Below are 115,343 nucleotides of genomic sequence, written 5' to 3' on the forward strand. Positions count from 1 at the left end.
TGATCAGTTATACCGTAAATATCATAGCAGTTTAAATAACCTGTTGCTGGCATATGATGACCTGCTGCAGCAAAAAAGAATGCAGGTAGCATTATTGCTGCAGCGGTACACCATTAATTGGAATGCGAAATTTTTAGGCAGCGTGATCCATATGGCCGTTAACCGTTATTTCAGCAACCGGCAGCGCCTGCATGAATGTATCCTCTACGGGCTGCTGCTTAAGTTCCTTAAATCAGAAAAAGCGCGGAAAGGCAAAGTATAATTTACCTGAACATTTTATTGTTTAGCAAGGCAAAAAAACTGTCGCGGTAGGTAACCCCAATGGGTATTTTTTCTTTGATCTTATCAAAGATTACCATATTGCCATCAATAGCCTTAATACGTTTTAAAGCGATAATATATGATTTATGGGTTCGCGCAAAATCTTCCTGGGGTAAGGTCTCGGCCAGGGTTTTCATGCTTACCAATGAGATATGCCGTTCATTTTCGGTGAAAACCGAACAGTAGTTTTTAAGCCCTTCTATATAAATGATATCCTCAAAATTGATGCGTACAATTTTACCATGGTCGGTTTTCAGATAAAATGAATCGGGCTTGGGTTGCAGATCAATTATCGGGGCTGGTTTGTTTGATGCAAGCAGTAAAAGCTTATCAAGCGCTTTTTGTGAGGCTTGTAAAAATCTGTCGAATGCGAACGGTTTAAGGAGGTAATCGAGTACATTATTTTCAAACCCAGCCAATGCAAATTCACTAAAGGCTGATGTTATAATAACCTCGATATTTTTAGGCAACATTTTGATCAGGTCGATGCCCGAAAGCTCGGGCATATTTATATCAAGAAAAATAAGGTCAGTTGCTGATTCTTTCAAATATAGCAATGCCTCGATAGGATTAGTAAAAGTTTCGGTAAGATTAATAAAAGGCACCTTCGATATAAAATCGCTTAAAATATCAATGGCATACGGCTCATCCTCAACTATAATACAGTTAATTACTTTCATGATATTTTAAAGGCATTGTTAGTTTGCACTCATAGCTGTTATGTGTTTCATCAATTAATAATTCATATCCTTCCCGTCCATATTCATCTGTTAATCTTTCCCGGATATAATTTAGCCCTATTCCGTTTGACTGTACTTTATTAACGCTGTTATTGTTTTTATAATTGAGTGAGTAAAAATGCAGTTTCCCATCGTCAACAGCAATATGCAAAGCTGCCTCTTTTGTACTTTGGTTAAAAATACCATGCTTAAACATGTTTTCGATAAGGGTAATTAACACCAATGATACAACCTTATACGGAATGGCCCCACTTTCGATATCTATCTTCATAAAAAAAGCCTTGCTGCGGCTTTCATGAATTTTTATAAAATCTTTGATGTAGGCAAGCTCACTTTCAAGGCTGCTATAACCATCCTCATTTTTGGTTAGGGCGTACCGCATAATGTTTGACAAGGTAATAATTGACTGCCCAACTTCCGGGAGCTTTTTATAGGTTTCGGCATATAAAAAGCCGAGGGTATTAAACACAAAATGCGGGTTGATTTGTGATTTAATTACGTTGAGCTCGGCCTGTAATGCTTGTTTTTCGAGTTTTTGTTGTTGTTCAAGCATTTGCGCCTTTTCTATACCATGTTGGGCCACTTCCCGTTCGCGCTGAATCAATTCTCTTGCAAAGCCAAATGCAGCTCCCATTCCGCCGAAATAAATTGTGCGCATTATTAGGTTAGATATCCTCGGAGGGGTAGCCAAAACTGTAATCTGAGTATGATATACAAGAGAATCTATCCCGAGTTTCGACAATGCAGTTACGGCGATTATAACTGTCGACACAATAAATAAAGTAGGTATCAGTACAAAAATGTTTCTGATTTTCCTGCTTAAAGCTCTTAAAACCCTCCAGGTGCTATAAAATACAATCGCGTTTATGACGAAAGCAAAAAAAGTGCTCATGTCTATCTTGGAGAAAAATACAATCGCTTCCTCATATAGTGCATAAATGACCCATCCGAGTAAGTGTTGGAAGAATATTCTAACACTGTTTTTCGGCTGTTTTTTATTTATTGTCATAAGTTTTGGTACTGCTTTTTGGCAGGTTTGGTCATCTCAAATGGCACATTGGTACTAATTTTTTTTTCTTGTACAGCTGCTTATCCACATTTATCTCAACAACAAAAGATAAATAATCATTACACGCTCCTTAAAAAGTTTAAAAGTATGAAAAATTATGGCAAAGCATCTTTACCAAAGATCCGAATTAAGCAAGTGCAGGTTTTAAATAGGACGATTGTAAACAACAGCGGAAAAAATGGGGGCATGGCAAATTTTAATATAGCTATGGCTGGTACCACTACCGAAAATACGGTAAGTTCTACAGGGTTCTAAAACATTGGTTTACCTAACGTTAGGTATGTCTGTTTTATAATAAAAACCATCAATGGGTAATCATTATGCAAACAGCAAAGGTTTCCGGACTATATAAATTTTCATCAGGCCTGATGCTCAGGTTTCCTGTTTTTGACTGCGGAGAAATAATTACTAAGGAAACAATTAGGGCATTCACTAAGAATGAATTGTTTATGCAGGCGCTTTGGCTAACGTCAAAGGATTTATACGAAGCAGTTTTGCATATAGATAATATTAGCGATGCAAAGAAACGGGAGAAGCTTGAAATATCCCTTGCCAAATTTATTAACAGAAGCGCAACCGGCAGTACCCCGTTAGGGTTATTTGCAGGTTGCGCTCCTGTTACATGGGGTGATACCACCAAATTGCAGCTTGGTGTTGATTATCAGTATGTAAGGCTTAATGTGGCGGCAGCTGTTACTATGAATCGTTGGTTTTTAAACGATGAGGCCATACGTGCATTGCTGAACTACAGGCTAAACAAAACATTGTATAGTTTAAATGGAGGTTACCGCAAAATTGATTATCAAGCTTTAAGTTATGGTAAATATAAGGCCTCATCGGTAAAGTCTTCTGATGATTTGCAGGAGGTTATCAGGTTTTGCGAAAGTGCCAGGTCGTACAATTCAATAAGTTCGTTTATCACGGAAACGCTTGGGAAAACGGAGAAGGATGCTGCCGGCTTTTTGAACAAACTCATCGAAGACCGGATTTTGTGGAGCGAGCTTGAGCCCGGTAACGAAAATGAAGGGTATCTTGATCAGGCCATCGGGGCTTTTACCCGTTTAATACCCGAAAGTTCGAAAGCGGAAGATTATTTGTCAAAACTAAATGCCATAAAGCAGGTGCTGTCCGGCACCGATAGTGTAATTACAAAAAATAATAAAGTTGCTATGATTTTGAAAGACTTATCAGGTGAAGCCCCACAGGGGACACTGTTGCAGGTTGATTATTTTAGGCAAGGGGCTTCAGCTACGCTTGATAAAGCTTATGCTGATAAATTGCTTGATGCCATTGATATGCTTAACCGAATTACACCCAGGTATCAGAGTGAAAATTTAAAAACATTTATCAAGCGCTTCAGTGACCGTTATCATGAACAGGAGGTTGCGCTTACAGACGTGCTTGACCCGGAAAAAGGCATCGGCTACGCTGCAAAGCATTATCCAGGATCAGCAGGTTTTATAGCTGATGAGAAAGAGCCGCAATATACCAGTGCCGTAAAATGGCTAATAGGCCAGATTGTTAATAATCCAGGCCAGGAAACTATTCATATACAAAAGTCGCAATTTGATAACGTTAAGATTAATGACGATGAATTGCCGCCAAGTTTTTCGGTGATGTTCCGTATTTCGGGCCACGATGAGCCTTTGCTTTATCTTGAACATTGCGGGTGGCCGGCAGGAAATGTCATGCTTGGCCGTCTGGCTGGCGCCGACAGAAATTTTGGCCAGATTCTCAATGAAATTGCCGAAACAGAAGCCCGTATTTATGAACCGGCGATAGTAGCCGAGATTGTACATACCCCCGATGACTGCCTGGGAAACTTTACTTCCGCTCCGTATCGTAATAACCAGTTACAAACACAGGCAAGTTCAGGTAACATGGAAGTTAACTTGATGGATTTACGAGTGTCTGTTAAAGGAAATAACGTTGTGCTGCGTTCGGCCAGTTTGGGCAAACGCATTATACCCCGTTTAAATACCGCATATAATTATGGCATGACCGCATTGCCGGTATACCAGTTCCTGGCCGATTTACAGTGCCAGGATTCAAAGTACCAGCTTGGTTTTAACCTCGATATATTACCCCAGCTTGGCGTAACCAAAACCCCGAGGGTGGTTTATGAAGGTGTAATATTAGCTTTGAAAACCTGGTATATGACTAATGCCGGTTTGCAGCAGCTTCTAAAAGAAATAGCTGTTGATTATGATAAAGCATGGGCAAAGTTTATTAAATACTGGGATTTGCCCGATGCCTTTATTTTTACAGATACCGACAGCGAATTGGTTGTACACACCAATAACAGGCTTGAAGTTGCTGCCTGGCTTTCATCTTGTAAAAAAAAGAATGAAATTATTTTAAAGGAATATATTGGCGAACGCAATAACATTGTTCTTAAAAAGAAAGATGAAAAGTTACTTGGTAACCAGTTTGTTGCTGTTTTAAAACGTGGCGAAAAAGCAACCGGCCGGTATGCCGGTATGGTGCCGCTTAGTACAAATGCGGCTAAACGCCAGTTTTTCCCGGGCGATGAGTGGTTGTATGTGAAATTATATTGCGGTGTTAAAACTGCCGAACAGGTAATTGGAAATGAACTTATACAGCTAAGCAAAAAGCTTTACCACGAAGACCTCATAGACCAATGGTTTTATGTACGATATGCCGACCCCGAACCTCACATCCGTTTCAGGGTACACCTGGCTTCGGTATTTGCCCTGGGCAGGGTAATTCAGCATATTAATAACTCGTTATCGGCATTAATTAAATCAAAACAGATCTGGAAGATGCAGTTTGATACTTACGAACGCGAACTGGAACGTTATGGGGAAGCATCGATTGAATTGGTTGAGCAGCTGTTTTTTAACGATAGCCTTGCTATAGCAAGCCTCATCTCCAGAACGGATGTTACCGAAAATTTTGAAGAGGTAAGATGGCTTTGGGGGTTATTGTCAATAGACAGGCTTTTGAATGATTTTGATTTTCATCTTGCACAAAAAATTGAGCTTATGGAAATGCTTGCAGCCGTATCACATACCGATGCTAATGATAATAACCTGTTTTCAAAGCAACTGACGTTTAAATACAGGCATTACCGTAGCAAGATTGAGGGGCTTTTTACTGCGGGTACAATGATTGTAGGCGACGACTTACTGAGGTACCGGAGTTTAAATAACAGGCCCGTAACCTCGCTGCTGTCTGAGCTGATTTCATCAGGCACAGTACCACAGGATTTAAACCTGCTTGTTATCAGCCTTATTCAAATGAGTATGAACCGATTGTTTAAAACCCGGCAACGGGTTCATGAATTGGGCGTTTATGATTTTCTGTTGCTTTATTATAAGTCTGTATTCCAAAATGAAGAAGCGGCTTATGAAACCAAATATGCTGCAGGAGGTGCAAACGAATACATAACAGGGAGGCCATATCTGCAATAATTGAAACAGCGGCTACCGCCTTAAAACAATACTTTAACCTTCCCTACACAAATCTCATTAAGCTTTCCGTTAATTCGGGAAGCTTTTTGTGTGTTTGAATGTTCGGCTTGGATATTCTTAATAAAAGTTTAACAGAAGTTCGGGTGCCCCGTCAATATTATAAATGTATTTTTGAAGCTACAACTGCCTGGTTTTACAGGAGGCTTTTATATTATGGAAAGAAGATCAGCATTAAAAAATATAGGCGGCCTTTTGTTAGCGCCTTCATTGGCTCTCGGTAATACTACATCAACTGCTAAGCCGTCATTAAGGATAGCGCATATTACGGATGTGCATCTCAAGGATAAGTTTGACGCTCCCGCCCGGTTTACCAGGTGTTTGCATCACCTTCAGCAACAAACGCCAAAGGTTGATATGGTACTAAACGGCGGTGATATTGTTTTTGACATGAATAAGGAAAACATCGGCACCATTAATGATCAATGGAAGCTGGTGCAAAATATCATGAAAAACGAATGCAGCCTGCCTGTTCATTACTGCCTGGGCAACCATGATATCTGGTGGTATGAGGATGACAAAGGACAGGCCATTTACGGGAAAAAATACGCCCTTGACAAGTTGCAGTTGGTAAAGCCTTACTACAGCATGGTTAAAAATGGCTGGAAGATCATTGTGCTTGACAGCGTTCATTTAGATATTGATAATACCTGGTACATAGGCAAACTGGGCGATGAGCAGCTTAGCTGGCTCAATGACGAGCTGAAAGCTACGGATGCCAATATGCCTGTGATGGTAATGTCGCACATACCGATTTTAACAGCTTTGCTCATGATAGAGGATGATATTGTAAACAAGTGGACAATGCTTGGCGGCGATATGCATACCGATACTGCCAAGATCATCAACCTGTTTTACCAGCACCCTAACGTAAAACTATGTGTAAGCGGACACCTGCATATGCGGGATAAGGTGGTTTATAACAATGTTACTTATTTGTGTAACGGGGCAGTTTCGGGGGCATGGTGGGAGGGTAACCGCCGTGAAACAGCTCCCGGCTACGGCTTGATTGACCTGTATGCCGATGGTACTTTTGAAGAAAAGTACGTGAATTATTAATGCATAAAAAAGGGGCAGACTAAAATAAATAGCCTGCCCCATAGCATATATATGTTGGTTGTTTAGAGCTGAAGAATACTTTTAAACTTATGGGCGTAATCATTAAGCTGGGCAAGCAGTTGGCCGCTCAGTTCTTTTTGATTGCTGTTATGCGTAATGGCAACCATGTTGTTAAGCAACGACATGCTGATCTGCACATCGCGGGGGCTTAACCGGCCTGTATCTTTTTGTAATTGATGATAGTTGTAATCAAGCTTATCGGTTAAGTAGCTGTTAACGCTTTTGATCAGTTTATTACCCAGTTTGGCATAGTCAAGCTTATACGAGGTATCGGCCATTGTTATTTTGCCTTGCGCGGTCATGAAATTAGGATTGATGTCGGGCATTACTGTCTCATATTTGTGCAGCGTATTAAGGGCAAGGTTACGACGGCCCTCTTTCAGTAATGCTGCCGACAAATCGGAAAAAGCAGAGACCATTTGTGGGAAAAACATGCTTGTTGATTGCTGATCAAGGTATTTGGCAGTTTTGAAATTGCCGAATTTAAACTTGTCCATCATGTTGCTGTACATTACCAGGCTATTGATTTTTGAAAGCTGATCTGCCAGCGATGAATCAGTTTTGAATGGCAGCAGCCGATAGGTAAAACCTTCCTGGTATAAATATGGCTGTAAGCCAACCATACTAGTTTGGCCAATGGATGTAGTGAAACAAATTGGCCGTTTCCAGTCATTATGGGCAAGTATATCTATCATGGCAAGGTTTTCTTTGGTGATATAGTTAGGCGGGAATTTCCATTTCATGGTATCCGTTAGCATCCCCTTTTGCTCAGGTGTAATAACCTTATTTTTCATCACATCATCCGCATTCACTGCCAGTTTGAAATTTTTGGTAGGCAGATAATTTTCGGTTGTGCCGTTGGTGTATTCAACGTGGGTACGTTTATCATCTGACGTGATAAAATCAAAAATATCTTTTACATCAACGTAGCCAGGTATTTTGGCATCATTATACCTGATCACATCACGGGTGCCCAGCTTGTATTTATCAAAGTTCATGGTGATGGGCAGCGCGTCGGCCTGGTTTATTTTGCGTTGCATTTGTCTCACCGACCAGTCGGCACTTAGCAGGCTCAGGTTTACGATGCGTACGTCTGGGCGGATATTTTCCACTTCCTGGTCATACCAGAGTGAATAGGTATCATTATCGCCCAGATCAAACAAAATAGCATTTTTAGGGCACGACATCAGGTAATTGTATGCCATATCATGCGCCGCCATTTTAGTTGAGCGATCATGGTTTTTCCACTCTTTACTGGCCAGCAATACGGGTCCAACAATAGTACATATAACAAATGCCCCAATTGTGGCAAACCGCGGACTGATCTTTTTAGGCACCATATCAATCAGTGCTATCAGCCCCAGGCCAATCCAAATGGCAAAGGCATAAAATGAACCTACATACGAGTAATCGCGCTCACGGGGCTGTATAGATGGCTGGTTAACATATAACACTATAGCCAGCCCGGTGAAAAAGAATAACAGCGTTATTACCAGTGCATCTTTCTTCCTTTTTTTGAAGTGATAGAACATGCCGAGCAAGCCAACTGCTAAGGGGAGGGCATAAAGCGGCGTATAGGTAACATCATTCAATATAAACTTTGGAGTATTGGAGGTGTTGTTGAACAAGCCAGATGTCCAGTTACCGCCAATACCGTTCATGTTAGTTTGGCCTTCCATATCGTCGTCGTTATAACGGCCAACAAAATTCCACATAAAGTAACGCCAGTACATCTGGTACATCTGCCAGCTGAACATCCACCGCAAATTATCCGAAAAAGTAGGGGTGGCGTTATCGCTCAGCTGCAGCCAGTCGCGATAAAACTGCGCGTCCTGTGCGTATGTAGTATTCTCCTCTGTCGACCACATGCGGGGCAGGATGCTGGTATGGTCGTAAACATAGTTGGGCTTGTTATAGGCTACCTCATATTGTTTTTTGCTTTTACGGTAAAGCGGTGTACCGTCGGTAACGTCGGTTATTTTGGCATCAAATAAAGGGCCTTTAAGCAATGGTGTTTCGCCATACTGGGTGCGGTTAAGGTACTCATACATGGTAAAAGCATCGCTGGGATGCGAATTGTTAAGATTGGTGCCTGCCGATGCCCGGATCGGGATATATACAAATGAGCTGTAACCAAAATAAATAAACACGATACAAAGCAGGCTCACATTTAAGAAATGCTTCTGCTTGCGGATGCTGTACCAGATACCGGCTACAAGCAATCCGATCAGCAATAAAAAGAAGAACAAAACGCCGCTTCCAAAACCTAAGCCTATGGTGTTCACAAAAAACAGATCGAACCGGGAGGCAAGGGCAATGGTGTAGCCCCTTATCCCGAACTGAACAAGGGCCAGGATCAGGATACTAACGGCAAACGCTATAAGACCGTTTTTAATATTGATTTTTTTATACCTGCGGAAATAATATACCATAACCAAAGCCGGTATAGTTAATAAATTGAGCAGGTGGATACCGATAGAAAGGCCTATTACATAAGCAATAAAAACCAGCCACCTGTCGGCACGTGGTTCATCGGCAACGGCGTCCCATTTTAAAATAGCCCAGAATACCACAGCAGTGCATAGTGACGACCATGCAAAAACAATGGTTTCAACCGCCGAAAACCAAAAGGTATCCGTAAAGGCAAATGCAAGGGCGCCGGTTAGCCCGGCACCCATTATTTGTAAGGTTTGGGTTTTGTTAACAGGGGTATTTTTAATAGCAAGTAGTTTTTTGGCAAGTGCAGTTATACTCCAAAACAAAAACATGATGGTAGCGCCGCTGGCCAATGCCGAACCAAGATTGGTAAAATAGGCAACTTTTGTCCTGTCGCCCATAGACAGTAGGGAAAAGGCTTTCCCTATCATAGCAAAAAGTGGATAGCCCGGTTGGTGCGATACCTGGAGTTTATAAGCGCAGGAAATAAATTCGCCGCAGTCCCAAAAACTTACAGAAGGCTCTAAAGTAAGGATGTAAGTTAAGGACGCAAGGGTAAAACAAAGCCAGCCCAAAAGGTTATTGATCTTGTTGTAGCTCATGATAAAGTGTAAAAGTTTTTTCAAATAGTTAACACCAAATTAGGGTATAAAAATGGTAACGTATTGAAATTTAACACTTTTAACATTTGTTAACACTTGGCAGACTGAAGTGTTAAATGGATGTTAAAACAGACAGAGTGGGTTCCTGTCCGCACTAATTCTAAAAGGTTGATCTGTTCATTCTCATCCCGGATGGGCAGGAGGTTGGGTTTTACATGGCATTCCCATTAGCCTTTATAACTTCCGCTTAACTTTTGCAAAATTTATAACCCCGTTGATTTACAGGAAGCTGTAATAATCGATATTCGCTTTCATAACGATATCAAGCGGAAGGAAATAAGAAGAGGCTATTGTTTTTTTTAATATTAAAAGATCGTAAAACAATTTAATGCCTTGATATGCCTGTTTTTGGGGTTGCTGGCTGATCAGGAAATCGATGGCTCCCTTCTTCAGCATTTGAATATTATTATCAACAAGATCATACCCGACTACACGGTAATTGAGCTTCTGTTCCGGAGTAATTGCTGCCGCAATCTTATCAATGCCGTTCACAACAAATATTCCTTCCAGATGGGGTTTATCTTCAAAAACCGCAGTAATACCTTTACTAATCGTTTGCTCATTCCCGGTATTGTCAGTAAATCTCCATATTTTCCTGCCGGAGTTTTCAAAGAAAGTTAAAAACCCTTCCTCCCGGGCAGCGAATTGAATGTGATTATCTTCTTCTCTTTTAATGGAGGCAATCAGTATATCTCCCTTTTGAGAAGTTGTATAATCCAATAAGTTAGCTGCCAGGTATCCGCTGTCTTTCGAATGATTCCCTATAAAGCTGATATTGGACAGGCCTGGTAAATTGCTGTCAAAGAAGATAACGGGTACACTTAAATCTTTGCAATGTGCCAGTAACCTTATCGTTTGATCATGAAATACCGGCACCATAAAAATACCGTCATAGTTATCGCCAATCACTTCATCCACACATAATTTAAAGGAAACCTCGTTATTCTGTTCAAAGGTTAGGATACTGATATTGATCCCAAAAGGGGAAACTTCTTTCAATGCCTCCTCAAATCCGGTGCTATGGGCTGACCAAAAGGGGATCATTTCCGTCGCTTCAGGAATTAAAACCGCGATACTATAATCTCTCGCCGATTTTAACCTGCTGGCCAAGATGTTCGGTTTATACCCGAGGTCTTTAATTGCCTGTAAGATACGTTCGTGTGTTGCCTTTGAAACCCCACCACGGTTATTTAATACCTTGTCAACAGGGCCGGTGGATACCCCGGCCCGTTCTGCAATTTCTTTAATACCGATAGTTTTATTTGAACTTGTTTTCACGCAAAGCAATATTACAGTTTTTATCTAAAAAATTTGGAAGTGCAGAATAAAGCATATATGTTTGTCAAATAGTGAACGTTGACTATTTGAGTTTTTGTAACCTAAATAACTTGTAATCAATTATAAATAGCACAACAGGCATTTTTAAACCAGGAGCAGATTAAGGTAGTTTAAGCACAAAATACATATAGAAGATTAAAGGAACCCATTGAATTGGGTAGGGGAATACTCATGTCTAAACTCCTTTGAAACTGAGCGAAAAATCAAAATAAACTAAACAAAATTTCATATGGAAAATCTTAAGGAATCCTTCGAAAAAGAGGGGTATGTGATTGTTAATGTCTTAACCCTGGGTGAAATTGACCACTTCAGGTTGATCATGGACAAGTTGTTAAGCCCCCAAATTAAAGCAGCCGACAAGCAGGCCCATAGTTCCTCCTTCCAGCACCTGGGTGATGAGATCGCTTCGTTCGGGCAGGAAGCCCGTCAATATTATTTTCATTTACTGACCAAGGTGGGAACCGAACCGATTCATCATGCCTTTTATAACCCGGTGATACTAAAAGTAGTTGAAGAGATCATAGGGCCGAACCTGATCATCAACAATGCGTCGATACTGGCAGCAAATATAGGCACTTCTTATTCGCTGGGCTGGCACCGGGACGTCATCCAGATTCCGCAGGCTGAGATTGAAGACTGGATGTTTTCTAAAGAACGGTTTCATAACAGCGTACAAATCAATTTGCCATTAGTGGATGAAAACTCCCTTTGGATTGTACCGCGTAGCCATAACCGGCCTAATACCTTCGAAGAGAATGAAGCATTTCAGGGTTCGAAGCATTATGCCCCTGTTGGTGCCGAAATGCCGGGTGGTATTCCTGTTCGTTTAAAGGCCGGCCAGGCGGTGATCTATAATAACAATCTAATTCATCGGGGATATACCAAAAACATGGAACTACCCCGGCGGACCTTGCACATGGGTTACCATAGCGCAGCCTTTCCGCCTACCTGGCATTTTTATCTGCTCAACGCCGGTTTGTTAACACCTGAATATTTGGAGACACTTGACCCGACCATGCGCAGAATGATGAACGAATACCTGGAATGCAAACAGCAGTACCCGAATATGGGCGACACCTGGAAATACGATTATAATTTTCCAGGACAGGCTGCCAATTAAAATAGGAAAGCGCCTGATATAAAGGTGAACGAATTGATATAAATAAAAACAAATTATAATATGAAAACCAATATTTACAAAATACTTTTAAGTTTTTTGATTTTGATGTTGCCCTGCTGGCTTTATGCCCAACAGCCTGCTTTACCCCAACAAACAGACCGCTGGGCCATCCAGCCCGACGGAAGTATCAGGTGGACTATTAATGGCAGACTGCCACATGCAGATCATATTGAAATGTCGGGAGAAAAAGTGTCTGTTTGGGTTCAATATGGGTTAGACAGTGCCGGCAGGTCATCCGTTTCACGAACTGTGGTATTCCCTACATTCCGGATGTTGCCTGATGCCACCCGGAGCCACATTGATTATACTTTTCTGGATAATGAGTTGCCGCGTTTTTTTATCAACAGCAGGCAATTAAAGACTGACCTGTCCGTCGGGAAAAAATCGGGTAACCTTACTTATAATATTAAAAGCATCAGCCACAAAGGTATTATGCGTATAGAGGCAATAACGACTAATCCGGGGTTAGTGAAAATAGACCGGAGCATCTTTCCTTCAGTGGATAAACCTATGGTTATCGAAAAGTTTGTGTTTACCAATACTACTGATAAACCGGTCAGCATTTCCATGGAATCCCTGAAACGGGAGGTGAAAACGGACAGCATCACCAGTAAAGTGAGGCCGCACACGGTAATCATGGCATCTATCGGTGCTGGCAGCCGGGTGGTTCAACCGGGTGGGTATACTGCTTTTGCCGTTTATTACATGGCAACAGATTTTCCAGCCCAGCCTATTACCGTAAATGCAGATGCGGAAGAAAAAGCGCGTGAAAAACGCATCAATACTATTTTATCGCCATTGCAACTGCAAACACCTGACAACCTATTGAATACAGAGTTTAAATTTGCCAAGATCAGGGGAACAGAAAGTATTTACAAAACTAAGATAGGCTATATGCACGGCCCGGGCGGGTTGGCTTATTATGCCGCTATCTGGGCAAATGATCAGGCTGAATATACCTATCCTTTCTATGCATTCCTGGGTGATAGTATCGGGAATCTCGCTGCCATGACATCTTATCGTTTGTTCGCCAGGTACATGAACCCGGAATACAAAGCCATCCCAAGTTCAATTGTTGCCGAAGGCGATGCTGTGTGGCAAGGTGCCGGAGACAGAGGTGACCAGGCTATGCTTGCTTATGGGGCTTCAAGGTTTGCACTGGCTTATGGCCATCCTGATTCTGCAAAGGTATTATGGCCGCTCATCACCTGGTGCCTGGAATACTGCCACCGGAAATTGAATGATCAAGGTGTTGTCACTTCCAATTCTGATGAACTGGAGGGACGTTTCCCATCTGGTAAAGCCAATATACCAACGAGCAGTCTTTATTATGGCGCGTTAGTATCCGCGGCTAATTTGGGGAAACAATTGCATCAGCCTAAAGCGCAAACAGATGAATATTTAAAACAAGCCGCCGTGCTTAAAGTAAATATCGAGAAATATTTCGGGGGGAGGGTAGAGGGCTTTGAAACGTATAAATATTATGAAACCAATAACGTACTTCGTGCCTGGATTTGCGTGCCGCTTACCATGGGTATCTTAAACAGGGCCGAGGGAACAGTCAACGCATTGTTTTCACCAAGGCTATGGACGGCGGATGGATTGGCCACAGAGGCAGGTAAAGAAACATTTTGGGACCGCTCCACCCTCTACGCGCTTCGTGGGGTGTTCCAGGCTGGTAAAACAGAAAGAGCAATGGATTACCTTCGTTACTATTCACGCAGAAGGTTGTTAGGAGAACACGTCCCTTATCCGGTGGAAGCCTATCCTGAAGGCAATCAAAGGCATTTATCGGCCGAGGGTGGATTATATTGCCGGATATTTATTGAAGGCGTGTTTGGGATACTGCCAACTGGTTTTAACAGCTTTGATTGTACCCCAAGGCTACCAAAGGGGTGGAATGAAATGTCCTTGAATAATATCCATTCGTTTGGGCATGTGTTCGATCTTAAAATATCGAGGTTAAATAATCGGAAACTAAATATTACTATTACCAAGGGCAGTAAAATAATCAAATACAAAATAAATGATGGTAGTACTCAAACGATAGCTTTATAATGTTTTAATACCAATGGCACAACTATCGGCTAATGTAGGTGTTAATGATTTTAAGGTCCCTGAGGTCATTAAAAATCGTAGATAGGATCCTTTAGTATCTAACCGTTTAGCATTTTAGGTTCAGATTGAGTTGGGGCAGGTTTCTTAAGAACCCTGCCCTTTTTATGCGGGGGTATTCACTTGTCTTTCGCTTATCGAACGGGTAAGCTTGCCTAAAGTTTTAAAAGCATCGTCAATGCAGGTTGTCCACAGAGGGCAGCAGTTTATCCGCATAAAATTTTGAATAGGCTTATGAGCTTTATATTTTTTGTCGAGGCCTGTATGACCTTTGGCAAGTGTGGTAATTACGTTCTGCAATAATTGGAAATCATTAAGCGAACGCTTTTTGAGTAATTTTAAATCTTTGAAGAATTTGGTTGAGGTGACGATCTCGAACATGACCGGGTTAGATGCTTTTAAACAAATCGTCCACGTTTTTGAATTTTTTCCCTTTACCGGCTTTCAACTCTCCCATAGCCGCAGTGGTTTCCGTATTAGGGATTTTGCTCTTTTTTTACTTTAATTTTTACACCCAACTCTTTAAGGATGTCCTTAACCAAACGTGTTTTATCGTCAGGAACTATTATCTCGAGTGTCTGCATATACAAAAATAATCAATAATCTGTTTAGTTTATAAGTATCTGTCGTTGGGGTTTAGGTATGGTCTAATCATCGAAGATAAAAACGTATATAGCTATTAAAACAAACCCTTCCTTCATATATGCGTTAAGCTTTAGTTGTTTTTTATTCAGAAGCTAAACAATTGCATTATGAAAATAGAGAAGTTTTACGACCAGGCATACATTTGGATAATTCGTTACGCACCTGGTTTTTTGATAGGGTTATTGGTTTTATTTGTAGGCTTATGGCTTATTAACCTGCTGCTTAAATGGTGGCGGGGGCACATGGAAAAAAAGGAAATAGACCCCACCATAAAGCCCTTTTTGCAAAGCCTTGTTGGCGTTATACTTCGTGTGTTGCTGATATTAGGTGTTGTGCAGATTATGGGTGTGCCTATCACTCTGTTTACAGCGCTTGTTGGTGCTTTTGGTGTGGCAGTCGGTTTGGCGCTTTCAGGTACGCTGCAAAATTTTGCCAGCGGGGTGCTTATCCTTTTACTCAAACCCTTTGTTGTTGGTGATAATATCATAGCCCAGGGACTTGAAGGTACAGTTACCGCTATCCAGATTTTTTATACCATTGTTAAAACCTTCGATAACAGGATAGTGATCATGCCTAACAGCAAACTATCAAACGAGGTGATCATTAACATTAGCAGGGAAGGAACACGCAGGTTGGATATTGAACTGAAGTTTACCAATAATATCGATTTTAATGAGGTGAAGTCGGTGATTAATTCCTCTATCGATAAATCAAAAAATATATTGGAAACGCCCGATCGAAGGATTGGTATAGCCGGACTGGATCCTGATGGCTACCGGGTAGGGGTAAATGTTTGGGTACATGCACACGGTTTTCAGGATACCAAGCTGGCTGTGCAGGAGAACATTTTGCAGGACATAAAATCAGCAGGAATCAAGATTCCCGGTTTATAAAAACAGGTGAGGTATGGAAAATTTAGAAAACAACATCACCGTGATTGTTGAAACGCCCAGGGGCAGCGGGCACAAGTATAATTATGAAGCCGCAACAAAGCAATTCAGGCTTAAAAAACTGCTGCCGGCAGGTATGGTTTTTCCGTTTGATTTTGGGTTTATACCCAATACACTTGGTGGCGATGGCGATCCGCTGGATGTACTGGTAATATCTGAAATAGGTACGTTCCCCGGATGTGTGATAGATTGCCGCCTGATAGGGGCTTTTAAGGTCGAACAGATTAACACCGCTGGACAGCGTTACAGAAATGACAGGTTTTTAGCAGTGCCGGAGGTATCCAAAATTTTTACCGGCCTGCATGATGCCGCGCAATTGCCGCCAAACCTGGTTGACCAAATAGAAGCATTTTTTACCAACTACAGCCGCCTCGAATCCAAAGAGTTTAAATTAATGGAACGGCTTGGTGCAGAGGGGGCTATGGAGCTTGTTAATAATGCGGCTATCAGTAATGAGTAGTACCGTATCAAATTAATAAAACTCAATCGCTTTTTGACTGTTTTAATATTATAAACATTGTTGAATTTAAATACAGTTATTATGAAAGGTCAACAGGATTTTAAGAATAATGCTAATGCACAAGGCAGGCCAACTGCCGACCGCGCTTTTACTAATCATAATAATGCCCAAAAGCAAAAAGGCACAAGCAATGCAGGTGGGCAGCGTTCTGATCAAACATCAGGCGGGGACAGCGCCCATCATCCCGAAAAGAAAAAAGCGTAATATTCTTATTAATAAAAGCGCCCCTGCTTACCAGGTAGGGGCGCTTTGTATTTGATTTTAAAGTAAGCGTATAAAATTAAACTGCTATTGCTTTTCTTGCTTCGGCTTCATCGCGGCTCATTTGTTTAATATGCTCACGGTGTTTCATCCCCCATTCACGCATTTCATTAATGACATTCCCAAGCGAATCGGCATATTCCGTACGTTCATAAATCACAGTTACAGGTGTGGTATCATAAACCGTCCTTTTAATAAACCCATTTAATTCAAGGTCGCGGAGTTCTTTGGAGAGCACTTTGGGAGTGATACTTTCCAGCTCACGCTGAAGTTCCTTAAACCGTTTAGTCCCTGTCATCAAACTTACCAATAGCAGTAATTTCCATTTGCCGTTTACCACGTAAAGTGTATCGCGTACTGCATTTATGGCGGCATTGCAGGCTTCTTTTGTGCGAATGATTGGTTCTTTATTCATGATCGCTATCCTCAACGATACCGGTATCCTTTAGGATAGTAGTATCTTTTTGATAGCAAAGGTAATTAAGTTTGCGCAAAACAAACAACAACAAATGAAAACTACTAAGATCTTTTACTGGATATTGACAGCCATTGTAGCATTGATGATGGCTTTTTCATGCTACTCCTATTTAACAAAACCCGAAATGGCTGCCGCTTTCCATCATTTAGGTTTCCCCGATTATTTTAGGGTTGAACTGGCAATAGCCAAACTTATCGGCGCAATATTATTATTGGTTCCTGTATCTGCAAGGTTGAAAGAGTGGACTTATGCAGGATTTACTTTTGTATTTGTTTCGGCCTTTATAGCGCATACCGCGTCGGGTGATCCGGTTGCAAACCGTGTTATGCCGTTAGTGTTTTTGGGGATTTTGGGAGGATCATATTTTTTGTATTATAAAAAGCAGCAGTAACTTGCGAGATGTGTAGCTTACGTCTTCGCCACCTCTTCATTGCGAGTAGCCATCAGGGAAATCCTAAAAAAAATCGTGATGACGTATACAATATATTTTAGCGATGGTGCGCGGGGCCGCGTTAGGGATTGCAGTGAAAAGCCCGAAGCGAGCGTTGGGTTTGTGTGCAGGCAAAGCGAGGACTTGTAACGGAAAGCCCGGGCCGGAGGCAACGCTCACATTTATCAAATTATTGAAGAGAATACACTTAATAATCAATAACTTACAATCAATTCATTATAAGGCACGAAGCAATACCCAAGAAGCAGAGCGGCTAAGCAAGTCCTCCCTGTATAGTTCGCGATTATTAATAAATATAATTTGATTTTTATAGGTATTAATGAGCTCCCTACGGTCGGTTGTCTTCGTACCTCGCAATGACGGGGAAGAATATTCCTTTAGTCACTTACGGCACCAGCAATTTCTCAAACTCCGTACTATCTCCCTTAAAAACGTTGAAATCTACAACATGGTTGATGCCGTTAACATGTGCCTTATCCGAATGCTGCCAGAATTTCCAATTTGTTTTATTTGATACCAGCAGTTTGGGCTGATAGTAATGGGCTATCCAAAGGGTATAACCATCAAAATATCCTTCCAGATAATCCTGGTAAAATTTAAGGTTGGTGTAGATGATAGGCTTGATTCCTGTACGCGTTTCAATTGTTTTGATAAAGCTTTCTAATTGCTCACGCATCTTTTCGGGACTGGTACGATACAATCTCTCAATATCCACCACCATTGGCAGGTCGCCTTTTTCGGTTTTTACGGTTTGCAGGAAAAACTTGGCCTGCCATACGCCGCTTTTTTGCGGAAGAAAAAAATGATAAGCGCCGCACATGATCCCGGCCTTTGGAGCCTCACGCCAGTTACGCTGAAAATAGGGGTCGACGCTTAATACGCCTTCTGTAGCTTTGATAAATGCAAAGCTGATATGAACATCGCCCTCGCGCATGGCCTTCACCTGTTTCCAGTTGATGCGCCCCTGGTATGATGATACATCAATACCATATACGGTATAGCCGTCGGGGATATGGATGGCAAAATCCTTGTATTTACGATAATGCGTATCCTCGCCGGCGTCCATGATCCATCGCCACGTGGCGCTGCCAAACTTTAAGATATAACCATAATAAAAAGGAGAAAGCAGGATGAGCAGCATAGCGCCTATAGCCACTATCCACTGGGGGGAGAAATTGGTCTGCTGTTTTGCTTTAACTACCAGTTTTTTACGGGCAGGCGCTTTCTTTCTTACAGGTGTTTTCTTTTCAGGAGCAGGCACGGGGTAAAAATACGAAAACGAACCGTTGATTAGGGATGATTACGTTGATTGCGCTGATTTTTTTGATGATCATGGCTAACGCCAATGCTGTGGTTGACGTTGTTGTCAATAACCTCGGAGGATATATAGTAAGTAAGCCAATCAAAATCAACGTAATCAGTGAAATCAAAAAAAACAGCGGTCAGGTTTTACACTCCCTTAACAAAACAACCTCTATATTTGTAAGGTAAACTTACAAGTTTAACTGATTAATTATATGAGCAACGAAAAAGAGATTCAACTGGCTTCCGAATTGCGGTTTATTATAGGCCGGCTTAGTAAAAAGATCAGGAAGACATCGGCCACTGCCGAAAAGCTTTCGCTTACCGAGCGGTCAACCATGGCGCTGATTTTTCAGCATGAAGAGATCCTGCCTAATGAGCTGGCAGCTATGGAGAAGATCACCACGCAATCTATGTCGCAGATCCTGAGTAATCTGCTTAATCTTGGGTTGATCAAAAGGCGCATCTCAGCGTTAGACAAGCGCAAGGTGATCATTTCGCTTTCGGAAGAGGGGATCAGCCTCATTCACAAATCAAGAAGCGAAAAAGACGAATGGCTTAACCGTGCGCTTGAAGCTACTTGCACTGCCGAAGAACAGGAAGTTTTGAAGAAAGCCTTGACGCCGCTGGCCAAACTTGTAGACTTTGATTAATAAAAACCGACAGAAAGTGATAGATGAGTAAGATAAGTACATTCAACGCTTTTAAAAGCCGCAACTACCGGTTGTATTTTGCCGGGCAATCCGTTTCTTTACTGGGTACCTGGATGCAGAAAACAGCCGTGAGCTGGGTGATCTATTCGCAAACCCATTCCAAGTTTATGTTGGGTTTAAGCCTGTTTGCAAGTTTGTTCCCCTCGTTCCTGTTTTCGTTTTTGGGTGGTGTGGTTTCTGACAGGTATAACCGCTTTAAAGTACTGCTATTTACACAAGTGGCCTCAATGATACAAGCCATTTTGCTCACTATGCTGGTGTTTTTTGGCTATTATTCGGTTTGGGCAATCATGGCATTGACCGCTGTTTTAGGGCTTATTAACGCATTTGACGTACCTGCAAGGCAATCATTAGTTTATGAAATGGTTGATGATAAGTCGGACCTGCCCAATGCGCTTGCCCTTAACTCTTCTATGGTGAACCTGTCGCGGTTAATAGGGCCGGGGATAGCAGGCCTGATCATTGAAAAATTTGGTGATTCGGTTTGTTTTGGGGCCAATGCGGTAAGCTTCGTTGCCGTAATTGGCTCATTACTGATGATGCGTTTGCCCAAATTTACGCCCAAACCCCATGGTAAAAACGTATTTGCCGATCTGAAGGACGGTTTCGAATACATCAGGAATACACCCACAATCATGTTTATGTTGCTGATGCTTGCTTCGATAAGCCTGTTTGTACTCCCTTTTAGTACGCTGATACCGGTTTATGCTAAGGATATATTTAAAGGAAGGGCATCAACATTTGGGGTGATTGATAGTGTAATAGGGCTTGGTGCTTTTGGTGGCGGCATTTTCCTGGCCTCATTAAGTGCCGGTACCGATCTTAAAAAGATCCTTGCTGTTAATACGCTGGTATTTGCGGTGGGGCTAATCGCATTTTCGCATATGCACAACTACCCTGTTGCGTTGTTTTTCTCGGCCATTATAGGTTTCGGTATGATGTCACAGGTTACCATTGGCAATACTATTATTCAAACTACTGCAAGTCCCGAAATGCGCGGCCGGGTAATCAGTTATTACGCGATGTCTTTTTTTGGGATGCAGCCGCTTGGCGGTTTGCTTATTGGTGCGGTTTCGCAAAAGATAGGTGTACCCGATACTGTTTTGGCCGAAGGCATGATAGCACTGCTTTTGGGCATTATACATTTTGGTTTTTTACGGCGCAGCAGGCTTAAAAAGAAAGCAATGGCTGCCATGCAACAGCAACCCACTGAGGCAATTTCTTAAACATTAAACAATCAAATTATCATGATAACTACACTTGATCAAAACACAGCACTTGTACTGATAGATTTGCAGAAATACATTGTACAACTTACGGGGGCTCACCCAATGGCCGATATCCTTGAAAAATCGGCTCAACTGGTGGAAGCCTTTCGCAAGGCCGGAAAACCCATTGTTGTTGTTCATGTAGAACCAACAGGTGCAGCCTTTAAAACAAGGCGTGACAACAAAGCGAACAGCATGACCGAACTCCCGGCCGACTGGAATGAAATAGCTCCTGAAATTAAAACCGAACCAACAGACATTTTTATCACCAAAAAAACCTGGGGCGCTTTTTATAACACTGGTTTACACGAAGAACTGCAAAAAAGAGGTATTACGCAAATTGTACTGGCGGGAGTAGCAACCAGCATAGGTGTTGAAGCCACAGCCCGCTCGGCTAATGAGTTTGCTTACAACATCGCCTTTGCCAGCGATGCAATGACCGATATGTTTGCCGAAGCGCATGCTCACAGCTTCAAATACATTTTCCCGAGGATAGGCGAGGTGGGGACTGCTGCCGAGATCATTGAGAAATTGGGGTAGATAATAGTAAGTTTACAAATAAGATACATCTGCTTTGTACCTGACCAGGTAAGTTGAAGAACCCAGACTTACGAAGTTTCAAAAACTTCGTAAGTCTTATTCCTATGGCTATCCATCGCTCGTGCTTTTACTGCCCAGCGCACAAACAATCTCCTTGCAATGGGTATTTATAGCTAAATTAGCAGTACAGTAAGTTGCCGCTGAACATCTATGAAGAAAATCTCCCCGCTTAAATTTCTGGTAGTTTTAATTCATTTGCAGGGCTTATTTATTTGCTTCACAAACAAAGTATTAGCCCAGGCCGATTCGGCGAAAATTACCGTGAACAGCCCGGCATTTATTCCACCTGCAATTCAGCGCTGGGATGATCGTGTGATGATCGATCTCCAAAATCAGCGAACGCCCGGGCAAACAGGCTTTTTCATGTTTCTGAGTAAAAATGTTTTGTATGGCGATATCGGGATTCCGGCAGGTTTATTAGTAGGAGGGATTGTAAGCAATAACAAAGAAATGCGGCAAAACGCGGGCTATGTAGCCAGCAGCACAGCAGTATCCTACGGTTTTATGCTGCTGATCAAACACCTGGTAAAGCGGCCGCGGCCATTTATTCAAAATATCAATATTACACCTGTTTACAGGGCTGGCGGTACTTCCTTCCCATCAGGGCATACCTCATCAAGTTTTGCCACAGCCACAGCCTTATCTGCTGCTTATCCCAAGTGGTACGTGATTGCGCCATCTTTTTTTTGGGCCGGGGCTACAAGTTATTCAAGAATGTATTTAGGTGTTCATTATCCTACCGATGTGGCAGCCGGATTAACATTGGGTGTGGGTAGTGCAGCGGCGATGTCTTTTTTGAAGAAGTAGCAGTATCGGTTGCTCAATATGCAAATATGATTTGATGGAAAATTTTTCCTTATTTGAATAAAGTAATATATTGACCTCAATGTTCAGGTAGCCTGCCTTGGTTAGCTGTTGATGATAACCTAATACAAAATGAATACAAACATCGATCAAAACGGCTCAAGAAAGATAGGATTGGTGCTGTCGGGCGGCGGTGTACGTGGTGTCGCCCATTTGGGGGTGATGCAGGCGCTGACCGATCACGGTATTAAGTTTTCACACATCTCGGGCACAAGTGCAGGCGCAATAGCTGCCGCTTTTTTTGCAGAGGGATATGAACCAAAAGAAATTCTTAGGATCATTAAAGATAACAGCCTGCTTAAATTGTTGCGCCCGGCCTTTGGCAGCAACGGTTTGATCTCTATACTACATACCCGGGTATTGATCAATAAATATATTCCGCATAACTCCTTTCAACAGCTTAAAACGCGTGTTACCATTCCGGCGGTCGACATTGGAGAAGCAAAACTGGTTTACTTTACCGAGGGCGAACTGGACATAGCTATTTTGGCGTCCTGCTGCCTACCCGGCATCTTCAGGCCTATTATCATTAAGGATCATATGTTTGTTGATGGGGGCATACTTAATAATTTCCCGGTTGAGCCGTTGGTGGGCAATTGCGACTTTATCATAGGCTCTTGCTGTAATCATTTGCCGGTTGTATCAACAATTAAATCTTTCGGAAGCCTGGTTGACAGGGCTGCCATGATAACGATCAATTCGGGCCTTAATGCACATAAAATGTTGTGCGACATAGTTATTGAACCACATGGCTTGGGTGGCTATGGCATTTTTGACACCGATGCTGCCGAAGAAATCTATATGATTGGCTACGAGGAAGGTTTAAAAACCATCCATAGTAACGAAAAGTTAAAAGAGGTTATTCATAAGCTCAAAGGATAAAATCTACTTGTAATGGATATGCAATGTAGCTTAAAATTGCTGTTAGGAATAGACAAAAGATCTGAAAACAGATTTGATAATGTCTTAAAATAGATGGAAATTGCTCAGGATGTTGTACATAACGAAGTAGTTAGTTACTGTTAAATAATCTTCAAAATGTTGTACAACTTTTCTTCTATGTTATTGCACCTTTAATCATCCAAACATATTTAACTATGAAAAAAGTAACGGGCCTTGGGGGCGTATTTTTCAAATGCGACGATCCGAAAGGTATGAACGAGTGGTATGTCAAAAATCTTGGATTGCCAGTGGGGCAATACGGAACAACGTTTGATTGGCGGCATGCCGATGATCCGTCGAAAATAGGGTCTACATCTTGGTGCACGTTTCCGCAGGATACCAAATATTTCGATCCTTCTACAAAACCATTTATGGTTAATTACCGGGTAGAGAATCTTGTTGCACTGGTAGATGAGCTAAGGAAAGAAAATGTAACGATTATTGATGAGATCGCTGAATATGACTACGGCAAATTTCTACACATCCTTGACCCGGAAGGCAACGTCATTGAACTCTGGGAACCGGGCGATGAATCAGACCCGGATAACGTAGTCGGGTGATTTTAGTCATAAGTCGAAAGCCTTAAGTTCTAAGTCGGCAGAGGTAAATCCTGCTTATGACTTAGAACTTAAGGCTTTCGACTTGAGACTTCTGACTAAAGATCAAGGGAACTTAACGCCGTTATAATCCGAGATATTTACCTGTGGTATTGATGAGTTGTATTTATCATTAATAGCCTTTATAAATTCGTTAGCCACAATAGCATACCCGCGTGGGGTAAGGTGTACCCCATCCAATGAAAACAGGCCGCCGCTGATGTAATTTGAATTAACGCTGACGCCATCAACCACCAGGCCGTTCTGCTTTATATTTTGTAAAAAAGTGTACGCATCAAATACTGCTAACCCCTTTGATGCTGCTACAGATTTTATGGTGGTGTTATAAGAAGTAACATAATCCTCGGTAAGGGCAACTTCCTTTTCGTCGAGTACATACTGGTTGTCTATCGGTGTATAGGGCGTTAAGCCATAAGGCAGATTGCCAACAGGTGTTGCAACCGGCTGCCCGATCTTGCTTGTAGGGAAGGTAAGTATGATGAGATCATTGGCTGTTGCCACGCGTGGGGCATAAGTGCTTCCCGATACCAGCGCGTTAATATATAAAGCCTTTGCATTCGGATTAGCTTTTTGCACGCCGGCCAGTATTGCACCAACCGTAATTGTATTAAAATATGGTATCGAAGTTACATCTGGTACTGTTGCAACCACACCTTTTTGCCCTTTGGCGGTGAGGGTGTTTATCAATACGTTATATAAAGCAGCAAAAGTGCTTTTATCTGTCAGTACGTCGCCCGCTCCGCCAGATGTGGCATATCCCAAAGCGTCATTATTCCCCAGCCAGTTCGAGAAGAAGGTGAACGGCTTAGACATAACAAAATCAAGATAGGTGGTGGAGTTTGTTGGCGCATTACCGGGCAACAGGCGTTCAAAATACCCATTAAGATTGCCGTATGGCGCATAGGTGATATGCATTAGCTTAATACCGGGCACGCCGTAGTTATTGATATCGCCGGTGTATTTGGTATATAAAGTAACGTTTCCAAAGCCGGGGACAGGCAATATACCGCGTATGGCAAGGTTGGTAGTTACCGGAGTGGTAATAGGAGTGCCATCAGCATTAAACCCGGTGAGCGATAAATAGCCTGATCCGTTTGCCTGGGCGGTACTGAATAATGGCTGCGAAAACGTGCCGCCGCCAACCGACTGCATTTGCTTACCTATAATGCTTGGATAAGATACTTGCTGACCCGCAAGATATAAGCCCCCATCGGCATACCCGGCAGTGAGCGAATTACCCAACGCAATGTATCGTGAAAAATCAACAGAACCTGCAGACGGCTTTGGCGTATGGATTTCGGGCTTGCAGGCACCTAATAAAAGTAAGCCTGCAATAATATAAATATGTAGTTTAAACGTTTTCATGTATTGATTTCTTTAAAAGATTACCAATGATAGGCCAATGAGATACCTGGTATATACACATCAGTTTTAAATGATCCAGATAATTGCGACTCGAAATTAGTTTGAGTACGCTGCATCAGGTGCTCATACTCAAAGGAGATATCAATATCGAGGTGCTTAGCAACGGTATAACCTAAACCCAGGGTGCCGTAAACCCTGTTGGCATCGGGCGCTTCGGGAGTTACATAGCCATCCAAAACAGCGGTACTGGCGTAGCCGCCGCCGAAACGCAGGGCCAGCTTATCATTTGCCTTGTATTGAGCGCCTCCGCGTAAACTATACGCCTGCTGGTAATTCCGGGCAGAATGGGTGTCCTGTAATACGGCTGTATTGGTTTTATAATCAAATGATAATGTCTTATAGCTATCCCAGTTAACGAGGTTAACATCCAGCGCCACGATCCATTTACTGCCCGGATAAAATCCGAAGCCGATGGAATTAGTGGCCGGCAATGGTATGGTTGATCTGAAAGTATTGGGCTGCGGAAAGCTGCTTTGTAATGACGAAGGCACAGTAAAAATAGCATCACCGGCCGGAATAGTAGTATTTACCTGCGAGCGGTGCGTAATACCAACGGTGATACCCGCCTCCGTTTTAAAGTAAACGCCGGCATTCCATCCGTAGCCTTTGCCGCTGCCTTTCAGCCGGGCCTGGCCTGGATCGCCATTGCTGTTTGCCAGCGGAATAGCCCTGGTCAAATCAACGCTGCCGTGGTTGTAAACAAATCCTCCGCCAATACTCATCCAATCGGCCAGTTTTACACTCAGGGTAGGTTGAATATAAATGGCTTTCAGATTAAGGCTTTCCAGCACATATTTACCCTGCCAGGTGTTGCCCCAGTCGGTTAAACCGCCAAAAGGGGTATAAACACCAACTCCTAATTTCCAGAAAGACGATTTTGGCCCCCATACGGCATAAGCCTGGAACGGGGTCGCTACTTTATTTGAAGTGTGATTTTGGATTGATGTTCCGGCCGGGTTAAAAACAGATTTGAACAATAAGGGGCTTATTCCTCCCTGTATGTAATTTTCGGGCAGCATGGCCATAGCACCCGGGTTAAAAAATACGGAAGCGCCATCCTGTACAATACCCGTACCGGTATGGCCCATGCCAATTTGCTTTTGCCCTTCCAAATTAACCTGGAAACCCTGGGAATAGGCTAACAGCGGTGCCATGGTAAGCACCAGGAGTAGAAATTTTCTCATAAAATTATAATTGGTTCGCGACAGGAAATTGCTTAAAGGTTACAATTTGAAACTGTCAGGGATAAAATTAGTTTGGATTGGGAAGAAAAAAAGGGCTATAATGCGGAGATATTAGTCAAAAAGTCGGATAAAGCTTATTTTTAATAACAAACAAGAAAAACCACATTACAACTGTCTTTTTTATAATTTTTTGACGAATACAGCAGTTGAATTGTAATATTGAATCATATGAATAATAAGGTTGGACAATTAAGCTTATCAAAATTTGCAGATCTTTACGCGGACAAGCTGGCCGGCGCCGATTTTTTTGTTGTTGACGAAAAGCAATTACTGAGTTTGAGCGAATATCCTTATCGTTCGGATGGCTATATTATAGGTATTTGCACCCGCGGTACAGCTAAGGTTGAAGTAAATCTGCAGATCTACGATGCCCGGCCGGATGCCATGCTGTTGGCAACCCCCTTTCATGTTTTAAGGATCTACAACAGCAGTCCTGATTTTTTATGCCGCTTTGTTGTTTTTAGCAAAGCTTTTCTGATCGAAAATAGTGTTAACAGTCATTTTCTCGAATCGTTCAGTTATTTTAACAGTGCATCTATCCCTGTGATCTACCCTGACAGTGCCGACGCGAAAATGATACTGGAGATTTATCTATTGATCCAGCAGAAACTGGCACGTGAAGGACATCCATACCACGTTGAAATATCCAGGAGCATTTTAATGACATTGCTTTATGAGATCCAGGCTATTTATGAAAAGCAGCATACCATAATAAAAGGCAAACAAACCAGGAAACAGGAACTGAATGTGCTTTTCCAGGCCCTGGTTTTCCATCATTATAAAGAACACCGCAACGTGCAGTATTATGCCGATGCACTTTATGTTTCCTCCAAGCATTTAACAGAAACCATTAAGGAAGTAACCGGGAGAACCGCCGGCGAATGGATAGATGATGCAGTTATCCTCGAAGCTAAAGTATTGCTAAGAAACCATGAGATCAGCATTGCCCGGGCCGCCGAGAATATCCATTTCCCTGATCAATCTTCGTTTGGCAAATATTTCAAAAAACATACCGGGATGTCGCCATCTGATTACAGGGCGATATCTGCGCATTGATAAAAAACATGTCATTGCGAGAAACCATCAGGGAACCCCTAAAAAAAATCGTAATGACGTATAAAATATATCTCAGCGATGGTGCGCGGGGCCGCGTTAGTGATAGGAGCGGATACCGGCCTTGTGGCTAATGCTTGTGCAGTATGAGCGGATAGCATGGGCCGCAGGCAACGCCTATATTCATAAAACTGATCAAAAAAATATAGCTAATAATCAATAATTTACAATCACGTCATTATAAGCGATAGCGCGGCAATCGCACAGAGGCACGGCCGCCCTGTATAGCATGCGATTGCTTCGTCGTTCCTCCTCGCAATGACATTTTTTGTCGCATCCTAAACATTTATACCATTATCCCCCCACCTCATCCTTCACCCCATCATTTCCGACTTTTTGACTAATATCTCCGCATTGCTGCCCTTTCTTTGGCTTGGTAATGCGTCTAATTTTACCCCTGATTATAAACCAGAAAAACTTTATGAATGCCACAGAACCGATGAAAGCCATAAAAGGAGGGGAGTTTCTGATCAGGGAAACTTCCGCGGATAGCGTTTTTATTCCCGAAGAATGGAATGAAGAGCAGTTGATGATCGCTGAAACATGTACCAATTTTCTTGCACAGCAGGTAACGCCAAATTTGCAGCGAATTGATGAACAGGAGGAGGGATTAATGCGTCATTTAATGGATGAAGCTGGTGCATTGGGATTGTTAGGCATATCAGTACCCGAAGAATACGGCGGTTTCGGTAAGGATTTTAAAACCGCCATGCTGGTTACCGAAAAGCTGGGCGCTGGTCACTCATTTTCAGTGGCATTTTCGGCACATACGGGTATCGGCACCATGCCTATATTATATTATGGCAACGATGCCCAAAAACAAAAATATATCCCCAAGCTGGCAAGCGGTGAGTGGAAAGGAGCTTATTGCCTTACAGAACCAGCCGCGGGCTCGGACGCCAATTCGGGTAAAACAAGGGCGACGCTTTCTGCCGATGGTAAGCACTACCTCATCACCGGTCAAAAAATGTGGATCACCAACGCGGGCTTCGCAGATGTATTTACCGTTTTCGCCAAGATAGATGACGATGAAAACCTGAGCGCATTTATTGTTGAAAAAGATTTTGAAGGCCTTTCGCTCAATACGGAAGAACATAAAATGGGTATCAAGGGAAGCTCAACCCGCCAGGTGTTTTTCAATGATTGCAAGGTGCCGGTTGAAAATCTCCTTTCCGAAAGGCAGAACGGATTTAAGATCGCGGTCAACATTCTAAACCTCGGCCGTATAAAATTAGGCGGCGGAACAGTTGGTGCAAGTAAAGATGTGATCACCTCATCGGTACGTTACGCTAATGAACGGGAACAGTTCGGGCGGGCCATTTCCAAATACGGTGCTATAAAATATAAACTGGCCGAACAGGCCATCCGTACCTATGCCTCGGAATCGGCAGTGTACAGGGCCAGTCAGAATATGGAGGAGGCAACAGAAATGTTAATCGCCTCGGGCCTTGATGAAAACAAAGCCAAACTGAAAGGGACTGAGCAGTTTGCCATAGAAGCAGCGATCCTTAAAGTTCATGCTTCAGAAGTTTTGGATTATGTGACCGATGAAGGGGTACAGATTTACGGTGGTATGGGCTACAGCGCCGAAGCGCCGATGGACAGGTCGTACCGCGATTCAAGGATCAACCGGATTTTTGAAGGTACTAATGAAATTAACCGCCTGTTAACCGTTGATATGATGCTCAAACGTGCCATGAAGGGCGAGCTTGACCTCATGGGGCCTGCCCAGAAAGTAGCCGGTGAATTGATGAGCATCCCCGATTTTGGTGCCGCTGAAGAAGATGGTCTGTTCATAAAGGAAAAGAAATACATAGCCAATTTTAAAAAGGCGATATTGATGGTAGCCGGCGCAGCTGTTCAAAAACTAATGATGCAATTGAGCAAAGAGCAGGAAGTATTGATGAACCTGGCCGATATGCTGATTGAACTTTATGTAAGCGAATCGCTGCAATTGAGGGTGGAGAAACTGGTTGGTTTAAGGGGCGAAGAAGCCTGCAAAGAACAACTGGATATGATGCGGGTGTTCATCAATGATGCTGCCGAACATATTGCCAAATCGGGTAAAGAAGCACTAAACTCCTTTGCCGAAGGTGACGAAAGAAGGATGATGCTGATGGGCCTTAAGCGCTTCACCAAAACTGAAGACATTAATACCACCCAGGCACGCAGAAATATTGCTGCAAAACTGATCGCCGAAAATAAATATTGCTTTTAATTAAAAAAACTTTTGAGACTATCATGTGGGCACATTTTTTAAATAAAAGAAAATGTCATTTCGATTGAGGAGGGGCAGAGCTGAGTGGTGGAGCGAAAGAGAAATCTTATACACCTTGCAGAGCCGTATGGATGGTTCAGAGCATGATCTATAAGATTTCTCCTCACCCCGCAACGCAACCCCAGCTGGTTCATTCGAAATGACATTCGATTTTATTGATTTATTTTCATTGACAAGATGTGTCCACCCTGCATTGTTAAACGTCCTTCGCTTGGATTTGCGGAAGCCTTCATCTCCCTTAAATAATATCAACCTAAAAAAACGAAAAACTGATAATGAGAATATTAGTGTGTATAAGCCAGGTGCCAGACACGAGCACCAAAATTGTATTGAAAAATAATAACACCTCGGTTAACAGTGATGGCGTTACCTGGGTGATCAACCCATACGATGAATGGTACGCGTTGATCAAAGCTATCGAATTAAAAGAAAGCGGCATCGCAACCAATGTTCACCTGGTAACCGTGGGTAAGGCCGACGTTGAGCCCGTGATCAGGAAAGCACTGGCGTTGGGTGGTGATGAAGCCATTCGCATTGATGCAGAGAGTAGTGACCCTTACGAAACCGCCCGTTATATAGCCGAATATGCTGCCGGAGTTGGCTATAACCTTATTTTATGCGGCAAAGAATCTATCGATTATAACAATGGCACTACAAGCGCCATGCTGGCCGAATTGCTGGATGTCGATTACATCGGTTTTGCAACCGGCATCCTGGTAGAGGCTGATACAGCTGTGGTAACGCGTGAAATTGAAGGCGGCGAAGAAACGGATGTTTGTAATTTGCCGGCAATCATTTCCTGTCAAAAAGGTGTCGCCGAAGCACGGATACCTAATATGCGCGGCATCATGGCTGCCCGTACCCGTCCGTTAAAGGTTATCACGCCTTCAAAAGTACCGGCAGTAACCGAAATAATTTCCTATGAACTGCCGCCCGCTAAAGCTGGTATCAAACTTGTAAGCCCGGATAACCTGGATGAACTGGTGGAACTGTTGCATACAGAAGCTAAAGTTATTTAATAATGATATCTATTGTCCGTCCACAGGTGGTCGGAAGATTTAAAAAGTATGGGGATTGTGCGATTCCCTCTTCTGGGAGGGTGTAGGGAGGGGTTCATCAATACACCTGTTCGGCTGAAATGGCGAACAAACCCCTCCCTGCCAACGCACATTCCGGCCGCACCCCTCCCGAGGGGAGGGAATTAAAAAATCTTCCGAACACTTATAGTTTGTGCACCGGAGCATCTTATATGGAATCTGATAGTAGTATTTGATCATCAAATTATTGCTTTAAGCTTTGCATTCTGCTTTTAGCTTTTATCTAACTAAAAAAATAAAAAAATGTCTGTAATAGTATTGGTAGAACATACCGGGGGAATCATAAAAAAACAAAGCTTTGAAGCAGTGCAATATGCCGCGCAGGTAGCTGAAAAAATGGGTACTACAGTAACTGCCATTGCTTTGGGCAGTGTTGCCGTTGCCGAAATGGAAGGCCTTGGCCAGTATGGTGCACAAAAAGTACTGCACGTTGCCGATAGCCGGTTAGATGAGCTGCATTCCAGGGCATATGCCGGTGCGCTGATAGCCGCAGCACAGAAGGAGAATAGTAAAGTAATTGTAACCCTTCATGATCTAAAAGGCAGGGCAGTGGCCCCGCGGGTGGCTGTAAAGCTACAGGCAGGGCTTGTGGCCGGTGCGCTCTCATACCCTGATACGGAAAAAGGATTTGTGATTAAAAAAGCCGTGTTTTCGGGTAAAGCATTTGCGTATGCAAATATTTTAAGTGAGGTAAAGGTAATTATGCTGATGCCTAATACATTCCCGGTGAAAAAGCTGGGGGGTAAGGCGGTTGTTGAGCAACTGGATGTAAGCTTTAGCGAAAAGGATTTCGGCGTAAAGGTTAAATCGGTAAATAAAGTAACCGGTGAGGTACCGCTTGCTGATGCCGAACTGGTTGTTTCGGGTGGCCGCGGATTAAAAGGACCTGAAAACTGGGGCATTCTGGAGGACCTGGCAAAAGAGCTGGGTGCCGCCACCGCCTGCTCACGCCCGGTGGCCGATTCGCACTGGCGGCCGCATCATGAACATGTGGGCCAAACAGGCGGTACTGTACGCCCTAATTTGTATATAGCGGTGGGGATCTCAGGGGCTATACAGCACCTGGCCGGTGTTAATGGTTCAAAAACTATTGTAGTGATCAACAAGGATCCGGAAGCCCCATTTTTTAAAGCCGCCAATTACGGCGTAGTTGGTGATGCTTTAGAGATTTTACCACGATTAACAGCGGCTGTAAAAAAGTTTAAGGAACATCATCAATAAAATAATCAGGGCTATGGAGTTTTTTTATGAAGGACAGGTGCTGTGGTCGCAGATAGACTCGAACCAGCACATGAGGCATTCTGCTTATGCCGATTTTGCAGCGCAAGCCCGCATCATTATGCTGGAAAGCCTGGGTTTAAAACTGCCAACACTTTATGAATACAAAATAGGGCCTGTATTATTCAGGGAAGAGATGATCTACCTGCGCGAGATTGGGATCAACGAGCAGATCAGGGTAACCTGCGAGCTTATCAAATCCCGGCCAGATGGATCCCGCTGGGCAATCAGGCATGAACTGTACCGGGGCGATGGTGTTAAAGCTGCTATTGTAAATGCCGAGGGCTCATGGATTGATATGGAAAAGCGCAAACTGGCCATATTACCTGCAGCGTTAAGCCAAATGTTTATGAAAGCACCCCGCAGCAGCGATTATGTGGAAGAAGCCAATCCAGCCTGAAATAATTAAATGGTATTGAATATCAGTTTATAAGCTTTAGGCTTTATGCCTTCAGCTTTTTAGCTTTTAAATAATTTATCTATGACCGATATGAAAGACGCCTTTGAAAAAGCAGTTAAAGAGAGTAAAGAATTGCCTTCAAAGCCTGATAATGAAACATTACTACGCCTGTACAGTTTATATAAACAGGCAACGGAAGGCGACATCAATACAGAAAACCCTCCGGGTATGTTTGATTTTGTGGCTAAAGCAAAGTGTGATGCATGGTTAAAACAGAAAGGCATTACTACCGATGATGCCATGCAGCAATATATCCTGCTTGTAGCACAATTATCAAATAAAACCAGTTAGCTTTAATTCCGAAATATTGACAAATGTTTCCGCCGTTTAGACCTTTATAAAGCGCTGCAGAAATAGATATTTGTTATTATAAACCACCCGGTAATTATGCCGGGACTAAATTATTTAACCATTTTATAATTCTACCTGTCTCTTTTTTTAGAAGGCTTCTGATGCCGGATCTTACTATTTGGTGAAATCTGAAAAGCATGTGCCTGCTTTAAAAAAGAGCTGATCTTATTTATAAAAATAAACCTCAGGCAATGTCAGTATCAAAGAAACATTTCGTCCTTTTTGCATTAATCCTGTTAACGGTTGTGGCAGTAAGCATCAACGCAAAAGCGCAAACCGATAAAATTGAAGGTTTATGGTACAATGATGTAAAGAGTGCCAAAATCCAGATCACTAAAGAAAGCAACGGCAAGTTTTACGGTAAGGTGGTATGGCTTAAGGAACCCCTGAAAAACGGGAAGCCTAAAGTTGACGAAATGAATAGCGATGAAAAACTGCGCTCAAGGCCGAGGCTGGGTTTACCTGTATTGGCCGATTTTGTAAAAGATGGCGATAACAAATATACAGGCGGAACAATTTATGACCCTAATAACGGTAAAACGTACTCCTGCAAAATGACCTACAAAGGTGGAACCCTGGATATCCGCGGATATATCGGCATTTCACTTTTCGGGCGTACAACTACCTGGTCGCGGGCCGAATAAATTAAAGAATTAATAAAACATGCAGATACTAATGGATGCTAAACGAATTATAAAGAAGGTTGCAGTATTGGGGTCGGGAGTAATGGGCAGTCGTATAGCCTGTCATTTTGCAAATGTCGGCGTACAGGTATTGTTGCTTGATATTGTACCTAAGGATGCCCCATCGGCAGATAAGAAAGCGCGGAACAAAATTGTGAACGATGCGCTTGATTTTGCTCTAAAATCAAACCCTTCGCCCATCTACCTCAAATCATTCGCAAAACGTATCACAACCGGCAATTTCGAGGATGATATGCCCAAAATTGCTGATTGCGACTGGGTGATAGAAGTGGTGGTTGAACGGCTGGATATTAAACAGCAAGTATTTGAAACTGTAGAAAAGTACAGAAAACCCGGAACGCTGATCACCTCAAATACATCCGGCATCCCGATCCATTTAATGGCCGAAGGCAGGAGCGATGATTTTAAAAAACATTTTTGCGGCAGCCATTTCTTTAACCCGCCGCGTTATTTAAAATTGCTGGAGATCATCCCCACAAAAGATACGCTGGCAAGTGTAGTTGACTTTTTGATGGAGTATGGTGCAAAATACCTGGGGAAAACCACCGTGTTGGCCAAGGATACCCCTGCATTTATAGGTAACCGCATCGGGGTTTTTAGCATCATGAGCGTGCTGCACTACGTGGAGCAAACCGGTATGACTGTTGAAGAGGTTGATAAGTTGACCGGGCCGGTAATAGGGCACCCTAAATCGGCCACTTTCCGTACCAATGATGTGGTTGGTTTAGATACGATGGTGCACGTTGCCAATGGCCTTTACAAAAACGCACCGGATGATGAGGCCCGGGAATTATTCAGGATCCCCGCATTTGTGGATGGAATGGTGAAAAATAACTGGCTTGGCAGTAAAACAGGTCAGGGATTTTATAAAAAAGAAAAGAGTGACGGTGCAAACCAGTTTTATGCGCTCGACCTGAAAACGCTTGAGTACAAACCTTCCCAAAAAGTAAAATTCGCTTCGCTCGAAACTACAAAAGCGGTTGATAACCTGAAAGAAAGGCTAAGGATCCTGGTTGCAGCAAAAGACAAAGCCGGCGATTTTTACCGCAGCACCTTTTACCAGTTATTTGCTTATGCCAGTAACCGCATTCCCGAAATAGCCGACGAGCTTTACAAAATAGATGCTGCCACCAACGCCGGTTTTGGCTGGGAATTGGGCCCCTTTGAAAAGTGGGATGCGCTTGGTGTTGAAGATACGGTAAAAGCTATGGAAGCTGCCGGGAACAAACCTGCACAATGGGTTTACGACATGCTTGTGGCAGGAGCAAAAAGCTTCTATAAGTTAGAGGATGGCAAACGCCTGTACTATGATATCCAATCGAAAAGCTACAAGATAATTCCGGGTACGGAAGGGCTTATTTTGCTCAATAATATCCGCGAAACAAATACCGTGTGGAAAAACAGCGGTACTACCATTACCGATATTGGCGATGGCATCCTGAACCTTGAATTTCATACTAAAATGAATACGATAGGTGGCGAGGTAATAGAGGGCATAAATAAGGCCATCACCCTTGCCGAAGCAAGTTACAAAGGCCTTGTTATATCAAATGAGGGTGCCAATTTCAGTGCCGGGGCTAACGTAGGCATGATATTCATGATGGCCGTTGAACAGGAATTTGATGAGTTGAATATGGTAATAAAGGCCTTCCAGAATACCATGATGCGGATCCGCTATTCGTCTATTCCGGTGGTAATAGCCCCTCATCAAATGGCTTTGGGCGGCGGTTGCGAAATGTGCCTGCATGCCGATAAGGTGGTAGCTCATGCAGAACTATACATGGGCCTGGTTGAATTTGGTGTTGGTTTGATACCGGGCGGCGGGGGTACAAAAGAATTTGCCCTGCGCCTTTCAGACGAACTCCAGGATGGTGATGTTGAACTCAATAATTTCCGCGACCGCTTTTTAACCATTGGCCAGGCTAAAGTATCCACTTCGGCTTATGAAGCTTTTGAATTTGGCTACCTCAAAAAGGGTAGGGATGTAGTCGTGGTATCCCGCGACAGGCTGCTTGCCGAGGCTAAACAACAATGCCTGCAGATGGCAAATGAAGGGTACATACAGCCTATTCCGCGCGGTGATATCAGGGTGCTGGGTAAACAAGCGCTGGGTTTGGGTTATGTGGGTGCCAATACCATGTACAGTGGTAATTACATCAGCGAACATGATGTGAAGATTTCGCAGAAACTGGCCTATGTACTTTCTGGCGGCGACCTGTCCCAGCCTTCAATGGTGAGCGAAGAATATTTGCTGGGGCTGGAACGTGAAGCTTTTGTTTCGCTTTGCACCGAAAAGAAAACGCTTGAGCGGATCCAGTCTATTTTAACCGGCGGAAAAGTGTTAAGGAACTAAATTTTAAATAGTATAAAATCTCAATAAAATGAACGCATATATAGTGGCAGCCAGTCGCAGCGCTGTTGGAAAAGCTACCCGGGGCGGGTTCAGGTTTACCCGTCCGGATACGCTTGCAGCGGATGTTATCAGGCACCTGCTGGCATCGGTGCCCAACGTGGATAAAGAGCAGATAGACGATGTGATCGTGGGCAATGCTACGCCTGAAGCCGAACAGGGATTGAATGTAGCCCGGCTCATTTCGTTAATGGCGCTTGATACTGATAAGGTTCCCGGCATGACAGTAAACCGCTATTGTTCATCGGGCCTGGAAACAATCGCCATCGCATCGGCAAAAATACACAGTGGCATTGCCGATTGCATTATTGCCGGTGGTGTGGAAAGTATGAGCCTGATCCCGATGGGGGGCTGGCGCATTATTCCAAACGCCGATATTGCCCTTGCACACCCCGATTACTATTGGGGGATGGGCCTCACTGCCGAAGCTGTGGCCAGGGAATATCATATCAGTCGCGAAGAGCAGGACCAGTTTGCTTATAACTCGCATCAAAAAGCCATCAGCGCCATTAAGGAGGGCAAGTTTAAAGATGAGATAGCACCGGTAAACATTGTGGAGACCTATGTAGATGAGAGCGGCAAGAAAAAAAAGAGGGAATTTAAGGTAGATACAGATGAAGGTCCGCGCAGCGATACCTCAATTGATGCATTGGCTAAGCTTAAACCGGTATTTGATGCAAAGGGCGTGGTAACCGCCGGCAACTCGTCGCAAACCAGCGATGGAGCAGCTTTTGTGATGGTGATTAGCGAACGCTTTCTGAAAGAGAATAACCTTAAGCCCATTGCCCGATTGGTTAACTACGCGGTTGCAGGTGTGCCGCCCCGGATTATGGGGATTGGTCCGCTGGTAGCCATTCCCAAAGTATTAAAAATGGCAGGGATGAAGCAGCAGGATATTGAGCTGATAGAGTTGAACGAGGCCTTTGCTTCGCAATCACTGGCCATAATAAAAGGACTGGAGCTTAACCCCGACATTGTAAACGTTAATGGCGGCGCGATATCACTTGGTCATCCGCTTGGCTGCACCGGAGCCAAACTTTCTGTTCAGCTTTTTAACGAATTGAAGCGGCGGGAAAAAAAATATGGTATGGTTACCATGTGCGTGGGCACCGGTCAAGGTGCGGCGGGTGTATTTGAACTGTTATAGGAAATTACCATTATCTAAATAATTGCTGCAAACATGGAAAAAGCGACAAGATTGTTTGATTGCATAGCTACCCAGGCCAAAGTGCCCAGGGCTGACTTTTTGAATGCAAAGGAGAATGGTTACTGGAGGTCATATAGCACCGAAGAAGTGCATACCATGATCAACCAGTTATCTGCGGCCTTGTTGGACCTGGGAATTTCGGGTGGCGATAATACTACCGAAGGCCGCGATAAAATAGGGCTGATAAGTAACGGCCGGCCCGAATGGGTAATAACCGACCTGGCAGTGCAGCAAACGGGCGCAATATTGGTTCCGCTATATCCCAACACGGGCACTAAAGAAATTGAGCAGATTTTAAATGAAGCCGAAGTTAAATACGTATTTGTAAGCACTAAAGACTTATGCGATAAGGTTAAAGAGGTACAGCTAAATATCCCCTCCTTAAAAGCCATTTTTACTTTTGACAGTATCGATGGATGTAATCATTGGTTAACATTGCTCAAACCTTTAAAAGATGGCGATCTGCAAAAAATACAGCAAATAGCTGGTCAGATCACCGAAAACGATGTGGCAACTATCATTTATACTTCAGGGACCACCGGTCGGCCTAAAGGCGTAATGCTTACGCATAAAAATATCATGACCAATGCGATGGCATCCGGCGATATCCTTAACCGGATCCCGCTGAAAGAGAAGCGTGTTTTGAGCTTTTTGCCCATGAACCACATTTTTGAAAAGATGTGTACCTATGTTTATCTGTACTACGGTTTCTCTATTTACTATGCCGAGAGTATGGATACCATTGGGGCAAACATGAAAGAAATAAAGCCTTCACTCTTTACCGCAGTTCCCCGTTTGCTCGAAAAAGTGTTTGAAAAAATTATGGTGCAGGGGCAGAAGCTAACCGGTATTAAAAGGAAGATCTTTTTCTGGTCGGTAAGGGTGGCCGAAGCGTATGAAATTAATAATACCAGTTTATGGTATAAGATCAAGCTGGCCATAGCCGATAAACTGGTTTACAGCAAATGGCGTGCTGCCATAGGCGGAAATATAACGGCTATAGTAGTAGGTAGTTCGGCCTGTCCCCTTAAGCTGGAAAGAATTTTCACCGCCGCCAATATTGTTATAATGGAAGGTTATGGGCTTACCGAAACCTCGCCGGTAATTGCTGTTAACTGTTATCAGAAAAGCGACCGGAAATTTGGTACCGTGGGCCGCTTGCTGAGCGGTGTGCAGGTTAAAATTGCACCTGATGGCGAGATCCTTTGCAAAGGCCCTAATGTTATGCTGGGATATTATAAAAATCCTGAGCTTACGGCAGAAGTACTGGAAGACGGATGGTTCCACACCGGTGATATAGGTGAACTGGACAAAGATTCGTTCCTGAAAATAACTGATCGTAAAAAAGAGATCTTCAAAACCTCGGGCGGTAAATATGTGGCCCCGCTGCCTATCGAAAATAAAATGAAGGAAAATTATTTTATTGAGCAGATGATGGTTGTTGGCTCGGAAAAGAAATTTGTTGCTGCGCTGATTGTTCCATCTTACACCCATTTGAAACCCTGGTGTAAGGAAAATGACATCACTTTTTCATCTAACAGTGAATTAGTTAAAGATGCCCGGGTGATCGAGCTTTATCAATCAATTATCAATACCTATAATCCTGAATTTAATCACGTTGAACAGGTGAAGAAAATTACCCTGCTTCCCGATGAATGGTCGATAGATAGTGGCGAACTTACACCAACTGGGAAAATGAAACGGAAGGTGATCACCGAAAAATATAAAGCCGCAATAGATAAAATGTATCCCTGCGAAGTGAGCGAGGATCCCACTCTTGTAAACTGATTAACCGGATGAATACATTTCAAACAACCATACAGGGTAAGCTGGTTACAATCTCGCTAAACCGGGGCCGGTCAAATGCCATCAATCATGAAATGGTTAAAGAGCTGGACGCCTGTATAAAAACACTGGAGAATGATGACAGTGTAGGAGGGGTTATTTTAACCGGTAAGGAAGGCTTTTTCTCGTCAGGGATCGACCTGATTGAGGCTTATGATTATAACGAAGAGCAAAGCCGTCAGTTTTGGATAGATTTTTTAGCCCTGCAAAATACTTTAGCAGCTTTCAGGAAACCACTGGTAGCGGCCATAAGCGGTCATAGCCCCGCAGGTGGCTGCATATTAGCCATTTGCTGCGATTACCGGGTAATGGCCGCAGGGACATTTATCATCGGGCTAAATGAAGTTCCGGTAGGTATTATTGTTCCTGATAGTGTTTTTAATCTGTATTCATTTTGGCTTGGTCAGCGTAAGGCTTATCAATATTTAATGGAGGGAAAGCTGCTTAAAGTGGATGAAGCGCTGGAGTCCGGACTGATCGATGAAGTTGTTGAGCCAGGCAAATTAATGAACGCGGCCATAGAAAAAGTAACCACTTACATGAAACTAAACCCGGTTACCTGGACTGAGAGTAAACTAAACCTGCGTGAGGAGCTTACAGATAAACTAAAAGCCGATCAAACCGATACCCTGAACAAAATGTTGAAGCAATGGTGGGCGCCTGAAACCAGGCAAGGCCTTCAAATGATGATCCAAAATTTAAAATCAAAAAATACCGCTGTTAAATAATTGACGATGACTGATCCGACAACTCCAAATGATGCTGCAAACTACAATCCCGCAAAAAACGGTGGAATGTTGAGAGATGATGCCTTGAAAGGGAAAACCATCATTGTAACCGGTGGCGGAACAGGTTTGGGCAAAGCAATGGGGACTTACTTTTTGCATTTGGGTGCTAACGTGGTAATCACCAGCCGTAAGCTGGAAGTGCTACAGCAAACAGCTTCTGAAATGAAAGTAGAAACAGGCAGCAAGGTATTGCCGATTGCCTGCGATGTGCGGAAATATGATGAAGTTGAAAAGATGTTGCAACAAGCCATTGAAGCGTTTGGGCAGGTTGATGTACTGTTGAATAACGCGGCAGGTAATTTTATTTCGCCTACCGAGCGTTTATCGGCAAATGCGTTTTCGGCTATCATTGATATCGTTTTAAAAGGTTCAGCTAATTGTTCACTGGCTTTAGGCAAATATTGGATCAAAGAGAAAATGCCCGGTAACATACTGAATATTATCACTACTTATGCCTTTACAGGTTCGGCTTACGTTGTGCCCTCGGCCTGTGCGAAGGGTGGCGTGCTGGCCATGACCAGGTCTTTAGCGGTTGAGTGGGGCAGGCATGGTATCCGTGCCAATGCCATTGCGCCGGGCCCGTTTCCTACAAAGGGTGCCTGGGAAAGGTTGTTGCCGGGTGATATGGCCCAGAAGTTCGATTTCAAAAACAGGGTACCGCTTAAGCGGGTAGGAGAGCACCAGGAACTGGCAAACCTGGCCGCCTTTTTGGTATCTGATTTTTCAGGGTATATCAATGGTGAAGTAATTACGATTGATGGGGGAGAATGGCTGCAGGGTGCTGGTCAGTTCAGCGGGCTTGAAATGATACCGGATGAAATGTGGGATAGTATTGAGAAAGCTACGCGGTCGGCGTAGGTACGGTGTGTGCACATCTTTTTAATTTTATCAATTAATAAAAAAATGTCATTTCGACGAACCAAGGGTGGCGTTGCGCATCGGAGGTGAGGAGAAATCTTCTACGCTCTGCTTTTACAGCTATAAGTGTACAGCCTGATGTAGAAGATTTCTCTTTCGCTCCACCTCTCAGCCCGCCCCTGCTCAATCGAAATGACATTTTTTTATAAGATGTGTACACACAGTAGGTCGGCGTAGTGGGGAACTGGTATAGCTAAATAAAAAAGCCTCCCGATAACGGAAGGCTTTCCAAAATATGTTTTCCTACAAGGGCTCGAACCTCAATCTTCAGAGCCAGAATCTGACGTGATACCATTACACCATAGGAAAATAACAGAACATCTGCATCGCAAAAATGATGCGTTTTGTCCACTGCAAATATACTAAATGTGCAAATCGATGTAAAGTCCGTTTTTGAAAAAAGCCGTAACCAGGTTAACTGATTACGGCTTTTTTACAGTAGGATTATCTGCGGATTAGTCCTCGTTTACGAAGGAGCGGAGCATCCAGGTATTTTTTTCATTGAATTGCATGAAACGGTTGATCATATCATTGGTGCCGTCGTCGCCGGCATCAGCAGTGATATTCAATATTTCGCGTTCCATTTTTATCAGTGCAGCCAAATCTTCAATAACGGCTTTCACCATCAGGGTGTCTTTTAAGCCAATGGTTTGGATCTCTTTGATGCTTGATGTTTCGATATAATCTTTAAACGTGCTGATAGGAGGTTTGCCAAGGCTCAGGATCCTTTCGGCAAGCTCATCAATGGTAACAAGCGCTGCGGTATATAATTCTTCAAATTTGAGGTGCAGGGTAAAAAAGCTTGTGCCTTTAACGTTCCAATGGCAGCCGCGCAGTTTTTGGTAGTGGATATGGTAATTGGCCAGCAGGTCGTTCAGGTGGTCAACTACCGGTTTTACTTTAACTTCTTCGAGGCTTATTTCTTTAGCGTTCATAAATAAATGTGATGTTTTTAAGTGTAACATGCCGCCAGCGGCAATGTTTGGTAAAGATAAACAGTTTTGATTTTAATGAGCATATTTGCACTCTTTATGACTTCGCTTTTACCCTTCATCAGCAAAACTTACCAGGCCCCGGTTTGGCGTATGGAAATTGACAAGAGCAGCCAAACGCTGTTCCTCGAGATCAGGGACCATGCCAATAAACAGGTGAGTTTTTCGGCCCTGAACCTGCAAAGCGGTGATATTTATTTTGAAGGTTTAACCACCCCCGAGCGCTGGCTCACCGGTATTGAAGCTGCGTATAATGGGGTGTTGCTGCTGCACAATTATCAGTCGGCCACAGGGCCTGTACATAAAGGCATCACCGCTATTGAAGCTGTATCGGGCAAAGAGTTGTGGAGCAATTTTACTTTGGCGTTTGATCATCTTTCGGTAAACGGGCCAATAGTATATAATGCCCAGTTGCAGCCTAAGAAATTATTTTTAATTGATGTTAAAACAGGCGGCACAATCAGGGCCTACGAAACGGTAATTGATCAGCCCTTGAATAATCAGATCATCATCCCGGAACTAATACCCGCAACGGAGATAAATAAATTATATTTACCCTTCAGTGTACATGCAAATGCGGTTCATTATATCAGTTACAATAGTTTCAGAATTGTATCTTTGCACACGCTTTTGCAGGAGCATCTTGAACAGCACTTGTTTGTATTTAACGAGGAGGGTACCCTTTTGTATCACGATTTGTTAAACAATGCTATACAAAAAATGCAACCCGAGGCGTTTGTACTACATAATAATCAGCTCATCTATTTAAAAAACAGATCGGGCTTAATAGTGTTGAACTTGTAAATTACTGTATTATAATTTATTATGAAATTTAAGATTTTATTATTAGTCACTCCTTTACTCACATTCTCTATATCGCTTTTTGCAAATCCGCTTGTCGATTCGATAGGTGTTGAAAATCTGAACGGTAAAAAAGTGATCGTTCACAAACTCGATCCAAAAGATAATTACTACTCCATAGGCCGCCGTTACAATGTTAGCCCTAAAGCCATCATACAGTTTAATAATAACGCCCCCCTTAAAATCGGTGGTATCGTAAAAGTACCTACCGAATTACCATTCTCTGGCGAAGGTGCTGCACAACCTACTGTAACTGCACCCACAAAACAAGTAGTAACAACTCCATCTCCTGCACAACAGAAGCCGGTTACCCAAGCTCCCGTTCAGCAAAACAAACCACAGGTTCAGCCTCCGGTTAGCTCGCCGGCACCGGTAGCTCAAGCTGCAGCAGCCAAGCCACAGCAAGCGTCAGCTGATACCGTGAAAAAAGTGAGTATGCTTAACGTACAACAGTACAAAGTATCGGCAGGGGAAACCTTGTTCTCCATCGCCAAACGTTTCAATACTTCGGTTGAGGATATCAAAGCGCTTAACAAGCTAAGCTCCGATTCTGTAACTCCTAACCAGGTTATTAATGTGCGCACCGGTTTACCTCCCGAAGAAGCTAAGCAGCCTGTAATGCAGCGCGATTCAACTTCTGTTGCAGCACAACAGGATACAACAGGCGGCGACCACGGCAAAGCCAACCGTTTTGGCCTGTATGAAAAAATTGAGAAAGGTGTTGCTATCTGGATGGATGACGCCAGTTTAGACCCTAAAAAGGAATTGGTACTGCACCGTACAGCGCCAATCGGTACTATCATCAAAATTACAAACCCTATGAACAATCATACCACCTTTGCAAAGGTTGTTGGCCGTTTTACCGATAACGAAACAAACAAAAATGTTTTGATCATCATGACCAAAAATACAGCCGATGCTTTAGGTGCTTTAGATAAACGTTTCCAGGTAAATATCAGCTACGGCAGCCCGAATGAATAAACCTTATATTATTGGAATTGCCGGCGGAAGCGGCTCAGGCAAAACCTTTTTTTTGAAGTGCTTTTTAGAACATTTTACTGCCGACGAGGTGAGCCTCGTATCGCAGGACGATTATTATATCCCGGTAGCGCATAACATGACCAAGGAGGAGAACAAGGAATATAACTTTGATCTCCCTTCAACTATTGATCACGAACATTTTCAGCAGGATATCAGCAAACTTTTAAATAAGGAAGCTATCCTGAAACAGGAATATACTTTTAACAATCCCGATGCTATCCCTAAAATGATAGAGATCAAACCCGCGCCTATTTTAATAGTGGAGGGCCTGTTCATTCTGCATTTTAAAGATATTTCCGAACTGCTCGACCTGAAAGTTTTTATTGATGCCGATGAAGATGTAGCCCTGCAGCGCCGTCTTAAACGCGACCTGATAGAGCGCGGCTACTCACACGACGATGTGATGTACAAATGGATCAATCACGTGGTGCCGGCCTATAAAGAATACCTGCTGCCCTACAAAGATGAATGCGACCGCGTAATCACAAACAACACCCATGTTGCGGAAGATATCATGGTGATAACCGAAGAGATCTCGGCCGATTTGAGGAAGAAGCTTTTTTAATTTGATAATGTCTTTGTAATTTGAAAATTAGTTGATTTGAAGATTTGAAAATGTTTTTTGAATGATGGAATTTCCTCATTTTCAAATCTTCAAATTCTCACATTTTCAAATCAAAGAAATTTCTGGTACATCCCCGTCAACAATAAGCTTACCAGCGGTAGCCTGCTTTATCTCCTCAACACTTACGCCCGGCGCACGTTCTATGAGCCTGAATCCGCCTTCGGGTAAAACGTCAAATACGCCAAGTTCGGTAACTATTTTCTTAACACAATTTACGCCGGTCAAGGGTAGGCTACATTGAGGCAACAGTTTTGATTCGCCGGCTTTATTTACGTGCTGCATTGCTACTATAATATTTTCTGCTGATGCTACCAGGTCCATAGCGCCGCCCATACCTTTAACCATTTTACCCGGGATCTTCCAGTTGGCAATGTCGCCGTTTTCGGATACTTCCATAGCGCCTAAAATAGTTAGGTTCACCTTCTTTGCCCTGATCATCCCAAAGCTCATAGCCGAATCAAATATGGCCGAGCCGGGCAGCATGGTGATGGTTTGCTTCCCCGCGTTAATGGTATCCGGATCTTCCTCACCCTCAAAAGGGAAAGGGCCCATGCCTAACAAACCATTTTCGGATTGTAACACCACATCCATGGTATCCGGGATGTAATTGGCTACCAACGTAGGAATGCCAATGCCGAGGTTAACGTAGTAACCGTCTTTTATTTCTTTCGCAATTCGTTTTGCGATACCTTGTTTGTCTAACATAAATCAATTTGAAAATGTGTTGATTTGAAAATTTGAAAATGTGCTTATTGCGAGAGCTTTAAGATTTTGAACTTGCGATAATTTTCGAAAGGATTTTGATAATTACACTTAATTTTTCAAGAAGTACTTCGTTAAATGGATAAGTCTTTGAAAACTTACAAAGCAGTAAAAAGTATTCGGTTTCATCAGCCTCTTTGGCGGCGATTTTAAGTTTGTGAATAAAATCATTTTTGCTTTCTGCGTTTTGAGCTTCCCGAACATTTGCGCCTATCGAGGTTCCCGATTTAAGGATTTGTCGTGCGATCACAAATTTTCTTTTTTCTTCTAATTCTTCAGAAAACTCAATTATATCAAGCGCGAATTCAAGAGTTAGTTTTACTATCAGATTTTCTTTGTCGTTTCTCATTATTTTAATTCATTTTCAAATTGTCAAATCGACACATTTTCAAATTATCTTACTGTTTTGTGCTCAATCCGTTTCTCATAATGATCCCCCTTAAAAATCCTATGCACATAAATACCCGGGGTATGGATATGATCAGGATCAAGTTCGCCGGGTTGTACCAGATCCTCTACTTCGGCAATGGTTATTTTACCCGCCATGGCCATAACCGGGTTAAAATTGCGTGCAGTTGAGCGATATACCAGGTTTCCCATAGTATCACCTTTCCAGGCTTTTACAATGGCGAAGTCGGCATCAAAAGCCATTTCCATTAAATAATCTTTGCCATTGAAATTACGTACCTCTTTGCCTTCGGCTACTTCGGTACCAATACCTGCAGGAGTAAATATGGCAGGCATACCATAGCCGGCGGCCATGCAACGGGTGGCCAAAGTACCCTGGGGGATCAGTTCAACTTCAAGCTCGCCGCTTAATAGCTGGCGTTCAAATTCGGCGTTTTCACCCACGTACGATGAGATCATTTTTTTTACCTGGCGCTGCTTCAGCATCAGGCCGATGCCAAAGTCATCAACCCCGGCGTTGTTGGAGATACAGGTGAGTTGTTTAACCCCCCTTTTTACCAGCGCAGCAATACAATTTTCCGGCAATCCGCATAAACCGAAACCGCCCAGCATCAAGGTCATGCCGTCGGTAATGTCGCGGATGGCCTCGTCGGCACCACTAACTACTTTATTCATATATTATAATTGGTTGCTATAAATTTAAATAAAATAAGCTTAACGCTTATTGTTATGTAGATAACTTCCTATGGGGCGACTGTGTTTTTATGAAAGATGATTTATAGGTTTTATAAAACAAATAGAAATTAATTCTATTAATAGTTAATATATCAAATATTAAAACCTATGGAATTAAGAGATAACGAGTTCAGGAGCGATGAGCTTAAGCGCCCTGAACAGGAGGAAAACAAACCCAACGCTTACCGGGTAGACGACGATAGTAATGAGGAGGAAAAAGACCTGAAAAGAAGTTACCTGTTTGGCAGTTCGGAAATGAAAAGCCCGGACGATGAAGGCATGGAGGGTAAAGGAATGGGCGGTCAAAATTTTGGTCAGAATAACATTACACCGGCAGGAAACGATAAAGACAACCCCTCGCAAATGGCAGGCAATAACAATGAATACTTTAACCGTACCCAGCCTGCCGAAGAGCATCCCGAAAACAGCAATTTTAAAGATCCTAACCAGGCAGGTAACGCCAATTACAGTAATGTGATCAACGCGTCACAAAACGGGCGTTCGGATGAAGGCGAAGGGCAAACAGAAACCAATGATAAGAAACCCAATCCCCAGCAGCAATACCAGGAAGGAACTGCGGATGATGACGGGGATAGCGAAACGAAACAGCAAACTAACATTCCGGGCCCAAATGAAGTACCTGACCAGCAAAAGGTAGGGGAGTAGATTAAACTTTTTTGTCCCCTTTTTCTTGCGCTCGTTTGCAACGAGTGCTTAATCTGGTTAGGCGATTGCATCGCCGGTCGCGTTATAAACGCTAACCCATGTTAAGCACTCGTTGCAAACGAGCGCAAGTTATAGCAGTTTATAATAAAATGATTTTACCTACCATTTAACAGTCTTATCCAAAAAAGCGATCAAATCATCGGCCATAGCTTGTTGCTCTTTTAAACTTGGGTGCCCCGGCGTATTTTTGTATGGAATAAAATGGGTATAAATCTGTTTGTCGTTTAAAGCAGCAACTGCTTTTTCAATATAACCAGGCCATGGCGAACCTGCTTTGGTTGCATCCATACTGCCTAATGCACAAACGATCTGAGCTTTCGGGTAAACCTTGCGGATGTTTTTTATAAATTCTTTATAAGCTTTAATGAGTTGTTCAGGTTCCGGTGCTTTACTACCGAAACGCTCTTTAAACTGCGGGTTATTGGGTTGGTTTACGATCCATGAATCATTTTGGAAGAGGTTAATCACCACCACATCAGGTGTATATTTTTTAAAGTTCCAGATGCTTGTTGGATCTGTCGGATCAAGGCGGTTATACATCTCCGGCATAATAAGCGGAAACCAGCTTACGGTAATGCCAATGCCACTTTTTGAGGTACAAACATATTGCGCATCGAAATGACGGGCGGTTAGTGCTGCGTAACTCAGGTAGCCGTTTTCGTAAGGGGCGCTGCCGCGATCCTGCCCTGTCGTATCTTCATCGGCATAGCCGCAGGTAATGGAGTTGCCGAAAAATTCGATTTTACGTTTTTTTGCGTCAGGCGGTGGAAGGGCGGTGGCGTCTTTGGCCAAAGTAAACTGGTAAAAAAGGGTTTTGCCTTTGTCCCATTCGGTGCGTTTAAATAATTCAAGTGTATGCTTGCCTGCAGGCAGGTTTTCGGCAAGGGTATAGGCCTGTTTGGTATTATCGAGGTGAATGGTATTGATCACTTTATCATCTACTATGATGGTATAATAGTTTTCGCCCCGTTCATCCTGCATCACAGCCGATGCGCCTGTTCCGTCGAAGTTAATCTTTAATGATGAGCCAGTCCAGTATAGTTCGGCAGCTTCGTCGGTTTGGTTGATCCGCCCGGTGTAACGGATGCGCTGATCTTTGCTCTTTAAAATAACGCTTTGAGCGATGCAGCTTGTTATCGAAGTGGTAAATGCTATAAAAAGTACAAAGAAATAAAGTTTGCGCATTTTTAATCAGGGTTTGGTGGCCCTAAAATAGGAAACTTATGCTAAAATTAACGCAGTAAAAATCCCGTCTTGAGAGTAATCCCCATGCATTGACAGTTAAAGCAAATTGGTATGGCGCATAGTTGACTCACCCGGTCTACGCTACGCTGGACAACCCTCTCTGTCTTTTGTGCCGTTGTTGGTGTTGTCACCAACAACTTCTGTCTTTTTTAATAAATCATGTTTTTTAATTACGTTACCATTAATAAAACTGGCGAACAAATGTTGTTGGTGACAACACCAACAACGGCGGGGAGGAACACACCCCTCCGTCCCTCTCAAGAGAGGAATAGCTCGTGCCCGGCTTTTTTATCTGGTTTTATTACTCAATCGGCATCCCGAATTGTAGCAGGTAACCATTATAATCAAAAACACCGAACTCGCGCATTCCATAATTAAAATCTTCAATAGGATAGCAAATTACTGCCCTGTCTTTCAATTCGCTCCATAAAAGGTCAACTTTATCTGTCCGTATATAAAATGAGCCTGTAAACTTAGGTATAGTGAATGAAGCATTATCAACAGGGAGTGCCAGCATGATTTCAATATCATCACGACTTACCGTAGCCCATCCCCAGTCTTCATCATAGCCTATACAGGTAAATCCGAGGTTATTTATATAAAAATCAACACTTTCCCGTACCTGCCGGGTGTATAACATAGGAGCAATAGATTTTAAAGACATATTATTTTGAAATAAGTTAGGTTGCACTGGTGTAAAACAAAATGCGTCATTGCGAGGTACGAAGCAATCTCAAACTATACAGAGCAGCCCTGCACATCGGGGATTGCATCGTACCTCGCAATGACGTTTGGTTGGTTGTTAGTTGTTTATTTTAACCTTCCGTTTACTTCAAATATACATAAGTTATTCCATCTCCGCCACGATCAGCATGTTCATCTTCCATACGGTCAACCTGTTCATATTTTTTGAGGTATTGCCTGATCATTTTGCGCAGGATGCCGTCGCCTTTACCGTGAATGATCTTCAGGTTATTAAAGCCCATCATCAGCGCGCGGTCAAATAGTTTTTCAATCGCGTGAAGCGCATCTTCAGTGCGCTGGCCGCGCACATCAATCTCCGGACTAAAACTGGCCAGGTCATTGGTTTGTGAGCTGAAATTACGCCTGATCTCTTTGGGAACCGACGATTTGGATACTTTGATCACCCGTTTCTTTTTAGCAACGGTGCGCAGATCGCCAATGGCAATCACTACGTTCTCCTTAATAATCTCAATCACCTGACCTGTAGTTTCCGAATCGGTAAGTTTTACCCAGTCGCCCGGTTTTAATTCCTCATCAGCAGGGGCTGTAGGTTTTGGGGCTTCAACTTTAACCGTGTTCTTTTTAAGCTCAACGTTCAGGTTTTCGCGAAGCTGTTTGGTTTTTTCTTTATCGGCATTACTGCTCTTAATTTCTGAGATGGTGTTTTCAACCAGCTTATTGGCGTTCAGGATAATGTTCTTGGCCTGGTCTTTAGCTTCCCTGATGAGGGAGCGTTGATTTTCTTCAAGATAGCTTTTCAGTTTCTCGTTTTCGGCCAGTAGCTCATTTACTTTTCGTTGTTGCTTATCCAGCTTTTGTTTGGTTTCAAAAATAGCGCGCTTTTCACGCTCCAAATCAACTAACAGCGTATCAACCTTTTTTTGCCCTTCGCTTATTTTATTTTTGGCGAGGTTAAGCACGTTGGCGGGTAGACCGATTTTCTGGGCTATTTCAAACGCGTATGAGCTGCCGGGCTTGCCAATTTCCAACTGGTAAAGCGGCCGCATCTCAATGTTATTGAACAGCATCGATGCATTTTCAATGCCTTCGGTATTGCTGGCGAAGATTTTAAGGTTAGAGTAGTGGGTGGTTACCATGCCTTTAACCTTTTTTTGATTCAAAGATTCTAACACAGCCTCGGCAATCGGCCCGCCAAACTGCGGATCGGTACCGGTACCAAACTCATCTATCAGGATCAGGGTTTTGCCATTGGCCTGTTCCACAAAATTCTTCATTTTGGATAGGTGGGCGCTATATGTACTCAAATCACTTTCAATCGACTGGTCATCACCAATGTCAACAAAAAGCTGCTTGAATACACCTACAACGCTGGCCTCATCAGCAGGGATCAGCAAGCCTGCCTGCACCATCATTTGTAATAAACCAACGGTTTTCATACAAACTGATTTACCGCCCGCGTTAGGGCCCGATACCACGATGATGCGGGTACCTTCATCTATCTGCATATTTAGCGGAACAACCGTTTTTTTCTCGGCCTTAAAATTCAGGAACAGCAACGGGTGACGTGCATTATATAGCTTAACCCTTGCTTCGTTTACTACCTGCGGCATTTCGGCCTCAATATCAATGGCAAATAAGGCTTTGGCGCGCACAAAATCCAGCTTGGTTAACAATCCATGATAGGAGAGCAGTAAAGGCACATAAGGCCTTAATTCGGTAGTTAAGGCAGTCAGGATCTTTACGATCTCGCGGCGGCGTTCAAACTCCAGGTCGCGGATGCGGTTGTTGAGTACGAACACCTCTTCGGGCTCAATGTAAACTGTTTGGCCTGATGCCGACTCGTCATGCACAAAGCCTTTCAGCTTGCGTTTGTTTTCGGCCAGCAGGGGGATTACCAGCCTGCCATCACGTACGGTTAATGAGCCATCGGCAGCCCAGCCGTTTGATGTGGCGTTTTTAAATACCATATCAATCTTTTTGCGGGCTTCCTGCTCGGCTTTGGCAATGCCTGTGGTAATTTCCATGAGCTCGCGCGAGGCGTTGGGCCTGATCTTCCCTTTTTGATCAATTATGGCATCTATCTTTTTAAGAATCGCCTTTTCAATTGGCAGGTGTTCAAAAAGCGCTTCGAGGTTGGGGTATAAACCTTCACGTTCGTTAAAGTAAGCTATAACGGCAAATACAGTATTCAGCGAAGCCTGTACCTGGTAAAATTCTTCTTCTGTTAAAAAAACGCCCTCAATCCGGGCTTTGTTAGCAAGGGTCTTTATGTCAAAAAAATGCTGGATGGGCAAGGCCTCATCGTTAACCAGGATATTCTTAAACTCGTTTGCCTGGTTCAGGAATTTATGTATCTGGTCGTAATTGCTCATTACCTGGATCTTGTCAACCATTTGTTGACCCATTTCACTCAGGCAATGTGCTTTTATCAGTTCTTTTATCTCGGTAAAACCCAGCTTATCTACACTGTTTTGGGGGTAAAGCATCAGGTTATGTCTTTAGGTTTCTTATCGAATCGGCTTTTCGCTGTGCTTTGCTTTTGCGGGGATGAAATCTCCTTGCCGAATCGGTTTTAAGTTTAGTTTTTAAATTTTCCAATGAATCCGCTCTGCGGGCTGCCGGGTTTTCATGGGGGATCAGTTTTTTTGCCGAATCTGTTTTAGTTTTAATATTTAAGTTTTTCAGGGAGTCGGTTTTATGGGCAACCTTACTTTGTTCGGTTTGTACTTTAGCAAGCGAATCTGTTTTATTTTTAATTTTAATATCTACCTGGTCATAAATGGCCAGTAATTTATCAGGTTGTGTGGCATAATACCGCATGCTTTTGTTAAAGCGGCCTGTATCAGTATGCAGGCGTTGAAACATAGCTATGTACTTGCCTGCACCATACTTGTACAAACTATCCGGAGCCTGCATGGTGTTATACAGGCTCCCATCGATGATGTGTATCTCAGTTAAAACCTCGGCCATAGCCTCCGGCTTAAGCACGTCTCCGGGAACACTTTTGCCATTGCAGGCACATAAAAAAAGTGCTGCAGAAAAAAACAAGGTTATATATTTATGCATTCAGTAATTTAGCGGCTGATTAATTAAGCAAATTTACGGATAAATGAGCATTGCAGATAACATCAAAAGCTTAAAAAAGGAAACGGAAGCAGATAAGGTAATATTATTGGCGGTATCAAAAACAAAACCTGCCAGCGATGTGCAGGAAGCTTATGACGCGGGACAGCGCCTTTTTGGTGAAAATATTGTGCAGGAGATGGTTGAAAAATATGAGCAGCTGCCCAAGGATATTGAATGGCATTTGATCGGTCACCTGCAAACCAATAAGGTAAAATATATTGCCCCTTTTGTCAGTATGATCCAATCTGTTGACAGCCTGAAGCTTTTGCACGAGATCAACAAGCATGCTGAAAAAGCCGGAAGGGTAATAGACTGCCTGCTGCAAATTTACATTGCCGACGAAGAGACTAAATACGGACTGGGCTTTGATGAAGCGATAGAATTGCTGCGGTCGGAAGAGTTTGCCGCGATGAAAAACATCCGCATTCGCGGATTGATGGGCATTGCTACCAATACCGATAATGAAAAACAGATAAAAGAAGAGTATTATGAACTGAATACTTTTTTTGAAGGCATAAAAGTGAGTTATTTCAGGAAAGAGGAAAGTTTTGATATCCTTTCGATGGGCATGTCATCAGACTATAAGCTGGCCATTGAACAGGGCAGTAATATGGTGAGATTAGGCAGCACAATATTTGGCGGCAGGGTGATTAAGCATTGGAAAAATAATTAATCAGAATTTTCAGAATTAATGAATTTTCAGAATTAGCCCGCCGTTGGTGTTGCCACCAACAACCTATTTTTTGAAGCGAAATTTAAGTGTTCAACTTTTTAAAAAACGGGTGTTCAACTTTTAAAATTGCATAAAGTTAAGTGGTTGATTATCAGTTGGTATGTGTTCATTTTGTTTGAATGGGTAATAATCTGTAAAATTAAATGGTTGATTATCAATTGGGTTTGTTTTTGAAATAACTACAAGTGTTCACACCTAAAAAAGTTGAACACCTGTTAAATAGACAGGAAGTTGTTGGTGACAACACCAACAACGGCAAAATAATAAAATGAGCAATACAGAAAATAAAATAGAAGGTCAGCATCCCCTTCAGGGGGCAGGGGGGCTAATCATAAGAGAAGCTATTCAATCCGATTGCCCGCGCTTAATGGAGTTGGTACATGAGCTTGCCTTGTATGAAAAGGCACCCGAAGAGGTTACCGTTACGTTACAGCATTTTGAAGAAGCCGGTTTTGGCCCCAGTCCTGTTTGGAAGGCTTTTGTTGCCGAAGTTGATGGCCTGGTTGTTGGTTTCGCGGTATACTACATCCGCTACTCAACCTGGAAAGGCAGCCGCATGTATTTGGAAGACCTGATAGTGACCGAAGATATGCGCGGCAAAAAGATCGGCAAACTACTGTTCGACCGCTTGATCCAGGAAGCTAAAGAGAAAGGTTTCAGTGGTATGGTTTGGCAGGTGCTCGACTGGAACGAACCCGCAATTAACTTTTACAACAAGTACGGCGCGAATATTGAGGCAGGCTGGTTAAATGCCTCTCTTTCGAGGGAGCAGTTATTAAACTACTAAAACATATACTTATGAAAAATCTGTGTTTGTTGTTTTTTATCGCATTGGGCTTATCATCGTGCCAGTGGGGAGTTCCCAGTAAGGTTAAAGAAAAATCATTTGATACCCTGCGCTATGCCTATAAAGTAATAAAAGCAAGGGCAGCAGATTGCGGTACAAAGCCTGATAGCGGGTGTACAGTAGTGAAAATTAACTATCCGTTTTTTGACAGCGCTAAAGCTTTAAATGATACTATAGTTGATAAGCTTACATTAATGTTTGCCATGGATGGTAAAGCGGACAGCAGCCTGGAGCTGATGACCAAAAAATTTCTGAAGTCATATGACGATTTTAAGAAGACAGATCCGAGGTCGGGAATGTTTTTTACGCTGGATGATTCTGTTAAAGTGATCCACCAGGATTCGAGCTTAACTACACTTGAAGTGCGTGGCTACTCGTACACTGGCGGTGCTCATGGCGGCACATCTGTCACTTTTATAAACTGGGATACCAAAGCCGGTAAAAATCTCAAACTTAATGATGTTTTTATCATCGGGTATCACGACAAACTAACTGCCGTTGCCGAAAAGATCTTCAGGAAGAATGAAAAACTAAGCGACACAGCATCGCTGAAGGATAACTACTTTTTCAAGGACGATAAATTTGCCATTAACGATAATTTTTCTATTACGCCCCTTGGTATCAAATTTTTGTATAACCAGTACGAGATAAAGCCATATGCGGCCGGCATTACCGAATTATTTATTCCTTACGCACAGATCAAATCATTAGTACAGCCGGGTTCGGTTGTAAGTCAATTCATCAAATAAATGCTTGTTTTTAAATTCGGAGGGGCATCGGTTAAGGATGCCGCGGGTGTTACCAACCTTGCTAATGTTGTAAAACAATATACTGATCAACAATTGCTCATCGTGGTATCGGCCATGGGCAAAACTACCAATGCGCTCGAAAAGCTTACCAAAGCCTATATGGATCAGGCTGATGATATGCATGATATCTTTAACGGGATCAAAGAATATCATTATAACATATTAGAGGGATTGTTTGAACCCGGTCACCCGGTATTTGATGAAGTGGCCAATACTTTCGTGGAGATTGACTGGGCCATTGAGGATGAACCGCACGATAGCTATGATTTTGTATACGACCAGATCGTATCTATAGGTGAATTGGTGTCAACGCGCATAGTTAACGCCTACCTGAACCATGTCGGCCTGAAAAGCAGATGGCTTGATGTGCGCGGGTATGTGCACACCGATAATACTTACCGCGAAGGTATTGTTGAATGGGATAAAACAAAGGTAAGTATTGGTAAAGACATTCCTGCTTTGCTCGAAAAAGGTATCGTGGTAACACAGGGTTTTTTAGGTGGTACTTCCGAAAATTTCACAACTACGCTTGGTCGTGAGGGCTCTGATTATACAGCTTCCATATTTGCAGCCTGTTTGGGTGCAGAGTCGGTTACTGCATGGAAGGATGTGCCGGGGATCCTGAATGCTGATCCGAGATATTTTGCCGATACCGTAAAATTTGATGAACTTTCCTATACCGAAGCCATCGAAATGACCTATTATGGTGCAAGCGTTATTCATCCCAAAACCATCAAGCCATTACAAAACGCTAAAATTCCGTTATTAGTAAAACCCTTTACTGATCCTTCGGCTGCCGGTACCGTGATAAAAGAAGATGGGCATAACCAGTTTACCAAGCCCGTGATCATCCTTAAGCAAAACCAGGTATTGTTGTCGGTATCGGGTAAAGACTATTCATTTATTACCGAAGATCACCTGAGTGATGTCTTTCGGCTATTTGCCCAGAATAATGTTAAGGTCAATGTAATGCAAACATCTGCATTGAGTTTTTCGGTTTGCTTTGATTTGAATGAAGAGCGTTTTGAAAAGCTGCTGAATGGTCTTAAACAGGATTTTAAGGTGAAGTACAATGAGGGCTTAACACTTATTACAGTACGTCATGATGGAATAAATACCATTAAGGAGTTAACAGAAGGCAAAACTATTTTGCTTGAACAAATTAGCAGGAATACGATACAGGTAGTGGTTAAGTAAAAGTCAAAAAAGTCACTTTATCAACATTCGGCTGTGTTTAAATACCCGCCTTTAGCCTCAAAAAGCTATATTTGGGCATGAAGGCAATCAACACCATCAGGGATTCAGCAAATATCGGACTTGGGATTTTATCGGCGGCTTTTGGTCTTAAAGGCTTTTTATTGTCGAGTCATTTTATTGACGGAGGTGCCACCGGGGTATCTATGCTGATATTTGATATAACTTCCATACCCATATCCATATTGATCTTCGTAATCAATGTTCCTTTCCTGTGGATCGGTTACCGGAAGCTTGGTCTTTGGTTCGCGATAAAAAGCACAATTGCAATAGCCTTATTAGCCCTTTGCCTCGCACTGGTTAGCTTTCCCGACGTTACTCATGATAAATTGCTTACTGCTGTATTTGGTGGTGTGTTTATCGGTACAGGCAGTGGCTTGGCCATGCGTGGTGGAGCGGTGCTTGATGGTACTGAAATAGCTGCCGTACTGGTAAGTAAAAAGACCCAACTGCTTAAAGTGAGCGATTTTATTTTGCTGCTTAATGTTTTGATATTTGGGGTAGCGGCATCGGTATTGGGTGTTGAGCCGGCCATGTATTCCATATTAACCTATATGGCTGCCGCCAAAATGATCGACTTTTTGCTGAACGGTATCGAACAATACTCGGGTGTTACCGTCATCTCAACCAAAAGCGATGCTATTCGCAGGGCTATCACAGTTACCCTTGGCCGCGGAGTTACCATTTATCAGGGCAAAAGCGGTTACGGTAAAGATGGCCATGTTAATGATCCCCGTGATATTGTTTTTACGGTAGCTACCCGCCTGGAAATCCCGTCTCTCAAACAAACAATCCTTCGTATCGATCCCAAAGCTTTCATTGTGCAGCAAAGTATCGATGATACAACAGGTGGTTTATTAAAGCGCAAGAAACTACATTAAGAAGCTAAAAGCCGAGGGCTTAAAGCTTTTTTTGCATTTCTTGTTGTTTTTTATGCTTTAAGCCTTCGGCTTTTAGCTTATAAAACGCTAACCGGGTGTTTATGCTCATCAATAGCAACAAAAGTAAAAGTACCGGTGATGGCCTTTTCACGAACAAAGGAGTACATTTCTTCGATATAAATTTCAACCGAAACTTTGAGGCTGGTATTGCCGATGTGGGCTATGCTGCCAACAAGCTCAATAATGGTTCCCGCAGGGATGGGGCGTTTAAAGTCGATCCTGTCTGAAGATACTGTAACCATCCTTTTACGGGTGAAGCGGGTTGCGGTAATAAAAGCTACTTCATCCATCATGGCCATCGCCGAACCGCCGAAAAGCGTGTCGTAATGATTGGTGTCACTCGGGAATACGGTTTTAAATATCCGGGATTCTGCGTCTTTAATTCGTTCTTCAGTTGTCATTGAGTTGAATTTTAACTCCCTCTCCAAAGGAGAGGGTTGGGATGAGGTGGCTTATCTCAGCTTGCCCCACTTCAAGTAAGTGGCGCCCCATGAAAAGCCTGCACCAAAGGCAGTGAGGATTACATTGTCATTTTCTTTGAAATCTGCCTTGTAATCCCACAACGCCAGCGGAATAGTTGCCGCTGTAGTGTTGCCATATCGGTCGATATTGATTTTAACGCGGCTTTCAGGTAAACCTAAAGCATCTCCCACAGCGTGGATAATACGGTAATTTGCCTGGTGGGGGATAAGCCAGTTAATATCATCTATGGTGAGGTTATTACGTTGCAGTATAGATGTGCAGCTTTCAGTCATACCCTTAATAGCAGCTTTGAAAACTACGCGGCCGTCCTGGCGTATGTAATGGAGTTTTCCATCGATGGTTTCTTCTGATGCTGGGTTCATGGAACCACCACCCGGAACAAATAAATGTTCACGGCCATGACCGTCTGTTTTAAACACACTGTCAATAACGCCAATATCTTCGGCAGATGGTTCAAGCAATACCGCACCAGCGCCATCACCAAAAAGAATACAGGTGTTACGGTCGGCGTAGTTTACAATAGCACTGTTTTGATCGGCACCGATAACTATTACTTTTTTATAACGATTGCTTTCAACCAGGCTTGAGCCAAGTGTAAAGGCATAAAGGAAACCGCTGCAGGCTGCATTAACATCAGATGCCCAGGCGTTGCTTAATCCGCATTTATCGCAAACAATGCTGGCAGTAGAAATAAGCAAATAGTCGGGAGTTGAAGTCGCTACAATAACGCAGTCAATTTCAGAAGGATCAACTTTGGCATTTTCAAGTAAATTTTTCACTGCGAAGGCAGCCATATCTGAAGTAGCCAGTGTTCGGTCGGCAAGGATCCTTCTTTCCCTGATCCCTGTGCGTGAAACTATCCAATCGCTGTTAGTTTCAACCATTTTCTCTAAATCACTGTTAGTTAAAATGTTGTCAGGAACATAGCCGCCTATACCGGTAATAACCGCGCTACTTTTTAATGCCATAAATGTTAGATATCTCAAAAAACACGCAAAGATACGGAATTTTGCCCGTTTTAACTTGTCATGCAACTGTATGATTATACAATCTTGCCCCCGAGCACTGCAATAGTTTGCCATTTGTCGACACAAAAAGGCAACTAAACGACACATCTTTCAATGCCATCGTCGCTGCTTTTACTTTTGGATCAACGATTTAGATTAAACTTAAAAGGAGAACATACAATGGAAAGAAAGAACTTTTTAAAAAGCCTGGTAATCGGCGCAGTGTCATCGTCAGTATTAGTTGAAGCCTGCAAAAAAGATGCCGATACAGCCACAACTACGACTACCACTTCAGGAAGTTCATCTTCCGGTAGTACTTCGGGTTCAACCGATTCTGGCACCTGCAGCGTTGTTCCTACAGAAACAGAAGGGCCTTACCCAACACACTCGCCTGCATCATATGTAAGAAGCGATATTACCGATGGCCGTACAGGGTATAAACTTACCGTGAACATTACAATAAAAAACAGTAATAGTAGCTGCGCCGCACTTTCATCTGCATTGGTTGATATCTGGCATTGCGATGCGGAAGGGAATTATTCTGAATATGGTGGCAGCGGTACGCAATCAACAAATTATACTTCAGTTCATTTTTTACGCGGCAGGCAAACTACCGATTCAAATGGCCTCGTAACTTTTACTTCTATATTCCCGGGTTGGTATACCGGCAGGGCCACGCATATCCATGTGCATGTTTACAACTCGTCAGGTACGTCCTTGAAAGTAACCCAAATTGCGTTCCCTGAAGGTACAGGTACAGCATTGGCTGCCGTTAGCGGTTACAGCAAAGGAATGAGCGGCTATACCTACAATGCCAACGACGGTGTGTTTAGCGATGGTTATACCCTTGAACTGGCTACCGTTACCGGCAGCACCACCGCCGGTTTCGTATTAACCATCAGCCTGAGCGTGCCTGCTTAAATTTTCATTTTTGTTTTGTAACAGGGCGCCGGCTATTGTTGGTGTCTTGTTTTTATAAAACTGTAATATGCAAAAACGTGTGATCATTTTGTGCTATCGTAAAATCATCGATATCCGGTCGGTTAAACAGTGGGATAAGCTGGTGTTTGAAAGTACCTATCTTGAATTTAAAATGCAGGCCCAGAATTTTAGTCGGGGTACGGACCATACTTCCTATGCCGAATTGTTACGAAATGTGCCCAATGCCCGGCGTTTAACCGGTATGGTTACACCGTCGGTTACTGGTTACATTCAGCAGCTTGACAACATTATGCCCGATATTTTAAATAATATTGGCAGGCGGTTTCTTACCTTCAGCAAGTTTCAGCTGGAGATCATCAATTCGGATATTAATGACAAGGATAAACACCAGGTTGCTATTAATTTTTATTCCGAACCGTTAATGTGGCATGATACTATAGATAATTACCTGCTTATATCCGCTCAATCGGTCGAAAATCAATCAACTGTCGAAAATAATGGTGTAGTAACCAACCTTATGCAATTGCAGCCTTATATAAATATAAGTTCATTACAATATTACAATTAAATGGAAAAAATCTCACCGGGACAAATACACCTAGCCGACCAAAGAGGTTTCACGAAAAGCCCAACCTTAAGGCGTTATAGTAGTTTTAACTATGGTAACTATTTTAATGAGTATCGTAAGCCTTTTGGCCGGCTGGAGGTATGGAACGATGAAATGCTGGCGGGAGGCAGCTCCATTGATGTGACCGTCAACAACTCCGGCTGGTTTGTTTTAATGCCGGTTACCGGGGAGGTGCTGTTAAAAAGAGTAAATGGAGACATCCGCTTGATTGACGTAGGAGAAGTGTTTGTAGGCTACGCGGTTGCCGGTGAGCGATTTGAACCAACCAATCTGTACAAAAGCGATTGGATCAATTACATTTATTTGCAATTACAGGATGATGGCATTATAAATCCGCACCGTGATGCGGTTTTTAAGTTTGATTTTGCAGGCAGGCCAAACGAACTGATTGACCTGGTCCCAACCAGCGGAATGTATCCGTTTCGATTGCATATCGGCGTATTTGGTGGTAGGGCAGATGCCCTTTATCAACTTCAAAACAGCAGTTCGCTGTTTTATGCATTTGTGCTTGCCGGGGCTTTTGAACTGCAGGGCCGCCTGATGCATGAGCGTGACGGTTTGGCGCTCTGGCAATTAAAGGAAGCTGATCTGGAAGCGTTAAGTAATAATGCAGTGATTGTGATATTGGAAGTGTTGCAGTGATTTTTGAGGCGTTTGTGAATATATAAAGATTGATATTGTCGTAAGCACAAAATCGAAGGAAAGCTGTTTATATACCCCCATACAGTCAATACTACAAATATTAATAACCCATTGAACAAGGGCTTAATCAATAAGTATTTGGTTTAATAAATTTGAAAAATAGCTATAATTAGTTATTTTTTTTATGGCGGAATTACCACAAATTTACTGGAACCAATATAACTTAATCCCTTCCTGCAATGAAAAGGTTTTCCGTTTTGTTTATTGTACTATTAAGTACAACATTTTGTTTTGGGCAGCTTCCCTACAGTGAAAAAGGCGTCACCATTAGCTATGACGGCAATGAAAAAATAGGTACACGATACGAAGAAAAGTGTAAAGCCACATTAGATGTTTACAGAGTAACCGGAACTATAAAAAACAGCAACAGTGATAAAGCGGTTAGATTAAGGGGGGCGGCGTTAACTTTTAACGGGAATGACTGTGGTTGGTATGAGGGCCATTATGGAATTGAAAGTGAGATTTACCACATTAGTTTTTCAAACATTCAGAATTGGCACGGACAATGGGTGGATATTTTACCTAATAAACAGCTTACGCTATCTGCAGAAGTATTGGTAACCCAGGACAGACGCTGTCCTGAACCCGGATATAATTTTCAGTTCGACCTCGTTACTTTACAGGAAAAACCAAGCCAGGCTCAGCAGCAGGCCCCGGTCAAAAATTCTCTTCAATGGTCAGGCTGGAAATCTTTCAATATAGATAATTGTAACCCTAATATAGAATACAGGTATTTGGTAGAACGGGGCTATGGCCTAAATTATCAGGTACACATGTGGTTTGAAGTGAAGAATAACAATGATAAGGAAGTTTCTTATCTGTTTAATTTGCTGGATGATAAAGAAAAGGTTCAGTTTGGCGACCAGCATGTTACCAAACCAGGTGAAATAACCCGTTTTGTTCACAAAATGAGCGGTGATATTGTCAAAAAATGGAAGCTGGTGAATTTAGTTTATACTGATACAGGAAAACCCGTTTGCGAAAAACAGCAAAGCACCAATTCCAGCCCCTCGCAGGGCAATAAGCAAAATGCCCCGGCGGCCGGCAGTCAAACAGCTAACCAGGGTAGTCAAAATTCAAGTAATAGCGGTAGTGCAAGAGCCGGGATAAAAGGTAATAGCGGGGAATTTACCTATAAGGGGATCAAATACGCCGGGAAATGCACATATAAAACCCGAGATCAAGACTGTAATGGTGGTAGTATGTCTGTATCAATGGAATCGGACGAGAGAACGGTATGGATCTATAATATGCCCCAGGGCAGTAGCGGAACCTATAATATAGGAAACGGTTTGGGCGGTAATTGTGAATTACATTTTATCTTACCCTTTTTCGATGCCGGTAAATACAAGCCTGAGGGGTCTTCAAGTGGCACGCTCACTAAAACATCATCCAATAGTTTTACATTTATCTGTAAGCTTTCAAACGGCGAAACCATTACGGGTTCTGGTAATTATGGCAGCTCAGAGGTGAAATCTGCTCCTGTAAAACCGGAACAACAACCTGTTGTTACAGTACCCCCTCCTGCACCCGTAGTATTAACTCCAAAAGAGGAAGCCGAAAAGTTTTTAGCCGAAAATAGCAAGAAGCCGGGCATTATTACCACGCAGAGCGGCTTACAGTACGAAATAATTAGCCAGGGCACAGGTTCAAAACCATTATCGTCAGACAAAGTGAAATTCAGTTCCCGGTGGACCACTATAATTGGTAAAGAAATTAAAGATGTAACCGACTGGCGTCCGCCGGCCGAGCGCATTGTTAGCGAAGTAGTTCCAGGTATGGCAGAGGGTTTTAAATTGATGAGCGTTGGCAGTAAATACAGGGTGTTTATTCCGGCTAAGCTCGGGTATGGCGAATCTAAGACACCTGGTTTTACATATATTTGGGAAGTAGAATTGCTTGATATAGTGAAATAAAAGATGTTGTAATTGAGAGGAGTTCGTAGATTTATGAACTCCTCTCAATCAGGATGCTTGCCATTTAAATAGCCATACCTCCCGAAGCTTCTATGCTCTGACCATTAACCCAACGTGCATCTTCAGTACAAAGGAAGGCTACCACGCCGCCAATATCTTCCGCAACGCCAGGCCTGCCTAAAGCAGTTATGCTGCTTACCATTTTTTGTGTTTCTTCGCTGTTGCGTAAATGGCCACCGCCAAAATCAGTCATGATAGCGCCGGGGGCAACCACATTGGCCCGGATACCCCTTACGCCAAGTTCTTTAGCCAGGTAACGGGTGAAAATTTCTACCGCGCCTTTCATAGATGCATATGCCGAAGAACGTGGAACCGATACCCGCGTCAACCCGGACGATACGTTAACAATGCCACCTCCATCTGCCATTAACGTGATCAGCTTTTGAGTTAAAAAGTATACGCCTTTAAAGTGCACATTCAACAAATCGTCAAAAAACTCCTCGGTAACATCAGGGATAGCGCTGTAGCCACCTTGCCCGGCATTGTTAATTAAAAAGTTGATATGATTGGTGCCAAATTTATCTGTCAAAATTTCACGGAGTTTTTCGGTGAATGCATCAAAGCTTTTAATTACTCCGGTATTGAGTTGCAATGCTGCTGCTTTGGCTCCGCTTTGTTCTACAAGGCTAACCACCTTTGCCGCTTCCTCCGCATTGGTATTGTAAGTTATAATAACATCTATTCCTTTTTCGGCAAGCCTTAAAGCCATGTCCCTGCCTAAGCCACGGCTGCCGCCGGTTACCACCGCAATTTTATTTCTGTTTTCCATTTTCTTTTTGTTTTGATACAAAAGTAAAACAGACAAGAAGCCAGGTGTTTGAATAAATCAATCCATTATTTGCAAAATTCAAATAATGGGTAAATACAAGGGGCTTTTAATAATTGTATAACTGCTGTTTAAATCTTTTAGCCAGGTAGCCGGTGGCTTTTCCAAGGTCGATATCTGCTATAATTACACCGGTTGTGCCATAAGCCTGGTAAGCCACACAGGTACCATCCGGCGCTATAACCGAACTTGCCGATTCCGGATAAAGCGAACCATAATTGGAGCTGGCAAAATAGATGGTATTTTCCAAAGCCCGCATCATCATAGCCTTTTCATAGTAGGGGTTGGCCATGCTTCCCCATTCGGTAAGCAGCACGCCTTCGGTATTGCTGCCCGAAAAATGAGGATGAAACACGATATGTGCACCATTGCGGGCCGCCCACCTTACCGATTCGGGATAGCGGAAACCTTCGTGACAAATAGTAATGCCGAATTTTAAGCCATTTACCTCAAAAATACTTCGTTGGGTACCTGGTACCCAGATGGCATCTTCCGATGGATCTAACTGGTTTTTGGTTTGATAGCCGATCACTTCACCGGCTTTGGATATAACGTGTGCAATATTCAAAAGGCCATTATCGCTATACCAATCCATTGGTATAACAACTGCTATATTATTTTCGGCAGCAATCCTGCATACTTCATCCAATGCCGATTGTAGTATCTCTGGCGATGTTGGTTCCGGGTCGGTAATCATACCGGGGTATCCGGGTATGTATGATTCGGGAAAACAAATAATCTCTGCCTGTTGCGTTGCCGCGTCCTTAATCAGCTTTTCGGCTTGATATAAACCGTCATTAATTGATTTTGGGAAAGGGGGAGTGGCTATGGCTATTTTCATGCGGTGTTAATCTGCATGCAAAATTAAAGGTTTGCATTTATCTATGTTGGCATAATCATCTCCTATGTCACTTTTTTATTTCAACCCGGTGCCCGGTTGATATTTATAAAAATATCATTGTACATTTGTTAGGGAGATCCTCTCCACAATTCATAAATCATCATTCACACTACTTAACATTTACAACTATGATTGAAACTAAAGCGTATGCTGCGCAAGATGAAAATACACCGCTTGCCCCCTGGACTTTTGAGAGACGCGAAGTTGGGCCTCATGACGTGCAGTTTGATATTTTGTATTGCGGGGTTTGCCACTCCGATTTGCACCAGATTAAGAATGACTGGTTCCCCGGCATTTTTCCGATGGTACCCGGACACGAAATTGTTGGTCGCATAGTTAAAGTTGGCGAGCATGTAAAAGGTTTTAAAGTTGGTGACCTGGCTGCTACCGGTTGTTTGGTTGACTCGTGCCGTGTGTGCGAAAACTGCAAACGTGATTTGGAACAATATTGCCTCAATGGGAACTCTCAAACATATAACGGCCTTGAGCAGGACCATAAAACACCCACTTACGGAGGTTACTCAAACACCATTGTTGTTAACGAAGATTTTGTATTACACCTTAAGGAAGGTGTTGACCTTGCTGCAGTTGCGCCATTATTATGTGCCGGTATCACTACTTACTCGCCGTTAAGGCACTGGAAAGTAGGCAAAGGACATAAGCTGGCCGTACTTGGCTTAGGAGGCTTGGGCCATATGGCTGTTAAATTTGGTGTAGCCTTTGGCGCCGATGTTACTGTATTAAGCACATCGCCTAAAAAAGAAGAAGACGCTAAAAAGTTAGGTGCACACCACTTTGTAGTTACTACTGATCCTAAACAGGTTGAAGCTGCTAAAAACTCGTTCGATTTTATTTTGGATACGGTATCCGCCGAGCATGACTTTAACATGTACCTGTCGTTGTTACGTACAGATGGCGTTCATATTTGTGTAGGAGTTCCTCCTAAACCAGCCCAGATTGCAGCTTTCAGTTTATTGGGTGGCCGTAAAAGTTTAGCCGGTTCGGGCATTGGTGGTATTAAGGAAACCCAGGAAATGCTCGATTTCTGTGCCGAAAATAACATCGTTTCCGATATTGAGATGATTGATATCAAGGATATCCATACCGCATATGATCGCATGGAAAAAGGCGATGTACGCTACAGGTTTGTAATTGATATGGCTACGCTGTAAACAAACTATTACTTATTAATAAAGGCTGTGCGAGAGCACGGCCTTTTTTTGTACGGGCATATTTGCACCCCTTAAAAGTCGTTTTAGCCCCCCTGGGTAATCTATGGTGCTCCTTACATTTAAAATGTAAAATATAAACAATGATATTATGAGAAACTTAGTGTTATTTATGCACATTTCGCTTGATGGTTTTGCTGCCCGCACTGATGGTGCTATGAACTGGATAAAAGTAAACAATGAAATGTTTGATTACGCCAATGACCGTGCCTGGGCAGCCGATACCGCTTTATATGGCCGTAATACTTTTGAAATGATGGACGCTTACTGGCCAACCGCCGGCGATAAGCCCAACGCCTCAAAGCACGACATCGACCATTCAATATGGTATAATAAAACGCTTAAGTATGTAGTATCTGAAACTGCCGAACAGCAGGATACAGATAAGACCAGATTTATTAGAGGTGATGTAAAAACACAGGTTGAGAATCTTAAAAAGCAGGATGGCGATGAAATTATCATGTTTGGCAGCCCCGGCCTTGCCCGCTATTTGATGAATAAAGGCCTGATTGATGAATTTTGGCTGTTTGTTAACCCGATAGTGCTTGGTGCCGGTATCCCGCTGTTTGCTGATACAGAAATAAAGCTCAAACTGAAAAAAAGCGACACATTTGCAGATGGTGTTGTGGCATTGAATTATATCAAAGAATAAGCACTTATAGGGTAAATATTTTGCCGTTATAAAAAATCTGCACCCCGAGGCAACGTCAGCCTTAAAATGATAGTAATCATTATGTACACAAAATATCAAAAATGAAATTACTATCAAAGTTAGCGGCAGCGGTCCTCGTAATAGGATTCCTGTTTTTCACAAATACGGTAAAAGCGCAAACTACACCTGCAAATGCGTTCCGTTTAGGTTTAGGAATTGAAACTGGTTTGCCCACAGGCGTAGCAAAACTTGGCAGCACCTTTACGTTAGGCGGTACAGCCCGTTTGCAATATGGCATAAGCGATAGTTTTGCGCTTACTTATACTATGGGCGGTTATCATTTCTTTCCTAAAAAAATCCCCGGAACAGATCAGCGTTATGGAAGCTATGGCGAAATCCCTATCAAATTTGGTGTTAAAGAATTTTTTGTACCAAGCGTATATGTTGCCGGCGAAGTAGGTATTGCTTACGAAAAACTGGAGCAAGGCTGGGGCCCGCACAGGCTTGATCTTTCACCGGGTATAGGCTGGGCTAATAAAAGCTGGGATGTAAGCTTCCGTTATGAAAATTTTTCTGGTGCTAACCAGGATCATTTTGGTATGCTTGGCCTGCGTTTAGCTTACGGATTCGCGCTGTAATAACGTACTCATGTAACTATTAACTGATATGAACTAACAAATCCGACTCACCCGGGTTATGTTAGATTGACTGGCCCTCTTTTGGTTGTTACCGGAAGAGGGTTTTTGTTTAATTTAAAATATTGCCTATATTGAAATAGTAAATGAATTGTTACCGGTTTATCCAATCCATCGGCACCCGGTGCAATTAATTTGAAAATAAATTGTGATTTTTACAACTCAAAGTTGTTTTGTGCCGGTGCTGGTATCTCTTGCGTTACTTTTACAAGTCCTGATTAAATTGATTAAATCTTGTTCTGATACCTGCCTTGAAAAACTCAAAGGCATGGTTCTTATTCTCGCCGAATTTAATGGTGACTTTAATGCCGAAATGCTTAAAGAGCTTTTTCAAAAAAACAGGCCGTGAAATTAGCCCCAATGCTTTAAATATGGTATTTGGCATTATGCCGGCCAAATTTAAGCCGTCGGCTTATACGCTTGATACTTTGTCGATATATTGCGGTTACGCTGGCTGGGAAGATTTTTATAGTATGAATGGATGGATTTTGCCTACCAGCTAAACTTTAAAAATGCTACACCTTGTCTCGGAAGCAAAACCTCGGCGCCCGATAAGCCTGATTTGGCCAATAACGTAACCGTTTTGCTAAACTGCTGCAGCTGCCCGGCTTTTTCCAGCTCTTTAATTTGGGCCGCTGTAGGATTTTGCGGCGATCCCATTTTTTTCCACACTTCGTAAGCATTGCTGTGCTCATCATCAATGCGGTATTGGGTAAGTTTAACAAAGGTTGGCGGCAGATGCTCTATCCTGATCTTTACCGTTTTACCCGCATCGTGCTGGTCATCGTCATGATAGTTCCACAACAGTACTGTAAGTTCTTTCTTATCTGCAGAAGCCAAAGCGCCGATATCTGTATGGTTCCCCCTAATACTTGAATCGGCTACCGTTTTAAGCGTGTACATCTGGTCGCCGGTTACCTTTAAGCGTTTACCTTTCATCATGCCCAACATTCTGAAAACGTTGAGCACCGGTTTGTCAACTCCGTTTGTCGCCAAATCGCGGAAGCCATAAAACCAGGGCTGATTTTCAAACTCGAACGACCATGATACCGAGCCCATAAAATTTACGCCTAACGAATCTGCAAGCTGGTATTCGCGGGCAATGGAAGCTGCTGTATAGCTCGAATACATGGTACCGTTACGATAAGCATTTGACGGATTGGTAGCCATGCCGCAGGCCGCACAACCTTCCGGGTCCGATTCGCCTATAACTATCGGCGTGTTTTTAGTTTCGGGATATGACGCCACAATTTTAAAGCCTTCCCTAATATCGCGGATCTGCGGTGCCATGTTCATGCGCACTCTACCGTTAACCAACGAGGGCTGGCCTTTGGCATGGAATGAGATTACGTCAATTGGCGAACCTATTTTGCCTGTAGCATAATTGGTATCGGCAATGCAATGTTTAATAAAGGCATTCAGAAATTTCATCCCGCCGGGGCTTGAGCCGCCTGCAACTTCCGGCCCGCCAACATGTGCAGTAGGCAGGGCCCGTTTTACGCCATGGGCGGCATAATCGTATAGCTTAAAGAACTCCTTCATGGTGCCTTTCCAGTAGCCTATGTTTGGCTCGTTCCAAACCTCCCAGTACCAGCTTTCAACCTCTGCCTGGCCATAACGTTGTACCGAATGCTTTACCCACTGGTAAACAAGTTCTTCCCACTTATTATAATCTTTAGGAGGGTATGCCCAGCCGGTGTAAACATCATCATAATTATCGCCCGGTTTCCAGTAATGGCGGTAAGGTTTGGGGTGAGTTGATAAAGCCTCGGGCATGAAACCTATCTGGGCATAAGGTTTCATGCCCAGTTTAATATAGGTGTCAAAAATGCTATCAACCAGGTGCCAGTTGTAAATCGGGTTACCATTGGCATCTTCGGTATAAGCATTGGTCGATCCCCACTTCAATGCTGCAGTACCGTCACCGCTGGTAAGCAAATTATGTACCCGCATGCGTACCGGTACAGGGCTTAATGCTGCCAGTTCTGAAAGAAGTTTGCGGCCATCTTTCATGTAGGTATAATTAGGTTCATCGTGGCCAAACCATGCCCAAACTGGATACATGTCGCCAATTTTATCATTTAGGCTGATGGTGATATTTGCTTGTTCCTGGGCAAAAATCCGGCTACCGATAAGCAGCAAGAGGCAAAAGATAAGTTTGATGGTCTTCATTCAGGTAGTTTGGTGGTTTATTGGAGGTACAATCAAACATAGGTATTTTTATTTATTGTTAAAAGAACAATTAAAATGTAAACTATCAACCTTAAAATCAATTTGAAAGGTGTACAACATATTGAATATAATTTACGTTAACAGCGTGTTAATTTATTGTTTACGCGCTTCAGAAATTCTACAGAATTAAATTGTATAATTGTGTTTACCAGCGCTTAATAAGGGGGATTCTTTGCAAAAGTTTAGGTTTTATTTTATTTCGATGCTATTGGCAGCCTCGTTTTCGCTGCCTGTTTATGCCCAGGTTAAGGATACATTACAAAAAGTTGCCGTAAAGAAGGATTCTCTGCAGAAAGACTCTGCCAGGAATATCCTGACATTGCCGGATACGGTTAAACACCTTCAGAGTAAATTTCCATCATATATACCGCCTGCGGCTTTCATTACCTACGGTTTATTATCGCTAAAAGTGAAGTTTATCCGTAATATCGATTACGATGTGAGGGCTGATATGAATAAAGATCATCCGGGCTTTCACACCAAAGTAGATAATTACCTTCAGTATGCTCCAATCATCTCGGTTTATGGGTTGAATGCTGCAGGGGTACACGGTAAAAATACATTTATTGACCGTACTATGTTGCTTGTACTTTCTGAAGCCATATTTGCCGGTACCACTTTCGGTTTAAAACGCGTTACCCACAGGGAGCGGCCCGACGGTTCAGATAAGTTTTCGTTCCCTTCAGGGCATACCGGTAACGCCTTTGTATCTGCCGAATTTATGGCCCAGGAATATGGTGACCGATCACCGATATACGGAGGTGTAGGTTATGCTTTCGCCACTACTACCGCAATATTACGTGTGTATAACAATAAACACTGGTTTAGTGATATCGTAGCCGGTGCAGGTTTCGGTATCCTGTCAACCAAGGCTGCTTATTATTTATACCCACTAATCCGCAACAGCGTGTTTCGCGGAGGTAATGAAAAGGGCAAAAACAATAACTCATTATTGCTGCCAACTTACCAGGACGGCCGTGTAGGCCTAACCTTCGCCAAGAGCTTTTAAACGACTGATCTTATATTTATAATGTACAACCACCTTAGTATTAGGGTGGTTGTTTTGTTATACAGCAAAATTTTTAAAGAAAAAATAACTTAGCTATTGTAACGTACGTTTTTAATACATACCTTTGGTTTATGAGTTTGTTTAAAAAGGATATTACTGCTGATTTAACACCAACCAAAACCGAAATGGATGTTTTGCAGGTGCTGTGGCAGTACGGCCCATCTACAGTGAGGTTTGTGCACGATAAGCTTAATGAGCAAAAGGAAGCCGTAATTTATACCAGCACCCTTAAGCTGATGCAGGTAATGAAGGAGAAAGGGATGCTTGACCGTGACGAAACCAATATGAAGCACATTTATAGCGCTGCAGTTGAAGAAAGCAGGATAAAAGGCAATATGCTTGGCCGCTTTGTTGATTCGATGTACAACGGTTCGCCGAGCGATTTGATGGTAGCCCTGTTGGGCAATGATAAGACATCGGCCGAAGAACTCAAAAAAATAAAAGAGCTGCTCAAAAACATGGACGATAAATAATTAAACCTTTACAGATATGTACCTGCTCCTTAACACCAACACCATTTCCAACAGCCTGATTCAGGCGTTTAGCTGGATGCTGATCCATTCGCTATGGCAAGGGATGTTGCTGGCGGTTATCAGCGCGGTGGTAATGGTGCTTACCAAAAAAGCAAGCGCTGCAGTAAGGTACAACCTGGTTTTGGTGCAGTTTTTATTATTCGTGGGCGCCTGCCTGGCCACTTTTATTTGGGAGTGGAACAAACAGCCACAGCAAGGCATGGCACAGTTTAGCAATGCTATTGGTAGCAAGGCATCGGCTTTGTTGGGCCTTAATGCCAATGGGATCCGGGCTTTTGCCAATACCTGTATCGGTTATTTTACAGCCAATGCGCCGATGGTTGTGCTGCTGTGGTTTGTATTTTTCCTGTTCCGGTCGGTACGGATGATGCGCGGGCTCATGTTTATCCATACTGCCAAACACAGGCAGGTATCCGAACCTGTTGGGTATTGGAAAAGCAGGGTTGAATTGCTTTGCGAAAAGCTGCAGTTGAAGCAGGTAGTTAAACTACTTGAATCGGGCTATGTAAAAATGCCCATGGTTATAGGGCACCTGAAGCCGGTAATCCTGATCCCGGCGGGTTTGTTGGCCGGGTTGCCGCCCGAACAGGTTGAGGCCGTATTACTGCATGAACTGGCCCATATCCGCAGGCACGATTACATGGTTAACTTTTTGCAAACCATTGCCGAAACCGTATTTTTCTTTAATCCGGGTTTGTTATGGATCTCGGCCCTGCTGCGCGACGAGCGGGAAAATTGCTGTGACGACATAGCTCTCGCCCAAACAAAAAATAAGCGGGAGTTTATAGATGCCCTCATCAGTTTTAAAGAATATTCCCTTTATGGTACCAATTATGCAGTTGCATTCCCCGGTAAAAAAAATCAGTTATTGCAAAGGGTAAGCCGCATCCTGGGTAATAAAAACAAAACGGTAACTTCGGGAGAGCGGGCATTTTTGATAGCCGGGATTATTGTTCTTTCGGCTATTATAGCCACTGCCGCCATTGCGCAGATCAGGAAAGTTAATTATCCGGAAAGTGGCAGTGCTCATGTATATAAGCAGGAACAACGGATTGTGCAACCTGCCGGCACGCAAGTAGTAGCAATTGCCAAGCAAACTGATAGGTCCAAACGTTTAAAACGCAGATACATTGCTGATGTACAGAAGCCCGTTCATGCTATTGAAAATGTAGTTATGGCTAACGCCGAACCTTTGTCTCCGCAGGAGCAACTGGAGCGCGACGCATTGGCAGTAAAGCTGCGGGCCGAACAGGAAAATCAGCAGACAGTAGCTGATAATACAAAGCTCAACCCCGAACAAGAACAAGCCCGCCGTGACCAGGAACAGGCCAAACGTGATCAGCAGCATGCCAAAGTAGATCAGGACCAGGCACGTCGCGATCAGGAGCAGGCCAAGCGCGATCAGGAACAAGCCATGCGCGATCAGGCGCAGGCTAAACTTGACCAGGAACAGGCCGAAAGGGACCAGGTACAAGCCCGTCGCGATGAGGAGCAGGCAAAGCGTGACCAGGCACAGGCCAGCAAACCAAAAGCAGAACCGGTAAAAAGTAAAACAAACGTTCAGGAGTAAGTAAAACTTTTCTTAGCTGGTTTGTAAAGCAGGTATGCTGCTGCTTTATAGGCCATAGTATGTAGTAATCAATCATTAACAATCAATTTTAAACTGCCAAAAATGGGCGGAATGGAAAACTATTGCCCAATTTTTTAACTCTTAAACCGACAGAAAGATGAAAACAAATTATTTAAGAAGCGCTCTGTTGCTGATAGCGGCAACAGCATTAACAACTGCTGCGAATGCCCAGAAACCGGGAAAAAAAACGGCCTTCAACTCTTATAACAATTACGATACTTTTGATGGTAAGGGTCGCGAACGCATCCAAACTAACTGGAATGGAAAAACTTATCAAATGGAACTGGCAAACAACAAGTTGGTAGCTTTGGCCGTTGATGGTGAAATTATCCCGTCGACTAAATGGGGGGAATACAGCACAGTTATAGCTTCTATCCGTGAGCAAATCAGGAAGGACAGGATCCAGGCAAAAAAAGATCAGGCACAGGCTAAACATGATCAGGAGCAGGCCCGCCGCGATCAGCAACAAGCTAAACGTGACCAGGAACAGGCAGCCCGTGACCAGGAGCACGCAAAAGCTGAACAGGAAGAGGCCGAGCGTGACCAGCAGCAAGCTAAGCGTGACCAGGAGCAGGCGAGTAAAGACCAGGAACAGGCCAAACGCGACCAGGAACAGGCCGCCCGTGATCAGGAACAAGCCAAACGTGACCAGGAGCAGGCGCACTTAGATCAGATCCAGGCCAAGAAAGACCAAGAGCAGGCGGCCGAAGATCAGCGGGTATTAAAACAGATGATCGGCGATTTAATAGCAGATCATATCATCCCTAATGAAGGGGCTTTGCGTGAACTTTCATTTAATGGCGAAGAAATGATCGTTAACGGAGTGAAGCAACCTGAGAGTGTATTTAAGAAATACAGCGCAAAATATCCACGTTTTGCTAAAGGAAATACAAGTTACGAAAATGGAAAACGGCAGTTTAATGGTTTGCATATTCATCGAAATTAAATTATATAGATTACAGCCAATGCCGTGAACTAAGCCGTTATTATAAGGTACGAAGCAATCGCGAACTATGCAGAGTGGCTCTGCTAATCGGGGATTGCTTCGTGCCGCAATGACGCTTTTAGATTAAGATACCTCCTTAAACTATCATAAAAGCAAGACATTGCTCTACCATTTACTTCTTCAAATTCCTCGCCCTCAACTTACTCAAAAACTCGGGCGAGATGCCCAGATAAGAAGCTATATAATGCTGCGGTACCCTTTGCGGAATGCTGGGGTAACGGTTAATAAACTCCAGGTATTTTTCCATGGCCGTGGTTGCTATGGTTTTATAAAGCCTTTTCTGAACCACGGTTAAATGCCTCTGCAGCATAAGCCTGAACATGCGCTCCAGTTTGGGTACTTCTGTTAACAGGCGCTCCTTTGAATCGCGGGTGAGGATGAGCAGTTCGCAATCTTCCAGGGTTTCGATGTACATAGTACAGGGGCTTTGATCCTGGAAACTGGCCAGGTCGCTTACCCACCAGTCTTCAACGGCAAACTGCAGGGTTACTTCCACTCCGTTTTCATCGATAATATATTCGCGGATACAGCCTTTGTTTACATAGGCTTCAAAGTTACATACATCGCCAGCAGCAAGCAGGCGGGTCTTTTTGGGTACTTTCCTGTATTCCAATATCTCATTAAACAGCGCTGTCTCTTCTGCCGTTAAATTAACCGAGCGCGCCGCGTAATTATTGATATTTTGAAACATGGCTCAAATATAAGTCGGCCTGTAGGCATCCTTCCAAATATTAGCCGGTAAATAATTTCATTTCTTGTCCCAGTTCAATGGATTTTTGTGATAGATAGGCCAATTTTGGGCTTTTACTAATCAAACAAAATATGACCTATCTACCCAATGCAAATCGCTACCAGGATATGGAATACCGCCGTTGCGGTAACAGTGGTTTAAAACTGCCCGCGGTATCACTTGGCTTATGGCACAACTTCGGAGGTATCGACAGCCTGGAAAATGCCCGTAATATTTTACGTTTAGCTTTTGACAAAGGCATTACCCATTTCGACCTTGCCAATAATTACGGGCCACCTGCAGGATCAGCCGAAGAAACCTTTGGTCGCATTTTAAAAGATGATTTCAAAAGCTATCGCGATGAATTGATCATTTCAAGCAAAGCAGGTTGGGGAATGTGGCCAGGGCCGTATGGCGACTGGGGGTCAAAAAAATATCTCGTAGCCAGTCTTGATCAAAGCCTGAAACGGATGGGCTTGGATTATGTGGATATTTTCTATCATCACCGCCCGGATCCTGAAACCCCTATCGAAGAAACCATGGGCGCGTTGGATCTGATCGTCCGCCAGGGTAAAGCTTTGTATGTTGGTATCTCAAGTTACAGCGCCTCTGAAACTGAAAAAGCGGTTGCTGTATTGAAAGAGCTTGGTACGCCATGCCTGATCCATCAGCCTAAATACTCTATGTTCGACAGGTGGGTTGAAGGTGGTTTGCTTGATGTGCTGGAAGATAAGGGCGTTGGCTGTATCCCGTTCTCACCATTGGCGCAAGGCCTATTAACCAATAAATACCTGAAAGGCATCCCCGAAGGTTCAAGGGCTGCCGCTCATCGTGGCAACGGCGCTATTGATGAAGATGCCATAACAGAGCAAAACATAGCCAAAGCTGCAAAGCTGAATGAACTTGCATTACAGCGAGGCCAAAACCTGGCACAGATGGCATTATCATGGATTCTGAAAGATAAGCGGATTACTTCGGTACTGATCGGCGCAAGTAAACCGGAGCAGGTTACTGATTCCATTGGTTGTTTGGCCAATACATCGTTTACCGATGAAGAATTGAAATTGCTTGACAAGATCCTGGCATAAGTAGGAAGTATCAAGTTAGAAGTCTTTAAGCGTAGCTAAAATTAAAAAAGGAAACGCTGATTATAACTCCTGATTGGAATCTAAGCTTTATGGCTAAAATTTGGCCTCGCGGATGCGGGGCTTTTTTGTTATGAATTTTTTGCAAAAGCTGATTGAAAATTTACATTAATTATTGTTAAAATGACACTTTTTATTTTGATTGGTTGGGTTGAGTGAAGTAAAAAGGATAGTCTATTTTGAAGGTTAATTATAGATAGGAACTTGAATTTTAACTTTAGAAAAGATATTTAGCAACTGTTTTAAGTATGATTTGTTTTTTTTATTAAAAATATTTTAATTGTTTTTTGAACAATTAAAATAAAATATTATACCTTAGATTTTAATTAGAGTAATCACTTTGCTTTAATGAGCCAATTACCAATTATATTGATTTAAACCGTACAGGAACTGTCCCCCGGTTTTTGATGAAAATAATAATAGCAGATAAAGGAGATGTTGGACACTGAGATTAGGTACTTGCTTAATGATATTGCTTTAAACAGCAGCAGGGCTTCTTTTAAAAGGCTCTATCTGGCTTATTATGGTAAATTATTTAGCCTGGCAAAATCATTGGTAAAGCAGGATGAACTGGCCGAGGAAATCACCAATGATGTTTTCATGAACCTTTGGGGGCGCCGTGCTTCGATAGCAGAGATCAATAATTTTACTTATTACTGCTATACATCGGTTAAAAATAAGTCACTTACTTGTCTTGCCAAAAATCAGCTTAAACGTGTGAATATTGATGAGGCCAATGTAGATGTTGCCGATTCAAGCGCTACGGGCGAAGACAAGCTGGTTTATGAAGATCTTACTAAACTGATCAACACTACCTTAAACAAACTATCCGATCAATGCCGCCTTGTTTTTAAGCTGATAAAAGAGGATGGTTTGAAATATCGCGAAGTGGCCGATCTGCTGGATATCTCCATTAAAACGGTTGAATACCACATGGGCAACGCGTTGAAAACCCTTGCACAAGGGTTAAAAGACACCCAAAAAATGGCAATACCAGCCAGTCCCGAAAAAATTTCAAAAAATATTTAATCTGCCCACTGGGGTATCCTTATTATTTACAGTCTTTATATATAGAACCGTAAATAATGATCAACAACATCTGGATACTTATTGGCAAAAAGTTAAATGGTGAAGCTTCGCCCGAAGAGTTACTTGAACTTGAGCAACTGTTGCAGCAACAGGAAGCAGCCGGTGTGTACCCAATGGATGGGCTGGAAGAGATCTGGAAAAATGACCAGCAAGCGGGCCAGGATGAAAAGCTGTTAAACAAATGGGATGCTTTTGAAGCCGAACTTGACGCTATTGAAGAAAAGGAAGCTGAAGAAGCTGCCCAGGTTATCGCAATTCAAACCAAAACAAAAAGAGCCCGGATCATTAAACTGGGATCGTTATTAGCTGCCGCATGTTTAATGCTGGGCGTATTTTGGTTTACCCGCAAAGAAACTATCCCCACTGGGAAATCTAACGAAATAACCGCTCCTAAAAACGGTATCAGTAAAATTCAACTGCCCGATGGAAGCCGTGTTTGGCTTAACATGGGCAGCAAGCTCACTTACAGCAATGATTTTGGTACCGATCAAAGAAGGGTAAACCTTGTTGGTGAGGCATTTTTTGATGTGGTTAAAGATCCTCAGCATCCTTTTGTAGTTACCACGCCAACAATCAGTGTCAGGGTGCTGGGTACTAAATTCAATGTGCGCTCATACAATAACGACAAAACATCTGAAGCGGCTTTGGTACGCGGAAAGATTGAGCTTACTGTTTTAAAAAATCCCGAAAAAAAGATCATCCTCAATCCCTCAGAAAAACTTACGATAATCAACAATCAGGAACCGCAAGCTAAAAGTAATATCCCTACCGATAGGATTGCCGAGGAAACGCCACTTATAGCACTGAGCCGTATTCATCAGGCTAAAAAAGACACGTTGCCATCTGAGGCTTTATGGCTTGAAAATAAACTGGCTTTTGATGCCGAGGATTTTGAAAACATAGCCCAAAAAATGGAGCGCAGATATAATGTGAATATTGTTTTTGAAAATGAGGACGTAAAAAAGCTGCGCTTTACCGGCAAGTTTGAAAAAGAACCAATTAACAAAGCTTTACTGTACCTGCAAAGGACAGCGGCGTTTCATTATAAAATAGACACTAACCAAATTGTAATTTATTAATTAATAAACCTTTATGATATAAGCCTATGCATAGAAAAGTATAAAACCTCTGGCCATAAAAAATGGGAAGATGTTCCCGCATCCCCCCATTATAATGTGGTACAAATTAACTACCAGTCCTTCTATAAACCCAATAGTTAAATAACCTTAATGCTAAATTATGAAAAAAAATGCACACCGCATTAACCCATTGCGGCTGAACCAATTTTTGAAAGTACTTCTTATGTTTAAATTTATCTGTATCCTGGTACTCGTCTCCTCGTTGCAGGCGTTTTCAAAAGGATATGGTCAGACCCGCATCAACGTAAATTTCCAAAACGTATCGCTGAAAAAGGCGCTGAAGGAAATTGAAAAGAAGTCTGACTATCGCTTTTTGTACAACGACGACATGTTGTTAAAAAACGACGTGCCCGCCAGTTTAAATACAAAAGATGCATCGCTTGAAGAGGTGATGAAAATTGTACTTAACAATACCAACCTGAGTTATACACTGAGCGATAATAACCTGGTTATCCTTACAGAAAAGGGCAAAGCGATGGCCCCTGGTACGGTAAACGGTAAAGTAACCGATGAGGGTGGTTTGCCAATGCCCGGAGTTACAGTAAAGGTAAAAGGAACGAATGTAAGCGCACAAACGGATGTGCAGGGTCGGTACAGCATAAACGTATCCGACGCTAACACAGATGGGGCAGTGCTTGTGTTTTCTTTTATTGGATATACCTCGCAGGAGGTGACCGTAAGCGGTAATTCGCTCATCAATGTGCAGTTAAAAGCAGCTTCAAACTCTTTGAACGAAGTAATTGTGGTTGGATACGGTACACAGAAAAAGGAAAACCTTACAGGCTCGGTTGCTGTGGTAAATCTTAAAGAAGCCAATAAACGCGTAACACCTGATGTTGCGAGGGCTTTACAAGGTCAGGTTGCGGGTGTACAGGTAAACGGCTCGGGCGTACCTGGCGAAGGTGTTTCTATCCGTGTACGTGGTGTAAGTTCGCTTAACAGTAACAATCCACTATTTATAATTGATGGTGTACCAACATTTGAGCCTTTTGATTTTCCCAATACTGATATTGAAAGTTTACAGGTTATTAAAGACGCATCGGCAGGTGCAATTTATGGGTTTCGTGGAGCCAATGGCGTAGTGATCATCACTACCAAAAAAGGCAAAAACGGACCAATGAAAATTAACTATAATGGTTACGCCGGTTTCCAGAAAAATCCTAAAACGTTATCCGTTACCGATAGGATAGGCTATCAGAAAATTGCCGATGCTGCTGAAACCAATGCGGGTTTATCTTTAGCGCCGGGCAATGATCCGTCATCAAGCAAATTTATCAGCAATGTAAATACCGACTGGCAAAAATCGGGTTTCAGAACAGGTTATACTCAAAGCCATGACCTTGGCCTATCAGGGGGTAATGATAATATGAGCTACAACGTTGCTTTTGATTATTTTAACCAAACCGGTACCACTGTATCAGGCCCGTCTTACACTCGTTATAACCTGAGCGGTAACATACAGGGTAAAAAAGGTATTGTATCTTTCGGTACCAAGTTCGCTTATACCGAAGGGGATTATAACAACCTGGCATATCCTCACTTACATGGTACCGGAAACCAGATAGTTGACCTGGTTACAGCTATTCCAACTATGCCTATTTATGATGCTAACCGTGTTGGTGGTTACGGCGGCGTTGACCAAAACACCCAAAGGGCTATTTCGCTCAATATTATCGGTGTAAATAACTTGTTGAACAGCACGGGGCAACGTAACCGGATGCTGGCATCGGCCTGGATGGAGGTGGAGATCATTAAAAATCTGAAATACCGTATTAGCGGAAGCTATGATCGCAACGATTTCAGAAATACTTATTTTGATCCTATTTATGATCTGGGGTGGTTTTATCCAAACACAACTGCTTACTACAGTGATGCCCGGGGTAATTATTATACTCAACTGATAGAGAATACGTTGAGCTATAAACTAAATTTTAAAAAGCATGATTTTGAGGTGCTTGCCGGTACAGCTTATCAAAAAACTGCCAATAGTAATTTAACCGGTGTAGCGTTAAATTTACCACAGCCTTATTTATTCGCACTGGATAATGTAAGCAATCCTGCTGATAAAGCTGCTTACAGCAACAGTGGTGTAATTAAGTTTTACTCGCCGATATTTGCGCGCCTCAATTATAACTATGACGACCGTTACTTGCTGACGTTTAATTACAGGCGCGATGGTAGTTCGCAGCTTACTCCCCAGCACCGTTATGGTAACTTTCCGGGAGCATCAGTTGGCTGGAATATCAATAAAGAGAAATTTCTACACCTGCCGGAAGTTATCACACAGTTAAAACTTAAAGCGGGATATGGAATATTGGGCAACATCAACGCTCTTGCCAATCCATATCCTTTTCAAACCATAGTAAACGGCAATGCGAGTTATGTGTTTGGTAATACGCTTGCGTCAGGAACAACACAAACACAGGTATTTGATCAAACTAACAAATGGGAGGGTAAAAAAACTACCAACATTGGTATTGATTTTAGCTTGTTTCATGATCAGCTTGCATTTTCATCTGAGTATTACATCAATAAAATTACCGGTGTATTGTTAGGTGTGCCAATTCCTGTTTCCGTAGGAGCTATTAACACACCGCTGGTTAACGCGGCATCATTTACCAATAAAGGTATTGAGTTTACGGTAACATATCGCAGTAAAGATACCGGGCCGTTTAACTATACAATCAGCGCCAATGCATCTACAGTTAAAAACAAAGTAACATCATTGGGCAATGGTGGCAACCCAATTTATGGGGCTTACAGTAAAACAGCTGTTGGTGGCGAAGTAGGCCAATTATACGCCTTTAAAACCGAAGGTATATTTAAAGATGCTGCTGATGTTGCTGCCCATGCCACCCAAACTGGTGCGGCTCCCGGCGACGTGAAGTTTGTTGATACCGACCATAATGGCATCATCAATGATAATGACCGTGTGTACTTAGGTTCCGCCATACCAAAACTTTATTATGGTTTTAACTTCAGCGCTAATTATAAAAACATTGATGCCTCAATATTTATACAGGGTAACTACGGCAGCAAAATTGCTAACGGTGTATACCAGGCCTTAATGACCGGCCAATACGGTAACCAAAGTACCGATGAGTTAAATTATTGGACACCAACTAATACCAATACTAATGTGCCGAGACCAATTATAGGCGACCCGAATGCGAACGGTCGTAACTCGGACAGGTTTATACAAAGCGCCTCGTATGCTCGTTTGCAAACTGCGCAATTGGGTTATACTGTGCCTTCGGCCATATTAAACCGTACCCATGTTTTCAGGAGTGTAAGGATCTACCTGTCGGGTCAAAACCTTTATACCATAACCAAATATAAAGGCTATGATCCTGATTTTATTAACGATGGTACCATTAACCGCGGTTTTGATTACGGTTCGTTCCCTAACCCACGCACTTTGCTGGTTGGTTTACAGGTTGGCTTATAATTATTGATAAACATTAAACATTAGTATAATGAAAAATATATTTAAAAAGACCGTAGTTACCGGTTTGGTACTATCGGCTTTTGCAATGGGTTGTAAAAAAAGTACTTTGGATACGGTAAATCCTAACGCGCAAACAACCCAAACATTCTGGCAAAACTCCAGCGATGCTGTAAAAGGGATTAATGCTGTATATGGCAGCTTAATTATAGATGGCTCATACATGCGCTTTTCGCCGATAGTAGAAAACACGAGGGGCGATGATGCTACAAGCTATAGCCCATGGGATCAGATCTATAACATGGGTAAGTTTAATATGCAAAGTACCGGCGATGGCGTACTGTTTTCATGGACAGCCTACTATCAGGGTATTTTACGTGCAAACGAAGTACTGAAATATGTGCCGGCCATCAACATGGATGCCGAATTGAAGAAACGTGTATTGGGGCAGGCCTATTTTCTGCGCGGCCTCTATTATTTTCACCTGGCCGATTTTTATAAAAACGTGCCCATGCCGTTGGTCCCTGCTGCATCAAGTGCCGATTATTTCCAAAAACAACAACCTCAGGATGTAGTTTGGGCACAGGTGATCAGCGATTTTAAAGCAGCTGAAGGCATGCTGCCAACAACGTACGCAGGCTTATCACCCGATGGGCAGATAGGTCGCGCTACAAAAGGTGCAGCAGCTGCATATCTGGGTAAAACATACCTGTTCACTAAAAAATATACTGAGGCAGCAGCCGAGTTTAAATCGGTAATTGATATGGGGCTTTATAGCCTTGTGCCTAATTACTATGATAACTTTTTTGCCAATAATGAAAACAATGCTGAGTCGATATTCGAAGTGCAGTTTTCAAGGGATGCCGGAGGTACCGATCTGGGCTGGGGTGGTGATCCATCATCAGGATGGGGACGTACATCGGCCCGTGCCATCACTTTTGGTGCAGCAAGTTTTGGCTTTACCGATGTGCAGCCAACGCCAGCATTGTATAACGAATATCTGCAGGAAAAAACAACCAGCGGAGGTATCGATCCACGTTTGGATGTAACCATGTACTACAACAAGCCGGGCGAAAAACTGTATAACCAGGATTTTGCAACCCGCTACGCTGGCAGCTCGTCATTAAACGCCCTCTTTTGCCATAAATATGAAAATGGTGATAGCGGTCAGGCTGATGAATATGACTGGAGATCGGGTATTAACGAAAGGTTGATGCGTTACGCCGATGTGCTGCTGATGTATGCCGAGTGTTTGAACGAATTAGGCACTACAAACGATGCTTATCAATACATTCAAATGGTGCGTAACCGTGTGGGGTTGCCCAACCTGGCTACCGTTAAACCGGGTATGAGCCAGACCGAAATGCGTGAGCAGATAGGCCACGAACGCTTCCTTGAATTTTCACTTGAGGGTCACAGGTTTGATGATATCCGTCGCTGGGGCTGGTTACAGGATGCCACTAAACTGGCCTGGCTTAAAGCGCGTGACCCGGAATTTAATACTTATACCCCGGGTAAGGAGTATTTGCCAATACCACTTACAGAGGTACAAACCAATGTTGGTTTGGTGCAGAATACGGGGTATTAACCCCACCCAACCCTCCCCTTCAGGGGAGGGCTAAAGAGTGAGTATAAAAAAGTGTCATTTCGATACAGCAAGAGGCCGGATTGAGGGGGGGAACGAAAGAGAAATCTTGTACGGCATACAAGGCAGATATGCAAAGTTTGCTAAGCATGTTGTATAAGATTTCTCACTATCGTTCGAAATGACATGGTTTTAGATAAGCAAGAGATGATCAAGATAATGACGAAAAAGAAAAGTTTACCCCTATACTTAATCGTGGCGCTGGCTGCGGCCATATTTTCCTGCTCAAAAAAGGAAACACCTGCGCCAACAACCACAAAAACGGATACTACCACCACCACACCGGTAACAAGCACCTTTGATATCAACAGCATCAGTGATACGTATGCCGATATAGCCGCTTTTACCTATTATCCTAAGTGGACGGTGTACAACGTGCATGATCCATCCATTAAAAAGTTTGGCGATTATTACTATTGCTATAGCACGGATGTGGCTTTTGGCACCGATGTAAGATCTGGCCTTCAAATTCGCCGGTCGAAGGATCTGGTGCAATGGGAATATGTGGGTTGGGTATTTTCATCATTACCCGCACAGGGTTCTGCTTATATTACCGGAAAGGGCGGCGCGCCTTATAATGCTTTGTGGGCTCCATATGTAATGAAGGTGGGTTCTGAATATAGGTTGTATTATTCGCTTTCATCGGCAACGGCACGTTTAAGTGTTATTGGCATGGCGACGGCTTCAGCTCCGGATGGTCCCTGGACAGAGAAAGGCATTGTAGTAACATCTGCCAATGATGCCAGTATCCAAACCAACGCTATTGATCCAACGGTGATTACTACAACCAGCGGCGAGCAGTATATGTACTACGGCTCGGCCTGGGACGGAATCTATATCTTGAAGCTTGATCCTTCAACCGGTTTGGCTGTTTCGCCAGGTGATAAAGGGAAACGCATAGCCAACCGCGGTTTCACCGGTGGTAAATATAACGGCAATATTGAAGGCGCCGAGGTGATCTACAATCCTGATCTGAAAAAGTATTTCCTGTTTATCAGTTATGATTGGCTGCAAACCAAGTACAACGTGAGGGTAGGGCGGGCCGATAGCCCGACAGGGCCATTTTATGATTATAACGGGCACGACGTTAATACCGATGAAGATCATGGTCCAATGATCGTGGCTCCGTATCAGTTTACCAATCAAAGCGGCTGGCAGGGCACAGGTCACTGTGCGGTGTTTGATAATGGCAGCGGGCAATATTACATGGCACACCAGGGCAGACCGGGGATCAACTCGTACTTTATGGATCTGCACGTTCGCAAAATATCCTGGACACCCGATGGCTGGCCGATAGTATCGCCCGAGCGCTACGCCAATGTTGCCCAAACAACCATAGCCTCAACCGATGTGGCAGGAACCTACGAAAAAATTACACTGAATTATCATGTTGTACCGGGATATGGTACCGAGCAAACCAATCCGGATTTCCAGGTGTCAACAACCTTTAAACTGGATGCTGCAGGTACTATTGACGGCAATGCGGCCGATAAATGGACCTTCACCACTCCGTGGCTCGAACTTAAATACAGCAGTGGTGACACTTATAAACTAAAAGTAGAGCGCGAGCGCGACTGGGAAAATAAAATAACATCAACGCTGATATTTACCGGTTTGGATAACCATGGCACCGCCATTTGGGGAAAGAGAAAACAATAGGTTTGTTTTTATATAGGTTGGTAGCCCTTCGGTTTAATTACTGAGGGGCTTTTTTGTTCGAATGGTAGTTTACCGCCTGTGTTTTTTAGTTGGGAGGTGTTGTTTTATGCCTTTGGATTGAAAATATTTTTCAGAATCCATTGTTTTTCTGTTACTTATTCGTATCTTGAAAATACCAAAATTAACCTGAGGTCTTATGAAAAGTGTAAAGCATATCCTGGCCCGTAAGGGGAGCAATGTTACTGCCGTACCTGCCGAAACTACTGTGTTTAATGTGTTAAAGTTGATGGCCGATAAAAATATAGGATCGGTAGTAGTTACCGAAAACGGCAGATACCTGGGGTTGATGACCGAGAGGGACTACTCCCGCAAAATTATCCTGATGGGCAAACACTCCGACGAAACTACCGCCGGCGAAATCATAAGCACCAACTTCCCGAGGATTACCCCCGAATCGTCTGTTGACGAATGTATGCTGATCATGAGCGAAAATAACATCAGGTATTTACCTGTGTTTGATGTGACCGATCAGTTATGTGGCATCATTTCGATGAGTGACGTGGTGTACGAAACTATCTATTCGCAGAGGGAAACTATCGAGCAATTGCATAGCTACATTCAGTCAACATAAGCTGCTGTTCACCAGGCTTCATTAAACTTAACCCAGTAAATATCATCCCATCCATTGCCGGGACTGTTAAGCAGCGCTTGTAATTGTTGGTAGGTTTTGGTTTGCCCGTTATCAAGCTGGCTGTTAATCCGGTTACTGGTAAAGATCAGGTATTTTTTGTCGGCGGTTACATAAGGGCAGTAATCAAGTGCTGCGCTGTTTATCGGTGCAGGCAGATGTTTGGCCGGAAGCCAGTTGCCTGATTTATCTTTACGGCTTATGTACAGGTCCCCATGCCCCAGGTCGTCGGCCCGGCCGTAGCAGCTAAATACAATGAATTGCTCATCCGGATCAATAAAAGCATTAAATTCATCGTATTTGGTATTCACATCTTCGGGCAGGCTTTCGGGCTTGGTGTAGCCCGCTGCTGTTGGCTTGCAAACCACGATGTCCTCACTGCCTTTGCCGTAATCGGCTTCTACGGTAAAATACAGATTGCCGTTTTTAGCCACGCTTGGGTAGTATTCACTTTTAGCAGAATTTACTTGCGGACCGAGGTTTTCAGGTTGTTTCCAGTTTTCGTTCTTACCGCGTTTAACCCGCCAAATATCAAAGTCTTTTTTGGCGACAGAGTCATTCAATGGCCTGTCTGACGAGAAATAAATGGTTTGGCCATCCGGCGAAAAGCTTGCCTCTAAGTCGCGGTAACGGCCGGAGAATGGTGCAACTTCGGGCTTGCCCCATTTGCCGTTTTTCTTTTGGATATGCAAAATTGTACTGGTTATAAAACGAGGCTGCTGTAGGGTAAAGAAAATTTCATCGCCCTGTGGCGAGATGGTAAAATCGCGGTTGCTCAGCCCATCAGTAAGGATATCTTGCGCAAACAGGCGTGGCGTATCGTTTGGAAGAGTGGCATCAGGATAGGTGATCTGTGCCAATCCACTAAAGGCAATCAGCATAAAAACACAAAGCGGAATTAATTTGCGATACACCATGATTATCAAATTTATAAGGTATGGATTACAGGCTTATCACCCCAACAGGGGGATATTGGGCTTTACATAAGTAAAATACAGTTTATTATTTATGTTTGTTAATCAAGATTCAATTTATGAAGGTTTTTATCGTGGCTATCGGTACGTTGATGTTGTCGGTATTGCCGGCCAAAAAACAACAATCGTTTGATACTTTTTGCAAAGATTTTGTAGTCGGCTACAACAGTTTGCATCTGCCGCAATTGGAGCTAAGCTACGTAAGCGGTTTGGAGCATATTGGTACCGTCGCCGACGTGCAAAAGCAACTGGACTTTTTTACAAAAGTTAAAACGGGTTTATCGGCTTTTAAGGCAGATCAATTAAATGAATCGGAAAAGGTAGATTATGAGCTGATCAATTATGAAACCGGTCTCAACCTGGAACGAATTACTCTTGAACAGGACTGGTTGAAAAACAGACCGGTAGCTGTTCCAACAAACGGTATCATCGATATCCCCAACGGAAAAGCCTGGTATGCCTACCTGCTTAAACGATGGACAAGCGCCAATGCTACTCCAGATGAAATTTACCAGTTTGGATTATCTGAAATTAGTCGCGTTCAAAAACATATCGAAGCTATCCGGCTGCAAACCGGTTTAAGCGAGGAGAATTTTTATAAACACCTCAATGATCCTTCCTTTTTTATCAGCGATCCGAAAGTGGTGCAGCAATCGTTCGAAAATACCAGGGAGATCATTTATACTGGCCTGCCCCAACTGTTTAATAACACCAATATCGCTCCGCTAAAAATTGAGAAAGGCGAAAGCCGGCAATTAGCTCAAACGCCCGGCTATTATGATAGTAATGTATTTTACTACAACCTTTTTGATAAGCCCTACAATAAACGCCAGGTCGACTGGCTTTTTATTCATGAAGGTGTTCCCGGGCATCATTATCAGGCCAGTATCGAGGCTCAAACCAAGACATCGGCAGTACAACAGCTGTTTTATTACATGGGGTTTGCTGAAGGCTGGGGGGCTTATACAGAAGAGTTAGGCAAACAACTTGGTGTATACAAAACACCTTATGATGAACTGGGCAAATGGGAGTGGGACATAGTGCGTTCTGTTCGCGTACCGCTGGATGTTGCCCTAAATTATTACGGCTGGACAGATGAGCAGGCACTGGCCTTCTGGAAAAAGAATATCCGCGGACAGGATGACATTGCCATGCGCGAGATAGCCCGCATGCGCCGCTGGCCGGCACAGGTTGTTACCTACAAATATGGAGCATTGCAAATATTGCACTGGAAAGAAGAACTACAACAAAAGCAAGGGGCCAAATTTAATATCAGGGATTTCCATTCACGCGTACTTGACCACGGCTCGCTGCCACTGTTTATGGTGAAGGAAAATGTGTTTAAAAAAGGTTAAAACCCTTTGTTCAATAACTCCTGGTAACAATCAATATACTGGCCTACATGAATACCATCAACCAAAGCATGGTTTACATGGATAGATACCGGCATGGTGCGCTTGCCATGATGTTCGGTCATTTTACCAAAGGAAATTTTTGGGCAGCTATCCACAAATGAAAATATACGCGCGTGTGACAACGAGGTAAAGTTGATCCACGGCAGTGACGAATAACGGATTACATTGTTTAAAGCTTTACGCTCAAGCAGGTTGTTGCTTTGTACGCGCTCAATTTCTTTGTTTGCGTCGCGGGCGAAATCTTCAAACAAAGGATGAAAAGGCCATTCGCCAAAGCCAAATGTGCCGTTAGCCCTTGGAACTGTTGAACTGGCGTCAATCCGGTCGTAAATAAAAACTTCGTTGTCTTCCATACGGTATTTAAACGGCTCAATAATTTGCGATGCGGCTAACGACTGGTACATGGTGTAAAGGAAAAACGAGAGACTGTTATCCTTTACAAACTTATAAGCGGCAGTTACGTCAATATTTACGTTTACGCCGTAATAGGGCTCTTCAAACTGTTCTGATCCAGTTTTCAATATCTACTTGTTGTTTCATAACTATTGCAGCTGCAATATTAAGGATATTAAGTTGTAAGTTAGAAGTACTAAGTTTTAAGCTAGAATCTGCTTTTTGACTTAAGGCTTATGACTACGGACTAATTTTTAACTTAACTTAGGGAAATACTAATCTGCCTTCAAATGTCATCTGCAATAAATAATATCCAAAATCAAAAAGCTGAAGTTTTTAAAGTCCTGCATGAGCGCGATGGTTTATTTATTATCCCCAACCCCTGGGACGCTGGTTCGGCCAAAATTTTAACCGGCTTAGGTTTTGAGGCTTTTACCACTACAAGTGCCGGGTTGGCTTACGCACTTGGCCGTCCGGATGGGCACGCCCTGGTTAGTCTTAACGAAACACTTGATAACGCCCGCGCTATTATCAATGCCACTCATTTACCGGTAGCTGCCGATTTGGAGAATGGTTTTGGCGATACACCGGAAATCTGTGCCGAAACAATTTTAGCCGCGGCCGGCGTGGGGTTAGTTGGTGGTTCGATAGAAGATGCCACGGGGAATGATCAGGATCCAATTTACAATTTCGACCTTTCGGTTGCACGTGTAAAGGCTGCTGTTGAGGCGGCGCAAAGTCTGCCTATTCATTTTACCTTGACTGCCCGGGCCGAAAATTTGATCCACGGGAAAATAGACCTGCAGGATACCATCAGGCGACTGGTTGCCTATGCCGATGCCGGGGCCGACGTGCTTTTTGCGCCGGGACTTAAAACAAGAGAGCAAATAAGTGAAGTGGTAAAAGCTGTTGCACCTAAACCCGTGAATATTGTGCTTGGCGCTGCCGGTTTTGATATCAGCTTTAATGAACTTGGCGATCTGGGCGTAAAAAGGGTAAGCCTTGGTTCTGCATTGGCGAGGGCGGCTTTGGGCGCTTTTCAGCGTGCTGCTATTGAGATTGCACAGGGCGGTTATAGTTTTGTGGATAATGCCATGCCTTATTCGGATTTAAATAGGATTTTTGGGAAATAATTCAATCCACTTATTTGCTTCAATATCGATGGTTTTTGAACTGTTTTGACTTTTGGTCATGCCATAACCTGGTAATTTTCAGCATGTAAAACCGGTTCGTATCGAAATATCAAAATACCATTTGGTATATTGTTATATCTTTGCGCCGATTTTAATAAAACCATCATGTTAAACAGAGTAGTTATAACAGGTCTGGGCGCATTGACTCCGCTTGGAAATAATGTAAAAACTTATTGGCAAAACTTAGTTGCCGGTAAAAGTGGTGCCGCAACTATCACCCGTTTTGATGCATCATTGTTCCGTACGCAATTTGCCTGCGAACTGAAAGATTTCAATATTACAGATCACCTGGATAAAGCCGAACTAAAACGTACCGATACCTTTACCCAATATGCACTTGTGGTAGCCGATGAAGCTATCAAAGATTCGGGGTTTGATTTGAGCAAAATGGACCCCTTTGATGTTGGCATCATCTGGGGCAGCGGACAAGGCGGTATGGAGACTTTTGAGGAACAGGTAACTGAATATGCGAGAGGTAACGGACAGCCAAGGTTTAGCCCTTTCTTTGTACCTAAGTTCATTTCTAATATGGCTTCGGGCATGATCTCTATCCGTAATGGTTTTATGGGGATCAATTATACCACCGTTTCGGCCTGTGCTACCTCTAATACTGCTATTATGGATGCTTTTAACTACATCCGTTTAGGTAAGGCTAAAATCATTGTTACAGGAGGTTCGGAAGCGCCTATTACGCCGGCTTCTATTGGCGGATTTAGCTCGATGAAAGCGATGTCGGGCCGTAATAACGACCCGCAGCATGCCTCAAGGCCATTTGATATCGACCGTGATGGTTTTGTTATGGGCGAAGGCGCTGGTGCCCTGGTATTGGAAGATTATGATCATGCCGTTGCCCGCGGCGCACATATTTACGCAGAGGTAACCGGGGCATCAATGACTGCCGATGCTTACCACATGACTGCAACACATCCTGAAGGTCTTGGGGCTGCCCGTGCTATGCAACAGGCGCTTACTGAATCAAGCTTAAGCATTGAAGATGTTGACTACCTGAATATGCATGCCACCTCGACCCCGGTTGGCGACTTGTCTGAGATTAACGCTTTGCTTGCTGTTACAAAAGGTAAAGAAACAAACACCATTATCGGTTCAACCAAATCAATGACCGGTCACCTGCTTGGTGCTGCCGGTGCTATTGAAGCTATCGCTGCTATAAAATCAATCGAAAACCAAATTATACCGCCAACAATCAATACCACAACTTTGGATCCTGCGATTCCGGACACATTGAAGTTTGTATTGAAAGATGCCATCGACCATAAAGTAAAAGTAGCCATGAGCAATACTTTTGGCTTTGGCGGGCATAACGGAATAGTAGTATTTAAGGCGGTTTAAAAACCGTTAAAGACTTACGAAGTTTTTAAAACTTCGTAAGTCTTGTTTATACTGTTACGGCAGCAGTTTCCAGGTTTTAAGTTCGCCTTTTATCACTACCATAATTTTGTTGGTTACCATCCGGTTCAGGATCACCTTGGCGCCTATCCACAACAGGCTTTTGGTAAGCCAGCCAAGGTCTGCTACATTGAGCATAATGGTCTGGATTCTATCTTTTAAGCCACCGCTAAACCTGTCAATATCCTGTTCTTTAATAGTGGGCCAGTTGTTCCCCGAACTGAACTTGATATCGGGGAATTTAATGTCATTCTCAAATACAGGGATGATCTGGTAGCTATCACTTTGGGTTGATTTATACTTAGCTTTATCAGCATTGGCATAACCATCAACAAATATCGGATTAGTTGTAAGCGCCTTAGCCGGTATGGTAAAGTAATCGCGTAAAAAGATTTTGCAGTTGTGCCGCCCTAAAAAGAAATCATGTACCCTGAACTCTTTATTTAAAAATCCGCTAAACCCGCTTAGCGCACCGCATGCTATGGCTTGTTCGCCGGTTAGGTCGGTTGATTTACCATCCGGCGTATCTACCCTTCGCGATGGTGTGATCAGGTACTGACCTGCGCAATCTTCGTCCATAGCATCTTTAATGTTAACAGCCTTTGAGCGCATTTGCGACAGCATGGACGACAGGGTTAAGCCCACTACATTTGATATAGCCCTTGATTGCGAGATTGGGGTTGGTGCCTGGGTAGGGAATGGCTCAATCATCAGCACCGTTGAAATAAACTTGTTAAAGTTATTGTAATCTGTATCGGGCTGGCCGGTAAGGTCGTCCAAAACGCTTCTGACTTTATCAAAAGGTTCGTTATTGATCATACCGCCGTCAACATTCAGCGTTTGATATGCGCCGGCATCAATAGGGCTATTAGTAAGGTAATTGCTGAGCCATGGGTTATTGTTAACATATTGGGCATCACGTTTAACTATGCGCGATTGCAGGCCAACAGGAAAAGCACCGGTAGCCATGGCGGCGTCGGCAGCTATATCAGTGTTGACTTTATTTTTCAGATCCAGCGGCATCCAACCGTCGTTATGCCCGGCAATAGCATTTTCGGTTAGCTGAAAACATGCGTAATCATTATGGATGCGCATATTATATTTGGTACGCTGCAGCGATGAGGTGTTAAACGGAACGTTGTAGGCGTAGCCTTGAAGATTGGTAAGCGTAGTAAAGATCTTTAAACCAGGTTTGATATAGGCCGGTGTAGGCTGCCATTGTTTCGGATCGGCAGAAACAACGCGCTTAGCAACATCATTGATAAAATCGGAGTTGAGGGCCGATATTACGCCAGAGTTTTTGATGTCGGATGTATCAAGCATTTTCGAGAACATATCAGCCTGAACAAGATCGACCCAGGAGTGGTAAAGTTTATTTTCAGGGTGTTCGGCTAAAATATCGCCCGATGGTTTGTCGATATGGGTTATAGGGTTATTGAGCGATGAAGCTGCCATGATACTGGTCATACCACCTGCCGATGCGCCGCCCATTACCGGAATCTGCACCCTATGAGATGGAACGCCGGGCTGGCCGCGACGCTTGTCCCATTCGGTCAATGCCTGTAGAAGATAATCGATAACACCTGCTGTATAAGCTCCGGCAGATACGGCGCCGGCCATACAAAGTCCTACATAAAATACTTGCTGATCTGAAGTTTTATCTGCTGCCATGAGATAGATGTTAGGTTGGGTTGTGAAATTTATAAAAAGGATGCTGTAAAGCGGTACGTAAAAATACGTTAGTTGATAGCGGGTTTTACCCAATTACATAGCTTTATCGGCCTTTTGCGGTTTAGGTTGTTCCCTGGGTTTAAGTTCCTGATCAATAAGTTGTTGTTCAAAGTTTTTTTCGTCTTTGCGGTCGGTTTTAACTATCCCTACTATTAATGTTATTAACAGGGCTATTACAATGCCTACTGTAAAATAATTGACTTGCATGTTTATATGTTTGGTTAACTAAATTTAACCGGGCTGTATTAACTGGCGATTAAATTTGAGTGTGTAATAAAACCTGTTGATCCTGAGTTTTAAGGGAAATAATGGCAATTAAACCAATTACACTATGCAAACTCAGGTAGCGGCTGTTACTATTGCTGTTAAAGATCTCGACGCTATCAAAGCATTTTATATCCAGAAAATTGGGTGGCAAATTCTTGCTGAAAACGAAAGGCTGATAATGTTAAAGCTTGATAATTTGGTACTCACACTATGTAGTGAGCTATTTTTTGCAGAGTATACAAATATAAGCAATAATGATGGGAGTAAACGTTTTTATCTTACCATAAATCTTGCCTCAAAGACCGATGTTGATAGAACAATAGCCCAATTAGATCAAGCGGGCGTGCAAATACAAAAGCAGCCTGCCGAAACATTTGGGGAGGCTATGCCGGTTTTATTGCCGATCCGGAAGGTAATTGCTGGGAGATCTGTTATAATCCCTATACGCAGGTTTAGCCAATCGGGTTTTGTTAGATTCCATTTAGAGGTAATGTAAACCAAAAAGTGCTGCCTTTACCAACTTCGCTTTCAACACCCATTTGGCCACCATGGCGGTCAATGATCTCGGCACTGATGTATAAACCAAGTCCGAGGCCTGAGTACTGAATTCCTGAGGTGTCAACCCTATAGTACCGCTCAAATAAATGCGGGATTTTATCGGCCGGAATACCTTTGCCGAAATCCTGAATAGATATTTTGGCTTCGCCATCCTGTTTGGTAATGTTGATGATGATATGATTGCTTTCGGGTGCGTATTTAACTGCGTTGTTCACGAAATTAACAACAACCTGGTCAATTCGTTGCCTATCGGCAAATAGCAGAAGTTCGGTATCTCCGGTGAGCTCTAATTCATGCGTACCTGCAAGCCTGATATGATCACAACATTCATTGATCATTTGCGCAGCGGGGAAATGTGTTTTATGTAACGATAGCTGTCCGGCCGTTATTTTTGATACATTGAGCAAACTATCAACCAATTGCTGCATCTTATTTAAGCTGCTGTTGCCGCGGTTAATAAACTGGGGGATCTTATCAGATGAAGGATCAACCTTGATCAGCCTGTCCAGCAATTGCATCGATGCTTTGATCGATGTCATTGGCGTTTTTAGCTCATGGCTGGCTACGCTGATAAAATCGTCTTTTTGCTGTTGCAAATGTTTAAAATCGGTAATATCCAGCAAAGTGCCCAAGATACGTAATGGCTTGTTTACTGAACCGTAATAAACCTTGCCCTGCGCCCTTATCCAGCGTATAGAGCCATTAGGCCAGATAATCCTTGCCTCATAAAACAACTTTCCGGTGGTGAGAGCCGTTTTATGTGCGTTATTGCGCAATTCAACATCATCGGGATGCAGCGCTTTTAAAAATAAATTGCGCGGTGCATTAGGACCAACACCAAAAATAATGTTAAACCTTTCAGATGTAAGGATCTCATCAGTAACCAAATCGAGGTCAAAGGTGCCAATTTCGGCGGCTTCAACTGCAAGCCTTGCCCTTTCTTCGGCTTCTTCAATTTTACGCCGGGCAAAAAACTTTTCAGTTACGTCAATAGCGATGACCATAATAGCGCTGATTTCGCCGTCAAAACCTCTGATGGGCTCGTATACAAAATCAACAAACACCATTTCTGGTATCCCATTGCGTACCAGTAATAATTTATGTTCTTTGGCAGTAATTGGCCGGCCTGTTTCAATAACATTGTCCATTACGGGGCCGTATAGATCTGCAGCCTCCGGTATGGCGTCCCAAATGCCCCGGTTTTCCATTTCTGCACGTTTTCGGCCAACAAGCTCAAGGTATGAATCGTTAACTACTTCAATTACCAGGTTATCACTGTTAACAATGCAGATGCCTATCGGCGCCTGTTTCACCATGTTATACAAAGTATGCCGGCTCTCTTCCATAGCCTGCCGTGCATGCTCTATTTCGGTAACATCGGTCGAGAAACAAATAACACCCACAATTTTTCCCTGTGTGTTACGCACAGCCTGAAAGGTAAACTTGTAATAACTGATTTGCCGCTTTCCGTTAATTATAAATTCAGCCGGCTCATTGTTACCGTAGTAGGTTTCGCCGGTATGGTACACCTCGCTTATCTGGCTGCTGAATGGCTGGCCATCGAGGTCGGGCAGTGCTTCATCAAACGGTTTTCCAATTACTGTTTTGTCCTTCCCCCATGCTTTTAGGGCAGCTTCGTTGGCTATGGCTATAAGCTTATCCTTACCCATACACATGTATACTGGAAAGGGTGATGCCTCAACAATACTTCGGAAAAAGTTTTCGGTAGGTTCCAAGTTGCAGTGGGGGTTTTATAGGTGAACGACGCTCTCAAAAATAAAAATATTTTCGTATAGATTTAAATATCCATGCAGGTTCTGGTATTGTTTATCGATAATTAAAGAATTATCTGAAAAAGGCTTGCGATTAGATATTCACTGCTAAAAATGTGCGAAAAATGAACTTGATAGGCGAAAAACACCTGCTTGCTGTTTAGGTAGCTATGAGCCCCTGCAACCGGGTTGCTTAGGTGTGATGTGCATATTTTTTTGATGAAACCCTGCCCACATTTGATCAAAAAATATCACAGATGAAAAATAAATTTTTATTGGCATGTATAGTAGGGTTATTATCTGCCAGCACCATTTATGGCCGGCCAACAGCCGAAACTGAGTATACCAGTGTGATCCGCGATTTCATTGACAGCCATATGACCTCTAACTTCAGGAAATTAAAATCAATAATGAGCGAAAATTCTGTATTGAAGATCCCCCGCGGTGAAAAGGTACTTGTACAGGAAAAAGACGACCTGGTAAGCATGATGAAAAAGGACGCCGGCACACAACAAAACTGTGCGTCAAGCTATGAGGTATTAGCCAAAAGCGATGCTATGGTGATTGCCCGGGTTGATTTTAATTATGAAAACTGTTCGCAGCATGATTACCTGATCATCGAAAAAAATGATAAACAGGACTGGAAAATTACCCAGGTTTGTAAAATGTTTGAGGATATAAAAACGCCTTTAACCAACGATAATTCTGTTGTAGCTAAAAACTAAATTTTACTTCCTTAACTCATAATAATTAATCACCCTATTGGGGTGATTTTTTTTATTTTAATTAGCTTTAATTTAACTTTTTAATTGTACCCCCATACAGGTAATTTAAATTACGTTTTTAATTGAATAAGCTATCCCGTTTCCCCGTTTTTCTGTTTTTGTGTTTGCTGGTTTGTATGGTGTTGTTTACAGGCCGGACCTACGCACAGAAATACATTTTTGCGCACTATGATATTGAGGATGGGCTCATCCAGTCGCAAATCAATAAGCTATCGATGGATACCGATCATCGGTTATGGATAGGTACGTTTGGTGGCGCCTGTCGTTTTGATGGAAAGGATTTTACTGCTTATACCCGTTTAACCGGTTTACCTGATAACTACGTTGCAACCATTTTTTCGGATAAAGGTGGCTGTACCTGGTTTGGTACAATGAATGGGCTTGCAAGGCTTTACCATGGGCGCATTATAAAGTATAAGCCCGATACCCCCTTGAAGCGCTATTTTGTAGGTAATATAACCCAGGACGGGGATGGAACTATCTGGGTAACATCTGCCGGCGCACTGTTCAGGATTAAAAATAATAAGATGCAGCACGTGCCCATCGGCGATGATCCTGATATTTTTATTACCAGTTTGGCCGTTAACAGCACAGGCACACTTTACGCAGCTGTTTACAAAAAGGGAATATATCGCCTTAAAGGGCAAAAATGGGAGCACGCAATAGACGTAGGCCCGCAGTATGAAGAACAGATTATTAAGCGCATTTTTTTCGATCGTTTTGATAAAAACAAAACTTACCTTTTAACCCGCTCAAGTTTATTGTGTGCAAAAGATGGGGTTGCTAAGCCACTGGATCAAAAAAACATCACCGAAAAAATAAAAGGGCAGCTTTTATGTATTGAACAGGATGCCGATGCCAATATCTGGTTGGGTACCGACAATGGTGCCTATTGTATTATGGACGATGATGAGGTGATCCACTACAACTCATCAAACGGGCTTACCGATAACTCTATCCCCGATATTTATTTTGATGCCGATAAAAACTTATGGTTGGGCAGCCTTGGTAATGGCCTTTACCGCTGTGAAGGCGACAGATATACCGTATTTGATCGTACACAGGGAATCCCGGATTCAAAAATTGTAATGTCGGTTACTGAGGATTGGAACCACAATGTTTTAATGGGGATTGATGGGGCTGGTCTTTTGCGGTATGACGGAAAAAAGACCAGTGAAGTACCGGTACCAACAGGTTCGCCATATTTAAAGGGGGTACAAAGTTTATATACCGATAAAAATGGTACTGTTTGGATAGGTACCGGTCAAACCGGGTTATGGCAGTATGATAAAAGCGGTTTCAGGCAGATAAAAAACAGTTCGGGCTTTGCTTACAACTTTATTACTGCCACTGATGACGGCACTATCTGGCTGGCTACTTCCATGGGCTGTTTTTATTATCAAAATGGCGAATTGAAACAGCTGGAGGGCATTCCTTCGTATTCGGCTTCAATGCTTGGTATGGGGCGTGATTCGGTTTTGATAGGAACACAAGGTGGGGTCATGCTTGCCGTAAATAAAAAAATAGTTCCTTCGTTCAAACTTAAATCATTTCCGGCTACTGCGGTTTACAGCATGATCCGGTACCGCGACCTGCTGCTGGTTGGTACCGACGACAGCGGCTTATATACCTGGGATATGACAACCGGGGCGGTTCATATTTATAATATAGATGACGGCCTCAAGGCCAACAGTATTTACAGCCTTGTTGCCGATGAACGCGGTAGGCTTTGGATGGGTACAGGCCGCGGGATCAACCGGATGCAGTATAATCCGGCAAAGAAAACTTTTTGGGTAATTGATAATATAGGTTCAAAAGAACCTGTGGTTGAAGCCAACCAAAACGCTATTATGCACCGCGGCCGCCAGGTTTGGATCAGCACAACTAAAGCTGTTATGGTATATAATACCATGACAAAAATGGTTGCGTCGCCACCGCCACACGTGTTCATCAAATCGGTACAGCTGATGAAAGAAGATGGTGAAAAGCGCTCCTCAATTGACCTTGATGACTGGGCCGAACTAAAACATAATCAAAACCATTTATCAATATCTTTTCTGGGGGTTTATCTTAAAAACCCGGATGCGGTATCTTACCAATATAAACTGGTTGGGTTAGATAGTGCGTTTAGTTCGCCTATGCGTAATAATGTGGTTAATTACCCTTCGCTGCCGCCAGGTACATATACATTTAAGGTAAAGGCAATAAGCCCGGATGGGCAGGTGTCTCCGCAAATGGCCAGTTTTAGTTTTGTTATAATTCCGCCTTTTTATCAAACATTTACGTTCAGGCTATTAGCTATCGTATTGTTGGTGTTTCTTGGTTTTGGAGTGCAGAATTTGGTACATCAGCGTAAAATAAAACGTGAAAAGGCCATTGAAGCCATGAAGCGTGAAGAGAAGCTAAAGATTCGCCAGCAAACAGCCGAAGATTTTCATGATGATCTGGGTAACAAATTAACCCGGATCACCGTCTTATCAGAGATACTGAATGCTAAAATAGACAAGGAGCAGGCGGATCAGCGTGGAATTGTTGATCAGATCAAACAAAACGCGGCATCATTATACAACGGCACAAAGGATATCCTGTGGGCACTTGACCCTAAAAGCGATAACCTGTATGAAACCCTCAACCATATCCGCGAGATTGGGATAGAGGTTTTTCATGATGTGCCTGTTGATTTTGAGTTTGCCACCCTTGATGAGGACATTCAGCTGGTAAAGTTACCTATGGAGTATAGTCGTAATATCACCATGATATTTAAGGAACTGTTAAATAACATCCTTAAACATGCCGATGCAGGGCTGGTGATTTTTGAACTTGACCAAAGTGATAAAAACGCGATTGCAATGAAGGTAACAGATGATGGTAAAGGGTTTGACAGCAACGCAGCCCATCGCGGGCGGGGCATCAATAATATTAACGCCCGCGCTAAACGTATCAATGCGTCATTGCTTATTAACTCACAAGCTGGTAAAGGCACGTCAGTGACGTTAAAGTTTAGTAAAAATCAACTAAGTAATTAAATATGGGGCGTACCATTAAAGTAAGTATTATTGAGGATGATGAAACCCTGCGCGATGGCTATGCCTTTTTAATTGGCGCTACAGAGGGTTATGATGTGATCAGCACTTACTGTTCATATGATGAGGCTTCAAAGAAAATAGCTACAGATAAACCAGATGTAATACTGCTGGATATAGAACTGCCCGGTGTTAATGGCATTGATGCTATTCCTAAATTAAAAAAGTTACTGCCCAATTGCTATATCCTGATCCTGACTGTTTATGAATCGGAAAAGCAAATCTTTAACGCGCTGGCAAACGGTGCTTCGGGATACCTTACTAAAAATACCCCTTCAACCAAAATCATCGAATCCATAAAAGAGGTGCGGGAAGGTGGAGGCCCGATGAGCATTAATATTGCGCGCCTGGTAATCCGCTCGTTTCAAAAAAACCAGGAATCGCCTTTATCCAAGCGTGAAACTCAGATCCTTGAACTGATAGGTGAGGGCAAAAGCCGCGGCCAGATTGCTAATGAATTGTTTATTGATCTTGAAACTGTTCGCAGCCATATCAAAAATATCTACCTTAAGCTTGACGTAAACTCTCGTGCCGATGCCATTAAACTGGCAAGGCAGAATAAATTGATATAAGGAAAAACCATGTCATTGCGAGCGTAGCGTGGCAACCGCATGCTATACAGAGCGGCCAGGCTTCCGTGCGATTGCTTCGTGCCTCGCAATGGCATGATTTTATAGCAATTCTGCCCTTTTGGGTATTGTCACCATGGGGTTCGGAAGATTTTTCAATTCCCTCCTTGGGGAGGGGTGCGGCAGCGTTGTGTAGTGGGAGGGAGGGGTTTATGCGTCGTTAAGCAGATAAGTCTGCCGTCGAAACCCCTCCCTACACCCTCCCAAGAGAGGGAATTGCACAATCCCCTGCTTTTTTAATCTTCCGAACACTTGTTGTTACCAACAATTCTGATGATCAATCCAAACGCTTATTTTCATTAATTCACAAATCCCCCAAATAGGGGGATACTATCCCCCCGCCGGTAAAGTACCTTTGATATGTTAAGTAGTTTTAACTGACCGGCTACTGTAAACCCGCTTCAAAAAATTATCCTGTACGCTGCCCCTGGCCAACAGGTTGATTTCCATTATTAAATCTGGTTTCCGTTAATAACTACTGTAACATGAAATTGAAATATATACCTGTGCACACTGCCGATTTTGAGGGACAATTAGACTTCTATACTCAAAAGTTAGGTTTCAGAATAACAGGTACAATGACATTTTACGAGGGTAGGGAAAGTACGGTGATACGGTCGGATAAATTAAATGTGGCTTTGCTTGTAACTAATAATGACAGCAACAGTGATAAGAGTAATATTATCATTAACACAACCGACTGTTTGAACGATTATCATGTGCTCCGGACGGCAGGAGTGTTCTTTTGCAAATCGCCGGCCTATTTACCGGCAGGATTGGCAGCCGAATTTTTAGACCCGGCGGGCAACAAATTTATGTTACTGGAAGAAAGAAATTATAACGAACAATAAAATCATATCACAATGGACTATTCAAAAGTATTACGCAACAACAATAAGATTGTAAGCCGCACCGGCGGCCAGAGACAAGGGCCGCAGTATACTTCAGATTTAAGCCTTCGCTTTGTTTTAAGCGGTAATGAACGTTATGATATTGGCCGCAGGCATTTATCTATTTACCCCGATTCATTTTTAATCCTGAACAGGGGCACTCAATATTCAACCGATACTGACCTTGATCAGCAGGTACAGTCGTTTGCCATTAATTTTGATCAGCAGTTTTTGCAGGATTTTAAAGATTGCTGGACATTTGGTGATGATAACCTGTTAAATAAAGGCTATGGCAACAGCAAGGCACAGCCCGAATTTAATGAAACCATATATCCTTTTGCGGGTGATATAAAATACAATGTATTTCACCTGAAACAACATCTGGACAATGGAATGCAGGACGAAATGCTGATTAACGAATACCTGCACCACACGCTCATCAATTATTTTCATATTTATAATGACGAGATCTGCAGAAAAGCCGAAAAACTCGACTTTTTAAACCAGGGCACCAGGGTTGAGATCCTGCGCCGTCTCAATCTGGCTAAGGAGTACCTGTACAGTAATTATAATCAGAATATTAGCCTTGAAGATCTCGCCGAGCATGCCTGTCTTTCGGTTAACCATTTGCTGCGCACTTTTAAGCAGGCTTTTGGTTTAACACCGCACCAGTTTTTGATACAGCTGCGTTTAAAACGCTCGTTGATGTTGCTTAAAGATACCCGCTACCCTGTAAATGAGGTAGTTGGCATGGTGGGTTTTGAGTGCCCGAGCTCGTTCATCAGGTTATTTCGCACGCATTATAAGATAACGCCGTTAAAGTACAGGCAATCAGCATAATAAGAGTTTTCTTTTTGTGTTAGGATGGTGCTTTTCACACATGTAGCACGCCTTTAACACCCTATGTTTGTAGTACCAGATAGTTTTTTGTTAAGGATATTTGGTCAGTTAATAGTTAATGAAAAAGTCAGTAACGCGAGGTCACTGACTTTTTGCTTTTAGGGGCAGATGGATGAAGAAAACATAAAAAATCACGTCATTATAGGCGTTGCGCGGCAATCGCGTGTTATACAGGGAGGCTATGCTTCCGTGCGATTGCTTCGTCGTTCCTTCTCGCAATGACATTGAATTATGGTTCTGTCCGAAAATATGCGAAAATCAACATTTGGCTTCTTTACTGTAACATTCTCCAAAAAATATCGTCTCTTAAGTTAAAACCTACTGCTATGAAATTTTTTACCATATTGGCCGTCACCGGGGGATTGTTTTTTTCTTCGCTCCAAATAGAAAAAAGCAATGTGGCAAGCATGAAACACAATAAAAACAAATGCTGTATAAACGCCAAAAAATCAAAATGCCCGCTTGCATGCAAACGGGCAAAATCAGTTAAGTTAAACAGTTAAAAACGATACAAGGTTCATCCCCTCAAAAGGCGTCCGGCGATTAAAGGGGAATCTGTTGCCGGCGCCTTTGCCGTGTTTATTTGTTCAGATCAAATTTTAATAATTCAGCATCTCCTGCTTTTACTAAAACGACTTTTGTATTTACGTTAGTACCTTTCAGTAACGACTTCGCATTTGCTGTTTTCCCTGGATCAAGACCAATCCTTTTCGGGTCGATAGTATAAGCTTTATCGGTATCACCGTAATTGAACAGCGCCAGATAAAAGCTATTACCAATTTTAAGTGAAAACTGCTCCGTTGTTCCTGTTTCTGTATTCCCCTCAACCGGTCTGAAAGCTTTTCCGTTTTGTACAATCTTTAAAACTTCGGGGTTTTGATACATAGCTTTTGCCCGATCGCTCCATTGACCATGCGTAGAGAAATCATCGCCTGTTATGAACGTTCCTGTAACAATTGCCGAGAGCATCCTTGCCCTGTTTGCGCCTTCGCTTTCGGTTGAAAGTACAACATGGTCGGCATCAATATAATTGTATAGATAAGTTTGCCACCAGCCATAGTTTACGCTGTTTAATGTATAACGGGTATCCTTTATGGTTTTAAAGGCATCGCATGCAATGCGCCGCATGTGGGCGTAACGGCCGGTTGCCAGGCTGGGGGAGATGGCCGCATAAACCAGCATCTGATCACCCAACTGATCAATCAGGTGTTCCATTCCTTTTTTATAGGCCTGCATACCCGTGGTGATCTTCGGGTCATAAAAATGACTTGATTCGGCTGCCGCATGGCCTAAAAAGTCTATCTTGATCATTTTAAAGCCGCAGGCTTTTAGTTTGCCAATCACATAGTCGATATGTTGCAAGGTACCCGGATGGGTTGGATCGGTTGCGCGGGCACCGTCAATGTCATGATAGCTGTCGCCAACCTTTGTCCACGTTTCACCATAGGTGTAGTTGCTTCCTAAAACTTTGCGATCGGGGCCGCCCTGCCATCCCCAATCGGTAAATGGAGCCCAGTACACGCCGGGTTGTAAGCCTTTTGATTTGCAGTAATCGGCAAATGATTTCAGCTTGCTAAAATCTCCTTCCCAGCCACCGCTGATCATATTATCCCAAAACGAATCCAGATCAATAAATGCAGTATTGCCATTGCGGAAGGCCGGAATGCTATCGGCAAAAAAGTCGGTTACTTTAATGGCTTTGTCGTAATTCAGTTTTTCCTGCATAACACCCCAGCTGTTCCAGCCAACAGGGGTAGGTTTTGTCCAGTTAAAGATGTAAGGAGGCTCGGCAATTCGGTTGGCTTTCCCAAACTCCTCCATACCGTTGCGCCAGTCGGCAAAGCAGCCAACAAATACCTTAGGCGATTTAACTGTATTGCCGCTGATAAAACCATGAGCAATTTTATCACGGTTTACGGCTTCTTCGGTATAACCACCCCATACTTCAAACGTATTGGCGCTGTCTTTTTTTGCAACGGTGCGCACGCCGGTTTTCCAGATCTCATGTTCCACAGATCCAAACACTAAGCCTTTGCGGCTACTATTATCAAAAACGGTTCCTACTTCTGCGCTGATATTAGTGATTGGTGCTTTAAACGCCTTTGAATCATAGCTGATGAAGGTATCATTATCGAAAGGCACAAACAGTGAGCGGGTATCGCCGGATATTACTGCCATGTTACCGGCTACCGGCTCCATATAATTTGTTTTGAGGTTTTTTCCTTTAACATAAAGTTCAACAAAAAAGTAGCCTTTATGCAATGGGTAGGTATAAAACACCTGCACCATGTTTGGCAAGTTATTGCCGCTTAGCGTGAAAGTATGTTTTACGCCTTTGCCAAAACTATCAGTTATTAGGGTTTTGCTGTAGGCGATGTTTTTATACTCCTTTGAGGTAATAAATTTTTCGTTGACGCCGGCTTTACTATAGCAATTGCTAAGTATAGTTTTGCCGTTTTCGATAACAGAAAAAGTGCCGGTTTTTTGATTGTAGCTAATAATGCCAGCGGGGCTATACGAAAATGATACATCGCCCTGTTGAGTCGGCTGAATAATGTCGCTTTTGGCTGATGCTGAAACAATTGCCGGCCGCCAAACGCAAAGCAAGCCGGACAATTGCACAGCAATTATAAGTCGGTTAAAGAATTTTTGCATGAATTTAGGTTTATTAAATGTCTAAGTTACATTTTATTTATTGAGCACAAAGATTATTTTAAATCATAACGTTTTTTATCAAATATAGCGTTGATCGAGAGGGGAGTTGTTATAAGTAAGGCACCTTTTTAGGATGCCTTACTTACGTGTAGTATGCTATTAACCTTTAGTGGCCATAATGTTTTTAACCTCGCCGTTAACTTTCACTTTAACCATACGCGGAGTAGGTGAGGTTACTTTATAAGAGGTAATCTTACCATCTTTCCATTTCATGTCAACGGTAAAATTGCCGCGGGCTTTGAGTCCTTTTACTTCGCCCTGTGCTTTCCAGGCATCGGGGATAGATGGTATCAGGTCGATAAACCCTGCATGGCTCTGGATCAGCATTTCAGCGATGCCGGCTGTTGCGCCAAAGTTGCCGTCAATCTGAAACGGCGGGCCTGCTGATAACAGGTTAGGATATACACCGCCGCCTGCACCATAATTAATGTCTGTTTTTATGGTTGGCTTCATCAGCTCTTTAAACAGTTTGTAGGTACGGTTACCATCATGCAGGCGCGCCCACCATAGTATTTTGTAAGCGATAGACCAGCTTGGGCCGTCGTCGCCACGTACTTCTAAAGTTTTCTTAGCGGCTTCGGCAAGTGCAGGAGTAGCTTCTGGGGTAATCTCAGATGCCGGGAATAAACCGTACAGGTGCGATACATGGCGGTGTTGCGGCTCGGTTTCTTTGTAATCTTCCATCCATTCCTGGATACGGCCATCTTTAGCTATAACGCCCGGAGGAGGTAGCTTTTTTACTTTGGCAGCCAGTGTTTTGCTAAACGTTGCATCTGTACCCAGCACTTTGCTTGCCGTGATCACATTGTTGAACAACTCGCGGATGATCTGGTTATCAATAGTAGGGCCTACACAGATACTGGCATGTGTGCCATCGGGCAGGTAAAAGCTGTTTTCGGGCGATGATGAAGGCGAGGTAACTAACCAGCCTGTTTTAGCATCGCTGATAAGCATACTGTTGTAAAATTGCGCGGCACCTTTCAATATCGGGTAAATTTGTTTCAGGTAGTTTTTATCACCGGTAAAATCATAATGCTGCCACAGGTTGTCGCAAAGCCAGCCAGAGCCAACTTTACAAATACCCCAGGAAGCGCTTTCGCCCGGCTCGGTGAAACCCCATGGGTTGGTAATTACGTGGGCTACCCAGCCATCAGCATTGTAATAGGCTTTTGCTGTTTTTTCACCATGGGGCACCATACCTTTAACCAGGTCGGCAAGGGGCAGGTTTAATTCCGACAGGTTAGAAACCTCAACCGGCCATTGGTTCATTTCAATGTTGATATCCAGGTGGTAATCGCCGTTCCATGGAGTATGCACTTCGTTAGCCCATAAACCCTGCAGGTTCGGCGGCAGCAAACCTACACGCGTGCTGCAGATGCTCAGGTAGCGGCCAAATTGGTAGAATAAAACCGGCAGGCTTTTATCCGCGTCAGGATTATTGCGGAAAGCGATAAGCCTTTGATCTGTCGTTAATTTTTCTGCTTCTGAGGTGCCAAGGTCAACGTTTACCCTGTTAAATAGCTTTTGAAAGTTGGCTATATGCTGCTGTTTTTCTGATGTATAAGGCTTTTTCATGGCAGCTTTCAGTGCGCCGTCCATTTTGGTGAGATACTGCGGATTCTTAAAATCTGTACCTGCCGATACATAAATGATCACCTCGGTCGCATCTTTAATAACCAGCGAGGTTGGGGTAGTGCTTAATGAGCCGCCGGTTAGTTTTGCCTTTACTCTCGCTTTGTAAGCTACACCTTTTCCATCGGTACCATTGTCCAGCTGGCCGGTAAGATCAAGTTCGTTACCCTCAGTACTGGTAACACCACGCTCCGGCCGACTGATATTGATGCTCAGGTTAAGCATTCCCGGTTTATCAGCGCTTAGTTTTATTATATCTACATCATTATCAAAACTGGTAAAGTATTCGCGCTTGTAGGTAACGCCATTTACTTGGTAAGTAGTTTTGGCAAGGGCATTGTTTAATAAAAGCTCGCGTTCGTAATTTTCATATTTTACATCTTTATCTTCAATCCCTTTATACTGATACTTAAGATTCAGGTCTCCCAGCATCTGGAAGCAGCCGAAAGGTACGCCGCCAGATCCTTTGCCCGTGCATACAAACGATTTATCGATAATGGCCTGTGCTTCTACGTTCCTGCCGGCTGCAAGCAAGCTTCTTATTTCGGGCAGTTTTTTATAAGCCTCGTAGTTATTGGCATCCTGCGATGATCCCGACCACATCGTTATATCATTCAATACCACTTTTTCGGCAGTAACACCACCATCGGGCATCATTCCTAAACGGCCGTTACCGAGAGCAACAGTTTCTTCCCAGCGTTGGGCAGGTTGCTTGTACCAAAGTTTTAATTGTTTTGTTTGTGCGTGAGTAAACGTTGTAATACCTGTTATTATTACGGTTATTAGCAGGGGCGTTCTTTTTAGCATGTTTATGTTAATTAGGTTTTCTGTTTTTATTTTATTTACCCGCTGCAATTACAGGTATCTCCTCGGCGTTTTTGTTCAGTTCCAATACAATCACATTGCTGTTTGCATCGGGTAAAGTTTGCGGTAAATCAATGCTATAACCTGTTGTATCCTGTTTATAATTTACTTTGGTCCCGCCGAGCACATAGGCGTTGGTTATGTTAACACCCGGCATATTAGGCAATGCAATTTTATCACCTTTTTTCTGAAATACGTGCAAATAGATCTTGTTTCCCTTACGTGTAACAGCATAGTTATCATTCGGAGGATAGGGACCGCCTTTGGTACCATAGATACTTTCGCCATATTTTTTTAACCAGGCCCCCATTTGCTGCAGGGTTTCAACCTGGCGTGCTTCGATGCGACCGTCGGGCATTGGGCCAACATTAAATAGCAGGTTGCCATTGCCGGCAGCGGTTTTAACCAATGTTTGGATACATTCCTGCGCGGTTTTCATTTTGTCGTTAGGTTTCCAGGCCCATTGCTGGCAAATGGTGATGCAGCTTTCCCATGGCTCGTTCATATTAAGCTGACCAATGCGCTGCTCTGGGGTAAGGTAATCTCCTACCGATTGGTCATTCAGCTTTTCGCTCTCTTTACCCAAACGGTTGTTTACGATAACGTTGCGATCAATGCTTTTGATAAATTTATAAATCTCCTGCCCATCGGCGTTGGTCCATGGTTTTTCCCAGTAACCGTCAAACCAAAGCAGGTAGGGGTGGTATTTGGTGATGAGCTCTTTTAACTCATCCTTCATTTGCGTTTTAAAGGCTACCATATTGCCCTTTACGTTTTTGGTGCTGTCGTAAGGGTTGTGAATAGGGTAATTGGGATCGTGCCAGTCGAGCACGGTATGATAGATACAAAACAGTATACCCTGCTTTTTGCAGGCTGCAGCAAGTTCGGCCACCATATCGCGTTTATAGGGTGTTTTGCTGATGTTGTAATTTGTAAACGCCGATGGCCATAAAGCAAAGCCATCGTGATGTTTGGCGGTAATCACCAGGTATTTCATACCAGCGTCTTTGGCTGCTTTTACAATGGCATCGGCATTAAATAAAACCGGGTTAAATTCCTTATACAGGTTATCATAGTCATCCTGCGCTACTTCTTTGTTGCGGCTCCAGCCAATTTCGGTGCCACGCAGGGTTACAGGTCCGAAGTGCACAAACATGCCGAAGCGTTTGGCCATAAAATCGTCCAAAACCGTTTTTGGCGTTTTTATGGGAGCAGCCTGTTGGGCGAAGCCAACTTTGATTATAGAAAGCAGGTAAAGAAAAATAATTGCTGTTTTTTTCATTAAGGAATTTTTGATGTAGATATTTAATAGAGGGCTTTGTTTTTATGATTTGTAAAATATGACCAGGCCGCCATGCGGCCCGGTATAGGAGTATTGTTATAGCAATGCGTTGTTCCAGAAGGTAAGCTCGCTCATATTGGTGTAGTTACCCTCGTTGTTTGAATTGTGTTTTATCCTGATACGGATGTAGCGTACCGGCGGCGGATTTGGATCAAAATTGACCTTTAGTGGCGCACTGCCATCATCAATCCTTTTGATCTCTTTCAGCAGTTTCCAGCCTTTGGAAATTGCTTCGGCCGTCCAGCCGGCATCATTGGCCTTTAGGGTGGTAGTTGCATTAGTGAGATCGGCTATACCCCATACTTCAAAGTCATCGGGGTTGTGGCAGCAGTTACGGCCTGTTTCCTCAATAGCTACCAGACCTTTGTACAGTGCGCCCATATCAAAAGTGATAACCACCGGAAGCGGGCCGTTGCCATCGCTATGGAAAATGTTAGGGAAACCCTGCGGACCTGAACTGCCATCCCAAAGCCTGTCAATATCGGTATCGCCTTCATAAGGTTTGGCGTCATTAGGCAGATATACTTTTTTGAAAAGCTTTTTATCGCAAATGGCAACAGAATTAATAGTTGGGAAATCCTCATAATTAGCTACATAAAATGTATCAAGAGCATTCACTGCAGGTTTGAAGGCTGATAAGAACTGGATCTTTGTATCTGCCTTATAATCTGCCAGGGTAACAGACATGCTATCGGCGCTAAGTTTTCCAAAGCTTTCTTTACCGGCTTTATTGGTGTATTTTATGTTTGTGAACACATTATGGGTACTGGTATCAACTTTGAGGAAATTAAGCGTAAGCTTACCATCGGCACTGATACCATATGGATTGCTAACGTTATAGCCTCTGTTTGACAATCCCGATTGATAGATAGGTCCGTAAACCCTGACATTATTGATATCGAGCGGGATGGAACGGTTACCCTTGGCATCGTACGAGAAAACAGTGAATGAATAAATATACTCGTTTAAGTTTGGTACGACAACCGTCAAACTATCCGAAGGATTGTGGTTGGTTGAATTAAAAGTTATCGAATCGGCCTTGTTGTTCCAGTATATGACGTAGCGCGTTATGCTGGGGTCGGTACTGGGGTTCCAGGTAATGGCGGCACGTAAGTTTCCAGGGCGTGAATGGGCATTGGCCACCGTACCGGGATACTTAACTTCATGACCGTTTAAGTACGATTCAAACTGTGTGTCTTGCTTGCTGCAACCATACAACAGGTATCCAAGCAAACAGAAAGCAGCTATTCTGACAATATTTTTCATGTTCGTTTAATCTAAATGAGTTAATACCTATTGTGGGTTACCATAAATTGAAAGCTCCATCATGTGGGCAAAGTCACCGTTCGACCACGTATCATGCACCATAAAGCGGAAGTACTTAATTGGTGTTGAGCCCGGCGGGATATTAAAGTTAACCCCTGCCGCAACGAAGTCGGCGTCGGCCGAATTGGTGAAGCCAGGTGTAAGGCCTGATGGCGGGTTTGGATAATGGTAATTACCAATATTAACCCAGTCGCCAACAATGGTTCCTACCGGAGCATAATCAGGTAGTCTTAGGTCTTGAGGAGCGTTAACGTTTGATCCCCAAATACTGAAATCTTTAGGGTTGCCATGCGCGTAGGCATACTGATTTGGTCTTTCCCATAATACAAAGCGGCTTAACTGTGCCGATACACCAAGGCTAAAAGTAACCTGTATTGGCGCAGGCGCTCCCGGAGCAGTGTGCCAGCCGTTTGAATAGCCATCGGTTTTGTTATCCCAGAGATATGGCACTTCCCAGCCGTAAGCGGTAGGGCTGTCTGTAGGGGTTTTATATACCGAAAACTTGCTCTTATCCAGCAGTGTTTCAAATATCGGGGTGAGACTAATGATAGTAGTATCTGAGATATTGCCAAACTTATCGGTTACATATACACCAAATTTTTGTGGCACCGCCGGATATCCCCTTATCGAATAATTAATGGTATCAACTTTGGTATAATGCTGATCGACAACCTCGAGTGCCTGGGTTGATTTATCAAAGGCCAATAAAATAACGCCAATATCCTTTTGATCAGGGTTCATGGCTTTGATATTCACGCCACCAAAATCAGAGGTGATGGTTAATGTAGGTTTTATCAGCTTGTAAAAAGGAGTATCAGGATGTACTTTAACTACCAGCGGATCCGACTTTATGTTGGCCCTGCTTACCGAGTAAAGTGTTACCTCATATTCCTGGCTTTTGGCAAAGCCATCAACAGTAACTGTGTCCGAATAATAGCTCGATTTGGTTTGACGGGTGGTTTTATCGTTGATGCGATACTCGGCCTGCACGTATAACAGGTTATCAGAGTTAGGCAGATCATAAGTGATATAAGCACCGCCGTTAAAGTTTTTAACTTTTACGTTGGTAACCGAGGCGGGCTTGCTCAAATCGGTCGAAACCTCCTTAACGTACCCGTCGTTCTTTTTGCATGAATTTAACCACGCCATAAACAGTACTGCCGCAAGCACCAGCGCTGTTAACGAATAATTTTTAATGCGTTTCATAATTCTTATTTATGTTGAATTAATTCATTTTTATTTGAAGGGACGCCTACCAGTAAGTAGTTTGCACCAAATTGTTGTTAACGATCAGGTCGTTGTCCTTTATTGGCCAGAAATAGTTTTTTAACCCGAAAACAGGTGTTAACACGGTATGTGGCCTGTAATAGTTACCGGCTTCAGATTCGTATATATTCCAGCCCTGCAGCGGTACGCTCAATACACTTTGTATCTCTTTCCAGCGGCGAAGGTCCCATCCGCTTTGCGCCTCAAAACAAAGCTCAATGCGGCGCTCGCGGTGTATGATATCGCGTAAACCTTCTTTAGTTGTTGGTTTGCCCGGGGTTTTTGAATAAGTTGACCATGACTCCAATACACCTTTCAAACCAGCTCTTGCCCTTACTTTATCAATGTAGTTATATACATCACTTGTTGGGCCGTTTACCTCGTTCAGGGTTTCGGCATATAAAAGGTATAAACCGGCCAGCCTCATTAACGGTAGGTGATATTCAATAGACTGAAAACCATCATCATAAACTGAAAGATAATTAGCCAGTTTTTTAGGCCAGTAACCAGTGATATTTAGCGTGTTCAAGTCTTTTGGACCTGCCAGTGAACCTGAACCTCGAGCCTCAACATGATAGGCCTGGTCCTGGTTGTAAATGCCGTTACCATACCAGATACTGCCATCGAATGCAATGTTGGCGTAAAAGCGGGTTTCGCGGCCGTAGTGCTCATTAACAGTGGTATAGCCCTGGGCTATATAATATTTATCGGCATCCCCCGCTGTTTTAAGTGCGAAACGGTTAGTATAATCATAGTTTTTATCCTCGGTTAACGGTACCCCGTTGGCTGTATAAAAAAGCTCCTGCGTTGAAATTGGAACGGCAAACGTTGATGGATTTGAGAAGATATTAACTGCCGATTTTGGCGTTAATCTTGGCGTTGCGTAACCCTGGCATGGAAAAGTTGGGTTTAATGCCCAGATCAGCTCGGGGTTTACATCCCATTTTTCGGTAACCGCGTTTTGAATAGTTAGCTCGTTACGTAACTGATCTGAAAGAGATCCAACCGTAGGCGGCGCAACAAAGGTATAAAGCTTAAGCCCGTTGGCTTCGCAGGCATCAATGGCTGCCTTACAGGCATCAGCCGCTCGTTTCCATTTCTGCGGATCGACAGTGCTTGAAAACAGCGCCTGGCCATCTTTGTTTTTCATGCTGGCATAATCGGGGTTGCCGTTAAATAAGGGGCTGGCCTGGGTGGCTAACATTTCGGCTTTAATTGATAGCGCCGTTAACTGGGTAATACGGCCAAGCTCTTTTGCCTGGTTGGTGATAACCGGCGGCAGGTCTGGAATAGCCTCATCCAGTAACTGTACGCAATAGTTAAATACCGAATCAACCGGCGAGCGTTTTACCCTTACCTCTTCGGTGCTGGCCGTAATGTCGATATTGGTCTTTACCAATGGTACAGGGCCATATAAACGGCACAGGTAGTAATGATAATATGCTTTAAGGAATTTTACCTCGGCAATCCATCTTGCTTTTTCAGATGGCGAAAGATCAACAGGCTTGTCAATGTTTTCGAGCATGATGTTACATCTGCGGATAGAACGGAATAGTGCCTGCCCGCCATTTTCACCATCCCACCAGTTTACACCAGGGCTGCTGCTGTTTTGCGTGCCGCGGATCAGGTTAAACCCATTTTCATTAAGTGGGTGATTGGTGAGGTTGTTTGGATAAATGATCTCTGATGATGTTGTAAAGCCTATGTTTGAAGTAGGGTCATAAAATTGCTGTAAGGTTGCATAGCAGGTAAACAGGTAGTTTTCGGCCTCGTTACGGTTCCTGAACGCGTACTCAAGGGTACCGGTGTTATCAGGCGTTACATCAAGATATTTTTTACATGACGCGCCCGAAACCAGGAACCCAACCAGTAATAAAAGTTTATAATATTGTTTCATAATACTAAGTATTGATCTGTAAAAAATTATAGGTTAACGTTTATGCCTAAGTTGAATACCTTTTGTATAGGGTAGGCAAAGCCGTTACCGCCAAGCTCAGGGTCCCAAAGTTTAAAGGCGCTCCAGGTATACAGGTTTAAGCCGTTAAAGTAAATGCGGCATTTGCTTACGTTTAAGCGCTTTAAAATAGATGGCGGCAATGAGTAACCAATCTCTATCGATTTAAGCCTCAGGAAACTGCCGTCGCGCATCCACCAGGTGCTGTTTTGGCGGTTGTTTTCGATCTGGTTACCGGTTACACCTAATCTTGGATAGGTAGCATAAAGGTCCTGGTTTTCCTCGCTCCAATGACTGTCGGCAAACGCCTTGATCAACTGAGTATTACCGTATATATATGGGTCGGGACTTTGAATGAACGGACTGGTACGGTTAGGGTCGATAAAGAACGACACACGTGCCTGGCCCTGGAAAAAGCAGGAGATATCAAAATTTTTAATACCTGCCGATAAACCGTAACCGTATACAATTTCGGGTACCGTTGGATAGCCGATAAAGGTTTGATCTGCGCCATCGATTTTACCGTCGCCGTTTAAGTCGCGGTATTTGATATCGCCGCCACCCGGAGGAATGCCGTTGGTTGAAAAGATCTGTGAAGGAGAGTTCTTTGCTTCGTTATCGTCAACAAATAAGCGTTCAGCAATGTATCCGTACTGACGATTTATTTCCTGGCCTTTATGGTAGCGGTAGGCTTCCTTGTACTGCGGCTCTTCGTAGTTTCCATATTTACTGCTGGCAAGGGTGAAGTTACCACGGCCCTGCAGCCAAACATCTTTGTTTATAGTCGCCTTATAATCCATTTGAAGGTCGATACCTTTGGTATCAGCAGTACCTATGTTGGCTGTAACATTGGGATTGCCGTATTGATCAAGTGCCTCAAGACCAAGTGTTGTGGGCAGCGAAGTACGTGTTTGAAGAATGTTGTAACGGTGGTATTTATAAACCTCGGCTACTACATTCAGGTTTTTAAACATAGTAAACTCAAGACCAAGGTTTAGCTGGCGCGATGTTTCCCAGGTTACGTTAGGATTTTCATAGTTGTTGATGTAAACACCGTTGCGGGTATAGCCATTATAAGTACCAAATGTGGCAGGATTGCCGCCGTTAAGGTTAACATCCGACAGGAAGAAGAAACGTTGTGAGCCAATGGCGTCATTACCTACCAAACCATAGCTGGCCCTTACTTTCATGCGGGAGATAACATCATAAAGTCCCGATCCCCAGAATTTCTCGTCAGATACGATCCATGAACCGCCGATAGTAGGGAAGAAACCAAACCTGTGATTGGCCGAAAAACGCTCGGTTCCGTTGTAACCGAAGTTAAATTCCAGGAAGTAACGGCTTTTAAATGAATAGGTAGCACGGCCTGCAAGGGTTAAGTTACGGTAAGGCAGCGAGTATTGAAGGGTTGGCCGATCAAGTACCGGATCTTTCGCTGCAGAATAAACTGTTTGCTGGCGTGTACCGATCAACGATGCACTCAGGTTATGATCGCCAAAGGCGTGATTGTAATCCAATACACCCTGAAAATAGATATACGTATTCAGGTTATCAGTGCTCGGGTCGCGGTAATAGCTCAGGTACTCAGTGGCTACGTTGTTGCCGGTTGGCTGCGGGTTAAGCCAGGTTAACGTGTACTGGTTAGTGGCCTTATCGTAGGTATTCACATTATAATAAAATGGAGAATACCCCATTTGTGACTGGAAGTAGGAATACCTGTTGGTATGGAATAAACCATGAAAGTTAAGCCCGTCGGTTATGAAATTCAGTTTTTGGTTTAACTCCAACTGGGCCGATAGCCTTGATTCTGAATAGTTTTTATGGCCGCGCAACAAGGCTGCATATGGGTTATTGTATGCGATGGCATTTGATGCAGAGCCTGCGTTGGCAGGTGCGGCGTTACCAAACAAGATATGCTTAACATCGCGGTTAGCCGAGTCGGCAGGGAAATATGCAGGGAACAATACCGGGCTGGTATGCACGGCAACGTTATACAAATCGGTAGAGAAGGAAGCATCAGCAGTAAGAGGGCCGTTATACTCATTGAATGAACCAGCAAGCCTTACAATAAGTTCGGTGCTTTTACTTAAGTTGATATTAACGTTTGAACGCAGTTGGTAATTTTCAAACTTTACGTTGTTGTTGTTATTGTTGGCGATGTCCTGGCGCAGGATCCCGTGGTCAACATTGTATGAGCCTGATACATAATAGCGGGCTACATCGCCGCCGCCGCTTACGCTCATATCGGCACGCTGTGTAGCCGTGCGCTTTTTGAAAAGCATATCCAGCCAGTCGACAGCGGGGTAAACGTATTTATTGCTGCCGGGCGCATTGCTAAGCGTTGCTTCGGTATTTAATATTTTATTTTGAGAGAAGGGGAGCGGGCTTAACGGGTCGCGGGTGATGGTGGCTTCGTTAAACAGCTTCATGTAAGTGATCGGGTCGGCAAGCTGCAGTGTTTTGGCCGATTGCGAAATGGAATTTTCCACCCGCACATTGATCTTAGCCTTGCCAACTTTACCTTCTTTTGTGCTTACCAAAATTACGCCGTTGGCACCACGCGCACCGTAAAGCGCAGTAGCGCTCGCATCTTTCAGTATCGAAAAGCTGGCGATGTCATCAACCTGCAAACGGGCAAGATCGGATGTGGAAAGCTCAACGTTATCTATCAGGATAAGCGGATCCTTTTTATAGCCGAAAGTAGTTACACCACGAATAAAGAAGCTGGAATTATCCTGCCCCGGCTGGCCGCTTGGTTGAAAGGCGATGATACCTGCCACCTGGCCGGCAAGCGCATTGGTTAAGTTACTGGCGGGTATTTTCAGGTCGGCGGGTTTAACGGTTGTTACCGAGCCTACTACAGCTTCCTTGCGTTCTTTTTTGCCATAGGCTAATACCACAACCTCATCAAGGCCGCGTTTTGATTCTTTAAGTACGATGTTTACAACCAGTTTACCTGCCGAAACGGTAAAGGTTTGATCGATAAAAGTTACGTACGATACTTTAAGGATAGTACCGGGCTCGGCATCGATCACAAATTTGCCGTTAACATCGGTAGTAGTGCCCAGGTTTTTGCGGTTGATAGCCATAATGTTGGCACCTGCAATTTTACCGCCCAGTGTGTCGGTCACGAGGCCGGTAATAGTTACCTTACTTTGTGCGTGAGTAAATTGTGCCGGGCAAATA

General features: G+C 43.2%; 100 protein-coding genes (2 of these 100 only partly in view). 65 read left to right on the top strand and 35 right to left on the bottom strand.

Annotated features, from left to right (window positions below):
• On the top strand, positions 1-262 hold the final stretch of the coding sequence (locus ACEN9X_RS20885; RefSeq protein WP_413666973.1) for a lantibiotic dehydratase. Its footprint begins 2,723 nt before the window's first position; the window shows 262 of its 2,985 coding nt (coding positions 2,724-2,985); the start codon falls outside the window, past its left edge; the stop codon is at positions 260-262.
• A gap of 1 nt (position 263) precedes the next feature.
• Here ACEN9X_RS20885 and ACEN9X_RS20890 read toward each other — a convergent pair whose 3' ends face one another.
• Entirely contained in the window at positions 264-1,001 is a 738-nt protein-coding gene (locus tag ACEN9X_RS20890) for a LytR/AlgR family response regulator transcription factor (RefSeq protein WP_413666974.1), read from the bottom strand.
• Positions 988-1,719 carry a sensor histidine kinase gene (locus ACEN9X_RS20895; protein WP_413666975.1) on the bottom strand — a complete coding sequence of 244 codons (732 nt, stop codon included), beginning with the start codon at positions 1,717-1,719 and terminating at the stop codon, positions 988-990. Before ACEN9X_RS20895 ends, ACEN9X_RS20890 begins: the two co-directional genes overlap by 14 nt.
• 300 nt (positions 1,720-2,019) lie before the next feature.
• Here ACEN9X_RS20895 and ACEN9X_RS20900 point away from each other — a divergent pair, with 300 nt between their 5' ends.
• From ACEN9X_RS20900 to ACEN9X_RS20910, 3 genes are all read left to right on the top strand, one after another.
• Positions 2,020-2,385, top strand: coding sequence for a hypothetical protein (locus ACEN9X_RS20900; RefSeq protein ID WP_413666976.1), 366 nt, complete (start codon positions 2,020-2,022; stop codon positions 2,383-2,385).
• 65 nt (positions 2,386-2,450) lie between these two features.
• The gene (locus ACEN9X_RS20905) at positions 2,451-5,564 is read left to right on the top strand and encodes a lantibiotic dehydratase (protein ID WP_413666977.1); all 3,114 of its coding nucleotides are present in this window, start codon (positions 2,451-2,453) and stop codon (positions 5,562-5,564) included.
• Positions 5,565-5,777: 213 nt separating this feature from the next.
• Entirely contained in the window at positions 5,778-6,680 is a 903-nt protein-coding gene (locus ACEN9X_RS20910) for a metallophosphoesterase family protein (protein ID WP_413666978.1), read from the top strand.
• Positions 6,681-6,742: 62 nt separating this feature from the next.
• Here ACEN9X_RS20910 and ACEN9X_RS20915 read toward each other — a convergent pair whose 3' ends face one another.
• Complete coding sequence (locus tag ACEN9X_RS20915) at positions 6,743-9,802, bottom strand: DUF2723 domain-containing protein (protein ID WP_413666979.1); 3,060 nt, start codon at positions 9,800-9,802, stop codon at positions 6,743-6,745.
• Between the two features lie 255 nt (positions 9,803-10,057).
• Positions 10,058-11,116 (bottom strand): LacI family DNA-binding transcriptional regulator, encoded by a 1,059-nt coding sequence (locus tag ACEN9X_RS20920; protein ID WP_413666980.1) that lies wholly within the window; start codon positions 11,114-11,116, stop codon positions 10,058-10,060.
• Positions 11,117-11,405: 289 nt separating this feature from the next.
• Between ACEN9X_RS20920 and ACEN9X_RS20925 the strand changes: the two genes are divergently transcribed.
• Both ACEN9X_RS20925 and ACEN9X_RS20930 read left to right on the top strand, forming a co-directional pair.
• Positions 11,406-12,296, top strand: a complete 891-nt coding sequence (locus tag ACEN9X_RS20925; protein ID WP_413666981.1) for a phytanoyl-CoA dioxygenase family protein — start codon at positions 11,406-11,408, stop codon at positions 12,294-12,296.
• A gap of 60 nt (positions 12,297-12,356) precedes the next feature.
• Positions 12,357-14,414 (top strand): hypothetical protein, encoded by a 2,058-nt coding sequence (locus tag ACEN9X_RS20930; protein WP_413666982.1) that lies wholly within the window; start codon positions 12,357-12,359, stop codon positions 14,412-14,414.
• A 162-nt stretch (positions 14,415-14,576) separates the two neighbouring features.
• Here ACEN9X_RS20930 and ACEN9X_RS20935 read toward each other — a convergent pair whose 3' ends face one another.
• Positions 14,577-14,852 (bottom strand): hypothetical protein, encoded by a 276-nt coding sequence (locus tag ACEN9X_RS20935; protein WP_413666983.1) that lies wholly within the window; start codon positions 14,850-14,852, stop codon positions 14,577-14,579.
• 371 nt (positions 14,853-15,223) lie between these two features.
• Here ACEN9X_RS20935 and ACEN9X_RS20940 point away from each other — a divergent pair, with 371 nt between their 5' ends.
• The 3 genes from ACEN9X_RS20940 to ACEN9X_RS20950 all read left to right on the top strand — a co-directional run bounded on the left by ACEN9X_RS20940 (position 15,224) and on the right by ACEN9X_RS20950 (position 16,790).
• Positions 15,224-16,009 carry a mechanosensitive ion channel family protein gene (locus ACEN9X_RS20940; RefSeq protein WP_413666984.1) on the top strand — a complete coding sequence of 262 codons (786 nt, stop codon included), beginning with the start codon at positions 15,224-15,226 and terminating at the stop codon, positions 16,007-16,009.
• Positions 16,010-16,022: 13 nt separating this feature from the next.
• Positions 16,023-16,526: an inorganic diphosphatase gene (locus tag ACEN9X_RS20945; RefSeq protein WP_413666985.1), complete on the top strand. Its 504-nt coding sequence runs from the start codon at positions 16,023-16,025 to the stop codon at positions 16,524-16,526.
• Positions 16,527-16,607: 81 nt separating this feature from the next.
• Positions 16,608-16,790, top strand: coding sequence for a hypothetical protein (locus tag ACEN9X_RS20950; protein WP_413666986.1), 183 nt, complete (start codon positions 16,608-16,610; stop codon positions 16,788-16,790).
• 76 nt (positions 16,791-16,866) lie between these two features.
• Here the strand turns inward: ACEN9X_RS20950 and ACEN9X_RS20955 are convergent, their stop codons facing one another.
• Positions 16,867-17,262 (bottom strand): winged helix-turn-helix transcriptional regulator, encoded by a 396-nt coding sequence (locus ACEN9X_RS20955; RefSeq protein ID WP_413666987.1) that lies wholly within the window; start codon positions 17,260-17,262, stop codon positions 16,867-16,869.
• Positions 17,263-17,356: 94 nt separating this feature from the next.
• On the opposite strand from ACEN9X_RS20955, the gene ACEN9X_RS20960 reads away from it, so the two are divergent.
• Entirely contained in the window at positions 17,357-17,716 is a 360-nt protein-coding gene (locus ACEN9X_RS20960) for a DoxX family protein (protein ID WP_413666988.1), read from the top strand.
• A 445-nt stretch (positions 17,717-18,161) separates the two neighbouring features.
• Here ACEN9X_RS20960 and ACEN9X_RS20965 read toward each other — a convergent pair whose 3' ends face one another.
• Positions 18,162-19,037 (bottom strand): glycoside hydrolase family 25 protein, encoded by an 876-nt coding sequence (locus tag ACEN9X_RS20965; protein ID WP_413666989.1) that lies wholly within the window; start codon positions 19,035-19,037, stop codon positions 18,162-18,164.
• Between the two features lie 256 nt (positions 19,038-19,293).
• Between ACEN9X_RS20965 and ACEN9X_RS20970 the strand changes: the two genes are divergently transcribed.
• From ACEN9X_RS20970 to ACEN9X_RS20995, 6 genes are all read left to right on the top strand, one after another.
• Entirely contained in the window at positions 19,294-19,731 is a 438-nt protein-coding gene (locus ACEN9X_RS20970) for a MarR family winged helix-turn-helix transcriptional regulator (RefSeq protein WP_413666990.1), read from the top strand.
• A gap of 23 nt (positions 19,732-19,754) precedes the next feature.
• Entirely contained in the window at positions 19,755-21,017 is a 1,263-nt protein-coding gene (locus ACEN9X_RS20975; protein WP_413666991.1) for an MFS transporter, read from the top strand.
• A gap of 21 nt (positions 21,018-21,038) precedes the next feature.
• Positions 21,039-21,599: an isochorismatase family protein gene (locus ACEN9X_RS20980; protein WP_413666992.1), complete on the top strand. Its 561-nt coding sequence runs from the start codon at positions 21,039-21,041 to the stop codon at positions 21,597-21,599.
• A 210-nt stretch (positions 21,600-21,809) separates the two neighbouring features.
• Entirely contained in the window at positions 21,810-22,466 is a 657-nt protein-coding gene (locus tag ACEN9X_RS20985; RefSeq protein ID WP_413666993.1) for a phosphatase PAP2 family protein, read from the top strand.
• A gap of 129 nt (positions 22,467-22,595) precedes the next feature.
• The gene (locus tag ACEN9X_RS20990; protein ID WP_413666994.1) at positions 22,596-23,405 is read left to right on the top strand and encodes a patatin-like phospholipase family protein; all 810 of its coding nucleotides are present in this window, start codon (positions 22,596-22,598) and stop codon (positions 23,403-23,405) included.
• Between the two features lie 215 nt (positions 23,406-23,620).
• Positions 23,621-24,025, top strand: coding sequence for a VOC family protein (locus ACEN9X_RS20995; protein ID WP_413666995.1), 405 nt, complete (start codon positions 23,621-23,623; stop codon positions 24,023-24,025).
• 102 nt (positions 24,026-24,127) lie between these two features.
• Here the strand turns inward: ACEN9X_RS20995 and ACEN9X_RS21000 are convergent, their stop codons facing one another.
• Together ACEN9X_RS21000 and ACEN9X_RS21005 are read right to left on the bottom strand one after the other, a co-directional pair.
• Complete coding sequence (locus ACEN9X_RS21000; RefSeq protein ID WP_413666996.1) at positions 24,128-25,447, bottom strand: SGNH/GDSL hydrolase family protein; 1,320 nt, start codon at positions 25,445-25,447, stop codon at positions 24,128-24,130.
• Positions 25,448-25,467: 20 nt separating this feature from the next.
• The gene (locus tag ACEN9X_RS21005) at positions 25,468-26,691 is read right to left on the bottom strand and encodes an OmpP1/FadL family transporter (RefSeq protein WP_413666997.1); all 1,224 of its coding nucleotides are present in this window, start codon (positions 26,689-26,691) and stop codon (positions 25,468-25,470) included.
• A gap of 228 nt (positions 26,692-26,919) precedes the next feature.
• Between ACEN9X_RS21005 and ACEN9X_RS21010 the strand changes: the two genes are divergently transcribed.
• The 12 genes from ACEN9X_RS21010 to ACEN9X_RS21065 all read left to right on the top strand — a co-directional run bounded on the left by ACEN9X_RS21010 (position 26,920) and on the right by ACEN9X_RS21065 (position 41,140).
• Complete coding sequence (locus ACEN9X_RS21010; RefSeq protein ID WP_413666998.1) at positions 26,920-27,807, top strand: helix-turn-helix domain-containing protein; 888 nt, start codon at positions 26,920-26,922, stop codon at positions 27,805-27,807.
• 478 nt (positions 27,808-28,285) lie between these two features.
• Positions 28,286-30,082: an acyl-CoA dehydrogenase family protein gene (locus ACEN9X_RS21015; RefSeq protein WP_413666999.1), complete on the top strand. Its 1,797-nt coding sequence runs from the start codon at positions 28,286-28,288 to the stop codon at positions 30,080-30,082.
• A 335-nt stretch (positions 30,083-30,417) separates the two neighbouring features.
• The gene (locus ACEN9X_RS21020; protein WP_413667000.1) at positions 30,418-31,161 is read left to right on the top strand and encodes an electron transfer flavoprotein subunit beta/FixA family protein; all 744 of its coding nucleotides are present in this window, start codon (positions 30,418-30,420) and stop codon (positions 31,159-31,161) included.
• Between the two features lie 321 nt (positions 31,162-31,482).
• Positions 31,483-32,460, top strand: coding sequence for an electron transfer flavoprotein subunit alpha/FixB family protein (locus tag ACEN9X_RS21025; protein WP_413667001.1), 978 nt, complete (start codon positions 31,483-31,485; stop codon positions 32,458-32,460).
• 13 nt (positions 32,461-32,473) lie between these two features.
• Positions 32,474-32,917: an acyl-CoA thioesterase gene (locus tag ACEN9X_RS21030; RefSeq protein ID WP_413667002.1), complete on the top strand. Its 444-nt coding sequence runs from the start codon at positions 32,474-32,476 to the stop codon at positions 32,915-32,917.
• Positions 32,918-32,998: 81 nt separating this feature from the next.
• Complete coding sequence (locus tag ACEN9X_RS21035; protein WP_413667003.1) at positions 32,999-33,268, top strand: acyl-CoA-binding protein; 270 nt, start codon at positions 32,999-33,001, stop codon at positions 33,266-33,268.
• Positions 33,269-33,519: 251 nt separating this feature from the next.
• The gene (locus ACEN9X_RS21040) at positions 33,520-33,972 is read left to right on the top strand and encodes a DUF2147 domain-containing protein (RefSeq protein ID WP_413667004.1); all 453 of its coding nucleotides are present in this window, start codon (positions 33,520-33,522) and stop codon (positions 33,970-33,972) included.
• A gap of 19 nt (positions 33,973-33,991) precedes the next feature.
• The gene (locus tag ACEN9X_RS21045) at positions 33,992-36,385 is read left to right on the top strand and encodes a 3-hydroxyacyl-CoA dehydrogenase/enoyl-CoA hydratase family protein (protein WP_413667005.1); all 2,394 of its coding nucleotides are present in this window, start codon (positions 33,992-33,994) and stop codon (positions 36,383-36,385) included.
• A gap of 28 nt (positions 36,386-36,413) precedes the next feature.
• The gene (locus ACEN9X_RS21050) at positions 36,414-37,589 is read left to right on the top strand and encodes an acetyl-CoA C-acyltransferase (RefSeq protein ID WP_413667006.1); all 1,176 of its coding nucleotides are present in this window, start codon (positions 36,414-36,416) and stop codon (positions 37,587-37,589) included.
• A 33-nt stretch (positions 37,590-37,622) separates the two neighbouring features.
• Complete coding sequence (locus tag ACEN9X_RS21055; protein ID WP_413667007.1) at positions 37,623-39,437, top strand: AMP-dependent synthetase/ligase; 1,815 nt, start codon at positions 37,623-37,625, stop codon at positions 39,435-39,437.
• Positions 39,438-39,445: 8 nt separating this feature from the next.
• A complete protein-coding gene (locus ACEN9X_RS21060; RefSeq protein ID WP_413667008.1) occupies positions 39,446-40,222 on the top strand; it encodes an enoyl-CoA hydratase/isomerase family protein in 777 nt (258 codons plus the stop codon).
• A 6-nt stretch (positions 40,223-40,228) separates the two neighbouring features.
• On the top strand, positions 40,229-41,140 hold the full coding sequence (locus ACEN9X_RS21065) for an SDR family oxidoreductase (RefSeq protein ID WP_413667009.1): 912 nt from the start codon (positions 40,229-40,231) through the stop codon (positions 41,138-41,140).
• A gap of 515 nt (positions 41,141-41,655) precedes the next feature.
• On the opposite strand, the gene ACEN9X_RS21070 is transcribed toward ACEN9X_RS21065, so the two are convergent.
• Complete coding sequence (locus tag ACEN9X_RS21070) at positions 41,656-42,135, bottom strand: Dps family protein (RefSeq protein WP_243481165.1); 480 nt, start codon at positions 42,133-42,135, stop codon at positions 41,656-41,658.
• Positions 42,136-42,210: 75 nt separating this feature from the next.
• Between ACEN9X_RS21070 and ACEN9X_RS21075 the strand changes: the two genes are divergently transcribed.
• The 3 genes from ACEN9X_RS21075 to ACEN9X_RS21085 are packed head-to-tail and all read left to right on the top strand — an operon-like array spanning position 42,211 to position 44,659.
• Positions 42,211-42,996 (top strand): DUF4905 domain-containing protein, encoded by a 786-nt coding sequence (locus ACEN9X_RS21075; protein ID WP_413667010.1) that lies wholly within the window; start codon positions 42,211-42,213, stop codon positions 42,994-42,996.
• A 21-nt stretch (positions 42,997-43,017) separates the two neighbouring features.
• Positions 43,018-44,034 carry a DPBB and LysM peptidoglycan-binding domain-containing protein gene (locus ACEN9X_RS21080; RefSeq protein WP_413667011.1) on the top strand — a complete coding sequence of 339 codons (1,017 nt, stop codon included), beginning with the start codon at positions 43,018-43,020 and terminating at the stop codon, positions 44,032-44,034.
• Positions 44,027-44,659 carry a uridine kinase gene (locus ACEN9X_RS21085; RefSeq protein ID WP_413667012.1) on the top strand — a complete coding sequence of 211 codons (633 nt, stop codon included), beginning with the start codon at positions 44,027-44,029 and terminating at the stop codon, positions 44,657-44,659. The genes ACEN9X_RS21080 and ACEN9X_RS21085 overlap by 8 nt, the downstream gene beginning before the upstream one ends.
• Before the next feature lie 105 nt (positions 44,660-44,764).
• Here ACEN9X_RS21085 and ACEN9X_RS21090 read toward each other — a convergent pair whose 3' ends face one another.
• From ACEN9X_RS21090 to ACEN9X_RS21100, 3 genes are read right to left on the bottom strand one after another with little or no spacing between them, the layout of a single operon-like run.
• The gene (locus tag ACEN9X_RS21090; RefSeq protein ID WP_413667013.1) at positions 44,765-45,424 is read right to left on the bottom strand and encodes a 3-oxoacid CoA-transferase subunit B; all 660 of its coding nucleotides are present in this window, start codon (positions 45,422-45,424) and stop codon (positions 44,765-44,767) included.
• A gap of 58 nt (positions 45,425-45,482) precedes the next feature.
• Positions 45,483-45,830, bottom strand: coding sequence for a four helix bundle protein (locus ACEN9X_RS21095; protein WP_413667014.1), 348 nt, complete (start codon positions 45,828-45,830; stop codon positions 45,483-45,485).
• Between the two features lie 44 nt (positions 45,831-45,874).
• A complete protein-coding gene (locus ACEN9X_RS21100; protein WP_413667015.1) occupies positions 45,875-46,564 on the bottom strand; it encodes a CoA transferase subunit A in 690 nt (229 codons plus the stop codon).
• Between the two features lie 168 nt (positions 46,565-46,732).
• On the opposite strand from ACEN9X_RS21100, the gene ACEN9X_RS21105 reads away from it, so the two are divergent.
• Complete coding sequence (locus ACEN9X_RS21105) at positions 46,733-47,290, top strand: hypothetical protein (RefSeq protein WP_413667016.1); 558 nt, start codon at positions 46,733-46,735, stop codon at positions 47,288-47,290.
• 159 nt (positions 47,291-47,449) lie between these two features.
• Here ACEN9X_RS21105 and ACEN9X_RS21110 read toward each other — a convergent pair whose 3' ends face one another.
• From ACEN9X_RS21110 to ACEN9X_RS21125, 4 genes are all read right to left on the bottom strand, one after another.
• Entirely contained in the window at positions 47,450-48,535 is a 1,086-nt protein-coding gene (locus ACEN9X_RS21110) for an SGNH/GDSL hydrolase family protein (RefSeq protein ID WP_413667017.1), read from the bottom strand.
• A gap of 361 nt (positions 48,536-48,896) precedes the next feature.
• Entirely contained in the window at positions 48,897-49,259 is a 363-nt protein-coding gene (locus tag ACEN9X_RS21115; protein WP_413667018.1) for a VOC family protein, read from the bottom strand.
• Between the two features lie 163 nt (positions 49,260-49,422).
• Positions 49,423-51,786, bottom strand: coding sequence for an endonuclease MutS2 (locus ACEN9X_RS21120; protein ID WP_413667019.1), 2,364 nt, complete (start codon positions 51,784-51,786; stop codon positions 49,423-49,425).
• Between the two features lie 4 nt (positions 51,787-51,790).
• Entirely contained in the window at positions 51,791-52,366 is a 576-nt protein-coding gene (locus ACEN9X_RS21125; RefSeq protein WP_413667020.1) for a DUF4296 domain-containing protein, read from the bottom strand.
• A 43-nt stretch (positions 52,367-52,409) separates the two neighbouring features.
• Here ACEN9X_RS21125 and ACEN9X_RS21130 point away from each other — a divergent pair, with 43 nt between their 5' ends.
• From ACEN9X_RS21130 to ACEN9X_RS21150, 5 genes are all read left to right on the top strand, one after another.
• Positions 52,410-53,099 carry a YggS family pyridoxal phosphate-dependent enzyme gene (locus ACEN9X_RS21130; protein ID WP_413667021.1) on the top strand — a complete coding sequence of 230 codons (690 nt, stop codon included), beginning with the start codon at positions 52,410-52,412 and terminating at the stop codon, positions 53,097-53,099.
• A gap of 328 nt (positions 53,100-53,427) precedes the next feature.
• Positions 53,428-53,946: an N-acetyltransferase family protein gene (locus ACEN9X_RS21135; RefSeq protein ID WP_413667022.1), complete on the top strand. Its 519-nt coding sequence runs from the start codon at positions 53,428-53,430 to the stop codon at positions 53,944-53,946.
• Between the two features lie 11 nt (positions 53,947-53,957).
• Positions 53,958-54,755, top strand: a complete 798-nt coding sequence (locus tag ACEN9X_RS21140) for a DUF3298 domain-containing protein (RefSeq protein WP_413667023.1) — start codon at positions 53,958-53,960, stop codon at positions 54,753-54,755.
• A complete protein-coding gene (locus tag ACEN9X_RS21145; RefSeq protein ID WP_413667024.1) occupies positions 54,756-56,012 on the top strand; it encodes an aspartate kinase in 1,257 nt (418 codons plus the stop codon).
• Between the two features lie 77 nt (positions 56,013-56,089).
• On the top strand, positions 56,090-56,950 hold the full coding sequence (locus ACEN9X_RS21150) for a YitT family protein (RefSeq protein WP_413667025.1): 861 nt from the start codon (positions 56,090-56,092) through the stop codon (positions 56,948-56,950).
• A 77-nt stretch (positions 56,951-57,027) separates the two neighbouring features.
• Here the strand turns inward: ACEN9X_RS21150 and ACEN9X_RS21155 are convergent, their stop codons facing one another.
• Both ACEN9X_RS21155 and ACEN9X_RS21160 read right to left on the bottom strand, forming a co-directional pair.
• Complete coding sequence (locus ACEN9X_RS21155; RefSeq protein WP_091211131.1) at positions 57,028-57,411, bottom strand: acyl-CoA thioesterase; 384 nt, start codon at positions 57,409-57,411, stop codon at positions 57,028-57,030.
• A gap of 51 nt (positions 57,412-57,462) precedes the next feature.
• Positions 57,463-58,461, bottom strand: coding sequence for a beta-ketoacyl-ACP synthase III (locus ACEN9X_RS21160; RefSeq protein ID WP_413667026.1), 999 nt, complete (start codon positions 58,459-58,461; stop codon positions 57,463-57,465).
• A gap of 219 nt (positions 58,462-58,680) precedes the next feature.
• Between ACEN9X_RS21160 and ACEN9X_RS21165 the strand changes: the two genes are divergently transcribed.
• From ACEN9X_RS21165 to ACEN9X_RS21180, 4 genes are all read left to right on the top strand, one after another.
• Complete coding sequence (locus ACEN9X_RS21165) at positions 58,681-59,421, top strand: intradiol ring-cleavage dioxygenase (RefSeq protein ID WP_413667027.1); 741 nt, start codon at positions 58,681-58,683, stop codon at positions 59,419-59,421.
• 67 nt (positions 59,422-59,488) lie between these two features.
• Complete coding sequence (locus ACEN9X_RS21170) at positions 59,489-60,010, top strand: hypothetical protein (RefSeq protein ID WP_413667028.1); 522 nt, start codon at positions 59,489-59,491, stop codon at positions 60,008-60,010.
• A complete protein-coding gene (locus tag ACEN9X_RS21175; RefSeq protein WP_413667029.1) occupies positions 60,011-60,712 on the top strand; it encodes a hypothetical protein in 702 nt (233 codons plus the stop codon). It begins immediately after the preceding gene.
• 239 nt (positions 60,713-60,951) lie between these two features.
• Positions 60,952-62,688: an FKBP-type peptidyl-prolyl cis-trans isomerase N-terminal domain-containing protein gene (locus ACEN9X_RS21180; RefSeq protein ID WP_413667030.1), complete on the top strand. Its 1,737-nt coding sequence runs from the start codon at positions 60,952-60,954 to the stop codon at positions 62,686-62,688.
• 64 nt (positions 62,689-62,752) lie between these two features.
• Here ACEN9X_RS21180 and ACEN9X_RS21185 read toward each other — a convergent pair whose 3' ends face one another.
• Both ACEN9X_RS21185 and ACEN9X_RS21190 read right to left on the bottom strand, forming a co-directional pair.
• The gene (locus tag ACEN9X_RS21185) at positions 62,753-63,517 is read right to left on the bottom strand and encodes an SDR family NAD(P)-dependent oxidoreductase (protein WP_413667031.1); all 765 of its coding nucleotides are present in this window, start codon (positions 63,515-63,517) and stop codon (positions 62,753-62,755) included.
• Between the two features lie 106 nt (positions 63,518-63,623).
• On the bottom strand, positions 63,624-64,415 hold the full coding sequence (locus ACEN9X_RS21190) for a carbon-nitrogen hydrolase family protein (RefSeq protein ID WP_413667032.1): 792 nt from the start codon (positions 64,413-64,415) through the stop codon (positions 63,624-63,626).
• A 188-nt stretch (positions 64,416-64,603) separates the two neighbouring features.
• Here ACEN9X_RS21190 and ACEN9X_RS21195 point away from each other — a divergent pair, with 188 nt between their 5' ends.
• From ACEN9X_RS21195 to ACEN9X_RS21210, 4 genes are all read left to right on the top strand, one after another.
• A complete protein-coding gene (locus ACEN9X_RS21195; protein ID WP_413667033.1) occupies positions 64,604-65,647 on the top strand; it encodes an NAD(P)-dependent alcohol dehydrogenase in 1,044 nt (347 codons plus the stop codon).
• Positions 65,648-65,795: 148 nt separating this feature from the next.
• The gene (locus ACEN9X_RS21200; protein WP_413667034.1) at positions 65,796-66,356 is read left to right on the top strand and encodes a dihydrofolate reductase family protein; all 561 of its coding nucleotides are present in this window, start codon (positions 65,796-65,798) and stop codon (positions 66,354-66,356) included.
• Positions 66,357-66,457: 101 nt separating this feature from the next.
• Complete coding sequence (locus tag ACEN9X_RS21205; protein ID WP_413667035.1) at positions 66,458-66,994, top strand: hypothetical protein; 537 nt, start codon at positions 66,458-66,460, stop codon at positions 66,992-66,994.
• Between the two features lie 362 nt (positions 66,995-67,356).
• Positions 67,357-67,554 carry a hypothetical protein gene (locus ACEN9X_RS21210; protein ID WP_413667036.1) on the top strand — a complete coding sequence of 66 codons (198 nt, stop codon included), beginning with the start codon at positions 67,357-67,359 and terminating at the stop codon, positions 67,552-67,554.
• Here the strand turns inward: ACEN9X_RS21210 and ACEN9X_RS21215 are convergent.
• A complete protein-coding gene (locus ACEN9X_RS21215) occupies positions 67,544-69,223 on the bottom strand; it encodes a GH39 family glycosyl hydrolase (protein WP_413667037.1) in 1,680 nt (559 codons plus the stop codon). The genes ACEN9X_RS21210 and ACEN9X_RS21215 overlap by 11 nt on opposite strands.
• A 262-nt stretch (positions 69,224-69,485) precedes the next feature.
• Here ACEN9X_RS21215 and ACEN9X_RS21220 point away from each other — a divergent pair, with 262 nt between their 5' ends.
• The 4 genes from ACEN9X_RS21220 to ACEN9X_RS21235 all read left to right on the top strand — a co-directional run bounded on the left by ACEN9X_RS21220 (position 69,486) and on the right by ACEN9X_RS21235 (position 73,461).
• Positions 69,486-70,292: a phosphatase PAP2 family protein gene (locus tag ACEN9X_RS21220; protein WP_413667038.1), complete on the top strand. Its 807-nt coding sequence runs from the start codon at positions 69,486-69,488 to the stop codon at positions 70,290-70,292.
• 131 nt (positions 70,293-70,423) lie between these two features.
• A complete protein-coding gene (locus ACEN9X_RS21225) occupies positions 70,424-70,825 on the top strand; it encodes a BlaI/MecI/CopY family transcriptional regulator (RefSeq protein WP_413667039.1) in 402 nt (133 codons plus the stop codon).
• A 16-nt stretch (positions 70,826-70,841) separates the two neighbouring features.
• Positions 70,842-72,455 (top strand): M56 family metallopeptidase, encoded by a 1,614-nt coding sequence (locus ACEN9X_RS21230; protein ID WP_413667040.1) that lies wholly within the window; start codon positions 70,842-70,844, stop codon positions 72,453-72,455.
• A gap of 157 nt (positions 72,456-72,612) precedes the next feature.
• Complete coding sequence (locus ACEN9X_RS21235) at positions 72,613-73,461, top strand: hypothetical protein (RefSeq protein WP_413667041.1); 849 nt, start codon at positions 72,613-72,615, stop codon at positions 73,459-73,461.
• Between the two features lie 172 nt (positions 73,462-73,633).
• On the opposite strand, the gene ACEN9X_RS21240 is transcribed toward ACEN9X_RS21235, so the two are convergent.
• Entirely contained in the window at positions 73,634-74,212 is a 579-nt protein-coding gene (locus ACEN9X_RS21240; RefSeq protein WP_413667042.1) for a Crp/Fnr family transcriptional regulator, read from the bottom strand.
• 131 nt (positions 74,213-74,343) lie between these two features.
• On the opposite strand from ACEN9X_RS21240, the gene mgrA reads away from it, so the two are divergent.
• The 7 genes from mgrA (at position 74,344) to ACEN9X_RS21275 (ending at position 85,004) form a co-directional block, all read left to right on the top strand.
• On the top strand, positions 74,344-75,339 hold the full coding sequence (mgrA, locus tag ACEN9X_RS21245; RefSeq protein WP_413667043.1) for an L-glyceraldehyde 3-phosphate reductase: 996 nt from the start codon (positions 74,344-74,346) through the stop codon (positions 75,337-75,339).
• A gap of 492 nt (positions 75,340-75,831) precedes the next feature.
• On the top strand, positions 75,832-76,425 hold the full coding sequence (locus ACEN9X_RS21250) for an RNA polymerase sigma-70 factor (protein ID WP_413667044.1): 594 nt from the start codon (positions 75,832-75,834) through the stop codon (positions 76,423-76,425).
• A 56-nt stretch (positions 76,426-76,481) separates the two neighbouring features.
• A complete protein-coding gene (locus ACEN9X_RS21255) occupies positions 76,482-77,564 on the top strand; it encodes a FecR family protein (RefSeq protein WP_413667045.1) in 1,083 nt (360 codons plus the stop codon).
• 160 nt (positions 77,565-77,724) lie between these two features.
• The gene (locus ACEN9X_RS21260) at positions 77,725-81,072 is read left to right on the top strand and encodes a SusC/RagA family TonB-linked outer membrane protein (RefSeq protein ID WP_413667046.1); all 3,348 of its coding nucleotides are present in this window, start codon (positions 77,725-77,727) and stop codon (positions 81,070-81,072) included.
• Positions 81,073-81,100: 28 nt separating this feature from the next.
• Positions 81,101-82,657 carry a RagB/SusD family nutrient uptake outer membrane protein gene (locus ACEN9X_RS21265; protein WP_413667047.1) on the top strand — a complete coding sequence of 519 codons (1,557 nt, stop codon included), beginning with the start codon at positions 81,101-81,103 and terminating at the stop codon, positions 82,655-82,657.
• Between the two features lie 216 nt (positions 82,658-82,873).
• Complete coding sequence (locus tag ACEN9X_RS21270; protein ID WP_413667048.1) at positions 82,874-84,373, top strand: arabinan endo-1,5-alpha-L-arabinosidase; 1,500 nt, start codon at positions 82,874-82,876, stop codon at positions 84,371-84,373.
• Between the two features lie 196 nt (positions 84,374-84,569).
• Positions 84,570-85,004, top strand: a complete 435-nt coding sequence (locus ACEN9X_RS21275) for a CBS domain-containing protein (RefSeq protein ID WP_413667049.1) — start codon at positions 84,570-84,572, stop codon at positions 85,002-85,004.
• Positions 85,005-85,012: 8 nt separating this feature from the next.
• Here ACEN9X_RS21275 and ACEN9X_RS21280 read toward each other — a convergent pair whose 3' ends face one another.
• Positions 85,013-85,978, bottom strand: a complete 966-nt coding sequence (locus ACEN9X_RS21280; RefSeq protein WP_413667050.1) for a hypothetical protein — start codon at positions 85,976-85,978, stop codon at positions 85,013-85,015.
• Between the two features lie 116 nt (positions 85,979-86,094).
• Here ACEN9X_RS21280 and ACEN9X_RS21285 point away from each other — a divergent pair, with 116 nt between their 5' ends.
• Complete coding sequence (locus ACEN9X_RS21285; protein ID WP_413667051.1) at positions 86,095-87,390, top strand: DUF885 domain-containing protein; 1,296 nt, start codon at positions 86,095-86,097, stop codon at positions 87,388-87,390.
• Here the strand turns inward: ACEN9X_RS21285 and ACEN9X_RS21290 are convergent.
• A complete protein-coding gene (locus tag ACEN9X_RS21290) occupies positions 87,387-87,971 on the bottom strand; it encodes a CatA-like O-acetyltransferase (RefSeq protein ID WP_413667052.1) in 585 nt (194 codons plus the stop codon). The genes ACEN9X_RS21285 and ACEN9X_RS21290 overlap by 4 nt on opposite strands.
• Before the next feature lie 162 nt (positions 87,972-88,133).
• Here ACEN9X_RS21290 and ACEN9X_RS21295 point away from each other — a divergent pair, with 162 nt between their 5' ends.
• Together ACEN9X_RS21295 and fabF are read left to right on the top strand one after the other, a co-directional pair.
• Positions 88,134-88,976 (top strand): isocitrate lyase/PEP mutase family protein, encoded by an 843-nt coding sequence (locus ACEN9X_RS21295; protein ID WP_413667053.1) that lies wholly within the window; start codon positions 88,134-88,136, stop codon positions 88,974-88,976.
• 165 nt (positions 88,977-89,141) lie between these two features.
• On the top strand, positions 89,142-90,386 hold the full coding sequence (gene fabF / locus ACEN9X_RS21300) for a beta-ketoacyl-ACP synthase II (RefSeq protein WP_413667054.1): 1,245 nt from the start codon (positions 89,142-89,144) through the stop codon (positions 90,384-90,386).
• 54 nt (positions 90,387-90,440) lie between these two features.
• Here the strand turns inward: fabF and ACEN9X_RS21305 are convergent, their stop codons facing one another.
• Positions 90,441-92,114 carry a patatin-like phospholipase family protein gene (locus ACEN9X_RS21305; RefSeq protein ID WP_413667055.1) on the bottom strand — a complete coding sequence of 558 codons (1,674 nt, stop codon included), beginning with the start codon at positions 92,112-92,114 and terminating at the stop codon, positions 90,441-90,443.
• Positions 92,115-92,207: 93 nt separating this feature from the next.
• Positions 92,208-92,381, bottom strand: coding sequence for a hypothetical protein (locus tag ACEN9X_RS21310; RefSeq protein WP_413667056.1), 174 nt, complete (start codon positions 92,379-92,381; stop codon positions 92,208-92,210).
• Between the two features lie 124 nt (positions 92,382-92,505).
• Here ACEN9X_RS21310 and ACEN9X_RS21315 point away from each other — a divergent pair, with 124 nt between their 5' ends.
• Positions 92,506-92,937, top strand: a complete 432-nt coding sequence (locus ACEN9X_RS21315) for a VOC family protein (RefSeq protein ID WP_413667057.1) — start codon at positions 92,506-92,508, stop codon at positions 92,935-92,937.
• On the opposite strand, the gene ACEN9X_RS21320 is transcribed toward ACEN9X_RS21315, so the two are convergent.
• Entirely contained in the window at positions 92,912-94,735 is a 1,824-nt protein-coding gene (locus tag ACEN9X_RS21320; protein WP_413667058.1) for an ATP-binding protein, read from the bottom strand. The genes ACEN9X_RS21315 and ACEN9X_RS21320 overlap by 26 nt on opposite strands.
• Positions 94,736-95,028: 293 nt before the next feature.
• Here ACEN9X_RS21320 and ACEN9X_RS21325 point away from each other — a divergent pair, with 293 nt between their 5' ends.
• From ACEN9X_RS21325 to ACEN9X_RS21345, 5 genes are all read left to right on the top strand, one after another.
• Positions 95,029-95,496, top strand: a complete 468-nt coding sequence (locus tag ACEN9X_RS21325; RefSeq protein WP_413667059.1) for a nuclear transport factor 2 family protein — start codon at positions 95,029-95,031, stop codon at positions 95,494-95,496.
• A 122-nt stretch (positions 95,497-95,618) separates the two neighbouring features.
• Positions 95,619-98,582 (top strand): two-component regulator propeller domain-containing protein, encoded by a 2,964-nt coding sequence (locus ACEN9X_RS21330; protein WP_413667060.1) that lies wholly within the window; start codon positions 95,619-95,621, stop codon positions 98,580-98,582.
• A gap of 2 nt (positions 98,583-98,584) precedes the next feature.
• Entirely contained in the window at positions 98,585-99,211 is a 627-nt protein-coding gene (locus ACEN9X_RS21335; protein WP_413667061.1) for a response regulator, read from the top strand.
• 542 nt (positions 99,212-99,753) lie between these two features.
• Positions 99,754-100,119, top strand: a complete 366-nt coding sequence (locus ACEN9X_RS21340) for a VOC family protein (RefSeq protein WP_413667062.1) — start codon at positions 99,754-99,756, stop codon at positions 100,117-100,119.
• A gap of 12 nt (positions 100,120-100,131) precedes the next feature.
• Positions 100,132-100,998 (top strand): helix-turn-helix transcriptional regulator, encoded by an 867-nt coding sequence (locus ACEN9X_RS21345; RefSeq protein WP_413667063.1) that lies wholly within the window; start codon positions 100,132-100,134, stop codon positions 100,996-100,998.
• A gap of 639 nt (positions 100,999-101,637) precedes the next feature.
• Here ACEN9X_RS21345 and ACEN9X_RS21350 read toward each other — a convergent pair.
• The 7 genes from ACEN9X_RS21350 to ACEN9X_RS21380 form a co-directional block, all read right to left on the bottom strand.
• Positions 101,638-103,713 (bottom strand): alpha-galactosidase, encoded by a 2,076-nt coding sequence (locus ACEN9X_RS21350; RefSeq protein WP_413667064.1) that lies wholly within the window; start codon positions 103,711-103,713, stop codon positions 101,638-101,640.
• Between the two features lie 159 nt (positions 103,714-103,872).
• Positions 103,873-106,212, bottom strand: coding sequence for a glycosyl hydrolase family 95 catalytic domain-containing protein (locus ACEN9X_RS21355; RefSeq protein ID WP_413667065.1), 2,340 nt, complete (start codon positions 106,210-106,212; stop codon positions 103,873-103,875).
• Between the two features lie 31 nt (positions 106,213-106,243).
• Positions 106,244-107,551 carry an alpha-L-fucosidase gene (locus ACEN9X_RS21360; RefSeq protein ID WP_413667066.1) on the bottom strand — a complete coding sequence of 436 codons (1,308 nt, stop codon included), beginning with the start codon at positions 107,549-107,551 and terminating at the stop codon, positions 106,244-106,246.
• A 96-nt stretch (positions 107,552-107,647) separates the two neighbouring features.
• Positions 107,648-108,877: a DUF4998 domain-containing protein gene (locus ACEN9X_RS21365; RefSeq protein ID WP_413667067.1), complete on the bottom strand. Its 1,230-nt coding sequence runs from the start codon at positions 108,875-108,877 to the stop codon at positions 107,648-107,650.
• A gap of 27 nt (positions 108,878-108,904) precedes the next feature.
• On the bottom strand, positions 108,905-110,143 hold the full coding sequence (locus tag ACEN9X_RS21370) for a DUF5000 domain-containing lipoprotein (RefSeq protein WP_413667068.1): 1,239 nt from the start codon (positions 110,141-110,143) through the stop codon (positions 108,905-108,907).
• Positions 110,144-110,189: 46 nt separating this feature from the next.
• Positions 110,190-112,100: a RagB/SusD family nutrient uptake outer membrane protein gene (locus ACEN9X_RS21375; protein WP_413667069.1), complete on the bottom strand. Its 1,911-nt coding sequence runs from the start codon at positions 112,098-112,100 to the stop codon at positions 110,190-110,192.
• A gap of 26 nt (positions 112,101-112,126) precedes the next feature.
• Positions 112,127-115,343: the 3' portion of a SusC/RagA family TonB-linked outer membrane protein gene (locus ACEN9X_RS21380; protein WP_413667070.1), read on the bottom strand. The gene runs 101 nt beyond the window's last position; 3,217 of the gene's 3,318 nt are visible here — the last part of the coding sequence; its start codon lies off the right edge, out of view; the stop codon is at positions 112,127-112,129.

This window comes from Mucilaginibacter sp. Mucisp86, from assembly GCF_047324315.1.
Taxonomy (GTDB): Bacteria; Bacteroidota; Bacteroidia; order Sphingobacteriales; family Sphingobacteriaceae; genus Mucilaginibacter.

What these genes read in the sequence shown, in the direction of transcription:
- ACEN9X_RS20950 (WP_413666986.1), top strand. Translation starts at nt 16,608, where the DNA reads ATGAAAGGTCAACAGGATTTTAAGAATAATGCTAATGCACAAGGCAGG.
- ACEN9X_RS21220 (WP_413667038.1), top strand. Translation starts at nt 69,486, where the DNA reads ATGCTATTGGCAGCCTCGTTTTCGCTGCCTGTTTATGCCCAGGTTAAG.
- ACEN9X_RS21350 (WP_413667064.1), bottom strand. Translation starts at nt 103,713, where the DNA reads ATGCAAAAATTCTTTAACCGACTTATAATTGCTGTGCAATTGTCCGGC.
- ACEN9X_RS20970 (WP_413666990.1), top strand. Translation starts at nt 19,294, where the DNA reads ATGAGCAACGAAAAAGAGATTCAACTGGCTTCCGAATTGCGGTTTATT.
- ACEN9X_RS20940 (WP_413666984.1), top strand. Translation starts at nt 15,224, where the DNA reads ATGAAAATAGAGAAGTTTTACGACCAGGCATACATTTGGATAATTCGT.
- ACEN9X_RS21030 (WP_413667002.1), top strand. Translation starts at nt 32,474, where the DNA reads ATGGAGTTTTTTTATGAAGGACAGGTGCTGTGGTCGCAGATAGACTCG.
- ACEN9X_RS21210 (WP_413667036.1), top strand. Translation starts at nt 67,357, where the DNA reads ATGCCGAAATGCTTAAAGAGCTTTTTCAAAAAAACAGGCCGTGAAATT.
- ACEN9X_RS20985 (WP_413666993.1), top strand. Translation starts at nt 21,810, where the DNA reads ATGAAGAAAATCTCCCCGCTTAAATTTCTGGTAGTTTTAATTCATTTG.
- ACEN9X_RS21045 (WP_413667005.1), top strand. Translation starts at nt 33,992, where the DNA reads ATGCAGATACTAATGGATGCTAAACGAATTATAAAGAAGGTTGCAGTA.
- ACEN9X_RS21075 (WP_413667010.1), top strand. Translation starts at nt 42,211, where the DNA reads ATGAGCATATTTGCACTCTTTATGACTTCGCTTTTACCCTTCATCAGC.
- ACEN9X_RS21155 (WP_091211131.1), bottom strand. Translation starts at nt 57,411, where the DNA reads ATGACAACTGAAGAACGAATTAAAGACGCAGAATCCCGGATATTTAAA.
- ACEN9X_RS20890 (WP_413666974.1), bottom strand. Translation starts at nt 1,001, where the DNA reads ATGAAAGTAATTAACTGTATTATAGTTGAGGATGAGCCGTATGCCATT.
- ACEN9X_RS21340 (WP_413667062.1), top strand. Translation starts at nt 99,754, where the DNA reads ATGAAATTGAAATATATACCTGTGCACACTGCCGATTTTGAGGGACAA.
- ACEN9X_RS21310 (WP_413667056.1), bottom strand. Translation starts at nt 92,381, where the DNA reads ATGCAAGTCAATTATTTTACAGTAGGCATTGTAATAGCCCTGTTAATA.
- ACEN9X_RS21145 (WP_413667024.1), top strand. Translation starts at nt 54,756, where the DNA reads ATGCTTGTTTTTAAATTCGGAGGGGCATCGGTTAAGGATGCCGCGGGT.
- ACEN9X_RS21370 (WP_413667068.1), bottom strand. Translation starts at nt 110,143, where the DNA reads ATGAAACGCATTAAAAATTATTCGTTAACAGCGCTGGTGCTTGCGGCA.
- ACEN9X_RS21100 (WP_413667015.1), bottom strand. Translation starts at nt 46,564, where the DNA reads ATGAATAAAGTAGTTAGTGGTGCCGACGAGGCCATCCGCGACATTACC.
- ACEN9X_RS21325 (WP_413667059.1), top strand. Translation starts at nt 95,029, where the DNA reads ATGAAAAATAAATTTTTATTGGCATGTATAGTAGGGTTATTATCTGCC.
- ACEN9X_RS21150 (WP_413667025.1), top strand. Translation starts at nt 56,090, where the DNA reads ATGAAGGCAATCAACACCATCAGGGATTCAGCAAATATCGGACTTGGG.
- ACEN9X_RS21315 (WP_413667057.1), top strand. Translation starts at nt 92,506, where the DNA reads ATGCAAACTCAGGTAGCGGCTGTTACTATTGCTGTTAAAGATCTCGAC.
- ACEN9X_RS20945 (WP_413666985.1), top strand. Translation starts at nt 16,023, where the DNA reads ATGGAAAATTTAGAAAACAACATCACCGTGATTGTTGAAACGCCCAGG.
- ACEN9X_RS21195 (WP_413667033.1), top strand. Translation starts at nt 64,604, where the DNA reads ATGATTGAAACTAAAGCGTATGCTGCGCAAGATGAAAATACACCGCTT.
- ACEN9X_RS20935 (WP_413666983.1), bottom strand. Translation starts at nt 14,852, where the DNA reads ATGTTCGAGATCGTCACCTCAACCAAATTCTTCAAAGATTTAAAATTA.
- ACEN9X_RS21085 (WP_413667012.1), top strand. Translation starts at nt 44,027, where the DNA reads ATGAATAAACCTTATATTATTGGAATTGCCGGCGGAAGCGGCTCAGGC.
- ACEN9X_RS20930 (WP_413666982.1), top strand. Translation starts at nt 12,357, where the DNA reads ATGAAAACCAATATTTACAAAATACTTTTAAGTTTTTTGATTTTGATG.
- ACEN9X_RS21005 (WP_413666997.1), bottom strand. Translation starts at nt 26,691, where the DNA reads ATGAGAAAATTTCTACTCCTGGTGCTTACCATGGCACCGCTGTTAGCC.
- ACEN9X_RS21125 (WP_413667020.1), bottom strand. Translation starts at nt 52,366, where the DNA reads ATGCATAAATATATAACCTTGTTTTTTTCTGCAGCACTTTTTTTATGT.
- ACEN9X_RS21305 (WP_413667055.1), bottom strand. Translation starts at nt 92,114, where the DNA reads ATGGCAGCAGATAAAACTTCAGATCAGCAAGTATTTTATGTAGGACTT.
- ACEN9X_RS21160 (WP_413667026.1), bottom strand. Translation starts at nt 58,461, where the DNA reads ATGGCATTAAAAAGTAGCGCGGTTATTACCGGTATAGGCGGCTATGTT.
- fabF (WP_413667054.1), top strand. Translation starts at nt 89,142, where the DNA reads ATGTTAAACAGAGTAGTTATAACAGGTCTGGGCGCATTGACTCCGCTT.
- ACEN9X_RS20975 (WP_413666991.1), top strand. Translation starts at nt 19,755, where the DNA reads ATGAGTAAGATAAGTACATTCAACGCTTTTAAAAGCCGCAACTACCGG.
- ACEN9X_RS21265 (WP_413667047.1), top strand. Translation starts at nt 81,101, where the DNA reads ATGAAAAATATATTTAAAAAGACCGTAGTTACCGGTTTGGTACTATCG.
- ACEN9X_RS21070 (WP_243481165.1), bottom strand. Translation starts at nt 42,135, where the DNA reads ATGAACGCTAAAGAAATAAGCCTCGAAGAAGTTAAAGTAAAACCGGTA.
- ACEN9X_RS21165 (WP_413667027.1), top strand. Translation starts at nt 58,681, where the DNA reads ATGGAAAGAAAGAACTTTTTAAAAAGCCTGGTAATCGGCGCAGTGTCA.
- ACEN9X_RS21190 (WP_413667032.1), bottom strand. Translation starts at nt 64,415, where the DNA reads ATGAAAATAGCCATAGCCACTCCCCCTTTCCCAAAATCAATTAATGAC.
- ACEN9X_RS21200 (WP_413667034.1), top strand. Translation starts at nt 65,796, where the DNA reads ATGAGAAACTTAGTGTTATTTATGCACATTTCGCTTGATGGTTTTGCT.
- ACEN9X_RS21345 (WP_413667063.1), top strand. Translation starts at nt 100,132, where the DNA reads ATGGACTATTCAAAAGTATTACGCAACAACAATAAGATTGTAAGCCGC.
- ACEN9X_RS21185 (WP_413667031.1), bottom strand. Translation starts at nt 63,517, where the DNA reads ATGGAAAACAGAAATAAAATTGCGGTGGTAACCGGCGGCAGCCGTGGC.
- ACEN9X_RS21000 (WP_413666996.1), bottom strand. Translation starts at nt 25,447, where the DNA reads ATGAAAACGTTTAAACTACATATTTATATTATTGCAGGCTTACTTTTA.
- ACEN9X_RS21025 (WP_413667001.1), top strand. Translation starts at nt 31,483, where the DNA reads ATGTCTGTAATAGTATTGGTAGAACATACCGGGGGAATCATAAAAAAA.
- ACEN9X_RS20905 (WP_413666977.1), top strand. Translation starts at nt 2,451, where the DNA reads ATGCAAACAGCAAAGGTTTCCGGACTATATAAATTTTCATCAGGCCTG.
- ACEN9X_RS21335 (WP_413667061.1), top strand. Translation starts at nt 98,585, where the DNA reads ATGGGGCGTACCATTAAAGTAAGTATTATTGAGGATGATGAAACCCTG.
- ACEN9X_RS21055 (WP_413667007.1), top strand. Translation starts at nt 37,623, where the DNA reads ATGGAAAAAGCGACAAGATTGTTTGATTGCATAGCTACCCAGGCCAAA.
- ACEN9X_RS20955 (WP_413666987.1), bottom strand. Translation starts at nt 17,262, where the DNA reads ATGAATAAAGAACCAATCATTCGCACAAAAGAAGCCTGCAATGCCGCC.
- ACEN9X_RS21295 (WP_413667053.1), top strand. Translation starts at nt 88,134, where the DNA reads ATGTCATCTGCAATAAATAATATCCAAAATCAAAAAGCTGAAGTTTTT.
- ACEN9X_RS21090 (WP_413667013.1), bottom strand. Translation starts at nt 45,424, where the DNA reads ATGTTAGACAAACAAGGTATCGCAAAACGAATTGCGAAAGAAATAAAA.
- ACEN9X_RS21275 (WP_413667049.1), top strand. Translation starts at nt 84,570, where the DNA reads ATGAAAAGTGTAAAGCATATCCTGGCCCGTAAGGGGAGCAATGTTACT.
- ACEN9X_RS21010 (WP_413666998.1), top strand. Translation starts at nt 26,920, where the DNA reads ATGAATAATAAGGTTGGACAATTAAGCTTATCAAAATTTGCAGATCTT.
- ACEN9X_RS21140 (WP_413667023.1), top strand. Translation starts at nt 53,958, where the DNA reads ATGAAAAATCTGTGTTTGTTGTTTTTTATCGCATTGGGCTTATCATCG.
- ACEN9X_RS21040 (WP_413667004.1), top strand. Translation starts at nt 33,520, where the DNA reads ATGTCAGTATCAAAGAAACATTTCGTCCTTTTTGCATTAATCCTGTTA.
- ACEN9X_RS21015 (WP_413666999.1), top strand. Translation starts at nt 28,286, where the DNA reads ATGAATGCCACAGAACCGATGAAAGCCATAAAAGGAGGGGAGTTTCTG.
- ACEN9X_RS21260 (WP_413667046.1), top strand. Translation starts at nt 77,725, where the DNA reads ATGAAAAAAAATGCACACCGCATTAACCCATTGCGGCTGAACCAATTT.
- ACEN9X_RS20910 (WP_413666978.1), top strand. Translation starts at nt 5,778, where the DNA reads ATGGAAAGAAGATCAGCATTAAAAAATATAGGCGGCCTTTTGTTAGCG.
- ACEN9X_RS21365 (WP_413667067.1), bottom strand. Translation starts at nt 108,877, where the DNA reads ATGAAAAATATTGTCAGAATAGCTGCTTTCTGTTTGCTTGGATACCTG.
- ACEN9X_RS21375 (WP_413667069.1), bottom strand. Translation starts at nt 112,100, where the DNA reads ATGAAACAATATTATAAACTTTTATTACTGGTTGGGTTCCTGGTTTCG.
- ACEN9X_RS21095 (WP_413667014.1), bottom strand. Translation starts at nt 45,830, where the DNA reads ATGAGAAACGACAAAGAAAATCTGATAGTAAAACTAACTCTTGAATTC.
- ACEN9X_RS21355 (WP_413667065.1), bottom strand. Translation starts at nt 106,212, where the DNA reads ATGCTAAAAAGAACGCCCCTGCTAATAACCGTAATAATAACAGGTATT.
- ACEN9X_RS21105 (WP_413667016.1), top strand. Translation starts at nt 46,733, where the DNA reads ATGGAATTAAGAGATAACGAGTTCAGGAGCGATGAGCTTAAGCGCCCT.
- ACEN9X_RS21065 (WP_413667009.1), top strand. Translation starts at nt 40,229, where the DNA reads ATGACTGATCCGACAACTCCAAATGATGCTGCAAACTACAATCCCGCA.
- ACEN9X_RS20990 (WP_413666994.1), top strand. Translation starts at nt 22,596, where the DNA reads ATGAATACAAACATCGATCAAAACGGCTCAAGAAAGATAGGATTGGTG.
- mgrA (WP_413667043.1), top strand. Translation starts at nt 74,344, where the DNA reads ATGACCTATCTACCCAATGCAAATCGCTACCAGGATATGGAATACCGC.
- ACEN9X_RS21250 (WP_413667044.1), top strand. Translation starts at nt 75,832, where the DNA reads ATGTTGGACACTGAGATTAGGTACTTGCTTAATGATATTGCTTTAAAC.
- ACEN9X_RS21215 (WP_413667037.1), bottom strand. Translation starts at nt 69,223, where the DNA reads ATGAAGACCATCAAACTTATCTTTTGCCTCTTGCTGCTTATCGGTAGC.
- ACEN9X_RS20960 (WP_413666988.1), top strand. Translation starts at nt 17,357, where the DNA reads ATGAAAACTACTAAGATCTTTTACTGGATATTGACAGCCATTGTAGCA.
- ACEN9X_RS20895 (WP_413666975.1), bottom strand. Translation starts at nt 1,719, where the DNA reads ATGCGCACAATTTATTTCGGCGGAATGGGAGCTGCATTTGGCTTTGCA.
- ACEN9X_RS21180 (WP_413667030.1), top strand. Translation starts at nt 60,952, where the DNA reads ATGAAAAGGTTTTCCGTTTTGTTTATTGTACTATTAAGTACAACATTT.
- ACEN9X_RS21035 (WP_413667003.1), top strand. Translation starts at nt 32,999, where the DNA reads ATGACCGATATGAAAGACGCCTTTGAAAAAGCAGTTAAAGAGAGTAAA.
- ACEN9X_RS21135 (WP_413667022.1), top strand. Translation starts at nt 53,428, where the DNA reads ATGAGCAATACAGAAAATAAAATAGAAGGTCAGCATCCCCTTCAGGGG.
- ACEN9X_RS21235 (WP_413667041.1), top strand. Translation starts at nt 72,613, where the DNA reads ATGAAAACAAATTATTTAAGAAGCGCTCTGTTGCTGATAGCGGCAACA.
- ACEN9X_RS21205 (WP_413667035.1), top strand. Translation starts at nt 66,458, where the DNA reads ATGAAATTACTATCAAAGTTAGCGGCAGCGGTCCTCGTAATAGGATTC.
- ACEN9X_RS20925 (WP_413666981.1), top strand. Translation starts at nt 11,406, where the DNA reads ATGGAAAATCTTAAGGAATCCTTCGAAAAAGAGGGGTATGTGATTGTT.
- ACEN9X_RS21285 (WP_413667051.1), top strand. Translation starts at nt 86,095, where the DNA reads ATGAAGGTTTTTATCGTGGCTATCGGTACGTTGATGTTGTCGGTATTG.
- ACEN9X_RS21115 (WP_413667018.1), bottom strand. Translation starts at nt 49,259, where the DNA reads ATGTCTTTAAAATCTATTGCTCCTATGTTATACACCCGGCAGGTACGG.
- ACEN9X_RS21280 (WP_413667050.1), bottom strand. Translation starts at nt 85,978, where the DNA reads ATGGTGTATCGCAAATTAATTCCGCTTTGTGTTTTTATGCTGATTGCC.
- ACEN9X_RS20980 (WP_413666992.1), top strand. Translation starts at nt 21,039, where the DNA reads ATGATAACTACACTTGATCAAAACACAGCACTTGTACTGATAGATTTG.
- ACEN9X_RS20995 (WP_413666995.1), top strand. Translation starts at nt 23,621, where the DNA reads ATGAAAAAAGTAACGGGCCTTGGGGGCGTATTTTTCAAATGCGACGAT.
- ACEN9X_RS21230 (WP_413667040.1), top strand. Translation starts at nt 70,842, where the DNA reads ATGTACCTGCTCCTTAACACCAACACCATTTCCAACAGCCTGATTCAG.
- ACEN9X_RS21110 (WP_413667017.1), bottom strand. Translation starts at nt 48,535, where the DNA reads ATGCGCAAACTTTATTTCTTTGTACTTTTTATAGCATTTACCACTTCG.
- ACEN9X_RS21240 (WP_413667042.1), bottom strand. Translation starts at nt 74,212, where the DNA reads ATGTTTCAAAATATCAATAATTACGCGGCGCGCTCGGTTAATTTAACG.
- ACEN9X_RS21130 (WP_413667021.1), top strand. Translation starts at nt 52,410, where the DNA reads ATGAGCATTGCAGATAACATCAAAAGCTTAAAAAAGGAAACGGAAGCA.
- ACEN9X_RS21050 (WP_413667006.1), top strand. Translation starts at nt 36,414, where the DNA reads ATGAACGCATATATAGTGGCAGCCAGTCGCAGCGCTGTTGGAAAAGCT.
- ACEN9X_RS21175 (WP_413667029.1), top strand. Translation starts at nt 60,011, where the DNA reads ATGGAAAAAATCTCACCGGGACAAATACACCTAGCCGACCAAAGAGGT.
- ACEN9X_RS21020 (WP_413667000.1), top strand. Translation starts at nt 30,418, where the DNA reads ATGAGAATATTAGTGTGTATAAGCCAGGTGCCAGACACGAGCACCAAA.
- ACEN9X_RS21170 (WP_413667028.1), top strand. Translation starts at nt 59,489, where the DNA reads ATGCAAAAACGTGTGATCATTTTGTGCTATCGTAAAATCATCGATATC.
- ACEN9X_RS21225 (WP_413667039.1), top strand. Translation starts at nt 70,424, where the DNA reads ATGAGTTTGTTTAAAAAGGATATTACTGCTGATTTAACACCAACCAAA.
- ACEN9X_RS21255 (WP_413667045.1), top strand. Translation starts at nt 76,482, where the DNA reads ATGATCAACAACATCTGGATACTTATTGGCAAAAAGTTAAATGGTGAA.
- ACEN9X_RS21120 (WP_413667019.1), bottom strand. Translation starts at nt 51,786, where the DNA reads ATGCTTTACCCCCAAAACAGTGTAGATAAGCTGGGTTTTACCGAGATA.
- ACEN9X_RS21360 (WP_413667066.1), bottom strand. Translation starts at nt 107,551, where the DNA reads ATGAAAAAAACAGCAATTATTTTTCTTTACCTGCTTTCTATAATCAAA.
- ACEN9X_RS21060 (WP_413667008.1), top strand. Translation starts at nt 39,446, where the DNA reads ATGAATACATTTCAAACAACCATACAGGGTAAGCTGGTTACAATCTCG.
- ACEN9X_RS21080 (WP_413667011.1), top strand. Translation starts at nt 43,018, where the DNA reads ATGAAATTTAAGATTTTATTATTAGTCACTCCTTTACTCACATTCTCT.
- ACEN9X_RS21270 (WP_413667048.1), top strand. Translation starts at nt 82,874, where the DNA reads ATGACGAAAAAGAAAAGTTTACCCCTATACTTAATCGTGGCGCTGGCT.